This window comes from Legionella nigrisilvae, from assembly GCF_977063395.2.
On sequence record NZ_CDRUGZ020000041.1, the window covers coordinates 461372 to 568562 of the forward strand.

Below are 107191 nucleotides of genomic sequence, written 5' to 3' on the forward strand. Positions count from 1 at the left end.
CAAGCATTTTTGGTGCCTTAGTGATTCATTTACAAAAAGCTGGATTTTTAAATAATTCTGAAAAATCGATTGTTTTCAAACACAATGCAATTTATTTTCGCCATAATTTAAATGAAATTAGTGCTTTTATTTCTGAATTTTTACCGCTTATATTAGATTTTAAAAAGGCAGATGGACCCATTGCATTAGATGAAGAAACTGTTTTTGAAAAAAAATTTATCCATGAAAAAGCGGGTATCGTTTTTGAGCGATGCGAAGAACCCGTAACAGTTAAGCTAAGAAATAAAATTCGCAAAGCAAAGCATGATCTACAAAATTTGGATTTTGACAGTTTGTCTGATAATAAAATTACTGAAATTAGCGGTAACTCGGCTTCCTCTGCAAAAGAACATTTACTAAAAAAAATTTCGGAACATCAAGGTGTCTGCATTGGCGAGACCCATTCTGAGGTTTCACATAAAAAATTTTTAGTTACTTCTATGCCTAGCCTTGTAGCCTCTGGAATCAAACAATTATTTGTTGAGTTAGGATTTTACGATACTCAAACGGCTTTATATGAAAAATTTTTCCAAACAGGCTTATTACCCAAAGCATTATTAGTCGAATTAATTAATCAGGATCTCAGCAATCGCATTATTGCAGGAAAAAATTCCGATGATTTTTTATATAGCTATAGAACTAACCCATACTCCAGTTTAGGTATTATTGTCATGGCGCAAATGCTTGGTATACACGTTATCCCTATCGATAGCACTGAGGCTTATGATGGCATTACTGGCTATGCCAAAAAAAATGAAACTAAATTTTCAAAAAAACGTGCCTTGTCAATGAATCCTACCGCCGCTGAAATTATTTCCCAAAGTCGCGAAAAATATATCGCAGTTGTGGGAGCCAATCATAATGTTAGCATGAAAGAATTGAGAGCTCCTGGCGTTTCGGCGCTGCTTTCAATTCCCAACCTGGATTTAAGGGACATAACGGTGATGGATATTAAAGAGGATCCCTTTATTCGAGCCAGTTTAATTTATAACCTTCATCGAGTTTTAATGGGTAAACCAATCAAACCTTTTGAACCCATCTCAGCAGCGCCACAAAATTATCTAGATTGTTTTAAACTAATCTATTTAACCGAACTAAAACGAGAGATAAAACAATTCTCGACTGAACCTAGGCTAGCCTGGTATCAAAAAAAATTAGAGAAGTTAGATTTTCTAAAAAAAAATGATGATGTTTATCATTTATTTGAGGATATTATGCTCAAATTGGAAGATGAGGTGAATGAATATAAAGAAGCTCCCGCTCAAGCTGCACCGAAAATTTTTCCTTTTTTATTAGAAAAATATTTAGAAGGTGAAGACTTGCGCGGTTCTTCGATAAGAGAAACCAAATTTCCTGAATCCATTCCACCTTTATTAAACGCACCTGACTATAACAAAACGCATGAAGCGTTTTATTCGTCTCAAGGAGCGGATAATCATGAAGCGATCGAACGCATTAAGCATATTTATGATGATTATGTATCAAAATTTACTGCTGTTCAGCTATCAATGAAGGATAAAAAACAAAAATTTTTAGAAATTGGAGAATTAAAGGTTGAATTTATCGAGCTTATTAAATTTTTTACCAACAACTGGAATCAGGATGATAAAACTCAATTATTTAATTCCATGCAAAAATGGGAAAATCAAAAGCCATTTTTAATTTATCCTCTTGAAAATAGGTTTTATAATTTATTTACCTCAACTAACACCTGGAATGAGGTAAAAGAAATTTTGAAAGGCGAATCGGGACTTCGCTCTTATTTTTACAAATAACCAATAGCTAGGTTTGATGGTTCATTATACATTCAAAATCATTGAGTAGCTTTCGTCGTTAATTATAGCGAATTGCAGTTCCCTGTTCCCCTATCACTTTTCGATTTTAACCCGTATCAATATTTCAAAAACTCATTAAAATTTCTTCAAAACCTCCGAGATTTCAAATGAGCATAGTATGAGGAGCAAAATAATCCTCGCATGATTATTCAACTATCCAAAATCTAATAAGCTACTATGTCCGCTTACATGCTTATCAGCATGTAAGTGAACTTGAAATTTCAGCCTCAACTTCCATCATTGATTTTGATTTGTTTACAGAAAAACTTCCTAAGAAAGTTAAAGGTAAAAGACGTGGTTTATTAAGCGCTAAGTAAAGCTCGGACTCGGGATTTTGAACTATTTTTCCTAGGTCCTCTTCTCTATTTTTAAGATTTAATACGGCATCAACTATACCCTGAAGTTTTGTACCACTGTTAATCCAGTAGGGGTTCGAACTCTTTTTTCCTTCTTGCAAGCGAGCCATAACCTCCATGATTTTTAATCCCATATTTCCCTGCTTACTTAAGAAAAGTATTGCTTCATTATAGGAAATATCCTCAGGAGGAAGATTAGTTATTTGTGGGACAAAAATAAGTTTTCCTGTTTCTAACCGACTTGCGAATTGTTGTTTAAGCATTTCGTATAGATTATTTAAATGCCCATCAATGAAGGGGAAATGTGCTATCAATTCGTTGAATAGATAAGGTGATGTACTAAATTTAGGGAATGGAGTTTTAGATGCAGAATTGAAGAGTTCATTCAGTGTATTTATTGTCTCAGGTGTAACTGCTTCTTTCCCACCTTTGTTTATTCGGTCAATAATCTCTTCAAAGGAAGATAAAAGCCCTAAGTGGGTGAATAATGCAGTAACATTATTGGCTGCATCACGAGCAGACACTTGGTGATTACCGACCTTGATCATAATCGATGGAGATATATCCACCGGTTCATCTGGATTAGCACCCAAATAAGGTCCTACGTTATGAACCATTTCAGTAAATAATGGCATCATTTTTGAAAGGTAAGGATCCTCTTGTAACAACGCAGATAGGATATACTTATAAGATTTAATTTGCTCTGATAATGTTTCTAGGGTCACTGTTTTGGAATGATCATTAAACTCTTTTAATAGTTGTTTTTTTTGTCCTTTACTTAAGTCTTCATCTTCAAAAAAGTTTAAAAATGTTGTTATGTTAGCTTCAGTAGCTGTTGCAGGTAAAATGAAATGAAAATGTTCATTCTTCTCTTCCTTTGATTCTTTGCCAAAAAGAAATGATAAGTGTTTGTTATGAGTATAATGAGCAAAATCGTGCATTAATCCTTCGCCAATCGATAAAACTGAGTATTGGCTTAATAGCTTTTTATATTTTTTTTGAAAATTTTCTAATTCAGCTTCAGGTACATAAACGCTAATAAAAGGGCCGCTAATTTTGATTTTCTTAATAAGTGAATTTTCAGGAAATCGTTTTAAAAACATAATTATGTCGTCATGATGAGTTTTGCCCAACTTTACCTCAATTTGACCTTGATTGCAACACATTGGATTTTCTTGAAATCAATGACCCTGTATATTACTTCGATTGTTTATATATACTAGGTATGTGGTCGAAGAGTTGTGTAACATGAAACATTGAAGAACGAGCGAAATCTATCGTTGGACCATTTTTACTTTATAAATGACATTCTCAAAAAACATTCTCTAGGTCGTACCCAAAGATGGTAATCCCCGATCCCAATGATAAAGTGCTTTGTACACTATCATCTCTTCCCTTGTTTGACTATGACGAGCTTGACCAATAACTTCATATAATTTTTGGTTTTTATAATGTCTGTAATTTCCGTATATCCTCGGATCAGTTAACATTGGCTCTACACCAATAAAGGGCATTTCCATCTAGACCACGTTAAGAGTACCTTAATCTCCATGACCACGGAGATGTTTCCAATTTCCTGCATTAATCATCCAACAAAAAGTTGTTAACATTAATTTGAAATCAGTCAACTGAATAAATACTATAACGAGTCATGACTAATTGAGCTTTACCAAGGGAGATGTCAGTTCCTCCTGCATAGCTTTTTTGGCTAACAATACTTTGGTATATTCGAGCGTATCGACTAAGGCTTTATCAAAAGCCTTTTCATTTCCCTTCAATAATAAACTTGTTGCATTAATTTGATCAAACCCATCAATAAATGTGAATTTTTCCCGCACTTGCGATAATTCTAATACACCTAAAAATTCATTAAAAACGTGACCCCCACTATTGAATAAAAGACTTGACATAAAACACTTTAAAAAATTAGTAAATTTTTCTTGGGTATCAAAGACCTGCTTCTTTTCGTCCTGAAATTTTATCATTAGACGTAATTGGCATAATATTGTTCCTGATATAGAGCAGGAAAACGGATGAACCAACTTAGAAAAATTCAATTCAGGCCATGCAGCTTTTGGATTATAGGTATTTTGGTCCGATGGTTTAATAAAAGTAAATCCCGATTCTGCGTAAGCAATATCATTACGTGGTACTGGCATGGTGGTTTTCATCAAGCCAAAATGATTTGAAAAGAACGGTGATTTTCCAGAAAGAGACGTTGAAGTTGAACTGGAGATCGGTTTATCCTTAACCACTCGGCCTCTATTCTCTTCTGAGAAAAACCCAGTTCCATATAGATTCACAGGAACTTCAGGATTTCTAGCATGCAACACCCCTATCCAAGATACCCGGAGAATTAATAAGACTTTTTCTTTCTGTTCTGCGGATAATCCCTGATAATTTTCATGATGCTGAACTTTATGGAATGCGTCCATGTATTCCGTAGCAAAACCGTCTGTTTTGGGAGAAATCTTCCCATCGATAAAATCGTTGAATTTATCTCGACTTTCTTGAGGTAACGCATCATAAAGTACATTATTATATTGTAAAATATCTTTCTTGTTCATTTGGTCTAGAGAATTTACTAACGTTTCAAAAGCCAAATGGGTTTCAAAATAACGGCGAGAAGCATCTTCATCGATGTCTTTATTACTATATGAGATCGTATAATCTTTTGTTAATTGACTCTTTTGAAACAATTTTTGGATGTATGTTAAATCACTTGAAGAAACCACGCCTTGAATATAGTATTGTTTCAAAATATTGCAATGTGATGGGTCTTCTTTATATTTATCCATCAATAACAGTAATGCTTGCCCAAAAGATATTGTGACCATAAAAAAGCTGGAATGAAAATTAATTTACCAATAGTATAAATCTTTTACATTAAGTAAAGATTAAGAGAAAACATGGAATTTTTTAGTTTATTTGAGTAATTATGAAATCACAGTTAGAAACAAGCAGTAACACCTTTTTTGGATTCCGTTCGAAACTGCAAAAAATCGATTTGAAAACTACTGCAATCGATGAAGTAAAAGTGAGGTTAAATCGAACAAATAAACTATTTGGTAGTTTTGGTGAAACACTGGTTATTTTCCATGAGCCAGGTACTGCATTAGGACAATTTATTGTTAACTTCCAAAATGAATTACTTAACTATTTCACCAAAGCAGTTCAAAATCTAGAGTCCAAACAATTCGTAAGTGAGAAGGAAGAATCCTCGCAGCCCACTTTTTTTGCTCCGATTACTAACCCCCATACTACTATCGCTGCATTAAGAGTGATTGATTCATACGATGAAAACAGCTGGAATAATTGCCTTGTGCAATCCTATTTGTATACCAAACTAATGCAATATCCTCCCAAAAATGAAGAAATTGAAATTATTGAACGATGCAAACTTCTGATTTTGGATAACAGGAATTTAGACAACGTCCTTAATGAACTACCTCCAGCTCTTTTAAGGAAAATCTTAAGAATAGAAGACGAAGATATTGATGTTCTTCATTTTATTAAATCCCAAAGCCATAGCTCTTTAATTAATACCACAGCAGAGCAATCAATAGTTAACCAAATTCTTAACAATCCTAGCATTGAGTTGGAAATGGAATCCATTTCATTAAATGCAAACGGAAGCTTAGGAATAAAGTGGAAATTAAATGAGCAGATTCTGGATTTGCGAGAATCTCTTATTCAAATAGGTGCAATTGCTAAGCACGGTTCACAGGTACTCACAACAACCATAGGATATTTTCCAAATTGCTCTGAGGATTATCGCAATGAAATAAAACAAGTACTTCAAAACATAATTTTAAAAGTAGAATCGGGGTATGACTGCACTCCTAAATTTCTTTTAAATTTATATGAGCTGCAATTGGTTCAGTTTTCACGAAATGATTTACATCCTAATTACATTAAAAAAACTTTTTTTCTTGAGCAACAACATATTTCAAATATAATCCAGCAGCAAGAGTTTCCTGGCAACGATTTCCCTAAAAAAGGGTTGCTCTAATAAATGGCCCTTTCCTTTGAGCCAAAAAACTTTATAAGATGCGAACCGCTCCAGGATAAGCAAGACCTACGCTTGCTGAGAAAAATAGAAACACGGGGCTGAAAACTTTTTGAAATCGCATGCCTTCATAGATCATGCAATAAGATTATAAAAATATTATATAACCTAAATACAAATATTCTATTTTTATGTAAATGAGTATTTATGCTAGATTTCACTCTCGCTCTTTAAAAGGAAAACAAATGCCTTTTTTCTATAAAAAAAATGCCCAGATCCATGTGACAAATTCCATGGATGAATTGATATCTCATTCATTTCCCCTGGATGAAAAATCAGCGGGAAAAAGTGCTCATTATCAGGCTGTTGCCCCTATTATTTTTTCTTCGCAATACAAGCATTCTCTTTTAACGACAAGAAAAGACATACTCTTAGGGCAAGATTTTATAGATTTCATAGCACATCATAAGTTAACTTCGTTAGATAAGTATAATGGAGTTGATCTCTTGTATCTTTTAGCCTTAAGCCATGATACAGCTTTGCGTGCTGGAGTTTGGAAATTAGGCTCTCGGTCACATCTAAAAGCCACTGAAATTATCAGTAGACTATCAAAATTAGACGATCGCTTACCTCTTATGAAAGAAGCTCTGATAGCATGGAAAGAATTGTTTCTAGAAGCCAAATTTGCATTGCAACAAGAAGCAGGGATGTACCCAGATAGCACTCAAACTATGTTGAGTCAGATGAATTTATATGTTTCTACAAAAAACGACACAAATAATGAACGTCATAGAGAATCTCAGAGCGATCAAACAAGATTAGAAATAGAACGTGAGCAATTTCGTTTGTTGGAAAGAGCTTATTACAAAGAAAAGGATAGACATAACCAGCCTACAGAAATCCAATCGTATTACAGCGATGAGGAAGAGGAATATACTATTGCACAACAGCAGCAGCAGTGTTACTACAATTAATCTTTGTAATAAGGAAGGATTTAAAATTCTCTAATGACTGCCTCACCCGATATCTAGAGATAGAGAAACTTCGAGTAAAGAGTTTAACTAAGAATTCGGAAAATTTTAATAAGAAGAAATAATCCATGCCATACACTAATAAATGCCCAATCTCTTTCGAACCACTAACCGAAGAAAATGCTCTTTTAATAAAAGTTCCTAAGCAGAATAAGGAGGAAAAAGACATTTACTTCTATATTAGCGATGAGGAAACTCTGAGAAAGCTTTCTTCTTGCCCTTTATCAAGGCGAAAAGGCTATTATTATGCACTTAAATTATCAAGTAAAATCGAACTCTCTCACGAAAATGTTACTAGGGAAGATTTAGTAAGCAAGTTGCTGACAAGTAATGATATTAATACTCTTATTGATGATAATGAGGTTCTTGCCAAGATTGATACAGAAAACAAATTCAATTGGCAATTAAGAAGTTTCAAAGGGGAAATAACTAATAATCCACTAGGAACTCAGATCCAAGCTCTAGAGCAAACTGTTCCAGCTCTTAGACTTTTGCCTAATCGTCAATTTATAAGTGAATACAAGACAAATTTTTTGAGGCACCCTCCTCCACGAGAAAGAACTTTGGATTTCTTCTGGCCTGGTGATATGGCAACCTATTATCAAACACTTAATGAAATAATCAGTAATTCGTTAAAAGAAGAGCATGACTTATTATTTCTATTTAATACCTACAGACTTATATCTGAAATTGAGAGTAGCAGAATTAAAATTGCATTCCAAAATGCGGTGTACGTGCAATTAACTAGATATATAGCCGGGCTCTTAGTAACTACTAACACAATGTCTCTAATTGTTAATTTACTCGATGAAAGTTTTTCCTCTATTGGTTTAGGAGTATTTAATATTCTGTTTATCAATTCCGCTCAAAACAGCCTGGAACGTTTATTAAGAAAAAATAAGAAGCCGGATGCGCAGTCGATTTTTCATGCGATTTTTATTGATAGTATGATACAACTCACCAACCCCTTGGGAATTTATGAGATCGGTAAGAAGGCAGTATCTAATGCTTATGAATTTGTAAAATCCAATTTAAGTTTTTTCAGTAATAAATGGCTAAAATCAGAACCAGTACAATATGAATTACCGCCAGACTTAGCAAATGTTTATAGCTATTTAAATAGATAAGATTATGGTGAAAACATTGCTAATGTACTAAGAATAGGTCGAGCCTTAGCCCGACCTATTCTTGCTACTTCCTGCACAAGATAATGCCGAAGAAGATATTGGAAAGCACAAATTCCTTGAATTGTCTTTATCACTACGATCAATTATCATACAAAATTATAGTTTAACGAAAAACCCATGTCCAAAATACAAAAAATCCTAGTAATTGGCGCCGGTGTCGCCGGCCCTGCTGTATGCTACTGGCTAAAAAAATTTGGCTTCTCACCCACACTAATTGAAAAAAATTCTTCTATGAGAAAAGGTGGTTACGCGATCGACATTCGTGGAATTGCCACGAGTTTAGTTAAAAAGATGGGCATATATGAAGAGATTTATGCGAAACGGACTCAGTTACAAAATGGCTGTTATGTAAATGTCCAGGGCGATATCCTGCATCAAGAAGAAGGGGCAAAGTTTGGTTTTAGAAAAGAAGATGAGGTTGAGCTTGTTCGCGGCGACTTAATTGAGATCTTAATGCAGTTAATTAAAGACATTCCTTGTTATTATGATCGAACTGTAGAGCAAATAGAACAGCAAAAAGACGGGTTAAAAGTTATCTTCAATGGCGGCCTTACTGAACACTACGACTTAGTAATAGGAGCTGATGGCTTACATTCATCCACCCGACGAATGATTTTCTCTAAAGAAGAATATAACTTGGTTTCTCTTGGTTCATATATTAGTGTATGTAGCATACCTAATTATCTTAATTTAAATAAGAGTGAGCTTCTTTTTGAATTGGATCAAAAACTTATCCATCTAAGTAACGATCGGACCCCAACTAGGGCGCATGCTGGTTTTATGTTTCGTTCTAATCACCAATTAAATGATATTCGCGATGAACAGGAACAGAAAGAATTTCTTCGCACTACCTTTAGGGATCTAGGCTGGGAATCAAATAAAATACTTGACCTTATGGAACAAAGTAATGATTTTTATTTTGATGCGATAATGCAAGTAAAAATGAAGTCGTGGACTAAAGGAAGAGTTGCCCTCCTTGGTGATTCTGGTTATTGCGCCTCACCTTTGTCCGGCCAAGGAACAAGTTTAGCCTTAGTGGGCGCTTATATTTTAGCAGGGGAATTACAAGCAGCTAGAGATAACTATGCTCATGCCTTTAATAAATATAACCAGTTACTACGTCCTTATGTGCAGATGAATCAAGATTTTGGCGTCTGGGTTAGTAATACCTTTCTTTTGCCTGATGAGGTCTCTAAAGAAGCAGTGGAAGAAAGAGCAGCTAAAGCAATGACTGAACTACACAATGCGGCTCATGCTATGGTCCTGCCAGAGTATCAAACAACTTGCTAAGATACCAAACGTCATTATCCTTTTAATATTTGTAGCTTTCTGTTAGTGAACATTGTTCTTTTTCGATTTCTGTTATATCAGTTAACTTTGTCGCTAATAGATGTTTCGCATCGGGAGTGATCGTTTGTAAAAGAATCAAATCAACCAATTCTCTGGGGATATTTGCTCGACGAGCTGCCAATCTAAAAAAAAGTTGACTGTCGACAAAGGCATCTCTCTCATGTTTTATTTGCGGCAAAACAAAGGATGAGACATTAAGTTCATCGCCTTTTCTAAAAGCCACCATAGCGTCACCACCTGTCAATATATGAAGTTCAAGGAATTTCTCTACTTCACCGGCGTCCTTAATGATTTGCATTGTTAAATTATGGGTATTAAATAAAAATAAGTTATTATTTATATGGATTAATAAGTGTATTGAATCCGGAAAAACCGCCATCTTTATATTTCGAAGATTAAAATTATTTGGTAGATCAAGGTCACCCCAATTCCATTGTTTGATACACGATCCAGCTACAGGATCCCATATTTGGAGACCATCGTGGTGTGGATAATAGGTAAGCAGGTACCCATTAGGAAAGACAAGATACTTTCCTCCTAAAAGATATATTTCTCCCTGAGTATCAGGTGCTCCCAATTGAATTTGATTTAATTCTTTAACTTTATTAGTTTGGGAATTAATTTCTAGAATTAATAGCGTAAATTCAAATGGATTCGAATTATGAATATGACAGCAATAACGATTTTGTCCCAAAGAGGTTACATTGGTAAATTCTCCCGTATCATAATACCCAAGATTCTTCTTAGGTTGCGTTTTCAGTTCTTCTTGATGTACTGGGATAAACTTATCTTCATGCCAGCCATAAATGAATAAAAAATAGGGGCGCTTATGCTCGACGAAATCAATCACAAAAAAATTATCATTATCTAGCAATCCTACCAAATTTCGGCTAAAAGGGCATTCTTGGGATGAAATAATACTCAAGTCCTCAGCAGAAATTTTTATGAGTTGTTGGTTTAATTTGACTAAGATAGAACCATCTTGAAAGATACCCAATAAGTTAAAGCGATAAAAACAGTCATCAAAATCCTTTTCACAAATTGCTGTCTCCAGATTTGTAGCTAAAAAGATTTTAAGGATTACTTTCTTTTTCTCATAATCCTTAAAGACGTGTAACACTTTTTTGTTGGGGAGATTATAGTATGTTGGAAAGGGAGTCCATTTACCCTGAATTTCAACTTTAGTTGATAATGCGTTAGTCTCTTTTTTAAAAAACATGTTTTTTCTCCAAATCTATTAAATTCATCTATATATTGAATTGAAACTCTCGATGATGTGAGGTTGTTAGGGCATTTCTTGCGCTATAATTCTTGAGCTGTGACAGCTTTTCAATGACTAAGTTTTCGAAGAATAAATATTAGCGGGCAGATTGTATTTAAATAATCTAATCTGAGAAAGAGTAATTTTAGAAATTAATTTAGTCCAAAATGGAAATAACAGCATTTAGCATCAATAAACATATGCCATTAATTCTTCATGGACATTAAGGGATGGTGCTAGTTACTTGCACATAGAGCGTTGTCTATCTATATTTAAATTAATTTTTGTTTAAAAAATGCTCATCGATTTAAAAAATATATTTCGCGAGTGTTATCCTTCTGGTTGGTACGAGTTATGGCGCATGAGGAACTTTATAAAGAAATTGTTGAATTAATAAAAAAACAAGATGCTGACAAGCTTCAAGATATTCTAGCAAAAAATAAACATATAAAAGAATTACCCAAGTTAGTTGATGATGAGGGGAATACACTATTCCATCATCTGATAAAGTCAGGAAATCTATCGCTCATGAGAGCAAGCCAAGCTTATGAAAGAGGTTTCGCCGCCAGTTATGCTATAAGAAATAAAGAGGGTAAAATACCCTATCAATGCGTTGCTGATGTTGAAAGCTCCCAATTCAGAGAAGCTGCCGCTCGAGTTTTTGGGCCGTCCTGGAGGCAAGCGCATATTTTAAATCAATTTATTGTATATTTAAAAATACAAAATCAGCTTAAACCCGATGACTACAAGGAAGAGGATATTACAGCTATTATTGACGCCCTAAACGAAGGCCATTGTAATGGACTGTCTGCAATTTGGTTAGAGTTATGGCTAAAAAATAAAGAGAATAAATATTATGAATTATTCTCAGACATTGTTTATTGGGATTGTTCCGTTGAACAATTAAGTGAAGGGTTAAAATCAAAATTTGAAGTTGCCATTTCACTAACCAGAATGTATCAAATGGATCGAGAAAAATTGAATCATGAAAAACGACAAGTAGCTAATTCAAAACTGGCCGTAAGAGAGCAGATACTTCGAGAAAAACAGCTCTTATCTGAAGAGCCATTATCTATTGACGATATCGAATTACCAAAAGAATTAATAACAGTGCCTGATTTTTTTAGTCGACATCAAAAGATGTGGCATACTTATGTAGACACATTAAGCGAGGAAAAATTTTATCAAGGACAATTTACCATCAATTCTCTTGCTTTTTTATTGGGTCAATTGGAGAGCCTGGAAAAAGGAATGGCCCTTCACTGTCATAATCATGTAGTTTCTGCTGGAATCAAGAATGGGACTTTATATCTATTTGATTCAAATTATGACAAGCAAACAGGGAAAGAAACCATTCCCAGAGAATTCAATTTAAGAAGTCAAAGCGGACAAATTGAAGCAGCAAAAGAAATTTATAAACAACTTTTTTTTAGAGCGCCTCCAGAAATAAATACTTTTTTTGAGTTTGACAGGGTGAGCATTCTCGATTTAAAAACCCGTCCTCAATATACTCATTACCCCAGTGACATTGATATTAAAAATAATGCAAAAGAAGCGCAAGCACATGCGTTTTATAAAACAGTTGAAGAAAAGAATTTCAATGAAATTGATCCTTTTGAATTTGCACGTTTGAGCAATTACTTTGATTCTGTTTTAGATAAAACCGAATTAGCCAATTTATATGGAAAAACTGTTTTTGAAAAAAATTCAGTCAATCAAATTATTGAAGGAGATTGGGGTTATATATCCCCTTTGAATATATTAATAGAAACTACTAATAATACGAATGCATTAAATAGTTTATTAAGAAATGGCGCAGATCCCCATCTCATAGTGGGAGATAAAAGTGCCCTTGAAAAAGCAAGATATGAAAGAAATGAAATTTTAGAACATTGTATGGAAGAACATATTAAACGAATCTCTGCTCCTACTGAGCATAAAAAGCAATTGGAGCTAAAATGCCACATGAATATTATAAAAATACCCGCTAACGAACGGGACCAGAATATTCTCGCTGTCCTCAATGTACTGAATAGCCCTATACTTAACAATAAGGACAACACAACTCCTGATGTAGTGCAAAGTATCAAAGCGATTGTAGAGCAGATTGATTCTCACGACATAGAGCATATTTCTGAAAAAATTAGAGAAATTAAAGGTTTAATTAAAGCCCATGATAGAGATAGAGAAGATAATTTTTATGTTTTAAACATTCTGGATACATTTGAAAACGCTACAAATGATAATTTCAAAAAAATTCGTGAATTGCTCTCTTTAGTTCCCGAATTTAAAAAAATTCTGGATGCTCCTATGGTTGAGTCCAGATCTTCTTTGGGATAGTTTAGCAGACTAGAACTGATTCTTATTAATTTTTCGGAGAGAAACTATTATCTTTTTCACCAAATGCAAATCCCCATCTTTATAAATAGGACGCCCCTTAATGAATCTCTTTCGTTGTCTTGAATTCTTCAGCCATAAAAATTAATGCCTTATGTTAGAGTTATTATCACTTTAGAACTAAGTTTAATTCAAAATAAAGGCAATTGAATGCCCTCATAGATCTTTTCTAATTTGGTTCCTTGCCTAACAATCTTAGTGAATTATCAAAAAATCTTCAGATCAACCTACGCTTGCTAAGCTTTGTTTAATTTTAAGAGAAACTTATGGGAGAACAAGTTTTTGCCCAACTCAAATATAGTGTCGTCCTCAGGTATTCCATTTTTTGAAACTGATTTTATTCACAGCCATCATTTAAATTTTTGAACATCAATATTTGCTCATAGTGCATACGTGTTGCTCGAACTTCGATTAGAAATACTATACTAATTATCATAAATCCAAAATTCGGATGATCCAAAAAATCATCTTATTCCAAAGTATTTCTTTCCACGGAGTTATCATGAGAGAAAAATCTAAACGAAAGGCACAATTCCAGGCTTCGCCAATTGGAGCAATCCCGAGTTTTGATGCGCATGAAACCTCCCTTGATTATGTAAAGCTGGGGGAGATTTTTGCTTATTATAGAAACAAACTTGGGATCCGTTTGATAAGAAATGGAGATTTTAATACGCCTGTCCTACAAGCTAATATCAAGGGTTTTGCTGCTCAACTTGATGCAGTTACCGCTAAAACGTTTCCATACTATAATTTTTTAAAAATATGCGAATTCAGTGATTCTGATAAGTCAAAGTCACATGCACACCTTTTAACTAAAGAGCTAAATGAGCTTTATAGTTTTCTGAAATCTAAAGGATTTCTGGAAAATAACAGATTAAAGGAAGATCTAAAATCAGAACAAATACTTGAGATTGAGAATTTTTGCCAAACAAATTTATCTGCTCAAGCTAAAGCCAAATTAGAAGGAAGAATAAAACGTTTAAGATCAGACTTTGCCTCTAAAATGCACACTTGTTGCTTAACAAAAGAGCAAGCAATCGATGAAATGCTCGATATCCAAAAGTCCCTTGGTGAAGATGAGATGGTTGGATATGTATTTACAAACAATGTGCGTAGCCAAAGGAGCAATGTACATTTTGAAGCCGTTATAATTACCAAACATGAAATTATTAAACCAGTAGAATGGGGGTTCGACAAACTTCCAAAGGAAATATTAGATCATACAGATAAAGGATTAAACGCGGCTACCTTTTTCTCTCCTAGAGCAGACTTGCTCTCTGATAAGGGCCGCCCCCCTCAACAGCAGGTGGATCAAAGCCATTCCGGTGCCCTTTGTGTTTTATATCTCAAAAAATTATTGCAGGGTAATGGTAAAGCACTCTTTGAAGACAGTTTAAGAATTCCGCTTTATGATGAAAACAATAAGCTAAATTATGTTTTTATTCCGCCACCCAATATTATGCAATACTCACAAAATGATAAATTTATAAAATTTTACCAAATGCTTATGGGAAGAAAAATGGAGATTTCCTCAGATCAACCAACCCCTCATGATCTGCAACAATTATTGCTGGAATCAAGAATAAGAGCGCGTTTGTTAGGGGATCGTAAGACCGCTGAACTCAATCAGAATCTAATTGATAAATTTGATGCTTTTAGTGAGAAATGGTTGCGAGGTTGTGACGAGGCTTGTGAAAAACGGGACGCAATGTTGTTTATTGATAACGATGAGACCAGTTATAACATCTATCTTGCTTACGCTGCAAAAAGATTACTAGATAAAGTGCATTCACCTAAAGAAGAAAGAGTTGAGCAGGATTCAACCACTGGAAAGAAACAGAAAAAAGAACAGGAAGATACTAATGTCCACCTAAACGATTCTCAAGAGCTTGCTGTAGAGGCCAGAGTAAACGCATCTCAGACAGAAGGCCCACCTCAGACATCCCTACCCCAAACCGATCGACCCTCTATTTCTAGCCAGGCAAAGGAAAAATTTAAAGCAGATTTGCAAGATTATGTTTTTAAGCGCATGTCCGAAGCAGGGAGTCACGATTTTGCAGCTCATCATCGTACAAAGATAATTACGCTTAAATTTGGCTATAGTGCTGAACAAAAAATAGCAGCAGTAAATAAACTGATTTATGCTTTAGATATGCAAGATAAGCTTGAAGACAGACCAAAAGAAATGAAATTAACTGAGACTGATATTGGCGCATTGACTACTTCCAGGCTTTATAAAAATGTGATTAAGAAACACCTGGAGCTGTTTAATCAAATACTTGAGAAATTACCGGAGAATCAGAAGGTAGATAACTTTAGCCCCGATATCTGATGATTATTTTGTTCCTATACCGGTTTAGCAATTAATGTTTTTTTGTTTTGGTAAGCATAGGCTAGGCAGTAAGCCCAGCGTCCGATCCTGATGTTTACCCGGAAATTAATTATTAATTTAAAAGCATAAATAATAACGTAAATATCAGCAAATTCATCAGAGCATTTGCTGGGAACACACAAAGCGCTATAAAAATTGTTAATTGTACTCCTAAATTAGGCTAAACTTATTTTTATATCCTCAAGGGAAGAGATTAAAAATGAAAAAGATTGCTTTAGAGGAGGCGATTGTTGTCCCAGGCCGAGATTTAATTTTAGAACACAAAAGCCATTTCGAATTTAGTCAAAACTTAGCTCGTTTAAAAGATATTCATGAACTAAGAATTGAGAGTATGGATGAAGCTGGAATTGCCCTCTCAGTGCTTTCTGTAACCACTCCAGGATTACAATCATTAGCGATAGCAGCGCAATTAGAATCTTGCGCCCAAAAGTGGAATGATTATTTAATAGACTGCGTTAATAAATCCCCTGATAGATTTCGCGCCTTTGCATGCCTACCTACTTATGCACCAGAACTTGCAATCAAAGAACTTGAACGCATTCAAGGTGCTAAAGAAATCGTTGGTTGCCTTATAAATGGTTATGATAGTAGTAACTATACACCGGCAAAATATCTTGATGAAAAAGCTTTTGATGAGTTTTGGGGATACATTCATAGCAATAACATTCCAGTTTATATACACCCTAGAGGAATCCCTGAAGAAAGAATAGCTACATATTCACCTTACGCAGCATTACATGGCTCAGCATGGGGATTTCATATTGAAACAGCTGAACATGTTTTGCGCTTAATGCTATCAGGACTTTTCGATAGGTATCCTAACCTTAAAATTATCATTGGTCACATGGGGGAAATGCTTGCATTTTGGGCTTGGCGACTTGATCATCGACTAAAGGAAGAAGGTTGGCGTGAAAAAATTGAATGTAAAAAAACAATTACAGAGTATCTCAATACTAATATCTTCCTAACAACAAGCGGTTTTTTTGATACTCCTTCTTTGATGCATGCAATTTCTACCGTGAGTACAGATAGAATAATGTTTTCAGTTGACTATCCTTATGAAGATAATTTGAAAGCAAGTAAATGGTTGGATTCAGTACAATTGAACGATGAAGATAAAATGAAAATAAGTTACTTAAATGCTGCGAACTTATTGAAAATTTAAATCTACGAACATTTTCCATCTGTAACCTTTAAGTTAAGGTGGCTCCAGCGCAAAGACCATGTAGGTTCATTCTTAATTATATATCGTCAAATTCATAATGACTTAAAAACATTATTTTGGGACATTCCTTTGTCCTCATCCTTCGAATAAAAAAGGGGGGGGTTATTTACTCACTACCCTACTCCGTCACCCACAGGAAAATCAACAACTCTAATAAATCGGGGTAATTTACATACGTTTATTGAATAAGTTAACCTCATCGAATAAAGTTATGTGGGTGCAAAGATTTGAGTTACCTAGTATTTACAGTGTCACAATTATCGATTTTATTTCGTTATATTACCACATAGGGGGTCACACATAGGGGTTAGGTCTAGGCTTTTTGACTTTTTATATACCACATAGTATTACCACATAGGGGTCAGGCCTTGAATTTTGCATTGCACCTATGAGCCAATAAAAACCATAAAATTCAAAACTCAAGGCCTGACCCTATATATGCAGTGACTAGCCTTTGTTTTTTAGATCATATCGATCTAAGGTCATGACTTTAGACCAAGCCTTTACAAAGTCTTTGAGGAATTTTTTCTGACTGTCCTGAGTCGCGTAGACTTCAGCAACGGCTCTGAGTTCTGAGTCTGAGCCAAAAACCAGATCCACAGCGGTAGCTTTCCATTTGACCTTATCCGTTTTGCGGTCGTGACCTTCGAATTGGCCTTTGGAGGATGAGGGCTTCCATACCGTTGACATATCCAATAAATTCACAAAAAAATCATTGCTCAAAGTGCCAGGTTTCTTGGTCAATACTCCATACTCTGACTGATCGTAGTTTGCATTGAGTACGCGCATGCCCCCAACCAACACAGTCATTTCAGGTATGGTCAGATTGAGCATGCTGGCTTTGTCAACCAGCATTTCCTCTGGTGAAGTTTTGGTTTCGCTGGTGTAATAGTTACGGAAGCCATCCGCTTCTGGTTTTAACCAGGTAAAAGACTCTACATCGGTTTGCTCCTGACTAGCATCCGTTCTGCCGGGATAAAAAGGTACAACCAGGGTTTGATCGGAGTCTTTGGCTGCTTGTTCAATTGCCACCGCACCACCAAGGACAATGAGGTCGGCTAAAGATATTTTTTTATTATTGGTTTGTGCTTTGTTGAAGTTTTGCTGCACTTCCTCCAGCTTTGAGAGCACTTTTGCAAGCTCTTGTGGATTGTTAACCGCCCAATTTTTTTGCGGTTCTAAGCGAAGTCTTGCACCATTTGCCCCTCCGCGCATATCTGTCCCTCGGAAGGTGGAAGCCGATGCCCATGCCGTTCTTACTAGCTCAGGGATGGTCAGACCGGTTTTCATGATTTCTACTTTAAGCGCCTTGACGTCGTTACTATCCACTAAAGTATAATCCACTGGTGGCACTGGGTCTTGCCAGATAAAGATTTCTTTAGGCACTTCAGAACCAAGATAGCGGGAGCGAGGCCCCATATCGCGGTGAGTTAACTTAAACCAGGCTTTTGCAAAGGCTTCGTCAAATTCTTTTGGATTATCTTTAAAGCGCTCAGCAATTTTCTTATACTTCGGATCAAATTTTAACGCCAGATCCGTAGTCAACATCATGGGCGCATGTCTTTTGTTCGGATCAAAAGCATCGGGAACTAAGTTTTCAGCTGCTTTATTATCAGGCTTCCATTGGGTTAGCCCGCCTGGGCTTTTAGTTTGAACCCAGTTAAAAGTGAAGAGATTTTGTAAATAATTATGGCTCCATTTATCAGGGGTCACGGTCCAAGCCCCTTCTAAGCCACTGGTGATTGTATCCGGGCCTTTCCCAGTTTTGTATGAGTTTTTCCAGCCAAATTGTTGTGCTTGAATAGGAGCGTTTTCAGGGGCTGGTCCAACGTGTTTAGCACCAGGTGCAGCACCATGAACTTTTCCAAATGCGTGCCCCCCGGCAATGAGTGCAACCGTTTCTTCATCATTCATTGCCATACGCCCAAAAGTAATGCGGATATTTTTTGCAGCAGCGACTGGGTCTGGCTTGCCATTAGGGCCTTCAGGATTAACATAGATAAGTCCCATGACCGTTGCTGCAAATGGTTCTTGCAGTTTACCGTCTTTCGTTTCTCGATTGCTGGCCAGCCATTTACCTTCAACACCCCAATTGACCAATTCAGGTTCCCAATCGTCAATGCGCCCACCGGCAAAGCCTAGTGTTTTGAACCCCATTTGCTCCATAGCGACGTTACCCGCTAATATCATTAAATCCGCCCATGATATTTTAGCTCCATATTTTTGCTTAATAGGCCACAAAAGCCGCCGAGCTTTATCCAAGTTTGCATTATCCGGCCAACTGTTTAACGGAGCAAATCGTTGCTGGCCGCCGCCGGCTCCGCCCCGACCATCATAGATGCGATAGGTTCCAGCACTGTGCCAGGCCATGCGGATAATTAACGGGCCATAATTACCATAGTCGGCTGGCCACCACTCTTGAGAAGTGGTCATCATATTGGCTAAGTCTTTTTTAACCTCCTGCAGGTCTAGTGTATTGAACGCTTCAGCATAATTAAATTGTTCCCCCATCGGGTTAGAAGTGGCATTGTGCTGCCGCAAGGGGCTTAAATCTAATTTTTTAGGGAACCAGTAACGGTTTGTTTTGACTTTTTCCTGAGCAAAGGGTTGGGGACTTGCTATTATTGGCGCACTTGCCACAGCCAAAACGGCAATAAGAGTCGTCCTTAATCTAATCATTATTCTTTTCCTTTTGGGGTTTTGATAAACGTTTAAAATAGCATATAGAAAAAAAAAAATCCTATATTTCAATAGGCTACCTACTCATCGCGTAAACTCCCGATCACATAGGGGTCAGGCCTTGAATTTTGCATTGCACCTATGAGCCAATAACAACCATAAAATTCAAAATTCAAGGCCTGACCCTATATATGTGTGACCCTATATATGTGTGACCCTATATATGTGTGACCCTATATATGTGTGACCCTATATATGTGTGACCCTATATATGTGACCCTATATATGTAGTTATTTCTAAGTTAGGTTATTTTTAGATTTACGAACAATTAATCAAGATCAATGAATAAGCGAAAAAATTTGACTATCAAAAAAGTACCTATTTGGGCAAGGAAATCTTATTTATATCAATCGAAAGTCTAAATTTTATTGGAGCGTCCAGATTTATATCAGCATCCGGTATTCTCTCAATCACAAAAGGAATTTCTTTCTTAATGTTATGGATTACGACATTGATAAACATTATTTCAGCCACTTCCAGTAAAGAATTTACAATTGCCTCCATTTCCTCTGTTATTGGATATGGTTCTTCCCCTGTTATATTCCATTGCGGAACTACAATAGTTTTATTATTTGGAGTCAACCTGAAATTTTCAATTATTGTTTTTTTGTGTTTTTTTGGATGTTCTTGAAAATTTCGTAACTCGATGATTCGCCTAATATAAGGAGCGTTTGGAAGAATAAACTCTTTTAAGAAAACAGAGTCGTTATCAAGCACGGATGATAGTGAAACAATAAGATGGTCGAAATTATTATCTTCTCTTGAAAGTTCAAAAAAATAAAAGGTAACGTACATATATGCTTTACAACTCGTTTCGCTTTTATTAAAAAGCTATCACACTCGCTTGTTAAATTTTGCACGTGAGGAAATGGATTAAGAGCACGACCTTTTTCAGAAGTTACGCCTTGAGTTTGTAGCTTTAATGTTATTTTATTTACTTCGGCCCTTACCCTTTTAGCAATTTGATCACAAACCAAAAGATCTTCCTTGCAAGAATGCAGCAAAGATATAACTCCATCCTTATCAATCTCTTTTTCAAACCAAGCTGCTTTAAGAATTTCACTTCCTTGTAAAAGAATGCGTGAAACTATTGGACTCTGCGAGCCTACATCACTTATAGGCATGATAACCCACATTGCATTGGGATTTGTCTGTTCAGGGTCAATACTCTCGGGAGATTGAACACGATAGGTCTTATCAACCTTGTACATCTCCAAGAAATCATTACAGGAACACATTCCTGTAATACCCCCAGTACCCCCTCTAATTCAAATGAGCCAGCAGCATGTCTTGGTAATAGTTTCTTATCCATAATTCCATTTCACCTGGAGAAGGAGAGTTACTTCAGGAGCATTTAAAGAAACGTGATGAAGCAATAAATCAGTTTGAAATTTAATTATACCAAATTAACAGTTATCTTCTAATTCATAAATTAGAGAGATGGATTTGTTGACATTGCAAGATCTACAATTTCACTTTTTAAGAGTTAATAGACATCCGTGTCTAATTAATCGATTTAATGTGCAAAAACATTGGGTTTTGGGACACCTAATCCTTTAAAAACAATATAAATAAATATACCCACATGGCTGTTGGCTTCAAGTTCCTACTATAATTAATTTTAAATAACCAACTTATCGACAACTTCACTATGAATTTTTACCTTCTTTGGCTTAGATTAGCATGCATCTTTACCATAATGACTGGTATAACAAGCTTACTTGCAAGTTACCCTACGACTGACTTTTTTTGGAGAGAACTTTTTAATCTCTTAAACTCATATGCCTCAAACATCGACTTTGATTCAACATCCCGAGCATTAAATGCCGTCCTTGGAGGTGTCATGATTGGTTGGGGCTGGATGATGTTTTGCCTTTCTCATCCAAAAATATTTAATGAGTCTATACGTAAGATTATGTTGTCAGCTTTAATAATTTGGTTCCTTACTGATTCATTGGGCTCATATGCATCCGGATTGGTGATGAATATTGTTCTAAATATAGTGTTCCTATGTCTTTTTTTAATACCATTGGTAATTTTAAAAGAGAAAGATTTGGTTGATCTTAATAATTGATAACTAACTCAGGGGGATTTACCACAGGTTTATCCTATTCTGCACAAAATAAGTAGGGTCAGGCCTTGAGTTTTGAATTGAAACTAAAAGATTAATAAATATCTTTAAATTCAAAATTCAAGGCCTGACCCCATTGGTGTTCAAGGCCTGACCCCATTGGTGTATCTGCTTATCCTTGATCTGGAACTTTATCGCAACAAAGTTATTCCATTATGGTTTTTTCACTTGCGTCTTAACGCGACGATAGTTGTTATTTTGCTGCTTTTCATTACGGCGTGCTACTCATGATATTTCATATACCCATCATGGGTTCAGTTGATATAGAGTTATCTTGAAGAGCCATGAAACTAACGTCTATATAATTTTTGTGACACGGGCTTTAATGCTCTCAAATTTATTTAGTTAAATTGCAAACTATTCTAAGGGCCAGCTCATGTGCATTAAGCCACGTATCTTCTATGCGTGACCTGCTGCACCAATCACCGACAGATGCCAATTGTAAGACCTTATCAAAATAAGATTCATTTTTTGTTTTGTCACCATTTAGCTTATCCAGCAAAGCATAGCGCCATCGATGCAAGGAAAAATAGTCCGGATCGCTTATATCAAATTTTAAAATTTGCTGCAGTTCATCACGTAAAAAACACTCTGTTTTGTCCAAATCATCATCTACATGCGCTTGTGCCCACCTATTACTGGAATGCACAACCAATGTTGTTAGATTGTGGTTGCGCCCTGGCTTAGTGGAGTTAACGGCGATCCATTCCAAAGGACTATTCAAAATATTTGCAGCCATCCATGAATGCCCCCATTTTTTATGAAATCCAAACATGAGAGAATAACAAGCCAAAAATTTACTCTGGTTTAAGATCGAGTCCTGAGGCAAAAATTTATCAAAAAGATGTATCGTTTGCACAGGTGGTGCTGTTGAAATAACCCAATCATAGTAACCCAATCCACTTCCATTTTTATCGAACAACTCCCAGCCTTGCTTACTTTTTTCACCAAGAGGCGCAATATCACAATTAAGATTAATCTTTATATCTTCAGCCAGTTTTTTACAAAGATTGTTCATTCCAGGCGTGACGACATAGTGCGGCTCGAACCATATCCGGTCAGTCATCTTCTTGCCCTTTTCAAAAGTTACAACTTTCCCTTGCCATTCTTGTACCAAACCAGAAGAAAAATGCGGAGCGAGAAATTGTTTAAAATGTTTGTTGCGTACAGTGAAAAACTGTGCACCATTATCAAAATAAAATTCGTCGGCGTATCGGGTAGACATGCGCCCACCAACGCCCCTGGCTTTCTCAAAAACAGTAACTTCAGCATGGTCGCCAATAACATTTGCAATTGTTAATCCTGATAAACCTGCGCCCACTATGGCAATAGATAATTTCATAAATTAAATCCTTTGATAACAGACAAAAAAAAAATACGCGTTCAAATCATCTCGTTTAAAACTAAAATATTTCTAGCGCATCATTCTCCTCGCTGTGCCTAGGATTGAATGGAGAGTAGCTTGTTTAATGCATTAGGAAGAAAAATTATGGATGCGTGACCTGTGAATTTCAATAGTTGATTATGCCAAAGAAGTTTCCAAAGAACAAAGGCAATGTGGAAAGAGAAATCCATCTGAGATTGCAATGCTTTATCAAAAAATACTGGCAATACGATGCATACCAGAGATTTTGAAAGACAAAAATAAGAGGCCATGATTGGTTGCAGTGTACTTAACAAAATGAATTCTTTGGGGACTCCTTCAAGCTGCCTAGCCAAGTTAAAGCCCGAAGTCTAACTCGTTCGGGCAGTATTTTTCACGCTTAGTGTTCACTAAAATATTTGGTTTTTGAACCATGCCAAAATAGTTACCAAACCCATTTATACAACAACGCCATCAGAAGAGCCTATTTCTCGCTGTATGGCAATCCAAGCTTTTGTTTGGTTATCTATCTTCAAAGGCAGTACACGCCAGTTCATGATGAAAGAAGTGCCATCTTTTCTATAATTAATTGCCTGACCTTCGAAGGGAGAATTATTTTTTAAGGAATCAGTTAAATCAGCAATAACGTTCCTATCGGTATCTGAACCTTGCAATATTTTTGGCGATTTTCCTATTACTTCCGAAGATTCATATCCAGTTAGTCTGCTGAATGCTTTATTCGCATAAATGATCAATGTATCTTCTGTACAATCGGTTATTATGATTGAGTCGTAACTATTTTCTAACAAGATTTTAAGGAAGCTCAGGCTGAACGGCTCATTATTTAAAATTTTTTCTAAGGAAAGTTCCATTGGATTCATGCCTCTGTTTTTTATCGAAGTTAAATTTGACAGCTTATTTTCTGATTGTCAAACAGCTTTGTAGCGTAGCCCACCGCACTTGATTGTTCACTGAAGTTTAAGCGGATCAATAGATCGCTTGCATTCCTAACCAGGTCATTTTATTGAGCGCTTACCAACAAAGCATTGCAAATAACTCTGATTAAAAGAGTAACTTAGGCGTCATGTATAGTTGTTTGGCGAAAAATCAAGTCAATATAAGCTAAGTCTTGTATCAAAATGGCGCTCCTAAATGAGCGCCGTCTTTCAGGAGTTACTCTTTGGGCAGCAATACTTGATTAACAACATGAATAACACCGTTTGAAGCCTTAACATCCGCTTTTACAACTTCAGCATTATTTACATATACTTTCCCATCTTTAACAGTAATATCGACATCCTGCCCACTAAGTGTTTTAACCATACCTGGTTTAATTTTATCAGAGGTAATGTCTCCACTAACCACATGATAGAGCAATACAGCCTTTAATTTTTCGGGATCAGCTAAAAGTGCGTCTAGATCGGCCTTAGGAACGGCTGCAAATGCCTCATTAGTTGGAGCAAAAACTGTAAAAGGACCAGCGCCTTCTAAAGCTTTAACTAAATCAGCTTTCTTCAATAAAGAAACAAGAGTTGAAAAGTCCTTATTGCCCACGGCGATGTCAACTACAGTAGTACCTGCATTTGCCACCAAGCTAAATAAGGAAACCATAGCCACTAAAAATAACTTTCTAAAAGAGTTCATTTTACTATCCTTATAATTAAAAACAATTTTAATAACATGCCGCTGTAATAATAGGCTAGTGGTTAGTTTTATGCAATGTCACAATCCCAGTTAAATTATTTTTTAACCCCCAAGGAGCAGTTTGCTATAATAGGATTTATACAACTAGAATATAAGAAGAAATTTTTTGATAACCGTTTTTTATGATGGTAAATGCAGTCTATGCAGTAAAGAGATTGCTTACTATAAAAAAATTGCACCTTCTGATAAATTTACATGGTGCGATATTACTTTAGATTCAAATCCTTTAACTCAAAGAGGATTTAGCCTTAGAAACGGATTAATGTTTTTTCACGTTGAAGACGAACATGGGACCATGCACACATCCCTCGATGCATTTATTATTGTTTGGAAGGAATTACGAGGCTGGCGTTATCTTGCTAAAATAGCATCTTTACCTGTTTTAAAACCTCTGATGAATCGAGTTTATAAAATTTTTGCAACATATCGGTTTAAAAAAAATGGCTACTGTAAGGTTGAATTTAAATGATAAAAGAGCACGATTCAAACACCGAATTTTGCAGTCAATGTGGACATCAATCAATCGTTTTTTCAACCCCGCACAATGACACAAGGGTTAGAAAAGTTTGTAATTACTGTCAAACTGTTCATTACGAAAACCCCAAAATTGTTGTTGGTGCAGTGACAACGTTTGAAGATAAATTTTTATTATGCAAGCGTGCTATTGAACCGCAGTTGGGTTTATGGACTTATCCTGCTGGCTTTTTAGAAAATGGTGAGTCTTTAGAGGAAGGTGCCCAGCGAGAGGCTTATGAAGAAGCCTTTGTCGAAATAGATATTTCTCATCTTATCGGAACCTACTCTTTGACAGGCATTAATCAAATTCATATTATTTATGCTGCCACTATGTCAAAGCCAGAGTTTAAAAGTAGTGTTGAGAGTAGTGAGGTACTTTTGTTTAAGAAGAACAAAATACCTTGGGAACAGTTGGCATTTCCAGTCATTAGATGGGCTTTAAACGCTTTTTTAACCAATCAGCCTGGAATAATTGATAGAAAAGCCACCAATAAAACACTTGATGAATCGTGGCATTTGTGATTCTAATGAATGCCGTAACATTTTATTCCTTCTTACCCTATCGTTTTATAAATTAGCGACTTAATGCGGATGCCATCTGAAAAGCTGTTGAATCACATTTAAATAATTAATATGAGATCTCATCATGGTTTTTAGAAAAAACAATTTTCATCTTCGCTAAACCTAATGCAACCAGAGGCAGAAGAACAATTGAAAATGCGTTAATCATTAGATAGGATGAATTTTTTGTAATACTTGTTAGTTCACCATAATCTAGCATTATTAGGTCGGGGATTAGCTTTTGTATGATAAAAAATGCATTGCTTACAAAAAGGTAATATAACAATATTTTACTAAACCATCTGGGTGAATAAGTAAAAATTGACAGCGTTAAAAAGCTTATTAAAAATGCCACACCAAATAAGAAGATTAAAGATGTTAAATGATTTTGCCAAACCGAAACATCAAACACATTCATTAAAATTGTTGAGGTAAGGAAAAGACCAAGCACAAGGCTCAATCTGTCGTAATGATTAAGAAAAAATAAAAAACAATAGGCTTGAGTGAAGTTAAACCATAAAATAAACGCTGCAATGACGAATAATGCTACTATTGAGAAATAAGAAGGACTAATTAAAATAGTGCAGAGAACAATATGACAGGCGAGAATCAGAAGTGATGATATAGATAACGAAAATAGCCAAAAATATTTAAATTTGGAGCTTTTGATATAAAACTCAATAGATGCGCCGCGTAAAATCAACAACAGTAACAGAACAAAGAAGAATGAGTAATGTTGGCTCATTAATTGACCAAAAAAAATTGGGAAACCGCCATATAGCCCGGCAATTGTAAAAACAAGCCATGTTTGATTTGCATCCCAGCTAGGCAGGATATCGTTAAATAACTTACGCGGTTTTTTTTGTATTAAATGGCGCAAACACACATAACATTAAAGCTCGACCGTCTTGAATTAAATAAATTAAAAGTGTAAAGATGAGAATATATACTGTAAGTGTTGGGCTATCCATAATGCCTCTCTTGTTGTGCTGAGTTATTGGCTAATTTTCTTGATTTCATAACCGGCCCTTTTTTTATCATCCTAAAGAAAAAGCTCAAATAACCGATACCAAAAATTAGGCCATATGTAATAATAATAACCATAAATCCATTTAGAACCTGTTTCGGAGAGACCTGTGATACAACATCATGAGTTTTCACTAACCCGTAGACTACCCAAGGCTGTCTACCTACTTCAGATGTAAACCAACCAGTCAATAAAGCGATGAATCCTGATGGAGCGCTAACACATAGGGGTCAGGCCTTGAATTTTGTAACACATAGGGGTCAGGCCTTGAATTTTGCATTGCACCTATGAGCCAATAACAACCATAAAATTCAAAATTCAAGGCCTGACCCTATATATGTGCTGACCAAAATTGGTAGATCATTACTGCTAAAAATAAAACACTTGACTCAGCTTCTCAAGCTTTTATAAAAATGACCCAAATTTATTTTGAAAAAAATCTCAATTCTCAGTGCCTACAAGATTAACGCTGCATGATTTTTAACTTTTTATGCAGGTTTGTTGTAAGATACTTCTATTCAGCCATTCTTTGTCATCGCTACATGGGGTTAATTAATTGTCAATACTTAGGCTTATTCTTGCTGACCAGCTTAGTGAATCGCTCGCAAGCTTAAAAGGAGCAGATAAACACAGTGATGTTATTTTTTTGTGTGAGGTGATAACAGAAGCCACTTATGTCCCACATCACCCAAAGAAAATTGCTTTTTTATTTACCGCTATGCGCCACTTTGCTGAGACACTTCAAGAGCAAGGTTTTAAAGTGCGATACATTACATTAGATGATCCGGCTAATACGGGAAGTTTTAATGGTGAAATCGCCCGCGCAGCCAACGAGCTCAAACCGCAAAAAATCATTCTCACCGAACCAGGCGAATGGAGAGTACTTGAGATGATGGCCCAATGGGAAGGCTTGCTGGGTATTCCCGTTGAGATTTTAGAGGATGATCGCTTTTTATGCAACCACACTGCATTTAGTATATGGGCAGCGGATAAAAAGCAGTTTCGCATGGAGTTTTTCTACCGTGAGATGCGTAAAAAATATCACATACTGATGGATCCAGATGGCAAACCAGTTGGTGGTGAGTGGAATTATGACAAAGAAAACCGTAAGCCACCCCAATCTGGCATGACTATTCCAAAACGTTTAACCCATAAAAAATCAGAGATTACCGAGGAAATTCTAAAACTGGTTGAAAAGCGATTTGCACATCATTTTGGTACTCTTACTCCCTTCCACTATGCCGTTACACGTCCTCAAGCACTGATGGAACTGGAACATTTTATCGACAAAGTACTTCCCTATTTTGGCGATTATCAGGATGCAATGATGTTGGGAGAGCCTTATCTGTACCATTCGCTGATTTCATCCTATCTTAACGCTGGCTTATTATTACCGTTGGAAATATGCCAGAAAGCAGAAAAGGCATATCATGCAAACAAAGCACCGCTCAATGCAGTGGAGGGATTTATACGACAGATCCTTGGCTGGAGAGAATATGTGCGGGGTATTTATTGGCACCATATGCCAGCTTATGCAGATCTTAATTATTTTAATGCAACATTATCGTTACCCGATTTTTATTGGGGTGAAGAAACAAATATGGTGTGTATCAGCGAAGCAGTTCGCCATACAAGAGACCATGCATACTCTCATCATATTCAGCGTCTTATGATTACTGGTAACTTCGCATTGCTTGCAGGTCTGGATGTTCGCCAAGTGCAGGAATGGTATCTTGCGGTTTACTCGGACGCATATGAATGGGTGGAAATGCCTAATACTCTTGGCATGGCATTATTTGGTGATGGGGGTATCATGGCAAGCAAACCCTATGCTGCTAGTGGAAAATACATACAACGCATGAGTAATTATTGCGAAACATGTAGATACAGCCCCAATGAAATAACTGGTGACACGGCCTGTCCATTTAATGCGCTTTATTGGGATTTTCTAGCGCGCAATGAAAGCAAACTGCGTGGAAATCAACGTATGGCTTATGTGTTTGCAACGTGGGATAAGTTTGGGGCCGAAAAACAAAAAAACATCAGAACCCAAGCAAAGACTGTTCTGCAGCGCATGCAAGACAAGCAATTATGATAGCTTGATTGATTTGATTCTATTTCTAATTGATTAGCTAAAGCTCTTAACAAATCATCAGTTATATGATCAACCAGTTACCTCCATAAGTAAATGTTACAGAAGGTGTTTACCAATTATTTTCTATAAAAAGGCTTTGAGTTGGCTATAATGTAAGTGGGGCGGCATGATTTTTTGAGTATTAAATCTGCATTAGTTAATTCCAAAACTGACATGTCATAGACATATTATTTATTAAAATAAGATTATCAGTATGTCTATAGTGAGTTTTGCAGGTATATAGCTACGAAGCTCTAATTCTTAAGGAGTAAAAAATAATGAATCCATCTCGCGAGGATTTAATTTATGAGGCTCAAACCAAATCAATATCAATTGCTTTCATTTACTCACCTCATGAATTAAATCAATATATTGCTGAAATCATATCTAAAAACTCAGACCTATATATTCGTAAGAATGATAGTACCTCAGGGTCAGGCCTTGAATTTTGAATTGCAACTATAAACTAATAAAAACCTTAATTCAAAATTCAAGGCCTGACCCTCATTGGTGTGCAAAATTCAAGCCCTGACCCCATTTTTTTCATAGATAACAGGAAGCTCATCGTGCCATTTAAGGTGGATCAAATGTATTTCATTAAGCACTGATTAAATTATAAATGGGACGTATGCCGTATTTAAGAAAGCAAATGTTTCCAAATTAGAAATTTACAATAAACAATATGCAGGAGAAATATGGTATAAACGACCGGAAACAAGCATTGCGTACTGCCACTCACTTTACCCGAAGAGGGTTACCGCAAAAACTTTTGGGGACAGAGTGTTTTGAATGACACAAGAGTCCAAATTTAAAACTCAATTTAAGTATTTCTATGCAAACAAAATTATTTCTGTCCAATACACCTAGATATGACTCAACCTTACACCCGCAACATCTGACTGCTGACGGAGCGTACATAAAAATTAATGATTTATCATTGTACGATACAATTAAAATTCGAGGCTATCAAATTACTGTTGATGCGTTTCTAAAACGTAACTATGTTTTTGAAGGCAGCGATAATAAATCTTTTATTAATAGACATTCTTTGCGCAATGCCTTCTTATTCCCAGATGGGACTATTACAGTTGGAGGTAAACCCATTATTCAACACTCCGATAGAGCCTCCCATAAGAGGCCATTGGATTATGCTGATAATCCAACGGTTTTACAACTTAGGGAATTAAAAGTATTTCAGTACTTTAGAATCGGCACCGAAAATCCGATTAGTAAAGGGGCCTTTTTGAAACGTCAATATCTTTTTGAAAACAATAGAGAAGTAGTGCCTACAAAAGCCTTGCGTAATGCTACAATTTACGCTGATGGAACCGTTATGGTGTCTGGAAAAGAAATTTTTTGGCAAAGAAGATCTACCTTTCAAAAAAAGTACAGTGACACTCAAAATCCCTCAGCAAAGAGAAGAAAAATAGACCAAACCTCTGGGGAAACTGATTTTAAAATGCCGACCAACGAAGGATTTAATAACAGAAGTGAGACTAACTCACAATTTTCTTCTAGCGATTACATACGTCTAAGCGATTTTCTTATGTCCAATTATATTTTTAAAGGTAATCTAGTGAGCATGGAAGATAAGCAAGCTGTTATAAAGAGTGGGGCTATTTCTTGGAGAGATGGAGAGCTCATTATTCCTAGATTTAATCTAGAACAAATACTCGCTCATAACCCTAAAAAGGTAAGTCAAGAAAGTTTGGCACAAACAACATCATCTAAGTTTGGTTTTTTTTCTCAAAATTCACTAACTAAGAAAAGACTTGTGGAAGAAGAGCAAAATCGAGTGGATATAGCTAAATCAGAAAATCCCGCTGCTGTGAGCTCTTATATACCGCTTCCACCCGGTTTCCTCAGCACAGTTGGTTATTTGGCAAAGGACCTGTCACAAGAAGAGGAAATTTTGAAGCAATATAGCATGAAAATATAAGGCGCCAATTAAAAAAACACTTGTTTCATCTTCATGAAGTGTTCTAAATTGGCATTTAGCGCATTCCTTTTTGGGAATAGGTGGTGATTTTTTATCTCTGAAATAATCATCACTGAATTTCTGGAATTGCGTTTTAAAATTAATTTCTGATAAATCAGCCACCAATAACATAAACTATTTCTTGTTTTTTAAACGGTGAGGTTGATATTTCAGTTTTTGAATATATTAGGTCTACACCAGAGAAAAGAAAACCCAGTTACTGTAAAATTACTCGGAGAGTATTTAATTAGGACCGACTTCCTAGATTGAGGCCATTGTTTTGTATATGTTGTGTTATCAAAACGCTTGCAGCACCCAGGGCAAAAAGTCCAAATCCTATTAAGCCTTTTTTTATCATACTGTCTGAACAATCTTTTTTGATTTTCACCAGGTTCTCTATTTGATTGCAGAGTTTGATATGATTTGCTGTCTGAATTTCATCAAACTCACAAGCCCCATTATGAACAAAGGGCTCTAAAAATTTAAAATCGGCTTGTTTACTTGTGTGATACAAGGATTCCATTCCAGAATAACAACCCCTAGAGCGCCGCTGTATTTCCTTATCCCTGATAAATCGTAATGATTGGTTTAAGCCATCAAGATGCGGTTTTGCAATGGAGTTATCTTGATAGCTCAGTTGAAATGTGACACCAGAAAAATCCTTAGGACAAGTGGACACTGTAATATCACCGACCTTGATCCATTGTGCTGACTCAACTTCGTATTCATCTTGTGGCAGAAGATTCGGCAAATCCTCTTCGTGATCAAAAGAACCACAATCGGTAACAAAATAATGTAAAATTAAATGCATGCGTCGACTTCGGCTAAGATATTCCTTTTGACAAACAAACAGCGCACTCTCCTTTATGCTCTCTGTGATATTTATTCCAGTTTCCTCAACTCCTTCAGTTTTGGCACAGTCTTTCAAACTCTGATGATATCGTTCTGGCTGTAAGGGTAAAGAATTTCTAGATGGACTGGTTTGCAGGGTTTGATAAGCTGAAGAATTCCCTTTCATAATTTGTTCTTCTGCTTCATCGCGTATTTTATCCTCTACACGACTTACTCCTTGCTCCGCTCCAAAGGGCCCGATGACATTTAAATTCCCGCCTGGCAAGGCTAACTCTTTAGAAATTCCATCACTACGGCGCTTGCTTTTGATAAATACAATATATTCTTCGTCCTGGACCTTTGCATAGTAGATCATCATTGCTGCAACTTTAGGCGCTGGAAAAGGGTAAATCATAACCGATGAGCGATGAAGACCCAGTAAAGATTGAGGACTTAATGAATCAACTAAGGTTAATCCATGGTAGGTTAAACGCGGTGTATTAGTTTCAGGATAAGTATCGATTAAACGTACCATAAGGCTGCTAATCAGTTCAGGATGAATTAGCTTTTTTTGTAATAAATCGATTAAAACTGTCGGATTTTCCTGCTGGTATTGCTCAATTAATTTTAGAAATCCTGATAAATGGTTATACTCTGTAACTGATTTATTTAAGAAACGGCTGACTAGTTTCAGTGTATTTAAATCTTTATGGTCAAGCATGTCACAAAGCAAAAAAAAGTTCTTTTTTTCGAGTAGTTCCAGCATTTTTACACCTCTAATCAGACATGGTGCATGATAGTCAAACTTTAAATCTGATTCAATGTTCCTGGAAAGATGAAGTAGTTAGAATGTGGCGGTTTAGTAAGTCAAATGGGACAACAGAAGATTTTAGGCAAGCCTAATGGCTCTACACCAATTAAGGGGGCACTTTAATCAAATTAGTCTAAACTAAGTTCTTGATTTAGCGATCAAAAGGAGATTAAAGTGCCTAAGTACAATCTTATTTTAAATTTACCTGGATTTTCCATAGTAAAATTGAGTGGATATCAACCATTGTTATTAGATATATCGTATAACCGCTAAGCCCGTTGTAGCCACTGTCACAGTAAGCGCGTTCGCAAGAAATCTTCTTAGGTGCGTCAGGTGCATCATGATTTAATAGGTCATCGTCGCAGTATATTAAGATCTAAAGCATATAAGCTCTACTGCCATGATTGTGGCCGTTATGGGAATCAACATTTTATTCTAAGTACCCACTAAAGTACCCATTAAAATCTTTCGAGGAGGGAGAAAAACTTTTAAAACCCTTACTGGGCTTGGTCGGGACGGAAGGATTTGAACCTTCGACCACTAGCACCCCATTCTATTCTTTTTCGATTTTAACCCGTATCAAATCATTTCAAAAAACTCATTTAGTCCTTGTAAATACAATGTTATTTCCATATTATAGATTTTAATTGATATCAACTCATTTCACTTAAGAACACAAAAAGTGGTACCAAAACTGGTACCAAAAAAAGTTTGAGGAACTCCATGAAATTTACAGACACCTTCATTAAAAATCTTAAAGCAGAAAAAGAATGGGTCGAAAAAATTGAAGCAACGGGTCTAGGAGTTCGAGTAACACCCACCGGAAACAAATCATGGTTCTATCGATTTACCCTTAACGGCAAACGTTGCAAAATGAGTCTAGGTAAATACCCCGCGATTAGCATCAAACAAGCACGAGAACTCTTCTTAAAAGCTCAATCCATGAAGGAAAATGGCATTAATCCCATTGAGCACAGCAAACAAGAAAAACAAAAATATAAAAAGACAGTAAAATCCTTAATTCTCTCTTGGTACACCAACTACATTGAAAAACACCGCAAGCAACCCAAACAAGCAAAACAACAAATCGATGCGGATATTATTCCTTTGCTTGGTGATATGGAACTGGAAAAAATCCAACCTCGAGATATTACTAATGCATTAGATAAAATTGTGAACCGTGGCTCCCCTATTCATGCAAACAAAGTTTTAAGTACGCTCAAACAAGCATTCAACTATGCAGTGAGCCGTGGTGAAATGACAATCAATCCTGCTGCAACAATTCGATCTCGTGATATTGGTGGTATTGAAAAGCCACGCGAACGGTTTTTAACCCTAGAGGAAATTAAAACCTTATGGCTTTTCTTAGACAGCGATAGTAGCCGTATGTCATTGCAAATTCGCACCGCTTTAAAAATTATCCTACTCACAGGTGTTCGCTCAAGTGAATTAAGATTAGCAAAATGGAGTGAAATTAATTTCGAGCAATCACTCTGGATAATCCCAGCAAGTCATACCAAAAATGCGTTGGTTATGAAAATTCATTTAACACCGCCCACTCAATCTTTATTTGAATTATTAAAAGCTGAGAGCGAGTTCTCCTTTGTCATTCCAGGTCTTAATGACGAAGAGCCATTAACCGATAAAGCCATTGCCAGAGCAGTTAGCAGAATTCAAGCCCGAGTAGGCATTCCTCATTGGACAGCACATGATCTGCGGCGAACCTTTGCAACCCAATTGGGACAGACGTTGAATATAGATCCAGTAGTAATTGAAAAATGTTTGGGGCATAAAATGCCAAAGATTATGGCTACTTATAATAAGAATGAAATGCTTCCACAAAGAAAAGAAGCACTTGAACAATGGACCAACCTAATTAAGGATTTGATCCAACCCCAAACGAATGCCTTTCATTTCCCCATTGAATTAGAGCAAAGGAGTTCTGAGCCTGTATAACGCAAATAAGTATAGAATAGGTATAAAATTGGTATAAATTATACCTATTTATAATGATACCTCAATTTGCTTAACCTCAAAAAATCAGACATAATCTAATCAATTATAAATAAATGGTGAGGATTTGTCTGATTGTGGCAAATAAAAATCCTGAAGAAATTTTCTATCAACATGGTGGGCAACTAAAGATGAGCGATGCCATAAAGCATGGCATTACCCGTTATATGCTTTATTCTCTGAGGGATAAAGGCATTATAGAACAAATTAGTAGAGGGCTTTTTCGACTCACTAATCTGCCCCCACTGAGTAATCAGGATCTGGTTGCAGTAAGCCTTCGCGTACCTAATGCAGTTATTTGTCTCATATCTGCTCTCTCATATCACGAGCTAACAACTCAAATTCCACATATTATTTCAGTGGCAGTACCGAGGGGAGCACATCTCCCTTCTATTGATTATCCTCCTACCCAAGCCTATCGCTTCTCAGAGCAAGCCTACCAATCAGGAATTGAAGTACACATAATTGATGAGATTAATATAAAAATTTACTCTCCTGAAAAAACAATTGTTGACTGTTTTAAATATAGAAACAAAATAGGTATGGACATTGTACTGGAAGCAATAAAGCTTTACCGCGGACGAAAACAATTTGATCTGAAGAAGATCCTTAAATATGCCAAAATTTGTAAAGTCGAACGGGCGATTACACCCTACCTGGAAGCAATAATATGAAATCTCCAAAAAATAGCGCGGCGTCGATCCGGCAACGCTTATTAAATCATTCAAAAGCCAACCACAAACCATTTAATGAAGTCCTACAATATTATGCAATGGAGCGATTTCTTTATCGTCTGTCGTTGTCTCAACATAAAAATAGATTCATCTTAAAAGGTGCTTTGATGCTAAGACTATGGAATGCCCCGGAATCAAGACCAACCATGGATATTGATATGCTGGGGAAAACAAGTAACGATACGGAAAATGTCATTCAACAAATGAGAGAGATACTTTCAGTAGACGCAACAGAGGATGGACTATGCTTTGACGCAACCTCGTTAAAAGCAGAGCGAATTAAAGAAGATGCTGATTATCATGGGATAAGAGTACTCTTTAAAGGTAATCTAGATACGGCAAAAATTCATATGCAAATTGATATCGGTTTTGGTGATATTGTTTATCCAACTCCAGAAAAATCATTGATGCCAACTATCCTTGATCTTCCAGCCCCAGAGCTTCTAGCCTATAGCCGAGAAACAGTCATTGCAGAAAAATTTGAAGCGATGATAAAACTAGGTAGCATTAATAGTCGGATGAAAGACTTTTATGATATTTGGATGTTATCCAGGCAATTCGATTTCAATGGAACTGAACTCGCAGAGGCGATTCGCCTAACGTTTGAGAACCGCAACACCACGCTACCTATTGAAATTGAAGCATTCTCAGAACAATTTATAGAGTCCAAACAAACTCAATGGACTGCCTTTGCAAGACGATTAAACCAAGAACATGTACCGATGCACTTTCAGGATATTATAAATAGAATTCAATCTTTTCTTTATCCTCTGGCAGATGCTTTAACTAATCAAAGTGAGATGCCTAAAAAGTGGAGTAGTGTGAATCAATGGTCCTAGTTACTGTACTAATAGCAGTGATAATTGCTAAGTGAGGAAAAATTCCATGAAAACTAAAATTGAACCATTGTTTTTGTACGAAGGCTTTAGGATTTCCGATTGAATTGGAACATGTCGAGAATACCTCAGGGTCAGGCCTTAAATTTTGAATTGCAACTATAACTAATAAAAACCTTTAAATTCAAAATTCAAGGCCTGACCCCATTGGTGTGGGTACTTGGGACACCTAAAAAAATCTACTATTATCTATAAATCAAGTGGTACATTAATAAATACCTCTCCCCTGTTGATCAAATCAGTATATGTTATTACTTCTATTCCATGTAAAGCATAGTTTAATTTTTTTAATCCTTCTTTTTTCTCTGGTGGCCAATCATCACTTTTTCCTATAAGAATAAAAGCTCTTGGCTTCAAAAAAATAATATCTTTTCCAGAATATTTCTTTATCAATTTCTCAATTTCATATCGTAGACGTTCGATATCATTTAGATAATTAACTACTTGGCCAATAGCCTTATTACTATCTTTGGACCATATCCAAGAACCAGGGTGGCTTTTATCTTGTTCAATAACGTCAAATTTAGGTAGCTTAATTTCCAATATATCTACAAAATTATCAATTGTTGGAAATAAATAATCCGGCATGCTGCCAACAAGATTGATCTTTTGTTTTTCAATTGGTGTTTGGTAGTTAACACCAAATAACCAGTTATGCCTATAAATCCACCTTTGCCAGGATTCCTCTCCTATAGTTTCAGAGTAATCTCTATCTATTCTTTCCTTTAGCTCATCTATTATTTTTTTTCTTTTGCAATATATATGATTAGCTGTTATTTGATCGGCTTTTTCTTGATCAAAATCTTTAAGAAAATCCCAAAGCGCATCGGAATTATTTCGTTCTAAAATTTGTTCTATTACTACTCTTAAATTTTCCTCTGTGATTGGTGATTTATCATTTTTAGATATCACAATATATTCATTTTCTCCGTACTCAAATCCTTTCTGTGCCTGTATTGCTCTTCTTTTTCCAAGTTCGGAATATAGTTTGCCTATTTGCTCACTTCCTAATTCAATATGCACGCCTTCATGAAGCTTAAGTGACTTGAAGTCTTTTTCAGTTATTCGTTCAAGATTTTCATCTTTTGCTTTTTTAAAACGATAAAAATGTCCTCTTATGCCACCATCATGTAGAGCGGCATGAAAATATAAAGCAGTAGTGGATGTTTGGTCTAAAAGGATTGGTGTCGTTTCAGAAGTACCAGGCTTTACTGATTCAGTTTGAATCTTATCCATTCCTATTATTCCTATTTATTAATATATTTATAAAGTGTAGTCTTTCCTACATCAACCATCTTACAAATAGATTGAATAAAATGTTTTTTATTTCACTTGTAGGTCAGGCCTTGAATTTTGAATTGCAACTATAAGATTAATAAAAATCTTTAAATTCAATATTCAAGGCCTGACCCCATTGGTGTAGCCAAAATCGTGGAAACTCTGTTTTATAATATTAATAAACTTATATATCTGAATGATTATTAAAGAAAAAAATTAATAGTGGATTTTAATCTCTAATAACCTCTAATAAAGAGTAAATGCTTGCCTATGCCAAATTGAAAATTTCTTAATCAGACAAAACCTCTCCACTTATAAATAAGTGATTAGCATTTGTCTGATACAATTTTTTTTAAAAGGAACTTATATTTGACTGGAGCAACTGTTTCCATTTTGGAAATAGTTCATGTAAGTAATCAGTAATTTCTAATGTTTAATTCTAGTTGTTTGAGTTTCGTTATTTTAACAAATAAACCCAATAAAGTTTGCTGGGTTTATTTTAAAATAAGTATTCCACCCATTTGTTTCGCTAAATCAGGGGTGATACTCAAAAGTAAGCAAATTTTCATAAAGATTGCTTGCTTTTAAGGACAGCATCTAGTGCTTGCAAAGCAGTAGACATCAAAAATGAGTTAAAATTGAGGGACAGTTGTTGCAAAATTTGCAACAACTCAACTTATTGAATACTGCGATCCTTTCTCTTAATATCTCTAAACTAAATAACAAGACGAACACACTCTAATGAGCAATTTGCGGCTAGAGTCACGGCTAGAGTGCGGCTAGAGTCATCAGCTGAAAGGCGCCATATACCCGTCGCAGAAAGCCATCATAAACCCGCCACACTTCCGGCCTACTAAAATCAAGGGATATTCAATATGCAAGGTAAAATCCCGTCACACTTATAATTGAAAATGCCGCCCTACTGACGATACGTCCGAATAATTTGAATAATTGTACCAACTATTTCAGCTTGCTCACTTTCATTAACAGTAATATTCGGCCAGTTATCATTTAAGGTAAGTAATTCAAACTCAGGTGAAGTATAGGATAGCTTTTTATACTGACAAATAATGACGTCCTGTTTGCCACTTATTTTGGCAACAACAAAATCACCAGGATTGGGCGAAACGGAAGGGTCGACTATTTGTATGTCATCAATTCTCATTTCTGGGATCATGCTGTCATCTCGCATTTTTAAGGCAAAAGCATTTTCATCCATCTGATTGGCAATCTCTGAGCCAACAAGAACAAAAGTTATTTTATCCGAGTAAAACTGTTCTTTTATCCTTTGGATATGAGAGCTCGGATCCCTAGCTTGTTTGGAGTCGAGTAATGGTATTAATGTCCCTATTCTAGAATTTATGCCAAAATCACCATCTCGTTTATCGGATAACCCCATGAGAAAAGATGGGGATACTTCTAAAGCTTGCGCTAACTGCGTAATTTCTTCGGGTCCCGGCATCCTTGTGCCGTGCTCCCAATTATTTATGCGAGAGGGTTTTATATCATCAGTTAAATCAGCTAAAGCCTGCCTGGTTAAGCCTTTGGCTTTACGTGCCTCATGAATACGTTTCCCAATCTTTTCTCTAATGCTCATTACAATAAATTCACCAAAATTGAAAAAACTCTGATTGATACTTGATTGTTACACGAAAGGTGTTATATTCAATATTAATTGCACGATACGTGTAATTTAATGCGTTTTACCTCTTAAACTTAACACAAAACGAGTAAGTTAACGAGCGAGAATTTGGAAATCAACGGCATCCTACAACAAAACGTTTGCAGCCTATTATGGAGTTACTATATGGAACATACAAAAAATAAACCCTTCAAACAAAAATTACTCTTTATTAAAGACGTAGAACAAATTATTGGACGAAATAGACTGACATTAAGAAGATGGTGGTCTGCCGGTAAGTTTCCTAAACCAACGAAGCTTAATGACACTGTATTAGTATGGCAAACAGATGTTATCGAACAATGGATTAATTTGCATACCGAATCAAAATAAGTACATCTATCAAAATATCAAAAAATTTTTTAGGAAGAATGAAAATGCATTTTTTATTTGTAAATGCTCAAGAACTTGAAGCGCTTATGGAATTACCTTATATTCAACGTTTAGCTTATCTCATGGGCATTCGTCCCTATATGGACAGAGAAACTCATATAGTTGGGATAAAGCGTAGAATAAGTTATCAATCACTGCGAGAGGCGTTATACGTTGCCCCTATTGCAGGTGTAAAAACAGGCAGCCCGAGCCAGCAACAGGTAAAGCGAGCGGTTAAATCGTTAGAACGTGCAGGTTTGATTGAAATCAAATCCACAACACGGCATCTTATTTTAAAATGCCTTTTAGCCGAAGGGCATCAATCTTTTCCAAAACAGGCCGACCCTAGGCCGAACCCTCAAGCCGCCACAAACCCGCCACAGTTTTGGCCTTTTAAAATATAGGAGTTTTCAACATGCATTGTAAAACCCGTCATGCCTATAATCGTGTAGGCCGACCCACCTCATAACTCAGAACTTTATTATTTATATATATATTGTTTGTTTTAAAAAATTTTCTTTAAAAGTTATCCACAGAAAAGATATAAATGTTGGAATTTTAGTAAGTATAAGTGACTAAACAGAATCAACTGCATTTAGGAACAATTCGGTGCAGCAATAGCAATGTGTTTTATGATCTAGAAGAATGAATGCCACTATCATTTGGTGGTGTCACCTCACTATTAACTCATTAATAAAAGTTTCTATGCTCTTCATTTCATGGTGAACTCATGATGAATAAGTGATGAAGGCGGTATATTTATCTCAGAAAAACACTGGATCTTTCTTGCATCACCTAATTCACCATACATTCACCGCTATTTTTTGCTGCCAACCCCATGTATTTTTGTAAAAAATCATTATTTATCAGATGGATATGATGCATATTTTTATCAAGCGAAAGGTGTGTGTGTAGATCATTCTATGTTAAAGACTCCTTACTTCTTTTATATTTGATATGTATTATTTTTTAATTTTTCAAGCGCGGCATAATTGCGCGTCTGTGATTTTATTGAACCTTTATATGGTTGTTTGAATTATACTGTTTCTTACATATAAAAGATGGTTAGCATTTATTCAATGCAAATACAAATACTATAATAATATTATGACCGTTAGAAGGAACTACTATGAACGGTAATATTAATAGAATTTATATTTTTGTTAAAGGCAATAAAGGAAAAGCAGGATTTCTTATAGCAGATAATAATTTTAATGAAATATATAAGGATGTAGTAGAATCTTTTTCTAGTGAAGGAAAGCTATTTTCTGCATTACATTCTGATTATAAAGCAGTAGTTGAATCTTTAAATTATGTTAAAATCCATCGTGGAAACAATTCTATTCCTGTAGCCCCCGTAGTTTTTGTTTTTACAAATACAGAAAATAACTATCACGTTTCTATCGATTCAGCTAAGGCTAGAAAACCTGAGGTTGAACAATTTAAATATCAGATTGATGAACTGGTGAAAGACTTAAGGCGAACTGAACGCGATAATAATGTTAAATTTGTGTATTTTCCAAAAAATTTTATAAATCTTATGCCTCAATTAGAGAGTATGCTTGAAGAAAAAAAGCAAATGCAAACTTCCACTCGAAATATTTACTAAAAATGAAATAAAGAATTAATTATTTTTTGAATAAATTCTTCAACAAGACAGCACCTATCCATAGGATAACTACATCAGTTAGTACATTGTTTTTACATAGCAAGCAAGTGTAGATTGTTTGATAATAAACAATCTACACTTATATGATAAAACTCAATTAAAATTACTCACATGAGGACAACATTGATAACTTCTAAAAATCCTAGGAGCTGGAAAGATTTGCAAGCTCAAGTAGCAATAATATTGAATCAATGTGGATTTATAAATGTTGAAACTGAAAAAAAGATTGAAACTGCAAGAAATAAAGTAGAAATCGATGTTTATGGAGAAGAATTAATAAACAATCGAAAAATTACAGTCTTATGTGAGTGTAAATTTTGGAATAAGAAAATTCCTCAGGATACTATACATTCTTTTCGAACTGTTATGAATGATTACGGGGCAAATACAGGTTACATCATTTCCAAAAAAGGTTTTCAATTGGGAGCCTTTCAAGCAGTTAAAAACACGAATGTCCTTCTAAGGTCATGGGAGGATTTCCAAAATGATTTCGAAAAACAATGGTTTGATAGATATATGATTAGGGAAATGGATCGTCAATTAGATCCTTTTTTCACATACTCGGAACCTTTTTTACCAGATTGGTTTGATTCACTTTCAGAGATAGGTAAACAAAACTACTTTAATCTAAAAAGCCAGTATGATGATCTTGGACAACTTCTATTTGTGCTTTTTACACCGTGGGCTCGAATTAATAATAATATTCCTCTACCTGTTCTTCCATTATCTAATATTGCTTTATCTAATATTTTATCCAAAGACAATGTCAAAATTCCTAATGAATTATTAAAAATTACTTCATATAGGGAATTTTTGGAGGTAGCAATAAAATATGGAAAGCAGGCGATTTCTAAATTCAATGAGATTAGAGATAATTCTTTGACAAATACGTCAGAATGAGAATTTATTGGTATTGCAATGACTCTATAACCCACCGAAGCAATAGCAAGCGTAGGCTGGACTGAAAAGCACACCGTCCCACCTCACAATTGAATAAATTGATATTAAAATGAAAATAAAATATTAATTTGAAGCATCTATCCATTATCAGCAAGTCTAGCACGCATTAGCAGAACGTAATGCGGGAAGTAAATTTATGGCAATAAATGGTAATTAACCTTGAATTCAGGGATTACGGCTTCGCCTACCAGGGCTATGCTTGCTTCATAGATTTACGTTTTAACTTTTTCTTTTCAGAAGTTATTTTTCGTTCATCAGTAATAAAACAAAGCTCTGTATCAATGCTCATACGTCGTAAACTTTTTATGGCTCTATAAAAGCTTATGCGAGAAAACAACGGCAAATTTGATGTCTTTCCATTTTTATTTTTTTTAGTAATGATTTGATAAGAAATTTTAAATTTCAGATCTTTAACTGATTTATAAGGAAGTTCTTCTTTCGGAAGTTTTTCTATGATTAATAACTTTAAGTTTTCAAAGACCTTTTCTTCATCAAAAATTAATTGGATAGAGTTTAAACCTTGATTAAAGAGATGACTAAGTTGGGCGGAAATCGTATTTCTTTTAACATGATACATTATAAAGAGATTATCTATTATTTCTAAAATATCACATGGTTCAACTTCGTGCTGCCCCTGTAAAGAAATATTTTTTCTATCTAGGCATAATCTTTTTATCGAAAAATTTTCACATGCAGCATTAAACGCTTCCTCATTGTCATGATCATAAGTAATAAGCGTGGTGTCTGCACAAATTGGATCAATAGTCACCGTGAGCTTTTCGAGAAAATCATTACTCACTAAATACCAATTTCCTTCACATAGATGATAGGTTTTATCAGCATGGGTAAAATTAAATAATATACACTTTAAAATACTTGGATGTTCACCTCGTGGAGTACCATCCTCATTAGTAAGGACCAAACGATGCTTTTTTAAAATATCAATACTCAGATTATTTACATCAAATTGTGATAATCCAAGATATTCATAATATTGATTTATAAATACATCTGAATACACCAAACTCTTTCCAGCACCACTAAAAGCTGCAAATAGTGCATCCGTATAGTTAATAATATCGGGGATTGTAAGTATTATATTCTCATCTTTGTTTTTAATAGCGGCTATAAGCTTTTGATTTAAAAACTCAATTTCTTCTGGATCTTTTAAAGGAGCTATATTTTGTATATTTGGGAATTCTTTTATAAATTCTTCGCTCTTATAAAGCTGTAACAGGCTAGTGCAAAGATCATGTAAACCCTCAGGACTTACGTCTGAACTGATTCTTAAGTTACTAGATCCCGTTGCATGCTTAAATAATGACTTATATTTATCTTTTACCATACCAGTCAATGATTTCAAAATCGAACTATTTTGATCGAAATCAAAGTAAGTTAAATCAGAACCAATTGGTAATTGTGATCTTTGTCTGAGGGTATTGCTAGGTTGGAGAGAGTCTAAACTTTTAAGTTTTAATGGATCTAAACAATTAAGTGTAACTCTTAAACCAAAATCATATTCATAAGCTGTATCTTTAAAATTATGTGCAACATGACCAAAAGTTAGAGCAAAATTTCTATTTTCTACAGGGATAAAAATAATAGCCCCCTTTAGCTCTTGCTCGAGATGTTGATTTATTCCAAAGTATGATTTCCACCAGGGCTCGGAAGGATGACTGTCCAGTAAATAAAGTTTATATTTTTCAGGTAACTTATTTGCAGTAATATTAGAAAGCAATTTATGATCTTCTTTTAAAGCATTGGTGACATCATATCCATCTTTTAGAAGGTAAACAGAAAAAGATCGAGCTTTGCTCATTATACGTTCCTTGTATTTAAATTTTAATACTAAATATTCTTCACTCTACATTGAAAAAATAAAATCTCTGCAATATATATTATTCTTTTCTAATGCCATGATTATTTTCCTTTCATTATTTAAATATAGAAAAGATCGGTCAAAATGGAAATGTAAGAATCTTTAGGCGAATTTATCCTTCCAAAAAAATTCAAATGTTATATGGTAGTTTACGGAAAGAATGGTTTAACTGAGGTTTTCTTTTTGACTTACTTCAATCTCAATTAATAAATAAAATAAATGATTAAAAAGGCTATTCTAATCGTTGAAATCGAAGAATTGTTTTTTCATGAGTAATCACATCCTCAAAAAATGATTTGGTATCATTTTACAATCGGTACCAAAACTGGTACCAAATATTTCTGAAGGGGTTTGGAGATTTTTATAAAACCCTTACTGAGCTTGGTCGGGACGGAAGGATTTGAACCTTCGACCACTAGCACCCCATGCTAGTGACAACCAATTTCATTTAATTTCAAACAAATTCAATTATAACCATAACATCCTTTTAAATAAAGGATTATTTGCATTTCAATATTTCAAATGATATAAATTGATTTCATACAAGCAAACAAAAAAGTGTAGCCAGAAGTGTAGCCAATTTCTGATATCCTAATAAGAGCATAATTATGGAAAAGTTTACTCATAACAAAATTGCAAATTTAAGTGCCGAAAAAAATCGTTACCATATTACTGAGGGTAATGGCTTTTGTTTAAGGGTTTCTCCTAAAGGTACGAAAACCTGGTTCTACCGTTATAAATTTGGCGGTAAAGAGAAATGGCTCACTATTGGTAATTTCCCAGTAATGGGTGTTGCTGAAGCTAGAAAAGCCTTTAATGATTTATGGGAGATAAGGCAGTCTGACCAAGACCCAGAAGACATTATCCAAAAAAAATTGCTCCAAAAAAATAATAATGTGAAAACGTTAATTTCTGATTGGTACAACAATTATATTGTTAAACACCGTAAGCAACCTCAACAGATTAAACAACAAATTGATGCTGACATTATCCCTCTATTAGGAACATTAGAAATTGAAAAAATACAGCCTCGAGACATAGCAAAGGCCTTGGATAATATAGTTCAAAGAGGCTCCCCTGTTCACGCCAATAAAGTGCTTAGTACCTTGAAACAAGTATTTAATTACGCGGTAAGTCGAGGAGAAATTACAATTAATCCAGCCATAAATATTCGAGCAAGAGACATAGGTGGAGTAGAAAAACCTCGTGATCGCAATCTCGATCTTGATGAAATAAAAAAAATATGGCTATTTTTGGATAGTGATAATCACTCGATGTCAATTCAGATTAAAAACGCCATTAAAATCATATTATTAACTGGTGCAAGGACTGGTGAACTAAGACTAGCAAAATGGTCTGAATTTAATTTCGAGAAATCTCTTTGGATTATTCCTCCCGAGAATAATAAAATCGGACTTAGCATGAAGATTCATCTGAGCGAGCTTACTAAAAAACTTCTGTTGGAAATAAAAGAAATCAGCTTATCTAATTTTGTTTTAGCTGGGGTCGATGATGATTCCCCACTAGGCGATAAATCGATATCTAAAGCTATTCAACGCATACAAAAACGAGTAGGTATCCCACAATGGACTGCCCATGATCTCAGACGCACTTTTGCCACTCAGCTTGGAGAAACATTGCGAATCGACCCAGTAGTTATAGAAAAATGTCTTGGACATAAAATGCCTAAGATCATGGCGACTTATAACAAAGACGAAATGCTGTACCAGCGCAAAGAGGCTTTAGATAAATGGAGTAGCCTGATAGAAGAACTAACAATAAACAAATTTGAATTTGTGCAACTATAGTGGTACAATTATAATGAATAGAGATATTGAATATATTGCCTATCAAGGCGAAAAGTTTACGATTGAATGGTACTTTGACGAAAAGAAGCATAGCCAATCTCAAGAATATTATTATTCTTTGAATAAAGACGAACGCATTCAGTTGTTGAAGCTATTAAAGAGAATGGGCGATGCCGGTATCATTCACGATAAAACCAAGTTTAGACATGAAGGAGACAAAATTTATGCCTTCAAACCTAAGCCAGATAGATTTTTATGTTTCTTTTTTGAAGACAGAAAAATAATTTTAACTAATGCCTTTAGGAAGAAGCAGGATAAGTTACCTTTAACCGAAAAGGAAAAAGCCTTAAAGGTTATGGATCAATATACCAGTAGAGTAAAAACAGGTGATTATTATGACTAAGAAACATTTATCTACTTTTGAACGAGAAATGCAGGACCCTCTTTTTCGTGAACAATTTGAAAAAGAATATGATGAGTTTCTATTATCTGAAATCATCAAAGCACTCATGAAGAATGGCAAAATGACCGTGAGAAAACTGGCCGAAAAAGCAGGGCTTTCTCCAACTGTAATTCAAAAAATTCGCTCCGGTGAGCAAGAAGATGTAAAGCTTAGTAACTTCCTCAACATCTCTCACACTTGCGGTTTTAAAGTCATTTTAGAAAAAGGGGATGATAAGTATTACTTATAAACCTTTAGAAATTAATCATTGTCTAAAGCAGTCATTGACCACTTCAGGCAATGAAAATGGATTTATCTGACATATTGATTAATCCAGTTATCAATCACGTCTTTATGCCAGGCTAAAGTTCTGCCATGTAATTTTACTGGCTTGGGAAATTTCCCTTCACTCCACCAACGGCGTAAAGTCAATCGGTCCTTTCCGATAATGACTTCTACGTCATTGATAAACAGAATCTGTTGTGTAAATAGATCATTAACTGGTTGCATCATTGATTCTCCAAATCCCTCTGTTATTTAAGTTGTAAACGAGCCTTCCATTCACCCTTGTGTTCCATATCAATGACTGTGATAAACAGCTTCAGCAAATTCAATTCAACCTTACTTTCTTTAGGTAAACGATTGTGCTGGTAGATTAACTGCAAATGAGCAATTGGGGAGTTTGATAAATTAGCGATTCGTTGTAGAGAATAATTGGTTGAATCCAGTAGATACTGAATAATACCCTTATAGATGGTGATCTTTTGATCGTAAAACATGCGATATACTCCTGTAAAACATGTGTAATAAAGTCCAAATCGCGCAAAATGAACATTAAGTATCATTTATCGAAACTAATATTAAAACGATATTAAAATAATTATCAATATGTATTTTTAAGAAATTTAAATTAAGATACGATATGATATTGAATGATACCGTTTTATATGATAATTTTTTTACGACGTTCGATTAAAAGGATAATTTTATGAGTAAGGGACCCTATCAATCGTTTGCAAATCGCTTGATCCATACCCTCAAAGATAAAGGACATACTGCATCTCGTTCACCTAATGGGATCTGTATTAAAGCCCTAGCAGAATTTACAGGTGCATCAGAACAAATCTGCCGTCGCTATATAAGAGGTGATGCTCTACCTGATTATGAGAAAGTTAAACAATTAGCTCATCATCTTCATGTAAACCCAGGCTGGCTATTATTTGGTGAGGAAGGACATGCAGCTCCTAAGAAAAATGAAGTCGATGAAACACTACTTCATTACATCTTGAAGCAAAGCCATCATTTATACCCTGTTTCTCATGGAAGTAATGACGATTACGCCGATTTTGTGTTAGGATTAATCAAAGAAGTACGTGCAATTGACACATCGGAAAATAATTTACTAAAAATCATTGACTTGGCCATTGGTTCCATTTCTTCCTACGAAGAACAAAGAAAAAAGCACAGTCATGCCGTTTAAGAAGTTTGTAGATATGGATGTAACAGCTGTTGAAGTAAGGCTTCACCCTAAAGCAAAAGATTTTCTCTTTGAACATTATATCACCATGCGAAAAGTGTTCTCTGACGTACTCGGGCAAGTAGAAACAGACTATGCTTCCATTGCCCTCATCAATCAAGCAGGACAGATCTTTTTCATGTCCTCCAACCCAGCTATAGAGCAAAATTTAATTGAGAAAAGTCTCTGGCTATTTGATGGTTGCTATCAACCAGAGTTCATCAGCCAGGATCAACCGAAATTATGGAGCGAACTTCCTCATATAGGCTGTATAGAAGCAATTACAAAATACAAACAGATAGAACCTGGACTCATCACAGGTATTTCCATCCCCACTGAATATGATTCTCATAGAGCAATCTTTTCATTTGGATTAAAACGAATAAATCCCTATATCCAAAACAAAAGCTCCATTCATTGCGAAAAACTGTTAGCCATGGGCAAGTTTGCGTTAAGGCAAATTCAAGAGTATTTAACTTTACCAGACAAACAGTCCTGCATGAAGACTAAGCCCAAACTCACATTAATCATCAACAATCAGGTGAACTATGAACACACTCCTGGATAAAAACGATCCTATTTTAAGACAAACCGCTGAGCCAATTAAAGAATCAGAATTTGGTAGCAGTTGGTTAAAAGAGCTGATTAAGACTATGTTCGGCATTATGGCTGACAAAGGTGCCGTAGGGGTAGCTGCTCCCCAAATTGGCATCAGCAAACGAGTTATTGTATTTGGTACTAATTATACCAAACGGAGAAAACCAGAATACCCGATCCCCGATACTGCATTAATTAATCCTGCATTAAAAATCCTGTCCCAAGAAATTCAAACTGGCTACGAGGGATGCCTTAATTGCGGTGAATTAATGGGAGAGGTTCCAAGAGCCATGGAAATTGAATATTCAGGCTTTGACATAGATGGAAATAGAATTACCAAAAAAGCTTCCGGCTTGGAAGCCCGTATTCTTCAGCATGAAATTGATCACCTGAATGGATTTTTATTTTTAGACCGAGTAGAAGATCAGGACTCACTAACCACTCTATCGGCAATGCAAAGTAAAGGATAATCCTATGAAGCATCAAACCCGAATCATACTGGCAGGCACACTAGGCAATTTAATAGAATCTTTTGATATGGCCATTTGCGGCCTACTCTCAGTCTACATTGCCAAATACCTAATTGGTGATGCTTCAAAGGGTTTATTTCTAGTATTTCTTACTTTCTTTGCTGGATATCTAGCCAGACCTATTGGGGCTATGATAATGGGCTTATTATCCGATATCTATGGCAGAAAAATTATCCTTGCAGCGTCCATCTTAACGATGGGCGTGTCAACAACCCTTATCGGGTTTATCCCCCCACACAGCACCATAGGTACTTTTTCTGTTATAACCTTATTAGTGTTAAGAGTTATTCAGAGCTTCTCCTGTGGTGCAGAATATCTAAATTCTTCAGCTTATCTGGTTGAAAATGCAGAAGCCTCCAAAAAAGGCTACTCGGGCAGCTGGGCTTCGTTTGGTGCCATGTCAGGAATGCTCGTAGCATCATTGGTAGCATTATTAGTTACTTATTTTACCAATCACTATCCTGAACACGATTGGCTAGTCTGGCGTGTACCTTTTGTCCTTGCACTACTAGGTTCTTCCATTGGCTTGTATATCCGGTTGTGTATTCCTGAGAGTATGGAGTACATCATGTACTATGCAGACAGGCCAAAACCTAAATTTAAGAGTCTACTTTCAGAATCAGTCAACTACATCAAGGACAATAAAATTCAATCTCTTTATGTATTTGTTTTAAGTTGCCTAGGAGTAACAACGACTTTCCAGATTTACATTTATGGTCCTATGCAAGCCCATTTATATAGTCATTTTCAGGATCATGAAATTATCCTATCAAATATACTTTCATTAATTGTTTTATTAGCTGTATTTCCTTTAGTTGGAAAACTATCTGATAAAATCAATCGAGAAAAAATTGTGATCTTTGCTAGTGTTGGTTTATTGATTCTTTCCCAGCCATTTTTTTATGTTTTATCGCACCATGATATTTATGAGCTCTTATTAGGACAAGCATTAATTGCAATTCCTGCTGGAGCTTATTATGCAACAGTACCGGTGATGTTAGCTGAAATGTTTCCGATTAAGTTACGATGCACTGTTTTATCAATTTTATATTCAACTGCTGCAAGTTTATCAGCTGGACTTGCTCCGTTAGTTTCTTTAATACTGGTTAAAAAAACAGGTATTGCATCATCGCCTTCTATATTAGTATTTACTTTGGTGGCTAGTGCTTTTATTACTATGTATGTGAAGCATTCTAATAATAGACAAAAATACTCTCAGTTACCTGCATAAAATAGTTTAACGATTACATATGCTAAATTTGCACACTCCCCCCATTATTTTTTATATTGGTACATTCATTGGTTAAAGCTGACAAAACCTATTATATTATTCAATCATCGCTTGGGTGGTGATATGAGCATGTTATAGATAAAATATACCCAAAATTAAGAGCCTACAAAGCCAAGACAGAGAGCACTGAATGAACTATATTCCAAGACGAATAGAAATTATTGATGATTCAGACAAGAAAAAAATTTGCTCTGATGCGGATTTTTTTGCTATGGATGGTCCTTTAATCCTACTAGGTGAGCCTGGCAGTGGGAAGTCTACTCTATTAAGAGAATTCAAAGAAAGAACAAATTCTATCTGTTATGATGCAGTATCCATAATGTTATCTCCAGCAATCGAAGCAGTTTCTAAGCCCTCTAAAATTATCATTGATGGAATTGATGAGGTAACAGTATATAAAAAAGAGCTTATATCCGATAATATTTTATCAAAAATCTCGCATCATCATAGCCCAAACTTTATATTGGCATGTCGCACTGCTGACTGGAAGGATGCGGTAAATAGTAAAATCATTCAAAACAGATGGAATAAAAAACCAATTCTTGGGCATTTATTATCCTTAAATGACCGAGAAATTATAGAGTTCATTAACAACGAAGGTAAAGAAATAGATGGTAACGACTTTTTTATAGAAGCTCAAAAACGAGGTGTTGTAGATTTACTAAGAAATCCTAATAATTTGTCATTATTTTTAAAAGCACATCAACAAAATGGTGGATGGCCGAGCTCTAAATTAGATTTGTATGAAAATGCTTGTTTGACTCTTCTTGAGGAACATAGTGAAATTCATGCATCTATTAAAACACCTCCAAATATCCATAAGCTAATTGAAACAGCTGGTTGTATTTGTGCTCAACTTTTGCTTTCAGGAAAAATAGGCGTATCTATTAATAATAAAGATTTATCTGCACCTAAAATTGAAGAATTTTTCGATGAGAATAGTTCTAATGAATTAATGCAACATATCTTATCAACAATGTTATTCCGTTCAGATTCTAATAATATTTTAGTGCCATGCCATAGAACAGTAGCAGAATTTTTAGCTGCAAAATGGCTCGGCAATAAGTTAAATAATAAATTATCTATACGACGTCTAGAAGCGTTGCTTTATGGTGATAGATATATAGTTCCTTCTGCTCTTAGAGGACTCCATGCTTGGCTTGCAGTTTTTTGTCAGCCAGAAAGGAATAGTTTTATTAACCGAGATCCTTACGGATTCTTAAAATATAGTGATCCCACAATTTTAACTACAGAACAGTTAAAATTTCTTCTGAAGTCTTTACAAAAAATTGCAAAGGACGATCCCTATTTCCGAGCCGAAGATTGGCATATCAGCGTGGGAGACGGTCTGTTAAGACCTGAGTTGCGAGACGATGTTTTAAGTATTTTACATACTAAAGATACGCCGTTTCAATTATCTTATTTAATTATTCAATCCATTGAACATACCGCATCTCCTAATTTTATTGATAGTATAAAAGATGAGCTCATATCTATTTTATTAGAACAAACTGTAACTCTTGTAGAAAGAGAAGCTGTTGTAACAGCTTTAAAAAAATGTACGATAGAACCCAATTGGATAATAATATCTGATAAATTACATCACCATGACGAAATTAATTCTCTATATCTCATTTTAGATATATTTAGAGTTGCTACCAAACTGTATAATTCAGACAAAATTTCAGAAATTTTCTTAGAAATATTAAAAAAATCAGCTGAAGATAAACAAATATCTTTGATAGCTTTAGGTTATAAATTATTCGAACAATTGTCTATTGAACAAATTGAAGGATGTATCCGATCTTTTCTGAAGGAATTAGGCTCAGCATCATCAGAAAAAAATGAAAAAATTCAAAACAAAATAAAGAGATTAGTATTACAGTTTACTCAAGAGAGAATGAAACGAATTTCTAAACCTGTACCTCAAGAATTATGGACTTGGTTAAGCATAATTGAAACAAATGCTTCTCGGCATCATAATGAGTATGATGAAATTACTAAATATTTGTCTGAAAATACTGATTATCGTAGATCTCTTCAATCAGTTGCAATTAAAAGCTCAAAGCCAGATAAACTCTGGCTAATATTCTGTTTAAGTCATACATGGTTATGGGTAATAGAGGAAGACATAATATTTCATCTCGATAATATTATGGGACTGCATACGTCGGATAACGAATTAAAATGGAAAGAACTAGTTCGTTGGATATTTGCCTATCAGCCTTTTACTGGTGCTGCTTTGAAACATGCTCAGGATCAAGCCATTCTAAATATAAATTTAAAAAAACATATACATGATATAGAACTGCAAAGAGCTAATGGAAAAAAAGAAATTGAACAATATGAAAAAAAGCAAGCAGCTCATCGTAGTAGACAAAAGAAAAAAGTAATAGAAAGACACCAACAATATCATGAAATTAGAGATCAGTTAGTTTCAGGAAAACATATAAATGGCTTAAATCAAATAGCGAAAGCTTATTTAGGTTGGTTTAGTGATATTCAGGGAAATGAACCGAAAAAACGTGTAGTTGAACTTTTAGGTATAGAGCTCTTACCACTAGCAATAAATGGAATCTGTTCAGCTATTGAAGAAAATAACATACCAACCGTCCATGAGATAATACAACTACGTATTAATCAAAACTTGATTTCCCCCTTTGAGGCTATTCTTTTAGCATACTGCGATATTATTTTATCTCGCAATGAAAAGTTAGACGAAATTCCATTAAATATTGCTCATTCAGCTCTAGCTGCTTGTCATTGGGGAGCTAGCTTCAAAAGCAATGATATATCCTCTTCTGTACAAAAAGAGCTTGAATTTATTCTTTTCAAAGACTCATTGTCAAAAGAAAATTTTATTTATGAAACGATAGAACCTTATTTATATTCTGAAGAAAGATATGTTCCTGGATTATATCGAATTCAAACTGACAGTTTATTCCAGGATATAGCAGGAAAAGTAGCTTTAAAATGGCTTAATAATTACCAAAAATTAGCTTATGATAGCTTGAAAACAGTCCTTACCATAGCTATTTGTTACTCACCTAATGATGTTATTAAGTTAATTCGAGAACAAATTAGTAAGCAAGAATTTGATAAATGCCCTCAACGGGATATTTGGATAAGCACTTGTTTTCTTCTGGACTTTGAATCTCATTTTGAAATACTCAATCAATATACTTCAGAAGATAAAATAAGTATTTGGGTATTAAGTGAGTTTATCTTCGTTGATAAGAAAATTTCAACTTATTGGCCAAAGATGAATGCACAGCAATTATATTTTTTTATTTTGAAATTTGGTTCAATATGGCCACCGGTGCCATACCCCACTGGCAGTTGGGAAGGAAATCAACATCCGTGGGATGCATCCAGACTTATTAAAGGATGTATAACTGAACTTTCTTTAATTACAACGCAAGAAGCACAAGATTTAATTTCTGATCTCATTAACAAAAACGATTTATGTCAATATTGCGATGAACTTAAACATGCGTTAACTGAGAATAAAAAGCATAAATCAGAAAGCTATAAAAAATATTTTTCATTACAAGATGTACAAAATATCTTACTGAGCAAAGAACCCACCGGACACAAGGATTTACAAGCCTTACTAATTGACCAATTAGAAATATTACAGTTAAGACTCAAAGGTAGTGAAACAAGTGATTTTAAATTTTATTGGGATAACGAAAACCCACATAAAGAAAATTATTGTCGTGATCTAATAGCATCAGCACTAACACCGCATCTTGAAAAATATAATGCACGCGCGCACGTAGAGGGCGCTAGATCTGATGATAAACGATGTGATCTTCTTAGTACTTATAATTTATTAGATGTGCCAATAGAAATAAAAGGTCAATGGCATACTGATCTATGGTCTGCCGCAATAGATCAACTACAAAATTATTCAACAGATTATCATGCCAACGGATTTGGTGTTTATTTAGTATTATGGTTTGGAAATAAAACCACATCTAAACTCCCAAAAGCTTGGAAAAGAAAACGTCCTCAATCTCTACAAGAAATGAAAAATAAACTCAATGAATGTTATAAAGATATTTCTGATAAAACTAAAATATTTGTTCTTGATCTTTCAAAATAAGCTCTTGTGAAAACATTTACTCGTATTTTGTGTTGGCAATTATGCTCTTTTCAACTCGTTCACCTAATGGGTCATCTGTCAAACAAAGCAACCAAGAAGCCGCAACCTGCAATTCCTTAGACAAGCTCTTAGCCTCTTCCGGCCCAGGACTCCTGGTTCCCTGCTCCCAATTCCCAATCCTGGCAGCCCCAAATCCTGTCCTATCAGCCAAAACCTTAATCGTCAATCCATTCGCCCTTCTTGCCTGTGCAATCCTACTGCCAATAATTTTTTTCATGTTCATTTAGGTTCATTTGCTATCAAACGGAAATACCCCATTGACACTAAAAAGTGCTTATTTACAATGGGTTATCAACAACACACTTCGTGTTATTGATTGATACTAATTGAAATCATTTGATAGTGCAAGCGCTGTTTTTTGATGGTGCTTTTGAAGGGATGAAATAGAAAAATGGGATTTTTGTTTGTTAATACCGATGAATTATCAGCTCTGATGGGGTTACCTTATATCCAGCAATCAGCCTATTTGCTGGGGATTCGTCCGTATATGGACCGTAATACCTTTCTGGTAGGTGTTAAGCGTAAAATCAGCTATCAACAGCTTGCTGAAGCCCTCTATGTTGAACCCCACCAAGGTTTTGAACATTCAGGTAGCCCTAGTCGTCCGCAATTACGCCGTATCATCTATGCGCTTGAGCGCGCTGGGTTAGTGGAGATCAAATCTATTGGTAAACAACTCATTTTAAAATGCTTATTAGCCAATTCGGATTTGTCTGTTCAAAATAAACCCGACACAAACCCGACACTTCAACCCAGCACAAACCCGAACGATAAAAATAATATTAAATCATCAAGTTACGACAAAAAATATCAAAAACCCAACACAGCGCAAAACACAAAACCCGACACACCTCATAACTCCAAAGATCGTTTTATTTTTTTACAGCAGCAATTTGAAAAATTTTGGTCTCTTTATCCTTTAAAACAAGACCGAACTAAAGCCTGGCGTGAGTTTGGTTATCTGCAACCAGATGAACAGTTGATTGAACAAATACTAACAGGCTTGCAAGCCCAAATTAATAACCGTGAGGAAATGGAGTTTTTCGGCGAGTGGCTGCCAAACTGGAAATACCCAGCCACCTGGCTTTCACGCAAATGTTGGAACGATGAATTACTTACCTTAAAAACCCAAGAGGAGCAGCAAAATGAAGCCAATCAAGCGCGTTCTCGAAAAAAATCAGCAACAGATATCCTTACTGAATCCTGCAAAGATGCAAACTTCGATTTCGACTTTGATGAACCCCCAGAGTCAGGAAGCAATGTCCTCTCATTCGACAACTCCAGAGTACGATAAGAGAATGGATACACTGTTTATGCGCCTTGCAGCAATTTATGGCTATCTGTGGGTCTCAACTTACAGCAACACTAATTTTCTCGAGGTCTCAAAACGTGAATGGTCAGAAGGCTTGAAAGAATTTGACAATCAAGTGTTGAAACTTGCTTTAGAACAAATAAAGAAAAAGCTGGCTGTTCCTCCTTGTCTGCCGATTTTTTATGAGTACTGCACCAACATCCAAAAAGGCATCCAAGCCCGTCAAGAAGTGTTAAAACAAAAAACTGAACCGCATATCCCTACCGATCCCAAAATCGTCCAACTTCATATCGACCAAATGAAAGACTACCTCTTCAAAGAAGCTAAGGAGAAAACATCATGCTAATTCTAATCCGTCGTATGGGCGAAGCAATTTACATTGATAAAGGCAGAATCAAAGTACTTCTTATCTCTGAAAAGGAAGGACTAATCAAATTAGGTATAGATGCTCCCAAACATATTGATGTTGAACGTAAAGAGGTCTTTATCCAAAAAGCAATGGAACAACATGCCCTGGCTCAAAAATTAAGGGATAAATCCACAGAATCAGGAGGCAATCATGCTTAGAAAATTTCTGCTTTGTAGTTTTGTTTTATGTAGCCTAAATGCTCAGGCAGCTAATATAACCCAAGTCGGTCGCTATGCCACGCTCAACAATCAACCTTTGGCAGCTCAGATAAATCCATTGAAAACTGTTCAACAGATTCATTTTCCTGCATCCATACAAACTATAGGAGAAGCAGTGAATTACTGGCTTCGTTATTCAGGGTATCACCTTGCTCCAAAAGAAAAACAAAGCGAAAGCCTACAACAAGTATTTCAACAACCACTACCACAGGTTAGTAGAAATTTAGGACCTTTAACGATTACCGATGGATTGACGGTATTGGTCGGTCAGCATCTATTCAATCTCAAGCAGGATGACCTGTTAAGAGAAATCAATTTTAGTCTGATAGCAAGGAGAGCAGGATGAAAAAGTATTTTGATGCCAAATGGCTTAGTCTTCTTTTGTTAAACGGATTGTTGGTCGTATTCATTTGTTTAAAAAGCCAACCCTCTATTGAGAACAATAAATTTAATACGCTGGATGAGCGATTAACCACTATACAAAAACAACTCAATCAACCTGTTGAACAACCGGATTTATCGCCTATTACCAAAAACATAAAACAATTGGGAGCGTTCATTCAACAAATACAAAATAAAGATGAACACCAATTAGGTGAAATGTTTACAACTGAACAAATCGCAATTAAGAAACAGCTTGAAGGCATTACTGATTTATTACGCCATCTGGATGAGAAAAAGCAACCTGTCAAAATGCTTCCTGCAAATCAACTACCGTTTAAAGTATTAAGCATAGACAGTATCCAAGAAGTTTCTGTTGCCTCTGTTTCCTACCACTACAAAACCCAAGCGTTGGAAAAAGGCGATTCCTTGGCAGGATGGACTGTCTTTGAGATCGACTTTGCGAAGCAAACCATAGAATTTGAAAATGCTGACAATGCGCATCTGCGGGTTCATCTAAGTCAACAAGAGGTGAGCCATGCTTAAGCTGTCCACACTGGCAATCGGGTTACTCCTGGGTCAACAGGCAATTGCCGGTTTGTATATCCCAGGTATTGCCACACCACCTATGCTCAGTGCTGATAATGCGTTGACGAAAGCAGGTCTGGCCGAATTTCATGATGAAGTTATTGAAGACAAAGATTTTCAACTTAACGACTTACAAAAACAGGAAGCCAAAGCATGGGGATTAAGTGAGGCAGAAGAAAAACGCTATCTGCAATTAATACAAAGCAGAAGTGGTATTTACTACAAAGACCTACGTATGACACCCGTTGATATTCTTGGACTAAATGCCAAGAATGACGCTGAACGAGCTCATTTCGCCGAACTTGCTGCCCTTCAAGAAGCCCAAAAGGTCGCGCAAAACATAGCCTGGAATAATGCCTTTTACAAAGCCTATAACCAACTGTTTAAAGATGTGCCTGTAGTCGGTGATTTTGATCCATCTCCTTACTCTCCCTATGCACATCAACCCATTCAATTAAAAGAAAGTGAAACGCTCTATTTCTTTATAAGAGCCGATGACGCTGTAACCACCATTGTACTGCAACTGGTCGATGCTATTAGCCGTACACCAAACACCAAGCTCAATCTTCTCTTTCTGGATATGGACAATAGCGCTATCCAACTTTGGGCTAACAGACATCAAATCCCTATCCATTTGGTGACCAGTCAACAAATCACCTTGAACCCAGGTAGCCAACAGTATGAGGGCTTAAAACTCGACAAGAAACAAACACCCTTGCTCTTACTGGCAAAAGGCAAAACTTCGCAAGTCGTCGATTTAGGGAGATTTTAATGATTAGGATTTTGCTCTTGCTGTTGGTCGCTTTAAATGTTCATAGCATGAATGTGATTCCTTTAACGCTGTCACAAAGTGATGCGTCATTAAGACTTAATCTGTCTAGCCCTATTGGCGTACCAGCAAAGAGCAAAGCCACTGTTGGCAAAGTAAGCCGCAAAAAATTGGATACCAATCTGTTAAACATGGCTCTATTTGTCATAGGCGCGGATAGAGAATCCATCAAATGGTTAGAACAACATCAAGAGCAATTAAAATCCATGCAAGCCACTGGGTTCATCACCAATGTGAATGACTTTGAAACCATTGTAGCTCTGCAAGAAAAGTTTAAATTGCCACTATTACCCGTCAATGTTGATCCATTGCTGAATTACATCCGTGAACAACATTACCCCTTAATCATTGCTGAGGGGGCTGTATGGCAGTAAAACAATATTCCAGACAAATGACTATGCAGCTGACTTTAGTTCTTTTCTTGGGTTGGTTAGCGTTGCTTATCTGGGCTGTAAGTCAATGGATGCTTCATGGCTATCCATTTGCCTTTGATAAGGTCAATGTCCTTGTAAATACTCAACGAGAAGCCATCACCCCTGTTTATCAAGGTTCACTATTGGCAGCCCTACCCTTAGATGCCAAACCTAGCTGGACGCTGACTATTCCCTATTTAAACAAATTAGCGATTAATGAATTTGCAGCAGACTTACTCGAAAAATCACAACAGTTTTTCCAGCTGGTTTTATTAAGCAGTCAATGTCTATTAATCAAACTTATTATTTTATTCGCTGCCATGCCTTTATTTGCCCTGACTATGGTTGCAGGTCTAGTTGATGGTCTTAACCAAAGAGCAATACGCACCGCTTGCTTAGGCCGTGAATCCTCTTATTTATTCCACAGACTTAACCACTATTTAAAAAAGGGACTTGTGATTTTACTCATGCTCTGGCTTGCCCTGCCTGTCAGCATCACCCCTGCTTATGTCTTTGTTCCTATCAGTTTATTGATGGGATTAATGGTGGCCATGACGGCCAGTCGCTTTAAAAAGTATTTATAGGGAGAAACCATGAAACGATTGCTTTGTTTGACCTTTATGATGATAAGCCTACACAGCTGGGCGAATAACCCTGATTTAAATGAAACGCTGGTGCGCATCATTAACCAGATTAACGCCATCATGCCCCTGCTTGATGAAGCACAAACACAGATAACCCCCAATACCCGTATCCAATTACAAATTGAAGGATTTGAAGATGTCCAAGGCCAATATCATGCAGGTTTAAGAGAAGATTTACTGAATATTCGCAATGGCCTGATTGATTACATCAATCAACCAATCATTGCACCACGCAAGATCAAGGCCTTGGAAATGGACTTTGTGAGGAAACCCTAATGAGTAAAGACGAAATAGCCAGAATGTTTGCCACCACCTTTAAACAAGCAAGCAATAACATATCGGCACAAGTCTTTTCCGGCAGTATCCGCTTTATTGCCATAGCCCTGGTGATATTAGCGGTGATGTGGTCTGTCAACCACATGATGGACGCAGAGGAAAAACAACAACATGGATACTTACTGCGTCTGGGTTCTCGGCTCATCAGATTAGTGATTGGTCTGATGATCTTCATTTTAGTTTTATTTGTTAAGGAGACAACATGAAAACAATGCTTCGCTCAATCTGCCTTGGAGTAGTAAATATCTTATATGCCCCTGTGCTATTGGCAGATAACTGGTTCCCTAAAATTTCCGACGCGGACAACATCGGGGACGGCTCTAAAAGCATGATGACCGTGACAGGGAATTACGTCAAACAAGGTCTGGGTTTATTGCTCTTCATTACCGCTGTTGTGACCTTTATTAAATTCATTACCACGGTACAACACGGTATTGAAGAGTCTAAAAAGAACGAAGGATCCATGGTGGCCTTCGGTACTTTTGCCGTAATGGGCATCACCTATTTAGCCATTAGCATTGCTTCTGGTTATGTGGGTTACACCATGATTACCAAGTTCAAAATATAGGAGGTGAAATATGAGTCAGCCTTCTTCGCGCCATCTGTCACACGACTTCCCAGCCTGGAAAGGTTTAAGTCTTCGTGAATTATTTTGGATTGTTATCACCACAACCCCAGCAACTACCCTGTTCTTCGTTCTCTTAGGAGCAATGGTTGAGTTTCCGCTGGCCTCTGGCTGCATCGGTTTTGTGATTGGATTCATTCTGTCTATTACTGTGTGGCCTAAAGGAGTTTCCCGCATCAAAGCAGGTAAGCCCTATGGTTATGTGATGAAGAAAACGATTCAGTGGATGGTGCGATTAAGGCTCAAACATTCACCTTGGATTCATTACCAGGGAACTTGGCAAAAGAATAAATCTGTTGGAGAGCCGCATGTTTAACTACTGGAAAAAAATCGACAGCCTACAACATCACAATCGTTTATTACTGGCTTTTATCGGTGTGTTATCAATCATCATCTTAGCATTAATTATTAACCTGATGATCATGCCCAAACGCTATGAATTCTGGCTTAGTCCTAATATGGCTGCTAATGGCGGTTTAATGAAGGCAAGCGAAATACCGAATGAATACGTGCAAGGATATGTGACTTCCTTAATGCCGACACTCTACAGCTGGTCTAATAAAGGCAAAGAAGAATTCAACCTAAACATTAAAGCCTTTCATTATTACTTCACATCACGGCATGAGCAGTTACTTCGTGAAACCCTGGCAGCTTATAAAAACGCTCAACTCTTTGACCGCACTCAAGTAGCAAGTCTCTATCGCTTTATGGAACCGCAAGACATTAAAAAAATTGGTCCCGATACCTGGGAAGTCAAGCTGATACTACGCATTACGCAAAGGCTCAAAGACAACTCTGCCATGGTCATTGCTGACAAAGTAGTGGCTTATCACCTTCGTGTGGTCAAGCTCAACCTGTCGCGTCTTCACAACCCTTTTCAATTAGCTCTGGATGGCTATACCCGTCCTGAAGAACGTTTACAAGATTTACTGGTCGACACGGAGGAACACCATGAAACTCATTAAAATTAGCTTATTCGCTCTGTGCTTTGCTGTGATGCACCTAAGCCATGCCCTGCAAAGTGAACACCTGGTTTGGGAAAAAGTTCCTTTAACAATTGAATTACCGATCAATAAAGAGCGGTTAGTCCAGTTTCCCCAAGCCATTAAGGTGATTGATCAACAACTCAGTGCCAGCCTCGATATTCTGAAAGTCAAAGGTAGCTTGTATCTTAAAGCCAAAGAATCATTCAAAGATTCTCGCTTGATTGTCCAGTTATTGCCTGAAGGCGAAGTGGTTATTCTTAATCTTAATGCCAATGAGAAAGCAATCAACACCACGCCGATTGAGATTCTGATAGATGATCCCAAAATCAACCTTAATGCAGGAGCCAGTCAATATGAATACAACGCTATTCAATTAACCCGTTTTGCCATTCAAGCCTTGTATTCGCCTGAACGGGTCAGAGAAATTCCAGAGGGAATTTACCGCTCACCTATGCAAACCAATAAAACCATCCCTTTGTTTTATGGTGCAAGCATTGAAGCTCATCCTCTGGCTTCATGGCGTGGCGGCAATCTTTACGTCACCGCAGTCGATTTAAAAAATTTGCTGAATCAACCTATAAAGCTGCCATTCACCAAACTGATGGGGCATTGGCAAACCGCGAGCTTCTATCCCAAAAATGAATTGCCAGCACGCAACCAGCATCAAAGCACCACTGTCTTTTTAGTCTCTGATCAGCCTTTTGCAGCAGCTTTAACTCAACAAGCGAGGTACAGCCGATGAATAAAAACAATGGCATTAAAATTCTGGCAGGCTCGGTGGTTTTTGCGGTCATTATGATTCTTATTAATAGCCGTCATAGCGCACCGGTTAACAACAACACGCCCAATCCTAATAATTTTGGCGAAGCTATAGCAAGCCAATTCAATGACAATATTCGTGATGTTTCCGCGCGATTATTAGAAACAGAAAAGAAATTAGATCAAATGCACAAAGAGAATAAATCGCTGCAAAAACAATTAAAACAACCCAAACAAGAAGCCAGCCATACACTGCAAGATGAGTTACAAGCGCTTAAAGAACAACTGACTGCACTGACTGAACATCAATCACAATCTTATCCAATGGAAGGAAAACCAGTGCCCTTAACAGGTCAAATCAAAGATTTAGATACCTTGCTAGATAAAGCCCCAACTGAAAGCAAAATCTTCAATGAACATGAATCCCCTATCAAGGAAGAAGGTCCAACAAAAACGCCATTCTATACTATTCCAGCTGGCAGCGATTTCAGCAAAATCACGCTCTTATCAGCTTTAATCGGCGAAGTTCCTGTTGAAGGCAAACTCATGCAGCCTTTATTTCCCTTCACAGCAATTGTCAGTCGAGGGGATTTAATGACAGCCAATGGGATGCAACTACCCGAAGAAATCACTGGTATGAAAATCAGCGGTTATTCGATTGGCGTTGGTTCCTTTCTCGATAACATCAGCTGTGTTCGTGCCTATGTCACCTCAGCCTTATTTGTCTTTGAGGATGGGCATTTTGTGAATGTCGGCCAAGAACAAATGAAAAGCTCCGCAGAGCTGGTGAATAACGACAGCATTGGTTACCTGACCACGCAATTCGGTAATCCTTGTATCAAAGGACAATACATCACCAATGCCCCTAGAGTATTAACAGCCTTCATGGCAGCTGGCGGTATTCAAGGTGCAGGAAATGCCCTATCTAAATGGCAAATGAGTTATCAGGCAGACGGAGGTTCTGCCATTGCCACACCTACAGGCGACTTAGCACACTTTGCTGCTGGTGGCGCAATCAACGAAGGCAGCCAAAAGATTACTGACTGGCTTGAGAAAAGAATCCAGGGCAGCTTCGATATGGTCTTTGTTCCTGCAAGTATCCGCGGCCATACAGGGTTTGTCCCTAATCAACTCAGTTTACATTTCAGCCAAACCATAGCCATTGATAAAGAACACCAAGGGAGGGTATTAGATTATGGTTACCATCAACAAAAAAACTTTGATAATGCTTTGCGCTAGTCTGGCATTAAGCGCTTGTTCCACTGCCAGGATGTCGCAAAACGCCATTCCTGAGCAGGGCTTAACAGTCAGCCAATTGTATCAGCAGAGCCTGCAACAACCAATACAAAAGCCTGTTTACCAACAGATGCGTCTTGATGATTCGGGAGAAGAATTTAAGCAACTGCCTAACCCCGAAGTGCCTATCCATGTTTTTGCGCATGTGGCGCAATTGGGTGATGAACAAATCATCAAGCCTGCCTACACGACTCGCTTTTTCCTTTACAAGCAAAACCAGTATGCCTTGGCATCAGAACTGTATTAAGGAGACATGATGAAACGATTATCTAACTGGTTGCTTGGAGAAATGAATCCCCAAGCTATAAAAGAACAAGCTGTTAAAAAGCGTTACGCCAATCCTTTACCTTCTTTTGCCGATAGATTGACTATTGTTGATTTTAATGAACAAGAGCAGGTCTTTTTATTTGCCGATGGCAAAAGTCTAGGCTCAGGATTTGAATTAGGTGATATTCAGGCAGAAGCAGCCTCCTCTGAGTATTTACAAGCGGTATTTCATAAAATTCGGGATACCTTTGCATCCGTAGTTCCACTACATGCCGTTGATCCTTGGGTCATGCAGATGTTTGTTCAAGACGAATATTGCCTTGATCCCGTTATTACTCATATTAAAACCCAAATCCCCCAACAATTTAGAGACAGTCCATTAACGCAAGATTATTTAAAACGCCTGCACGATCTTTACAATAAAATGACCCGACCCGAAGGCTTATTTATTGATCCCAAAACAGGCGCACCCTACCGTGGACGAAGACGAAGAATCAGAGTTTTGTTTTATAGACAATTACACCAAACCAATCTACCCCGAGAGCAAATTCTTCTCGAACATCAAGAAGTCATTAGTCAGATTGAAACCAAACTGCGCTCACCAGGGCTGGAAATCAAACGCCTCAAAGGGCAAGATTATTACCAGTGGTGGATACGTTGGTTTAATCCCAAATCAGCTGACGAGATATTAGAACAATACCCTTATCCGAATCCCATACCAGCAGGATTTAACCTAGCGCAAAATGTATTCTTTACGCCACCTGTAAGCGATGAAGATGGGTTTGTTTTTGAAGGAAACAAACAAAGAATTCTGTATGTTGACGGGTTAAAAGAAGCGCCTATCATTGGATTAGTCTCACGAGAAAGACAGCAAGCTAATCCCAAACATCGATACGCACTTTTAGATACCTTGCCAGAAGGAAGCATCTACACAATCCAAGTCGTCTTTAGTCATGATGAAAATCTTGATTCCCATTTAACGCGATTGGAAAAAGGAATCGTAGGAACCAGTCTAAAACCTCAGGAAGTCCGAGATGATATTAGGACAGCCCGTAATGAGTTAAGTATGGGCAATCGATTGTTCTGGGTTAATCAGGCCATTTTCTATCAAGCTGAAGATGAGCAACAAGCTCAAATCATAGAAAAAAATCTGCACGCGATTTTCAACGATGCCAAAATGCCCTTGATTCATTCCAACTATGATCTCCATCCTCTAAATTCCTGGCTCAATGCTCTGCCCTTTAATTTTGATCCCCACTATGCCCGTAAATATTTATGTTTTGATCGTCTGATGTATGCCACTGAGCTGGCAGCACTGCTTCCGGTCTATGGACGCAACCAAGGTGCAAGGCATTTACCTTGTTTCCCCTTTTTCAATCGTTTGGGTGAACCTGTTTTTTTTGACTTACTGCATCATGATTTTGTTAGCCAAAATTCTCATTGCGCTATTTTTGCAAACTCTGGTGGTGGCAAGTCGGTTTTAACGGGTTGGATGATTCAATCTTTATTAGCCATGAAAAATGCCCGAATAGTGCTTTTTGAAATGGGGAACTCTTTTGACAGGATACTCATTCACGCCAAAGCGCACGGTAAAAAGACCAAACAGTTATTACTAAGCAATAAGAAAGATGAAGCAGTCCCATTAAATCCATTTTGTGAAGCATATAAAGCTATTCCCGAAATCACAGATAATTTAAGTACAAAGCAGGCTACCTTAATTGCTCAAAAAATCATGGAATTAAAGAGCAACCTTCAAGAACCTGCTAATTCAGAAGACGTGGTCTGTGGTGATGGTCACCGCTCCTATCTGGCCGAGCTTGCTTTAGCTTTACGTACCATGATTACTGAGGCTAATGCTTTGGAAGAAGAACAATTTACTTTGGCTGATGAAACTCTATTAATCGAAGTGTTAAGTGATGCGATTTTAACGTCCTTTAACAATGACATACCGCAAATGCTCACTGAGCATATTGTAAGTGCTTTTAAACGACGACTTGATAGAGAAACAGTTGCTCGCAAAAAAGACCGCATCCTTGATATGCACGATCGACTTAACAGTTATGTGATTAACAGTGCCAAATCTCGTTTTTTTAATGTGTCGACAGAGCCTTTAGGTGACTTTGATATTTTTCATGTTGATATTTCAGCCATTAAGGATGATACCGGAAAGCTGGCCTTGGTAATGGTTTCATTATTGCCAAGAATACTGGCTATGGCAGAAGCTACTCAAAACGATAACAGACCAACCTTTCTCTTTATTGATGAATCCCATTTGCAATTTCAAATCCCTTCTGTTGTGACCGTTTGTTTACTGATTGCCAAAGTAGCAAGAAAGCTCGGTCTTTGGCTGGTTGCTATTACCCAAAACGTCACGGACATGAATTCAGAAAAGGCCACCAAAATTTTATCGTTGATTGAAACCTGGATTTTATTGGGACTAGATGAAAAAGAAATCACTGACGTAAAACGCTTTAAATCCCTAACACCACAGCAGGAAACATTAATCAGAGATATTGATTCGCAAAAAGGCTTGTATGCAGAAGCGGTTTTATTAGGGTCACGTTATCAGGGTTTGTTTCGCGTCATTCCACCTCGCTACCTACTAGCACTGTTAATGACCGAAAAATCAGAAAAAGCTCAACGTCACCTTCTGGAGAAAGAACATGATGTACTTGAAGCAGCCGAAATCATGGCTAAAAAACTCGAACAACCTAAAACTGCTATTCACAATAGGACTTATTTTTATGACTAACTTGTCCTTTGCTTTAGAAAGCACTAGCCCTCCTCACCCAGTGAACACCTTCATCATAGCCACACGGGTCTTGCAAAAGCTATTTCAAAACAGCCATTATAAAGTGATTGGTTCTTGTACCTGGGCTGTAGGCCGTCTACCGCCCAGGCTTGAAGTCACGCCCGCGGTTGAGCAATTCTTGCCTGATCTAATCATTACTGTCAGCAATAAGCCAGAAGAAAATCCCTGGCTTGAGGCACGAACGCTTTACGAAAATAAAGCAGCAAGAACACTGTATCAACAAGCTTATAAAGCTGCGACTGGTTCTGAATTAGGTTTTGGCAATGACAGCGGCCAAACCACCGATCTTCATATTAATGATGAACGCACCCGTATCGTTGATGTTATTGGCAGCCCTGCTGCTTTCTATCGTATCCCTTACCTGTCACATAGACCTGAAACAGGTTTTGGTGTTCCTTATTATCTTGCCGAAGCTGATGCAGTCATGGATAGAACAGAAGCCGCTGAGTTGTTGTATATGGGAACTCATCCATACCTATTAATTAATCATGACATTGGCACATTCACCCAAAATTGGGGTTCTGAAATTCCAAGATTAATGCGAGTGACTCAGCCCTATAACTATAGAGCCTCAGTTGTAGCGGCCATGCACGCAGCGGATATCGTCACCAATAAAAATCCCTTACATGTCACCAAATCAACTCGTAATTCCTGTGGGAGAAACTGTGTAGTAGCTAATGCCATTTATGACCCCAGAAACACCAAGGTCATCTGGCAGGAAATCTACCCCATTAACCGAAATATTCACCCAGGGGATGCACAGGACTTTGGTACAGAAGATGACAAAGCGGGTAATGGTAATTATGTATTTGTCCTCTGGCGTAAATACCGCGGCTGTATCCAGCACGAAGGCAAACTCGTGAACTTTTTAACCTTTCCCAAAGTAGAACAACCTCAAAAACGATAGGACGATGCCATGAAGAAATCACTACTACTTAGTTTACTAATCCCCTCTCTGATCCAAGCTGGCAGCTTTATGCCTAGCCAATCTGATTACTATTACGAATTAGGAGGAACATCTAATTTATTTATTCCACCCGTCAATAAAGATCAAACACTGGTTATTGGTGCAGATATAGATGGCCGTATGGGCTTTTCCTGTAGCGGTTTTAATCCTGTGGTATCCATTACCAATACTTTTCAGGATTTAAAGAAATCAGCATTAAATATCCCTGGCGGTGTAATTGATAATTTGAAAGGCTCTGTCGCAGGATTTCCGCTTTATAAGCTACAACAGTCCATGCCTGCTTTATACAATGTTCTACAAAATGCTGCATCTAGCGCGCAAAATGAATTTACCCTCAAAGTTAAAGATTGTCAGGAAGTCAAACAAGCATTGGAACAAAACCAATCTCCTATGGAAGGCATCTTATCAGTATCAGATAGTCAGGGATGGCTCGATGCTGCCAAACGGGCTAAGAAGGAAAACGTCGATGTGACCGAAACGTCAAAAAGTATTGCCCAAAAACGAGATGAATACGGTCTACCCTGGATAGGCAGCGATAAAGGCAATGCTGGCGGTAAATTCCAACGCCCCATTAAGGTGATTAATGATGTAGTCATTGCTGGGTACAACATTCTTTTGGAGAGAAAACCTTTAAATTCCTTGGAGAAACCAAGTACTAAAATCCCTATGACACTAAGCTGGCCAACGCCTACTGATGCTGCCAATTGGGCAGTTAAGGTTCTAGGTGATATTCAAGTCAGCAGCAGTGAAAACAAACAAAATCACGATGCTAAAGCAGGGATAGGCTTATCAGCCTTATTGCAAAGCTGTGCGAACGCTAATACCTGTAGTCAGAACATTGCCAAAGCCTTATGGAATTTAGTCAATGGTACATGGACACTGACCGAAGAAAATCTGCATAAAGTCAGCGCCTCCAATTTACTGATTACTGATGAAGTCATTATCACAATTCAACATTTACCTCGTGAAGAACAGATGCTCACTGTCTCGAAGTTAGCTGAGGAAATTGCTGTCCAAAACATGTTGGATAAAGCCTTAATGATGCGTCGTATTTTACAAGCAGGACTGCAAGTACAAGAAGTACAAAACTTAAAACCTGCTATGAACATGGTCCTTTTTGCACTGAAAAAACTGGATGATGACATTCACTCATTGTCATTTGAAAACGATGTCCGCAAAAAAATGATGAATGAGACTTTGGGAACCATCATGGACATTCGCCACCAAGCACAAAACCAAAATATCCCAGGCCAGGATCATGAACAGCCAACAGTAAAAAATGGTGCAATCTACGTCAAAGAAAATAAAGGAGCTTAATCATGATCGTCTTTAACCCTTTATCCCTCTACACCACCTATCTAGGCTGGCAACAGTATGAGGTTCTATTTAACGCCCTGTGGCAAACAGGGCTGTTATATCTTGGCTTTTTGGCCATTGGCTATCGCTTTCTTAAAAATGTGCTTAATCCAGCTGGCGCTTTTTATGCTGTGGAACATGCTTTAAATAATTTCCTTTATGAATTGGCAGTCACTTTCCTGATATGCAGTTTATTTGTCTATCCTTGCGTACCATTGGAAACCAAAGCCTTACAATTTAAACCCCTATGTGGACTAAAGAACCCAACGACTGCGGTCATTGGCGACAGCGGCACAACTTATGATGAAGCCTTTGCAGATCTACTGACTAACCAGGTCAAAATTCCTATAGGCTTTGCCATTATCCAGAATTTCATGTCGAGCTTCACTTACAGCCTTATGAAGGTAACGGGTTGCACCGATAGTTTGCAATCTATTCAAGGCGATTTGGTATCAACCTATCTACCCCAAAGCGTTCGCAAACAAGCATTGGATTTTCATAGGCAATGTTTTATTGAAGCAAGAACTCAATTCAATAGTGAAAAGCATGAAGCCAGTGAGTTAGATCCTATGCTCAAACGCTATGGTGGTGAAGATGATTTAAACTGGATGGGTTCTAAAATTCTGCAAAAGATGTATTACAGCAAACTTCACGCTCGCCAACCCGTGTCAGGATTTACCTTTCATCAAGCCCCAAATCGCAATCTTGAAAAAGCAGCTAATCGTGGCGATATTCCACCCGAACGATTGCCAGAAGATGGATATCCAAGCTGTCAGCAATGGTGGAACAAAATCAAAACTGACCTGGTTGAAGTCTCTAATCAGGCCAGTGTTTTTAACAAGCATCTAAATTACTACGCCATGCTCGATAGAGTTCGCCAATATAAAGTGAAACACCCAAAAGCCTGGAAAGCAGACATCAGCGCAGAAGATTTTATTGCGAAAATGCTCTTGCAAGAAAGCAAAGACATGCAGACCAGTTCTGTGCAAAACCTCATGGATAATAACAATGGAAAGGTCGCATCTGCCATTACCCATAGCCTGGTCAATGTCGGACAATGGACAAAATCATGGACATCCACCCCATTAAAAAGAGAAGCAATCATGCAAACCCTGCCCGTCATGCAAGCGTTTTTCATGTTCTTTTTAATCATTTTAACGCCAATGGTATTGTCCTTAAGTTGCTATAGTCCAAGAGCGTTGGGCAGTCTGTGCGCCTTGTTTGTTATGGCTATCTTTCTTCAATACCTCTGGCATCTGGTCGGATTTCTCGAACGCTCTGTGCTTGATCCATTAGGGGAAAACGATGCTATTTCGGCCATGAAGAATATGGCTGTAATGTTTTACTTTGTAGCACCCGTTTTGTTACTCAGATTATCTAGTCATTTTGGCGGTGACGCTGGTGCAGGTCTTATGGATTTAGTCAGCGGTACTGAACGCCATAGCGATAACGTAAGTCAATCAGGTATGCAGGTAGCTAAAACAGGCGTTAAAGTGATATCAGGAGGTCTTCGATGAAGACCTTATTTAGACTCAAGGGATTCATTGTATTCACGAATACTAATCAAGCCCTTATCAAATTTTTCTTGAGCCTCATAAACAGTCAAATAGCGTTTAGCAGGTTTATCCTCGGCTACGCCAACAAGGGCATCAAGAACTACCGCCAACAAGCGAAATACCTTTCTCATTTGGAGCTATCCCTATGATTAAACATTACATCCGTTCATTCATTATAGTACTGATTCAAGCCATTTTACCAATCATTGGTTTATTGATAATTGCTCCTTGGATTATCAATACAAATATTCTTACTCGTTGGCAACATACATTCGCTAATATACAACCGTTGTTTCTAGGCTTACATGGACTACTTTATCTGGCTTTGATTTTGTTATGGCCAAAGCTGGTCACACGCATACAGATTAATAATCAACTCTCATCCGAACAACTCAAAACAGCCCTCAAAGTCCGCTGGTATCTACTGGCTATTTTCTTATTTATTGATGCACTGATGATTTGGAGAATGTTATGAGCGAATATCCTATTAATAACCTATTTCGGGAACCAACCGAAGCCTGGTCAGCGATTACCTGTTTGTCTTTGGCTCTACTCGCTTATAGCCAACCACATCTGTTCTTGCTTACGCAAACAATGAGTCTATATGCAGCGATTACACTATCAATCCCTGGTGTCTTTAGAGCATGGCAAGCAATAAAGGTTAAGCGATATCAGCACAGACTTTTAGCCATGCCAACCTATGCCCTATCCACCACAGAAATTCCTTTATCCAAAAACTGGCTATTTCTAGGTAAAGGTTTCCGCTGGCGACCAAGCCATACCCAAAAGCTGCATCAAATCAAACAGGTCAAAAATGAAAAGTTCATGCAAAGGAGCTATAGCTATCAGCTGGCCAGACAATTCTGCCAAAACCATGAACACACTCGATTAGCAAAATGGCTTAACAACCGCTCCAAGTTAAATCCATTCAGACCCGATCCTCCCGTCGGAGGAAGTCCTTTCCTTCACGGAGTTGGAGAAGAAGATAAACCAGTTTACATTCCTCAAGATGTACGTGTAGGTCATACTTTTGTGGTTGGTACTACCAGAGTCGGCAAAACTCGATTAGCCAGTATTCTGATTAACCAGGACATCCGAAACGGTGATGCCGTTATTGTTGTAGACCCTAAAGGCGACCAGGACTTGGTTAGAGACATGATGGCTGCCTGTAAGGTATCAGGCAGAACAGAAGATTTCAAAATCGTTCACTTAGGCTTTCCAGAGAAATCCGCACGATATAATCCTCTCAAAAATTTCGACCAAATCAGTGAAGTGGCTACACGAATCACCGATGCAATATCCGCAGAAGGTGAAGGGAAGCAATTTGCAGCCTTTGCATGGAAATATGTTAATATCGTTGCCATTTGTCTTGAAGAAATGAAACAACCCATTACCTACCAATCCATAGCCTTTTATATCAGTCGATTAGATCAACTATTGATGACATATGCCGACACCATTCTACCCAATCACTATCCCAAATATCATCAAGAGATTGAAGCTATTATAGAGGAACATGACAGCAAGATTGGTAAAAACAATAAAACCAAATCCCCTATGGAACGCCACCAGGCAGTCATTCAATATGTCAAAGACCACATCAACAAAACCATCAAAAGCAACAATGCCGAAGCGCTTCACGACCAAATCCTGATAGACCTTTATGATGCAGCTATTATGGATAAACACTACTATGAAAAAATCACAGCCAGCGTCGGCCCTGTATTGTCTGAAATCAATAAAAGTAATGCTTCAAAAATTCTATCGTCAAAGGCCAAAGCAGGTGACATTGAGCTGATGGATGTGATTAAAAATAAGAAAGTGCTTTATATTGGTTTAGATAGTTTAACTAATCCTAATATTGCCCAAGCAGTGGGTAAAGCTTTTTTGTCAGATCTGGTTTCTACAGCTGGTAAAATTTACAAGGAACCCAATGCTCGTTATATATTGAATCTGCATTGTGATGAGCTGTCAGAGATTATCCAGGATTCTTTTGTGAAGATTCTCAATAAAGCGGGCGGTGCTGGTTTTCAAGTGACCGCTTACGCTCAAACTATTCAAGATATGGAAGTTGCACTGGGTTCCAGGGCTAAAGCAGAAGTATCCGAGGGAAATTTTAATACCCTAATTATGCTGCGTGTTAAAAATGAAGAAACAGCCAATTTACTGGTTAAAGTGCTGCCTCAAGTTGGAGTTATTGGACATACCCAAGTTTCTATGGTTAATGATACACCTCATGGGGAAGATGGGGTTTATTTTAATACAACCAATGAGGACAGAGTACAAACTTCTTCTGTGCCTATGATTGGAGTAGAGGATATTATTTCTTTGCCAAAGGGGCAGGCTTTTGTTTTAGTAAATGGGGGAGAACTTTATAAAGTAAGAGTTCCTTTACCTTTAAGCCACAAAGATAAGTCATCTGATATCTATTCAATGAAATTGAAAATCAATCAACTACCAGAAAATTAACCCACCATGCCAATGGATGGTTTCTCCAGTTTTATTTGTTCAATATGAGATGAATGGATTCGTGATTCAAGTGATGTATCCAGTATTGCGGATCTAATATTGCATTGTATTTTTTACTGGGATTCCAAACGGGGCAAAAAGTGTTTTCCCATTAATTTGTACTTGGGTGAACAATTTAATAAATCCCGCTTTATTGGGCTCAATATGAAATTGTAATTCGGGTCCTCCACGTTCAGCCTTATTTTGGGGTTCTTTCCACATAGGATGAACGTGGGTAACGGTTTTAAAGTCTTCATTAAAACCAACGATGTGAGCATAGGCACCCATAATTGGTTCTAACGTATGAACTGGGTTTCCCTTGGCATCAACAATATCTATTTTACCCATGGCTGGTTGCCCCACTTGTAATGGTGTTTTATCAAAAGATAATTTGAACTGATAGCCATCAACAGTGCTTTCAAATAAAGGCTGGTGATCAATATGACCTCCTAATCCCTTAATGTTTTTAGGAGATGGAAAATCAGCAATAATATATTCCTGAATTTTTGTATTCGCAGGCAATAGATCGGCCCATGCACGATAAGAAGCATTTTTGAGGATAGGCTGCCACTCAAATTGGTAAACACCGGGTGTCGTTGTTTCAACTGGATGAACATGGCTGTAGTCCATGAGATTGTCATCAATAATCAATAAATGAATCTTTTGTGTATGTGCCTCAACAAGATCGTTTAGGGTAACTGGGTTATTATTTGTTGTTTTAGATAACTTGAGGAAGACTAGTTTCTTATCCTTTTTTTCAATTATCCTCTGAATTGATAATCGCATGGTAGCACTTTGCTGTGACTTCGATGAATTTTTTGAGGGATTTTTCATCGCATGATGATGTGAATTTCCAGCAATAGCAATTCCATAATACGAATTGCTTAATAGCAAACCAATGAGGGCAATGATAAATTTTTTCACAATAATTTTGGCTCCAAGGACACTCAACCGTTCTGTATCATTATATCGTAGATAAACACTAACTACCTAGGTTTCAATTAACCGCTTTATATGATTACTGTTTTTTTTAGAGTTTATACAACATCTCATTCAATTGCTTAAATCAGTTTAGCGAATTAAAGTATAAGAAAAATTAGATATGCTTAAGATAATTCACTTTATTTTAAGTTATTATTAGGTAATCTATTTATCGATGGAACTATCATGAGTGATATGGAGATCTTGGAGTATTTTCCTGAAGCAAGAGCCGAAGAGGAAAAAGAAAAAGCTCTCTGTTTTCACCCAAAAAATAGTAATCATGCACAAAATAATCTAGTCTATCTTTTGGATTGGGAAGAAGAGTTTGATGTTATCCGTTCAATCAATTAGAGCTATTTATTTTGACTGGTGATTGAATGACAGTCTATATTTTAATTATTTCCTTTTAAAATCATGGATAAAAATCATCATAAAACAAAGTCATTGGTTTATTTTAGCCTGCTGTTTATTACTTGCTGTTTGTACAAACAGTGGAGCTGCCAACGATAGTACAAAGAATTAAAATATTCATGTCGCGCAAGGCCATGGAGGTGGCAGTGGTCGTTAACATCAGGGGCTTTAGACTGAATTGTAAGGGTTTGTCATGAGTATTGATTCTCTTATAATACCAACTTAGGCGTTTGAATTTTTAGGGAAATTAAACTCACATGAATAATAGGTGAGCAGATTCAAAGGATGGACAATGACGCAGATTTGGCATGACAAGAAGCCCCAAGAAGTGGCCAAAGTACTTAAAACTGATTTATCAGTTGGTTTAACTGAGGAAGAAGCACAACGACGCTTAGAAGAGTCTGGCGCTAATGTATTGGTCAAACAGAAAAAAACTTCTTTTTTGAAAATTCTTTTCCAACAAGTAAACAGTTTAGTCACCTGGGTTCTTTTAGGCGCTGTAGTCATTTCATTTTTACTTGGTGAAACAGTAGATGCCATTGCCATTTTTGCCATTGTGGTTTTGAATGCCATTATCGGCTTTATTATCGAATTTCGAGCTGATCGTGCTATTTTAGCGTTGCAAAAATTGGCTTCCCCTAAAGCCAGGGTAATTCGGGATGGTCATGCCAGGATAATCACTACTTCCGATATAGTGCCAGGCGATATTCTTCTTTTTGAAGGAGGAGATTTAGTTACAGCTGATGCTCGTCTTTTTGAGCTGTCTTCCTTAAAGACGGAGGAAGCCCCTTTAACCGGTGAATCATTGCCTATTGAAAAAAATCTCAATTTTTATAGTGCTGAAACACCGCTGGCTGAGCGCAAAAACATGGTCTTTATGGGAACATCCGTGGCGAATGGTACAGGTCGAGCCATTGTAGTCGCAACCGGTATGAGTACCGAAATGGGACGTATTGCGACCATGTTGAATGAGGCTTCTCGTGATGAATCCCCATTACAAAAAAGGCTTAATCATGTGGGTTCCCGGCTATTATGGCTTTGTTTTTCCATTGTCCTACTGATTTTTATTCTCGGTTGGTTACGTCGTATTCCATTTTTTGAATTGTTTATGAGCTCCGTTAGTCTGGCTGTAGCGGCTATTCCTGAGGGTTTACCTGCGGTAGTCACTGTTGCTTTAGCCTTAGGTGTTCAACGCATGGTACGACGTGCTGTCTTGGTAAGGCGTATGTCAGCTGTGGAAACTCTGGGTTGTCTCCAAGTCATTTGTACGGATAAAACCGGGACATTAACAGTGGGTGAGATGACAGCCCGTAAACTCATTACCGCAGAGGAAGTGTACAGTATCATAGGTGAAGGATATCACTTGGATGGTCATTTTATTTCCCAAGGTCAAGAGAGTGATGTCGCCAAAGATAATTTGTTACAGACTGTTTTGAGCGCCGCTTCGGCGTGTAACAATGCAGAAATTCGTTTGCAACAAGGACAACTATCCACTGTTGGGGACCCAACAGAAATTGCACTATTAGTAGCGGCTGCCAAAGGAGATATTTGGCGTGATATTCTGGAGTCGACTTTTCCTCGCATACGAGAATTGCCTTTCGATTCAGAACGAAAACGTATGACGATAATCCGTAGGCAAGCAGAGCAACTGACTGCGTTTGTCAAAGGGGCACCTGAAGTGATTTTCGAACGCTGTAGCCATATTTTGACTCGAGAGGGCATCAAAAAATTAACCCCTAAAGAACGTGCCCGTATGCAACAATCCTGTCAATTGATGGCCAGTGAAGCATTGCGAATCTTGGCCTTTGCACAACGGCAATGCGATTCTTCATTATTGGAGGCTGCTGATGAAGACATTGAAAATAATCTTGTTTTACTAGGACTCATAGGACTCCAGGATCCGCCGCATGCTGATGCAAAAGCATCGGTTAAGCGTTGTAAAATGGCAGGCATTAAACCAGTCATGATCACAGGCGATCACCCCGATACCGCCAAAGCAATTGCTCGTGAATTAGAGATACTGAATCCAGGCGATCGCCTGATGACAGGTAATGAACTGGATAAGATGTCTGATGATGACTTTATGGCGTGTGTGAAACAGATTGCTGTTTATGCTCGCGTTACTGCTGAACATAAATTAAAAATCGTTCGTGCCTGGAAAAAACATCACATGGTGGTTGCAATGACTGGTGATGGTGTAAACGATGCACCGGCACTAAAAGAAGCTTCGGTTGGTATCGCAATGGGGCTCACAGGCACTGAAGTGACTAAAGAATCTGCCGATATTATTCTCATGGATAATAACTTTACCTCTATTGTCGATGGGATTGAAGAAGGGCGGACAATTTATGACAATATTGCCAAAACGCTTGCTTATTTATTAGCGGGAAATATGGGTGAACTGCTGGTTGTTTTTAGTGTTCTTTTAATCGGCTGGCCCTTACCACTATTGCCAATCCAATTGTTATGGATAAATTTAGTGACGGATGGTTTGCCGGCATTGGCTTTGGCAACCGATCCGGCTGAGCCTGGAATTCTTAAACGTCCGCCAAGATCATCACAACAATCTCTGATGAATTTTTCATTTTTCAAGCAGGTATCTTTTATAGGTTGTTTAACGGCACTGGTCACCTTTGGTGTATTTGCTTACGAATATTTAGTCAATGCGGATTTGATACAGGCTCAGGACGCTGCTTTTTCTGTTTTAGTGACTGCAGAATTATTAAGAGCCTTTGGGGCTCGTAGTCAAACCAAGACCATATGGCAAGTAGGGCTGTTTTCAAACATGCGCTTGTTTTTTATTGTCAGCATTAGTTTTGCGTTGCAGATCTTCATTCATCATGTCCCTTTTTTGCAACGTCTTTTTGGAATTAGTCCAGTGACTTTATCTGAATGCTTGCTTTGGATAGTCTTAGGAACCATCCCTTTACTGATTTTGGAATTGAAGAAAATGATTAAATTAAGGAATTCACCTCATGAGGCGTTTTAATTTTAAAAAAGGCTTCTGGGTCATCCTGATTACCAGCTTGATCAATTACCCTGTTTTCTCTTTAAGCCATGCTGCGCCATTACCAGTTTTAGAGAAGCTGATTGAAGAGGCTAAGGGAAATAACCCACAAATTAAGGCGGCTCATGCGCGCTGGATCGCTGCCAATCGTGTTGCACCCCAAGCCCGTTCACTCCCTGATCCTAAAGTCAGTGTTGGTTCCCCGATGAATATTGATCCCATGCGGCTACAAATGATTGGTGCAAGTCAGGAAATTCCATTTCCAGGGAAGCTGGCAGTTCGTGGGAAAATAGCAGTCGAGAAGGCAAAACGGGCTGCCGCGGACTTCCAGGCCACGTGCCTGGTTGTTATTGCCCAATTAAAGCGTATCTATTACAACCTTTATTCGGTTAATAAATCAATTGAAATCCTGCAAAAAACCCTACTGCTTCTGCAAGAGCTTGAAAAAAGTGCTCAAGTGAATTACAGCGTGGGAAAAGTTCCGCAACAAGATATTTTTCGGGCACAGACCGAAATCGCTCGCCTGGATATGCGTTTGGTTATCTTAAAACAAGAGCGGGAATCGCTTGAGGCGGATATTAACCGTCTTTTAAATCGACCCTTGGATATTGCAATTCATACCCCATCGCAGTTATCTGTAACCCATCATCGTCATAATTTGGCATTTCTCAATAACCTCATCAAACAGCGCTCTCCACAATTAAAAGCACGCGAACGAAGCGTTGAGCAACGACGCCAAACGGTTAAATTAAGTAAAATGAATTATTTTCCTGATGTTGAAATTGAAGGAGGAAAATTACATAACACAGTAACGAATAATGACGGATATATGGTCAACTTGAAAGCCACTATTCCTTTGTATTTTATGGAGAAGCAAAATAATGGCTTGCGAGAATCCCTTTCTCGTTACAATGCTGAAGTAGAAGATTTGCACACCACCTATCAAGCGCTTCTTTTCCAGGTCAAAAACGCTTTTTTAGTGGAACAGCGTTCTGCAAAGTTAATTGAATTGATCCAAGGCTCCATCATTCCTTTGGCCACACTAACGTTTAATTCATCACAAGCCAATTATGGAGTTGGTAAAGTGGATTTTTTAACCTTGCTTAATAACCTGCTGACGTTACAAGAAAATGAAATTGAATTGCATAATGAGTTGGCAAATCACGAAAAAGCCATCACGCAGATAGAAGAAATTACAGGGAAGCTCACATGAAGTCTAGAAAGCCAATCGTCTTATTTATTGTGTTATTGATCGCCGTTCAAATAGGTATTGCGCAATCAACAACAAGTACTCATGACAAGATGGATATGAAAAAATCCACCTCGGACAATTTAATCATGATAGACCCAGTTCGCTTACAAGCCATAGGCATTACATCGGAGCCGGTAAAAAGCCAATGGATTGAAAAAACGATTCGTACGGTGGGTTATGTTGAAGCAGATGAACGGTTGGTTGCCCATATTCATGTGCGTTTTGATGGTTGGATAGAAAAATTATTCGTCAATTTTACCGGAGAGAAAGTCAAAAAAAATCAAGCTTTATTTACTGTTTATAGTCCTGATCTGGTTTCTACTCAACAAGAATATTTATTGGCTTTACAAGCCAAAAAAATTCTTGGTAAAAACAAAAACACTTCAATTATATCAGGCTCTCAGGCGTCTTTTGAGGCAGCCAAACAAAGACTTTTGCTGTGGGGAATTTCTGAGAAGGAAATCGAGCATTTGACAAAAAGCGGTAAAATTACCAATACGATGACCATTAATTCTCCAATTAATGGAACGGTTACTCATAAAATGGCATTAGTCGGCATGCGAATCAAACCAGAAGATGAACTGTATACCATAGCCGATTTATCTCGTTTGTGGATTTTAGGCGACATTTATGAGTATGAATTACCTTATATTAAACTCGATCAAACAGCGGATGTCACCTTGTCGTATTTGCCTAATCAATTGTTTAAAGCCAAACTTGATTTTATTTATCCAACGGTCGATATGAAAACTCGTACCGCCAAGGTTCGTTTTGTGGTGGATAATGCCAAGGATCAATTAAAACCGGGGATGTACGCCAATATTGACTTAAAAATTCCTTTAGGCAAGCGACTTGTAGTGTCCAAAAATGCTGTTTTGATAACGGGTGAGCGTGCCGTGGTGTTTATTTATCATGGGGATGGAAAAATTGAGTGGCGCAATGTGACATTGGGTGTGCGTGCTGGTGATTTGATCGAGGTGGTACAAGGCATCAAAGAGGGAGATAACATTATTACCTCTGCTAACTTCCTCATTGACTCTGAAAGTCAGTTAAAGGCTGCGATGGGTGGTATGCAGCATTAATACGATAAAAGGATTTACATGGTTGAGAAAATAATTGAATTCTGCGCAAACAATCGATTTATCGTGTTGCTATTTGTCGTGGGGTTCTCCTTGGGCGGTTGGTGGGGTTTAAAAAATACTCGCATGGATGCTTTGCCTGATATTTCAGATACGCAAGTGATTGTGTATACCACATGGATGGGCAGAGCACCGGATCTGGTGGAAGATCAAGTCACTTACCCCATTGTAACGGCATTGTTATCCGCACCGAACGTTGTAGCAGTTCGCGGTTTTTCTGATTTTGGTTTTTCTTACGTTTATATCATTTTTAAGGACGGAACCGATATTTATTGGGCGCGCTCACGTGTCTTAGAATACATGAGCCAATTGAGTGGAAAACTGCCTGAAGGCGTGACCCCTCAATTAGGCCCTGATGCCACACCAGTCGGTTGGATTTATCAATACGCCTTAGTGGATGAAAGCGGGAAGCATAATCTGGCCGATTTACGCACTTTTCAAGATTGGTATTTAAGTTATTGGTTAAGAGCTATACCTGGTGTATCAGAGGTCGCCACCGTGGGTGGTTTTGTTAAGCAGTATCAAATTAATTTAGATCCCGTCAAAGTACTTTCCTATAAACTTTCTGTACCCCAAATTATTGAAAAAATTCGTATGAGCAATAATGATACTGGTGGGCGTGTCATTGAATTTTCAGGGACAGAGTACATGGTTCGTGGACGAGGCTATATCACGTCGACAGATGATATTGAAAAAATAGCCATTGGTACGAATGCCAATGGGACGCCGATTTTATTACGAGATGTGGCAACCGTGCAGCTAGGCTCAGACATGCGTCGTGGTGTGGTCGATTTAAATGGTCAAGGCGAAACCGTTGGTGGCATCGTCATCATGCGTTTTGGGGAAGACGTTTTGGAAGTGATTGGTCGAATCAAGGATAAGCTCAAAGAATTGGCTACTGCCATTCCAGAAGGAATAAAAATGGTCAATGTGTATGACCGCAGTAATCTGATTCGAGAAGCCATTTCAACGGCCAACTGGAATTTGATTGAAGAACTTGTGGTGGTTGGGTTATTAATCATTGTTTTCTTGGGGCATTTTCGTTCCGCTTTGATTCCAATTATTACTTTGCCGCTTGCTATTTTGATTTCGTTTATTCCCATTTATTTTTTCAATATTGGCCTTAATATCATGTCCATTGGCGGCATCATTGTGGCGGTTGGGGATATGGTGGATGCGGCCATTATCATGGTCGATAACGCACACAAACGGTTAGCCGATTGGGAAGCAAAAGGAAGTCCCGGCGATCGCAACAAAGTGTTGATTGATTCAGCGAAAGAAGTAGGCCCTGCCATTTTTGCATCATTAGTGGTTATTGCCATATCGTTTATGCCGGTTTTTACCCTGGAGGCCCAAGAAGGACGGTTATTCTCACCCTTGGCCTATACAAAAAATTTAGCCATTTTTATGAGTGCTTTGCTGGCCATTACTTTAATCCCCATGTTATTACCTATTTTGGTGCGTGGGCGTATCATCCCCGAGCAAAAACATCCCATTACCCGCGTGATGCAAAAAATGTACGCACCAGTTTTGAAATTAGCACTGCATTACCGTGGTGTTGTAGTAGCGATTGCTGTGGTAGCAGCATTAGCCACGGTTCCCCTCTATAAACTCATTGGCTCAGAATTCATGCCGCCTCTGTATGAAGGTACGATTTTATATATGCCTGTTACTTTACCTGGCATATCGGTCACACAAGCCACAGAACTGCTCCAGGAAATGGATAAGAAATTAAAATCATTCCCGGAAGTGGCTTATGTGTTTGGAAAAACGGGACGGGCTAATACGTCAACCGATCCTTCTCCTTTTAGCATGATGGAAGTGATTGTTGAACTTAAGCCTAAGAAATTTTGGCGCAAAAGCGTGACCTATGAAAGCCTGGTCGCTGAGATGGACAAAGCCTTGCAATTTCCCGGTGTGAGCAATGCCTGGACTATGCCCATTAAAGCGCGTAATGACATGCTCACCACAGGAATTCGAACCGCTGTAGGGATTAAAGTTTTTGGTCCTGACATTAAAAAAATTGAAGCCATTGGCAAAGAAATCGAAATGGTAGCCAAAGAAGTACCGGGGACAAGTACGGTGTATGCGGAACGGGTGGCTGGAGGGTATTTTCTTGATTTTGACATCCATCGAGACGAGCTTGCGCGCTATGGTTTAACCATTATGGATGTCAATCGTATCATCGAATCAGCCGTGGGTGGTGAAAACATAGCGACCACAATTGAAGGCCGTGAACGTTATCCTGTTAATGTGCGTTATTTGCGAGAATTACGCGATGATCCGGATAAGATCAATCGTATTTTAGTGAAAACACCCAGTGGTGCTGAAATACCTATTGCTCAATTGGTGACTTTAACCTTTCGTTCAGGTCCTGCCATGGTTCGCGATGAGAATGCGATGTTAGCAGGTTATGTGTTCATTGATATTAGCGGACGAGACATTGGAAGCTACGTGGAAGAGTTAAAGCAAGTGGTCAAGGCAAAAGTCACATTACCCCCGGGCTACACGCTTGCCTGGTCAGGTCAATACGAATTCATGCAACGCGTGTATGAACGACTTAAAATTTTTGTACCACTCACCTTAGCCATTATTTTTATTTTGTTTTACTTTACCTTCCGCACCATCACTGAGACATTGATGGTGATGCTAGGTGTACCCTTTGCTCTACTTGGCGGATTTTTGCTGCTCCTTCTATTAGGGTACAACATGAGTATCGCGGTCTGGGTTGGGATGATTGCACTTGCTGGAGTGGCTGCTGAAACGAGTGCGGTGATGCTCGCTTACCTTGATTCTGATTACAACGAGCAAAAAGAAAAAGGATTACTCAAAACCTTGCCGGACTTGATTCAAACGGTGCAGCAATGCGCCGTATCGCGTATTCGCCCTATGGCGATGGCAGGGCTTGCGAATATACTGGGTTTGTTACCGGTGATGTGGGCGACAGGTATTGGTGCTGATGTGATGAAACGCCTCGCGGCTCCCATGGTGGGTGGGATTTTTTCAGCACTATTGCTGACTTTAATTGTGATTCCCGTGGTTTATGTGATGTGGCGCTGGCAAGTGGATTTGAAAAAACAAGGAAGTCTAATGGAGGCAAGATGAAATTAACGTTCTTAGGGGCAACCCAAACCGTTACTGGTTCAAAATACCTTTTGACCATCGATTCTAAAAAAATTCTCATCGATTGTGGTCTTTTTCAAGGGTATAAAGAATTACGATTACGTAACTGGGCTTCATTGCCTATTGACCCGCGCGATATTGATGCTGTGATTATCACTCATGCGCATATTGACCACACCGGTTATTTGCCCCTATTAGTAAAAAATGGATTTCAAGGAAAAATCTATGCAACACCCGGCACAAAAGCATTGTGTGCTATTTTATTACCGGATAGTGGTCATCTTCAGGAAGAAGAAGCACGATTAGCCAATAAATATGGTTTCTCGAAACATAAGCCAGCGCTTCCTCTTTATACCGAAAAAGACGCGAGAACGGCATTAAAACATTTTGAAACCGTTGATTTTAATGCGCCGCACCAATTATTTAATGGATTTAGCTTCGAATTTCATCGTGCAGGACACATCGTGGGTGCCGCGATGATCAAAATAAAAACAAGCAAGTGTTCCCTTTTGTTTAGCGGGGATGTTGGTCGACCTTATGATCCGGTCATGAAGGCACCAACCCCCATTCAAGAAGCGGATTATCTGATCATGGAATCCACTTATGGCGACCGATTGCATGATGCAACTGATCCGTTGCCGCAAATGGGGCAAGTGATTAATACAACCATCAAACGAGGGGGTTCTGTCGTCATTCCAGCCTTTGCCGTAGGGCGTGCGCAAAGTCTTCTTTATTTTATTTATCAACTGAAACAAAAAGGAGAGATTCACAAAGACGTTCCAGTGTTTTTAGACAGCCCAATGGCCATCAATGCGACCCATTTGCTCTGCACTTATAAAGAGGATCATCGTTTAAATGAGGAACAATGCCATGGCTTATGTAACGCAGCTACTTATATCAATACCCCTGAGGAGTCAAAAGAACTCGATCGTCATAAAATGCCTCAAATCATTATAGCCGCCAGTGGGATGGCCCAAGGTGGTCGTATTGTGCATCATTTGAAAGCCTTTGCCCCTGATCCTAAGAGCACCCTTCTTTTTACCGGCTTTCAAGCAGGAGGCACTCGTGGTGCCAGGATTGTCAATGGGGAACGTGAGGTCAAAATTCATGGTAGTATGATTCCTATACGTGCCAAGGTCGTTGTCATGAGCAGTACTTCTGCGCATGCCGATTATCAGGAGCTGTTAGGTTGGCTAAAGCACTTTATTCGGCCACCCAAAAAAGTCTTTATCACTCATGGTGAACCTCACAGTGCACAATCGCTCAAAGACAAGATTGAACAGCAATTTGGTTTCACCTGCATGATTCCTTCTTACCAGCATGTGGAGGATTTGTCGTGACAAAAGAAGTGGGTCATGCCTTGCGTTTAAAATATTTAGGCATCAAGACGTATCATGAAGCCATTATTTACATGCGAGAGGATTGTCATGTGTGTCATGCAGAAGGCTTTGAAGTGCAGACACGTATTCAAGTGACCCTTGGAAAACGCTCCATTATCGCAACGCTTAATGTCGTTACCTCAGAGCTGCTTAAGCCCGGGGAAGCCAGCTTGTCACACTATGCCTGGGATTCTTTAAATGCTAAAGAAGGGGATGAAATCCAATTATCCCATCCTAAACCTCTGGAATCATTAAGTTATGTGCATACGAAGATTTATGGTAATGAACTCTCTTTTAAACAAATCAAAGCCATCGTGGATGACGTTTTAAGTGGTCGTCTTTCTGATTTGCAAATTTCTGCTTTTTTAGCGGCCAGTGCCGCAGAACGTTTAAGCAATACTGAAATCATGAAACTTACAAAAGCCATGATTGACAGTGGCGATCGCTTATCCTGGTCATCTCCTTTGATTGTAGACAAGCATTGTGTTGGTGGTTTGCCAGGAAATCGCACCACCCTTGTTGTGGTTCCCATTGTAGCTGCTTTTGGGTTAACTATCCCAAAAACCTCTTCACGGGCAATTACTTCTCCAGCAGGTACTGCAGATACAATGGAAACTTTAGCACCGGTGTCACTGAGCCCAAAGGCTATGTGTCACGTGGTTGAAAAGGAAAACGGTTGTATCGTTTGGGGAGGTGCTGTGAGCTTAAGCCCTGCCGATGATGTGCTTATTCGGGTGGAGCGTGCTCTTGAGTTAGATAGTGAAGGTCAATTGGTCGCCTCAATCCTTTCTAAAAAAATTGCTACAGGAGCAACCCATGCCGTTATTGATATTCCAGTGGGACCTACCGCAAAAGTCAGGAATAAGTCCAGGGCTTTACTTCTTAAGCAATCCCTTGAAGAAGTAGGAAAACAGTTAGGCCTTGTGGTCCATACTTTAATTACTGATGGCGCACAACCGATAGGAAATGGTATTGGCCCTTCCCTGGAAGCACGCGATGTGTTGGCGGTATTACAAGGATTGCTTCATGCCCCAAAGGATTTGCGCGAAAAATCATTAACTCTTGCAGGAGCAGTACTGGAATTTTCATCAACAGTACAACCTGGCTCAGGTCAATCGATAGCCAAACAATTATTAGATAGCGGCGAAGCGTTTAAAAAATTTCAGGCGATTTGTGAGGCACAAGGAGGCATGCGGGAATTGACGGCGGCACGTTTTACTAACCCTATTGGTGCTGAGAAAGCAGGTAAAGTATCTCTCATTGACAATCGAATGCTCGCAAAAATTGCCAAGCTTGCAGGGGCCCCTAAGTCTAAATCAGCAGGGGTTGATTTGCATGTTCATATTGGCGACCAAGTTGAAAAAGGACAGCCTTTGTTCACCATCCATTCAGAGTCTTCAGGAGAGATGACTTATGCTCGCGATTTTATTCGCGATAAACAAAATACCATTGTTCTGGGAGAGAAGCCTTGAAGCCCATTTTATTTTCATTATTTGATGCTTCAGAAATCAGTAGACACTTAAAAAAAGCGCTTCAAGTGGAGGTGGGTGATGCCACGTTGCATCGTTTTCCAGACACGGAGTGGTACGTAAAAATTAATTCGGAAGTTAAAAATCACAGCCTCATTGTAGTGGATAGCTTAAACCGACCCGATGAAAAAATACTACCTTTGTTGTTTTTTGCTAAAACAGCCAAAGAATTAGGAGCTAAAAAAATTGGTTTGATTGCCCCTTATCTTCCGTATTTACGTCAAGATAAACGTTTTCATCAGGGTGAAGGGATTACCTCGCGTTATTTTGCTGAGTTACTCTCTACTTCATTTGATTGGCTCATAACCATTGACCCCCATTTGCATCGTTATAACTCTTTAGATGAAGTCTACTCCATTCCTACTTTTGTCTTACATGCTACTTCAAATATAGCGAGATGGATTAAGGCTCATGTTATTAAACCAGTGCTTATAGGCCCTGATATGGAAAGTGAGCAATGGGTTGCCGACATTGCAGAAAAGGGCGATTTTCCCTATGTGATTTTGGAAAAAAAGAGACGGGGTGATAAAGAGGTGGCTATTTCAGTACCCAATATTCCGAAGCTTCACTCCTCTACCCCAGTATTAGTCGATGACATCATCTCCACGGCCAGAACCATGGTGGAAACGGTGAAGCATTTGCAAGATTTAGGGGTTAAGTCAGTGACTTGCATTGGTGTGCATGCGCTTTTTGCAGAAGATGCCTATTCCCTATTATCGGAAATGGAAGGTATGCAAATCATTACTTGTAACACGGTAAATCATATAACCAATGCCATTGATGTGAGTGATTTGGTTGTGGATGAGTTAGTAAAACACAATTTGGTAAAGGCTTTAAAAGGATAAGTGGACCAACATTTATTTTCAAGGAGTATCAGATGTCAATTTTTAAAATAACTATGGCATTTATTGTTTTTATTGGGTTAGTTGGGGCAACACTCTTTTTGAGCTCCTGTGATGGGTTGAGAAAGCATAGTTCACAGGAGGTTGATGGAGGCTATGGGGGACACGGTGCTGGTGGCCACGGTGGCCATGGCGGTGGGCATTGAAACGTGTTCTCTGCTTAAGTGAAACTACTAATACGAATAGGTGATCAATGAAACACGACCATCATCAACAAAAGCATACAAATACTGGAAAAGAGGACGCTTGTTGTCATCAGGAACATAGAGTACAGAAGTCACGCAATGCTTCCTCCAAAACAGAGGGTGTAATCATCTATACTTGCCCCATGCATCCTGAAGTACGTCAGACTAATCCCGGGATTTGCCCTCTTTGTGGTATGGCCTTAGAGCCGGAAACAGTGACAGCCGAAGAAGAAACAAATCCTGAATACCTCGATATGAGGCGTCGATTTTGGATGGCAGTAATTCTTACTTTACCTGTTGTGGTATTGGAGATGGGCGGACATTTGTTGCAAAACTTTATATCTGCCAGTGTTTCAAACTGGATTCAACTGCTATTTGCTACACCTGTTGTGTTTTGGTGTGGTTGGCCATTTTTTCAACGTGGCTGGCAAACTCTTAAAACACGTCAATTGAATATGTTTACTCTAATAGCTATGGGTATTGGGGTAGCATGGGTTTATAGTATGGTGGCAGTACTTCTGCCCGGGGTATTTCCCATGACTTTTCGAAGTCCAGAAGGGGTAGTCGCTGTGTATTTTGAAGCCGCAGCTGTTATTACGACCCTTGTCTTATTAGGACAAGTGCTGGAATTAAAAGCAAGAGAGCAGACAGGCAGTGCTATCCGTGCTTTATTGAAATTAGCACCTGACAGTGCGCATCGTATAAAAGAAGATGAGAGTGAAGAGGAAGTATCTCTGGATAAGATTAATGTTGGCGATTTGCTGCGTGTTCGCCCTGGTGAAAAGATACCGGTAGATGGTGAGGTACAGGAAGGCCGAAGTTTTGTAGATGAATCTATGGTGACTGGAGAACCTATTCCGGTTACTAAAGAAGCAGGTGCTAAAGTTATTGGTGCGACAATTAACCAGACGGGTAGTTTTGTTATGAAAGCACTTCACGTTGGTAGTGACACCATGCTTTCACGTATTGTTCAGATGGTGAGTGATGCTCAACGAAGCCGCGCCCCTATTCAACGTTTAGCAGATACTGTATCTGGATGGTTTGTGCCTGCCGTGATTTTAATTGCCATGCTTTCTTTTATTTTGTGGGCATTGTTGGGGCCGCAACCATCACTTAGCTATGGCTTAATTGCTGCTGTATCTGTATTAATCATCGCTTGTCCCTGTGCCTTGGGCTTGGCAACTCCGATGTCTATCATGGTAGGAGTAGGGAAAGGTGCTCAGACTGGTGTATTGATTAAAAACGCGGAAGCGCTTGAGCGAATGGAAAAGGTGAACACGCTTGTTGTAGATAAAACAGGAACACTCACTGAAGGGCACCCCAAATTGACGCAGATTGTATCTGATCAAGGCTTAAATGAGGAAGAGGCATTAGCGCTAGCGGCATCACTTGAACATCAAAGCGAACATCCGCTTGCCAAAGCCATCGTGAGGGCTGCAAAGGAAAAACAGTTGGCTCTTGAACCAGTCCAAAATTTTGACGCCCCAACTGGGAAAGGAGTAGTGGGTAAAGTAAATGGTCATCGTGTTGCCATTGGTAATATCAAATTAATGCAAGAGCATGGGAACGATAATACTTCTCTTTTTACAAAAGCAGATGCGCTCCGTGCCAAAGGTGCCTCTGTGATGTTTATGGCTATCGATGATAAAACAGTAGCCCTTTTGGTAGTGGAAGATCCAATTAAATCAACAACCCCTGAAACCATCCACTCACTTCAACAAAGTGGCATTGAAATTTACATGCTGACAGGGGATAGTAAAAAAACAGCAGAAGCTGTGGCAGGTACACTTGGCATAAAAAAGGTAGTGGCTGAAATCATGCCTGAGGATAAAAGCCGTATTATAAGTGAATTAAAGGATAAAGGACTCACTGTTGCAATGGCAGGAGATGGGGTGAATGACGCACCGGCACTGGCACGAGCTGATATTGGTATTGCCATGGGAACAGGGACTGATGTGGCTATTGAGAGTGCTGGTATTACATTATTGCATGGGGATTTGCGTGGTATTGTCAAGGCTCGTCGTTTATCAGAAGGGACCATGAGTAATATACGCCAGAATCTCTTCTTTGCTTTTATTTATAACATCTTGGGTGTACCTTTGGCTGCAGGAATCTTGTATCCATTCACAGGCTTACTATTAAGTCCAATCATCGCTGCACTTGCTATGGCGCTTTCTTCTGTATCCGTTATTATCAATGCGCTGAGGCTACGGCGGATAACACTGTGAAGAATGTAATTTGGCAAAGAAGATAAAAAGTTGAATTAAAGATAGATGCTAATACTGGTAAAATCACTCACGAATAAAATATTGATTAAACGTCCATTACACACAAAAAACAATACTGTTATCGTGCACCATTCATAGGGCATGGCTATGGAATGTCATTGAAAAATAAGCGAAACTAGAAAGATAGTGATGAGCATTAAAATCTCTATTAATTAACGTTGACTTAACCTAAATACTTAAATATTTTTGGCAGGAGGTATCTATTTATGTGCCATATACGCTCATTAAAAACAAGTCTTTTTTTCATTCTCTTATTCGTTATCTCTTTATGCTCTTCTTGTGCGTCGGTCGACTCCAAAGAAAGCCAAAATAAAGAGCCAAGAAAAGGACGATTTGGAGGTTACCATCCCCATGTGCACGGTCCTGGGCGCCATTAAAGTGAATTTAACCAAAATTTATTGAATCCAGAGAGACGTGTTTTCTTCATGGATACACTAATGGTTTTTTGAAATCATGTTACTTTGATCATAAGCTCTATATCAAAACCAAAGAAATGGCCTTTATCGGCATTTATAGCAAAGGGGGCGTGTCGTCTACCCCAATAATCAATGGTTTGGCCTCCACTATACTGGCCAACACGAGAAATACATCACCTAAAAAAAGAATCCGCATCGAATCATCACCTGGATAGAGCTGTTAATTATTCACTGCATAAAAGAAATTCAATGATTCCAGTGAATTATTAAGCTAATTTTTGCCATTCTATAGGGTACAGAGGGTATTCTCTTAAAGCAAATCAGGATACACTAAATAAGTGATACTGGGCATGGTATTTTTTAAAAGGTGAGGGATGCGTTACATCGGTTTAGCCATTATTCTATTAATACACTTCCTTTGTAATGAAGTGATGGCTGCTGCTCCACTAACGTTTAAGCAAGCATTAGATATTGCTTACCGAAATAACCCTGAATTGCAAGCAGAAATCGATAGAGCCCAAGCGATGCGCGGGGTTTTTATTCAAAGCGGTCTTTATCCCAATCCGCAATTAACTTTAACTGCCGAAAATTTTGGTGGTTCAGGTAGTTATAGTAGTTATGAAGCAGCAGAAACAACTTTTTCCGCCACTCAACCCATTCCTTTGGGGCATCGCCTTCAGTATCTAAAAAAAGCAACTTATGCGGATTACTTAGCATCTCTTGCCCAGATTAAAGTGCAAAAGGCCACCCTGTATGTGGCGGTTGGGGTAGCTTACGTGGACGCGCTGTATGCGGAGCAATGGCATCGCGTGACGAAAAAACTAATTCGACTGAATCTAGACATTGTGGCAGCCATTGAACGACGGGTTAAGGCAGGTGCTGGGTCTGAATTGGACTTGCGATTAGCCCAAATACGGTTGGGTGAGGCTCGAATTCAGGAAAATAAAGCGGCACGTGACGCGTTGTTCCAACGAGCCAAACTGGCTCGGTCATTAGGTGACGGGCTAAGAATAGATAGACCCTTGGTGGATAAGGGCTTGCCGGGCATTTCACTTAATTGGCCCAAATTATTAAAACACTTACCTCAAAGCCCGCAGCTCCTGCAAATGCAACTGCAATTGCAAGCCAAGCGTGCGACGATTACGGCAGTAAAAAAGTCCGTTTGGCCGGATTTAAACATACAACTCGGTGGCCGTCATTTTTCTGATGACGGCAGTAATGCTGCCGTGATGTCCGCTTTTGCGGAAGTGCCAGTTTACAATAGAAATCAAGGCAAAATCCTGACTGCAGAGGCGCAATACACGCAAACGTCCCATGACTTTCAAGGAACGCGACTTGATGTGCGTCAAAATGTGTACAATGCCTTTTTACAAGCCCAGCAAAGTCACTATGAAGCGAGTTTAGTCACCGATTCACTATTACCTTTAGCACGTAAATCAATAACACTCGCGCAAGAGGGTTATCAAATGGGGCGTTACACGTATATTGAGTTATTCACAGCACTCAATACCTTGTATGAAGAAGAGCGTCATTACCAGCAAGCCCATGCGGATTATCATAAAGCACTAATTCAGCTGGTAGGGCTTTTAGGATTAAATCCTGTTAAGGAGAGTCAATGAAATTTCTAAAGTTATTCATTCTCCCGATTCCATTACTGATTCTTTTATTTGGTTTAAGTTCCTTTTCATTATGGGCAAGTGGAGATACTCATGCGGTTGAGGAAAACAATCACCAAGACACCATGGAAAAAGGGCCCAATGGGGGACGTTTGCTAAAAGAAGGGAACATAGCCCTTGAGCTGTTAATATTTGAACGAGGGATGCCTCCTCATTTTCGTGCTTATCTTTATCAAAATGGAGAGTTGATTTCACCCGATAAGGCCCATTTAACGGTTCAATTGCTCCGCTTCAATGACAAAAAAGAAGAGATTACCTTTATTCCTGTTGAGCATTTTTTACAAAGCAATCAAGTGATTCGAGAACCTCATTCTTTTGATGTGACGGTGCAATTAGAGCTTAATGGAACACGTTACAATTGGCGTTACTCAAGCTATGAAGGTCGCGTAAAAATAGTATCAGGCATTCTAAAAGCGGCTGACATTCAAATTGCTACAGCTCAGAGCCAAACCATTAAGACCCAATTAAAGGTGGTCGGAAAAATTGTTCCTAATCGCGACACCCTAACTCCTATTTATGCACGCTATTCGGGCATCATTAAATCAATGACTAAAAATCTCGGTGATGAAGTCACTAAAGGAGACGTATTAGTCACCATTGAAAGCAATGAGAGTTTGCAAAACTACAGCATTACTGCCCCAATGACTGGGACTATTGTGCAAAAATATGCAACGAATGGCGAGTTGGCTCAAAACACCAAACCCATTTATGAGGTGGCCAATTTAGCCACGGTGTGGGCCGATTTTACCTTGTATCGCAAAGAGTCCCCTCTTGTGAAGCAAGGGATGGAAGTGACTGTCACGGGCGATGAAGGACAACCAAAGTCCACCAGCACGATTTCTTACATTGCACCTTTAGGCATCGAAGACAGTCAAACCACGTTAGCACGTGCGGTTTTATCTAACGAACCACGAGTCTGGTTACCAGGAATGTATGTGAATGCGGCCATTACCATTAAAGAAAAAAAAGTACCAGTGGCGGTCCTTCTTTCGGCCATCCAGCGCATGGATAAACAAGAGGTGGTTTTTGTCCAGCAAGGGGATTATTTTGAAGCGACACCCGTTACTTTAGGTGAAAAAGACGACCAATGGGCAGAAGTGGTGTCAGGGCTTGATGCTGGCCAGCGTTATGTCAGTAAAAACAGCTTTTTTATGAAGGCTGAGTTAGGCAAGGAAGGCGCGAGCCATGAGCACTAAGGATTGAGATGCTTGAAAAAATTATTCGCTTTTCTCTAAAACATCGTTGGTTTGTTCTTTTATTCACCTTGGTGATTGCAGCGCTCGGCGTCTACAACTTTCAACGTTTGCCCATTGATGCCGTTCCTGATATTACCAACGTGCAAGTGCAAATTAATACTCAAGCTTCAGGCTATTCGCCCTTTGAGGTGGAGCAACGCATTACTTTTCCTATTGAGTTAGCGATGAGTGGGCTACCTAATCTCGATTATACGCGTTCTTTGTCGCGTTATGGGTTATCGCAAGTCACGGTGGTCTTTAAAGACGGCACGAATATTTATTTTGCGCGTCAGTTAATTAATGAACGTTTGCAAGAGGTTAGGGATAAACTACCGCCCGAAGCGGAAACCACTCTAGGCCCCATATCGACAGGTCTTGGTGAGATTTTTATGTATACTGTCACCAATAAACCTAATGTGCCTGTGTCCCAGCGTTACAATCCCACTGAACTTCGTACCATTCAGGATTGGATTATTAAGCCTCAACTACGAAATGTGGAAGGCGTTGCGGAGGTCAATACCATTGGTGGTTATGAAAAGCAATTTCATATTACGCCCGATCCCATGAAACTGGTTCGCTATCGTTTAAGTTTGAACGATGTGGTAGAAGCGCTTACGCGCAATAATGCCAATGTGGGCGCAGGTTACATTGAAACCAATGGGGAGCAAAACTTAATTCGCGTGCCCGGTCAAGTAAAAAATATTCCGGACATTGAAAATATTGTGATTGCCAGTTTTGAAGGCACACCGGTTCGTATCCGTGATGTGGCAGATGTTGCTTTAGGTAAAGAGTTGCGTACAGGCGCTGCAACAGAGAACAGTAAAGAAGTGGTTTTAGGCACGGTGTTTATGTTGATGGGAGAAAACAGCCGAACCGTTTCTGAGCGCGTGGCCGCCAAAATGAAAGACATTAACAAATCCTTGCCTCAAGGTGTTGAAGCAGTCACGGTGTATAATCGAACCTTGCTGGTGAATGCCACGATTAATACGGTGAAGAACAATCTTCTTGAAGGCGCCTTATTAGTTTGTGTCATTTTATTTTTATTTTTGGGAAATATTAGGGCCGCCCTTATTACGGCGATGGTCATTCCTTTATCCATGTTACTCACCATCACCGGCATGGTGAGTAATCAAATCAGTGCCAATTTAATGAGTTTAGGAGCACTTGATTTTGGTTTGATTGTGGATGGTGCGGTCATTATCGTTGAAAACTGCATTAAACATTTAGGTGAGCAACAGCATGCACTGCAGCGAGTTTTAAATCTGGAAGAGCGCTTAAAAGTGATTGCCTATGCGACCACCGAAGTCATAAGGCCCAGCATCTTTGGCGTGTTCATTATTACGGTGGTTTATTTGCCGATTTTAACGTTAACGGGTGTGGAAGGAAAAATGTTTTTACCGATGGCTCAAACCGTCATCATCGCCTTGTTGGCCTCCATGCTTTTTGCATTGACGTTTATTCCTGCAGCCGTTGCAATTTTTCTTCGAGGACGTGTCCAGGAAAAAGAAAATTGGCTCGTGCATCACCTGTCAAAAGTCTATGCTAAAGTGTTACGCCGTAGTTTTCATGCAAGGCGATGGGTCATTAGTGCGGCAGTGGTTTTAGTGGTCATCAGTTTGCTCCTTGCTTATCGCTTAGGTGGGGAATTTATTCCAAGCCTGGATGAAGGCGATATTGCGATGCATGCGATGCGCATTCCAGGCACCAGTTTGACTCAAGCCCTGGCCATGCAAGATTTGGTGGAAGAACGGGTGCGGCAATTTCCTGAAGTCAAAAACGTGTTTGCAAAACTTGGAACGGCAGAGGTAGCCACCGATCCCATGCCACCGAACGTGGCAGATACTTTTATTATCTTAAAACCTCGAAAAGAGTGGCCCAATCCCAAAAAAACCAAGCAAGAGTTAGTGCAGGAAATTGAACAGGCGGTACAACAAATTCCTGGTAATAATTATGAGTTTACCCAGCCGATTCAAATGCGTTTTAATGAACTTATTTCTGGGGTGCGAAGCGATGTGGCGGTGAAGGTATTCGGCGATGACATGGATACCTTGCTAGAAATAGCTGAATCGATAAGTGCGCAATTAAAAAAGGTACCCGGGGCTGCAGATGTCAAGGTCGAGCAAGTCAGTGGCTTGCCGCTTTTAACCATTGCGATTAATCGCGATATGCTCGCCCGTTACGGTTTACAAATAGGTAGTGTGCAAGATGCGATTGTGATTGCTACAGGCGGCAAAAAAGGTGGGGAGCTTTTTGAGGGAGATAAACGTTTTGATTTAATTGTACGCCTACCTGAATCATTGCGCTCCGATCCGAATGTATTACGACAAATCTTTATTCCTTTGCCTCCTGCTAAAGACGGTGAGCGCCATTTCATTCCTCTGAATGAAGTGGCGAAAATGGTGAGAAGCGAGAGCCCTAATCAAATCAGTCGCGAAAGCGGTAAACGTCGCGTGGTCGTCAGTGCGAACGTAAGAAATCGTGATTTAAGTTCGTTTGTCAATGAGGCCAAACAACGCATTGAGCAAAATGTCAAAATACCCAGTGGGTATTGGATAACCTGGGGTGGGCAATTTGAACAATTGCAATCGGCCTCTCAACGACTACAAATTGTAGTGCCTATTACCTTATTGGGCATTTTCCTACTGCTGTTTATGAGCTTTGGTAGAGTAAGAGATGCGCTTTTGGTGTTTAGCGGCATTCCTTTAGCATTAACAGGCGGTGTACTCGCCTTATGGTTACGGGGGATCCCCTTATCCATTTCCGCGGGAGTCGGGTTTATTGCCTTATCAGGAGTTGCGGTGCTAAACGGCTTGGTAATGATTACTTTTATCAATAAACTACACGAGCAAAAAAAAATGTATTTAAAAGACGCGGTATTGCAAGGCTCACTGGCGCGTCTTCGTCCGGTATTAATGACAGCCTTAGTGGCTTCTTTGGGCTTTGTACCAATGGCATTAGCGACCGGTACAGGCTCTGAAGTGCAACGGCCTTTAGCCACGGTGGTGATTGGCGGTATTATTTCTTCGACTTTCCTGACTTTGTTGGTATTGCCTGGTTTGTATTATGTGTTTCATGAGCGACGTAAAAAGCCATTGATGAAGAAATCAGGCGAGGAAACCTAATTTATGCTGAGAGATACACAGTTTGTAATATCTGAGTGTTTTAGAGTTAATAATTAGAATTATCTTAGTAATTTATAAAAAATCGAGGATTAAAAAATGGAACATATTAAATATGGATTTGGAAAAAAAGTATTATATTCTTTTGACGATACAGTAAAAAAAGTTACAGAAGGGCTTCAAAAAGAAGGATTTGGAGTCCTGACCACTATAGATGTATCAGCAACGCTGAAAAAAAAGTTAAATCAAGATATGCCTCCTTATCAAATTCTTGGTGCATGCAATCCTCAATTTGCTCATCATGCTTTAGCTAAGGAACCCTCTATAGGTTTGCTTCTACCTTGTAATGTAGTCGTACGTCAAGATAACCTTGGCAACGTATATGTTGAATTTATGGATCCTAAAGCAGTATTGGAATTAGTCAGCAATTCGGAGATAAATCATATTGCTCTTGAAGTGAAGGAACGACTCGAGAGAGTATTGAGTGCAATGTAATCAATAAATTACCTCACTAAGAAAATAAACACTGCTTAGATACGTCATTGCAGTCAATGTGGGAAATCATTATGACAACACCTTTAACCTTAACGACCTTTTTTGTTGCAGGGCTTGATTGTCCTGCTGAAGAGCAATTAATTAGGCGACAATTACAAACAATTCCGGAAATCGAAAAGATGGATTTTAACTTCATTGCCGAAGAAGTGACGATTCATCATCGTTTAAATACGATTGAGCCACTCCAGAGACAAATTGAAGCATTGGGCATGAGTGTTCGCACCAAAAGCAGCACTAAAAGTGATAGCCCAAAAGAGGCCAATGATTTTTCTTGGTGGTGGCTTGCTGTAGCTGGATTGTTGGCTCTTTTCTCGGAAGTGCTCTCCTATTTATTTGGGACCGAGAAGTCAGTTTGGGTAGCGGCATTGGCATTAGTGGCTATGGCCATAAGTGGACCGCCTACCTTCAAAAAGGGTTGGCTTGCTCTGCGCACGAAAGCCTTGAATATCAACAGCTTGATGATGATTGCAATAACAGGTGCCATACTCATCGGCGAATGGCCGGAAGCGGCGATGGTCACCGTGTTATTTGCATTGGCTGAGCGTATTGAACGCTACTCATTGGATAAAGCACGATTAGCCATTCGAAGCCTGATGCAGATTGCACCGGATGAAGCAACCGTCAAAACGACGGAAGGAAAATGGCAAAAATTAGCGGTCGAGAACATCAAGTCAGGTGCAATTATCCTGGTTAAGCCAGGTGAGCGGATTGCCTTGGACGGCGTTATTGTGAGTGGCCAAAGTAGCGTTAATCAAGCGCCCATTACTGGTGAGTCGATGCCTGTGAGCAAACAAACAGGAGACAGTGTGTTTGCCGGTACGCTCAATGAGCGAGGCTCCTTTGAAGTGAAGGTGACCAAAGAATCAGGCGATACCCTGTTGGCTAAAATTGGCAAAGCAATAGAACAAGCACAAGCAGAGCGGGCACCAACCCAGCGATTTGTTGATGAGTTCGCCAAATATTACACGCCAATCATGGTGCTCATTGCAGTAGCCGTTGCTCTGATTCCACCAATTGCATTGGGGTATCCTTTTTATGATTGGCTGTATAAGGCACTCACCTTGCTTGTAATCGCTTGCCCTTGTGCGTTGGTTATTTCAACGCCTGTGACCGTAGTAAGTGGCTTGGCAGCGGCAGCTCATCACGGACTTCTTATCAAGGGCGGAAGTTATTTAGAAATCGGCTATCAGTTAAAACTCATTGCGCTGGATAAAACGGGAACACTGACTGAAGGAAAGCCGGTGGTCACGGATTTTATTGCCTATGAAAGCACGCAAACCAAAGGTGATTTACTGCTCTTGGCAGCCAGTTTAGACAGTCACTCCGAACATCCTGTTGCCCACGCTTTGGTCGAATACTGGCGAGAAGAACAACCAACGGGGTCGTTATTGACGGTGAGTCGGTTTGAAGCAATTCCTGGTCGGGGCGTCATGGGGAGCGTCAATAATGAGCAGTATTTTGTTGGGAATCATCAGCTGGCTGAAGACAATGGGGTGTGTAATTCCGGTATCGAAAAACAACTTGCTCAGTTAGAGCAAGAAGGAAAGACCACAGTTATTTTAAGTAATGACACAACCGTGTTGGCTATTTTTGCAGTAGCGGATACCCTTCGTTCAACCAGCCAATTAGCCATCCAATCCTTGCATCAACGTGGCATCAAAACAGCCATGTTAACTGGAGATAATGCCGTCACCGCTGCCGCTATTGCCAAAGAGGTGGGAATTGATGAAGTCAATGCCAATATCTTGCCTACAGAGAAGCTGAATGCCATGAACGCCCTGTTGGCTCATTACCACACCGTGGGTATGGTTGGTGATGGCATTAATGATGCCCCTGCACTTGCAAAGGCAACGATTAGTTTCGCGATGGGAAAAGGGACTGATACCGCACTTGAAACAGCGGATGTGGCCCTGATGAACGATAATTTAGCGATGCTGTCTTTTTTTATCGATTTAAGTCATAAAACAGCTCGGGTGCTACGTCAAAATATCAGTTTATCGATTGCTATCAAGGTTGTTTTTTTCATCTTGGCTTTGGCTGGGTTGGCGACACTTTGGATGGCGGTTTTTGCCGATATGGGAGCAAGTCTCATTGTTGTTGCGAATGGTTTGCGATTGTTGAATTTTCAAAATAAAAACACCAGTTAAAATGGTAAGAGGTTGTTTCCTATCATGCCTCTGGAGAGATTCATTTAGGGTTTCGTTAAGCAGGACATCATAGGATTCAGTATGTTATGATGACCGATGCAACGATTTTTATTTGTGGAAATGGAGATGTAAATGAACCCTATCGGATTTAAAACAATTTTTGTTTTTATTGGCTTACTCATTTTAGGATGCGGTTTAATGTCTTGTAATAAAACAACCCCTGCCGAGACTCATCCTGAAGGAGCTTATGAGGGTGGTTTTGGTGGTGATGGTGGCCATATACACCAAAATGGATAACAAGGGATTTTATAATCTACTCAGGGATGAATAATGGAACTCAATGCATGGTTTATAGGCGTTTTGGGTGTATTTGTTATTCTGTTAATTGGCCTCATGTTTCTCTTTAGAAAAAAGAGGCATTTGCGATTTGTCATCGCCCTATTCATTTTCCTCATCTTAGGAGCGATTTTTTTGCATGGTGTTTCCTTTACGTTGCATTAGAGTGTGTGGCAGGGATTTTTAATTAAAAAATGGATGCACGGTACCGTAATAAGGATGTGTATGAGGCGGATGCTATTACTGTTTTTATTTTTAACGGGATTATAATCATTTATCTCAATGAAAAATAAAATGAAGCAGTTTTTCTAGAGATAAGGAAAGGATTAAAATGGCCTTGTAACAGATGGCCTTATGTTTAAAATTTATTTTACCGATGAAGGGTAACCTTACATTACTCGTTGCCTCAGTTAAATCAGATACCTGTGCATGGAATTGTTTGGTTACATGGACCGTTATATCTGGTTTATAAATGGCTTGCCGGAATACAAGGCCAAACCGATTCTGATAAAAAGACGTTTGGATTTATCGATCATCAAATACACCAAGCCTTGTGGAGATTGGTTCATCGTAGACGCCCGAGAAAAAGTACAGCATGGAGGGAAAAGAAGTACTTTCGCTCTCAGGGTGCACGAGATTGGATATTTACTGCGAGAAACCCAAATAAAGATAGCAAAAGCACCTATATGGATTTATTTTTAATGAGTTCTGTTGCTATTAGAAGACATACCAAAATAAGGGTAGAGGCAACACCCTATGTTCCAGCCTATACAGAATATTTTAAGAAGCGCCAGCGCTACTTGAAACTATAGCGGCTAGAAACAAGGGATAAAGCATCAACCTCCTTATTATCATCAAATGAAGTAGACTGGATGGTTGGGTCAACCAAAGTTGGCCTTGCGAAGGCTTGAGCGGAGTGCGGCTAAAGTCGCATGCTCCGTTCTTATGGGACGGGGCTACAGTAATGTAGTCCTGTTACCAGATAGGACCCTGGATTTTTTAATAATTTATCTGCAGGTCATCATTTTCAAATAATGGAGTTTGCTTAATTTCTAAATTTCTTTGTTGTAATTGGTCAATTTTCACATAGGGACAATAATATGCATTAGCTATTACGGAATGGATATTAATAGTTGTTAAGTTTTTTGATCCCCTTACATATCTCTTATGAAATTCCCTTGGTGTATGTGTTACAAGAACGATAACATTTGCTCCTAACTTCGCGCCTTCATTTTTTAAAAAATTATTATCATCTTTTTCTAGATCTTTTAAAGAGGAGCGGATATCCATAACTTCATGTACATTTGGATTTTTAATAATCCCTAAGAAACGGCAATTTCCTGTAGGATAGGAAAAATACAAGTTAACATTTTTCGCATCTTCATTTACTTGACGTAATCCTCCACAGCCCGAATTCAAAAGAAGAATCATAAAGCTAATTATTAAATAAACAATTTTCATATCTATAATTCCTTTTATTTAGCGTGCTTTTAACATACCCATATAAGACTATTACTTACTTTGATTACGAATAAAAGTATTAATTGTAAAAATATAAAATTAATGTCGCTTTCAATTGAGTAAAATAAATTCACCATTTTGCATAGTGATGGCTAAGATGCATACCTGATTTGCGAGCTAAAGTCACTTGTCACCTGCTATCATATTTTCGGCTACTTCTTCCTCTTGTTTTTGATAGGTGGTAATAATCTGCTTAAAATAATTAATCCGCTATTGCAATAAATTGCTTTAAGGTATTTAAATGGCTTAATAAACCATTGACTATAGTCCATAGTCAAGAAAGTGATCATTACTACCAAGCAAGGAAAGAAATAGCTAAAGTTCCTCAAAGTGTCATTATTTAGCATCCCCATACAAGAATAGATATCCCCTGAACTGAATGGGTAGGTTAAATATTCTGCTATTATTGTATGTATCTGATTGATTATCTACTTATATAATGCCAAGGATATAGGCCATGAATGGACTAGAAAAGCAATGCTGTCCCAAGAAAATCCTATTAACTCAGCAGGAAGAATCTTCAGAAGGTTTAGATTCTTGTTGTGCACCCAGTGATGCAGACGCTACTGATAATGCCTTTGCTTTTTTCGGTCAGTTATTTCAAGCAAACCTTGCTAAATGGACTGCGGGGATAAGTCCTGCAGCGCTAGGCTCGTCCTATTCCACATGGCTTTGGCAATTGGCACAATCTCCAGAAGTATTATGGGAACTGGCCTTTTATCCTGTCTTTCATGCTAATGATTGCATTAATAATATCATTTGTGTCGATCGTGCTGCTGGTGGCAAAGACGTACGTTTCAAAAAAGACAGTTGGCAGCCTATGCCTTGGCGCTTATATGCGGAAGGATTTTTGCAGGTAGAGGATTGGTGGCGACGTGCCACAACCAAAGTTCCTGGGCTACCCAGCCAAGTGGAACGCACCGTTTCATTCTGGGCACGCCAATATCTTGATGCCCTGTCCCCTTCCAATTGTGTTTGGTCTAACCCTGATTTGTTTCATGAAGCCATTCGCACTGGGGGACTTAATCTCATTCAAGGCAGCCAAATCGCTATGGAAGACTCCTTAGAAAAGCTAACGGGCGCACCACCTACAGGCTCTGAACATTTTATCCCGGGCAAAGACGTGGCGATTACCCCAGGACGAGTGGTGTTTCAAAATCATTTAATCGAATTGATTCAATACGAAGCTCTGACTAAAACCGTGTATAAAGAGCCCATACTGGTTCTCCCTGCCTGGATTATGAAATATTATATTTTGGATTTATCGCCTCATAATTCCTTGGTGAAGTGGCTCGTAAGGCAAGGCCATACCGTATTCATCATTTCTTGGCGTAACCCCGACAAAGAGGATCGTGATTTAGGAATGGATGATTATTATCGCCAAGGCGCCATGGCTGCGATTGATGCGGTATCAGCCACTCTGCCTCAAACAAAAATTAATCTGATGGGCTATTGTTTAGGTGGCACACTAGCCATGATTACGGCGGCCGCGATGAGTAGAGATAAGGATGAACGCTTAAATAGCCTCACCCTTCTTGCAGCCCAAGGGGATTTTACTGAAGCCGGGGAATTAATGCTTTTTGTTACTGAAAGCCAAGTGGCTTTCCTTAAAAACATGATGGGAGAACAAGGGTATCTTGATACCAAACAAATGGCCGGTTCCTTTCAAATGTTGCGTGCCTACGATTTAATTTGGTCCAAAATGGTTCAAGACTACATGCACGGGATGCGGCGTGGGATGATTGACTTAACCGCTTGGAATGCGGATGCCACGCGGATGCCTTATAAAATGCACAGCGAATACCTTGAAAAACTGTTTTTAAACAATGATTTTGCAGAAGGCCGTTATACCGTGGAAGGAAAGCCGGTGGCTGCTGAAAACATTCAGTTGCCCGTCTTTGCAGTCAGTACTGAAAAAGACCATGTGGCGCCTTGGCAGTCTGTTTATAAAATCCACCTGATGACGGAGGGTGACATTACCTTCGTCCTCACCGGTGGCGGACATAATGCAGGGATTGTGAGTGAACCGGGTCATCCGGGGCGTTCTTATCGGGTTCATGAGAGCAAGAAAGGTGATGCTTATCTCAATCCTGAGAGTTGGCTCGCGATTGCAGAAAAACAAGAAGACTCCTGGTGGCAAGAATGGCATGATTGGTTAGTGCAACAGTCCACCAAAAAACGCGTTCCTGCGTTGGTCATAAATGCCTCACTACCCGCTGCACCAGGTACTTATGTACTGCAGAAATAAAAGGGAAGAAAAATGGACAAGGAGTTTCTTGAGAATGTGACTTTTGATGAGCTTACGGTAGGCCGGCAGGCGAGTCTAAGTAAAACACTCACTCAAGACGACATCAATTTATTTGCTGCCATGTCGGGTGATGTGAATCCTGCTCATATGGATCCGGTGTTTGCCCAAAGCGATATTTTTCATGGTATTGTGGGTCATGGCATGTGGTCTGGCTCGCTGATTTCAACACTTCTTGGTACTATTATACCTGGTCCAGGCACCATTTATCTTAAACAGGACATTCAATTTAAAAAGCCAGTGCGTTTAGGGGATACGCTCACCATCACCATCATCGTCAAGGATAAGGGTGCCAATAAGCCCCGTGTGATTTTTAATTGCAAGGGTGTGAATCAGCACGGAGAAACGGTCATCGAGGGCTTAGCAACCGTGCTTGCGCCAACGAAAAAAGTACGGGTTGCACGAACTCATTTACCGTCTATAGAAATACATAACCACGATCGCTTCGAGGCGATAATCAAAGCGTGTCGCTGTATGGGCGCTGTTCGCACGGCCATTGTGCATCCGGTTAGTATGAGTGTCATGGAAGCGGTGAACGATGCGGTAAACGCAGGACTCATTATTCCCATTTTAATTGGCCCTTTGGTCAAGATGAAAACTGCAGCTTTGGAAGCAAGTATTGATTTATCACAGTGGGAAACGATTGATACAGAACACAGCGATGCCGCAGCAAGCAAGGCTGCCGAATTGGCAGCTTCCGGCGAGATTGATGCCATCATGAAAGGCTCATTAAGCACTCATGAATTAATGGGGGCTATTGTACCCACCGCCTCGGGCTTACGCACGCAACATCGTGTGAGTCACGCCTACGTCATGGATATCCCTTCGTACCACAAACCACTCATCATTACAGATGCTGCGATTAATATTGCCCCTACTGCCACCGACAAAGCGGACATTTGCCAAAATGCCATTAATCTTTGGCGAGTATTGTTTGGCGAGGACAAGAAGCCCAAAGTAGCCATCCTTGCCGCCATCGAAACCGTCAACCCTAAGATGCAAGCCACTGTCGATGCCTCTATTTTATGCAAAATGGCTGACCGAGGACAGATAAATGATGGCATTCTTGACGGTCCCTTGGCTTTTGATAATGCGATTAACAAGGAGGCAGCCAAAGAAAAAGGGATTATTTCTTCTGTGGCAGGCGATCCGGATATTCTTTTGGTTCCTGAAATCGAGTCCGGGAATATTTTGGCCAAGCAATTGACTTTTTTAGGCCATGCGGATGCTGCCGGAATTGTTTTGGGTGCTCGTGTTCCATTCATTCTGGTGAGCCGAGCCGACTCACTTAGAACGAGGCTCTTCTCTTGCTCCCTGGCTGTTAAACTGGCGGCAGCTCGAAAGGAAGGACGAATCAAATGACCCAAGTACAAGAAGCCAGTATCCTTGTGATTAATGCAGGCTCTTCCAGTGTCAAATTTCAGCTTTTTTCAAGACAATTAAACCCACAACTGTTGGTTCAAGGGAAAGTATCTGATATTGGTAACAAGCCTTCATTTACAGCGATCGGTGCAATACCAAATCTCGGCAATACAGAGGTTGATAAAAAAAGCCTTTCTGATGAGTGTACGCATGAAGAAGCCTTACGTCTTATTTTGAACTGGATTGAGGTTTTGAGTGAACAATGGCAGGTGACTGCAGTTGCTCATCGCATTGTCCATGGCGGGACTCTCTTTAAAAACAGTGTGATAGTCAATCCACACGTCATGCAGAAATTATGGGCATTAGCTCCATTGGCTCCTTTACACCAACCCCATAATCTCAAAGCCATTGAATTCATCAGTACCCTGAAACCAGAGGCACTTCAAATTGCTTGTTTTGATACAGCGTTTCATGCCCATCATAAGGCTTTGTTCACCGAGTATGCATTGCCACAAAAGATAAGGGAACAAGGTGTTCGTCGTTATGGGTTTCATGGATTATCGTATGAATGGATTGTTCACACCTTGCGGCGGTATGAGCCTTCATTAGTTGAGGGACGGCTTATTGCGGCCCATCTTGGCAATGGAGCAAGTTTGTGTGCGATGCGTAATGGAGTAAGTATTGATACGACGATGGGCATGACTGCCTTGGATGGATTACCCATGGGAACTCGTTGTGGGAACCTTGATGCCGGCGCTGTAACGTTTATGATGCGTCATTTAGGCTTATCTACCGATGAGGTTGAGCGTCTTCTTTATAATGAATCTGGACTTCTTGGCTTATCAGGCTTAAGCAATGATGTGAAAATCTTGCAAGACAGTGAGGATACAAGGGCACAATTTGCATTAGATTATTTCTGCCTTAAAGCTGCCCAATTCATGGGGATGATGGCAGTAACCCTGGGTGGGATGGATGCCATCGTGTTTACGGGCGGTATTGGTGAGAACTCAGCCTTTGTGCGAAACACTATCTTGCGTCATTTGAAATTTCTTAAACCTTTTGAAACACGGGTTGTTACAGCTAACGAAGAGCGCATGATGGCAATTCATGCCATGTCACTTCTTGAGCGTCAAACGGGAGTAAAAGCTGATGGAGAATAAAAAAGGATTGATTGTTGGAATTGCCAATGAGTACTCCATCGCATGGGGTTGTACTAAAGCATTGCATGAAGCGGGCAGCGAATTGGCAATCACCTATCAAAATGAGAAAACCAGGGGCTATGTACAGCCTTTGGCTGAAAAAGTGTCATCTCCTATTGTTATGCCTTTGGACGTGACGGATAAGGAACAATTTGATGCCCTATTTCAGAAAATAAAAGACCGCTGGGGTCGTCTTGATTTTGTTATCCATGCGATTGCCTTTGCACCAAAAACTGATTTACAAGGTCGTGTTGTCGATTGCTCGAAAGACGGCTTCATGATGGCGATGGATATTTCTTGTCATTCGCTCATCCGATTGGCAAAAGCCGCTGAACCACTGATGGTCGATGGAGGGAGTATCATAACCATGAGTTATTATGGTGCCGAAAAAGTGGTCAAAAATTACAATCTCATGGGGCCTGTTAAAGCGGCTTTGGAAACCTCAGTACGCTATCTCGCCATGGAACTTGGCAGTAAAAAGATTCGAGTCAATGCCATTTCTCCAGGGCCAATAAGCACTCGTGCAGCCTCAGGTTTAGCTGATTTTGATACGCTGATGGAACAGGCAGCAAAGGAAGCGCCCTTGCATCAACTGGTTACAATAGAGGACATTGGTGAAACAGCCTCATTTTTGGTATCCGATAAAGCCGCCTCCATCACTGGTCAGACTCTTTATGTGGATAGCGGCTACAATATTAAGGGCTAATAAACCAAAAGTCATTTTTTCTTTAAAAGTATTCTTGGTCATTTAGTAATTACATGTATTGTCCACCATTGATATCAAAGTTAGCACCCGTGATAAAGCCACTTTGTTCATCAGCAAGAAAAGCAACGACCCGAGCAATTTCCTGAGGTTTGCCTAATCGCCCCACAGGAATTTGAGCGACAATGGCTTCTAAAACATCATCCCTCATCGCGGCAAGCATCTCCGTATTAATGTAGCCAGGGGAGACCGTGTTCACGGTAATTCCTTTCTTTGCGACTTCTTGCGCCAGGCTTTTGGTAAAACCATATAACGCCGATTTACTGGCGGCATAATTACATTGTCCGAACTGCCCTTTGCGCCCATTAATGGAGGAGATTGTGATAATACGCCCATAACCATTATCCAGCATGTTGGATAATACGGTTTTCGTCATATTAAAAACGCTATTTAAATTAGCATTAATGACTTCTTGCCATTGTTCCGGTGTCATTTTTTTCAAGCTGGCATCATGAGTAATGCCTGCATTATTAACTAGAACGTCAATTTTGCCGTACTTCTCTATCACCAAATCCGTTAATTTTTCACAATCATTGAAGGAAGAAATATCCGCATAGGCAATGTCGATATCAAATCCTTGCATGGATTGTTTTTTCTGCCATTCTCTTGCTAATTCGTGATGGCCATGTTTGAAGTAGCAAGCAATCACTTGATAATTGAGGTTTTGCATTTCTTGACATATGGCTGTTCCAATGCCACCAGTTCCTCCCGTTACTAAAGCAATTCGTTTGTTCACCTTCCTTCCTCCTTGATTTGGTTATTTAATTATTTAACGAGTTCAACGTCCTCTGCTTGCGGCCCTTTTTGTCCTTTGCCTACTTTAAATAGAACGGTTGCCCCTTCGGGAAGGGTTTTAAAACCGCTACTTTGTATAGCACTGAAATGGACAAAATAATCCTTGCCACTACTTTCAATAAAGCCAAAGCCCTTGCCTTCATTAAACCATTTTACTTTACCGCGAATTTTATTGGTCATTTTGGTTTCTTTTCTGATAATTTGAGTGCTTTATAGTGTCATGCTACATGATTCTCTGTGTCAATAGTCAGTATTTTAGCTCAGCAATCCTGGATTTTTTTATTCTTTCTAAGTCATGGGGTTTTAAAACCAAAAGACATAATCAAAAGAACTGAGGAGAATTATTGATTGTCGCATCCCTTTCTCAATTAATTGAATCAGAGGGCTTAGTTTCTTCTTCCATCTTCTTCAATGAAACAACTTTATCACACTGAATCTCAATCGTATTTGTTTTACGTGTTGATAGGTAATCCGCCCACAAAATAGTTGATGCCAAAAGTAGAATTTTCTCGTAATGTATGTGCAAGGAGATTCTGCATGAAGAAATCAAAATTTAGTGACAGCCAAATCCTGTCGATATTGAAGCAAGCTC

At 38.5% G+C, this 107191-nt stretch carries 92 protein-coding genes and 4 pseudogenes (1 of these 96 only partly in view); 71 read left to right on the top strand and 25 right to left on the bottom strand.

The window, feature by feature from the left end; translation table 11 throughout:
• Positions 1–1814: the 3' portion of a membrane-targeted effector domain-containing toxin gene (locus ACWTE2_RS27985; RefSeq protein WP_454785360.1), read on the top strand. It extends 67 nt beyond the left edge of the window; the window shows 1814 of its 1881 coding nt (coding positions 68–1881); its start codon lies off the left edge, out of view; the stop codon is at positions 1812–1814.
• A 256-nt stretch (positions 1815–2070) separates the two neighbouring features.
• On the opposite strand, the gene ACWTE2_RS27990 is transcribed toward ACWTE2_RS27985, so the two are convergent.
• The 3 genes from ACWTE2_RS27990 to ACWTE2_RS28000 form a co-directional block, all read right to left on the bottom strand.
• Positions 2071–3333 carry a hypothetical protein gene (locus ACWTE2_RS27990; protein ID WP_454785361.1) on the bottom strand — a complete coding sequence of 421 codons (1263 nt, stop codon included), beginning with the start codon at positions 3331–3333 and terminating at the stop codon, positions 2071–2073.
• Positions 3334–3555: 222 nt separating this feature from the next.
• Positions 3556–3750, bottom strand: a complete 195-nt coding sequence (locus ACWTE2_RS27995; RefSeq protein ID WP_454785362.1) for a DUF1653 domain-containing protein — start codon at positions 3748–3750, stop codon at positions 3556–3558.
• A gap of 135 nt (positions 3751–3885) precedes the next feature.
• Positions 3886–5067: a hypothetical protein gene (locus ACWTE2_RS28000; RefSeq protein WP_454785363.1), complete on the bottom strand. Its 1182-nt coding sequence runs from the start codon at positions 5065–5067 to the stop codon at positions 3886–3888.
• A 101-nt stretch (positions 5068–5168) separates the two neighbouring features.
• On the opposite strand from ACWTE2_RS28000, the gene ACWTE2_RS28005 reads away from it, so the two are divergent.
• The 4 genes from ACWTE2_RS28005 to ACWTE2_RS28020 all read left to right on the top strand — a co-directional run bounded on the left by ACWTE2_RS28005 (position 5169) and on the right by ACWTE2_RS28020 (position 9747).
• On the top strand, positions 5169–6242 hold the full coding sequence (locus ACWTE2_RS28005; RefSeq protein ID WP_454785364.1) for a hypothetical protein: 1074 nt from the start codon (positions 5169–5171) through the stop codon (positions 6240–6242).
• Positions 6243–6484: 242 nt separating this feature from the next.
• Positions 6485–7213, top strand: coding sequence for a hypothetical protein (locus ACWTE2_RS28010; protein WP_454785365.1), 729 nt, complete (start codon positions 6485–6487; stop codon positions 7211–7213).
• 125 nt (positions 7214–7338) lie between these two features.
• Positions 7339–8397 carry a hypothetical protein gene (locus ACWTE2_RS28015; protein WP_454785366.1) on the top strand — a complete coding sequence of 353 codons (1059 nt, stop codon included), beginning with the start codon at positions 7339–7341 and terminating at the stop codon, positions 8395–8397.
• A 177-nt stretch (positions 8398–8574) separates the two neighbouring features.
• Positions 8575–9747, top strand: a complete 1173-nt coding sequence (locus tag ACWTE2_RS28020) for a tetracycline destructase (protein WP_454785367.1) — start codon at positions 8575–8577, stop codon at positions 9745–9747.
• Between the two features lie 22 nt (positions 9748–9769).
• Here the strand turns inward: ACWTE2_RS28020 and ACWTE2_RS28025 are convergent, their stop codons facing one another.
• Positions 9770–11026 carry a hypothetical protein gene (locus tag ACWTE2_RS28025; protein ID WP_454785368.1) on the bottom strand — a complete coding sequence of 419 codons (1257 nt, stop codon included), beginning with the start codon at positions 11024–11026 and terminating at the stop codon, positions 9770–9772.
• 396 nt (positions 11027–11422) lie between these two features.
• Between ACWTE2_RS28025 and ACWTE2_RS28030 the strand changes: the two genes are divergently transcribed.
• The 3 genes from ACWTE2_RS28030 (at position 11423) to ACWTE2_RS28040 (ending at position 17022) form a co-directional block, all read left to right on the top strand.
• Positions 11423–13408: a hypothetical protein gene (locus tag ACWTE2_RS28030; RefSeq protein WP_454785369.1), complete on the top strand. Its 1986-nt coding sequence runs from the start codon at positions 11423–11425 to the stop codon at positions 13406–13408.
• Positions 13409–13967: 559 nt separating this feature from the next.
• Complete coding sequence (locus ACWTE2_RS28035) at positions 13968–15797, top strand: hypothetical protein (RefSeq protein WP_454785370.1); 1830 nt, start codon at positions 13968–13970, stop codon at positions 15795–15797.
• Positions 15798–16056: 259 nt separating this feature from the next.
• Positions 16057–17022: an amidohydrolase family protein gene (locus tag ACWTE2_RS28040; RefSeq protein ID WP_454785371.1), complete on the top strand. Its 966-nt coding sequence runs from the start codon at positions 16057–16059 to the stop codon at positions 17020–17022.
• A gap of 507 nt (positions 17023–17529) precedes the next feature.
• On the opposite strand, the gene katG is transcribed toward ACWTE2_RS28040, so the two are convergent.
• The 6 genes from katG to ACWTE2_RS28070 all read right to left on the bottom strand — a co-directional run bounded on the left by katG (position 17530) and on the right by ACWTE2_RS28070 (position 24960).
• Positions 17530–19761 (bottom strand): catalase/peroxidase HPI, encoded by a 2232-nt coding sequence (katG, locus tag ACWTE2_RS28045; protein WP_454785372.1) that lies wholly within the window; start codon positions 19759–19761, stop codon positions 17530–17532.
• Positions 19762–20140: 379 nt separating this feature from the next.
• Positions 20141–20539 (bottom strand): hypothetical protein, encoded by a 399-nt coding sequence (locus ACWTE2_RS28050; RefSeq protein WP_454785373.1) that lies wholly within the window; start codon positions 20537–20539, stop codon positions 20141–20143.
• Positions 20512–20946: a hypothetical protein gene (locus ACWTE2_RS28055; protein ID WP_454785374.1), complete on the bottom strand. Its 435-nt coding sequence runs from the start codon at positions 20944–20946 to the stop codon at positions 20512–20514. Before ACWTE2_RS28055 ends, ACWTE2_RS28050 begins: the two co-directional genes overlap by 28 nt.
• A gap of 1344 nt (positions 20947–22290) precedes the next feature.
• Positions 22291–23295 (bottom strand): NAD(P)/FAD-dependent oxidoreductase, encoded by a 1005-nt coding sequence (locus ACWTE2_RS28060; protein ID WP_454785375.1) that lies wholly within the window; start codon positions 23293–23295, stop codon positions 22291–22293.
• A 479-nt stretch (positions 23296–23774) separates the two neighbouring features.
• Complete coding sequence (locus ACWTE2_RS28065; protein ID WP_454785376.1) at positions 23775–24197, bottom strand: PAS domain-containing protein; 423 nt, start codon at positions 24195–24197, stop codon at positions 23775–23777.
• A 292-nt stretch (positions 24198–24489) separates the two neighbouring features.
• Positions 24490–24960, bottom strand: a complete 471-nt coding sequence (locus ACWTE2_RS28070) for a fasciclin domain-containing protein (protein WP_454785377.1) — start codon at positions 24958–24960, stop codon at positions 24490–24492.
• 166 nt (positions 24961–25126) lie between these two features.
• Between ACWTE2_RS28070 and ACWTE2_RS28075 the strand changes: the two genes are divergently transcribed.
• The gene (locus ACWTE2_RS28075; protein ID WP_454785378.1) at positions 25127–25489 is read left to right on the top strand and encodes a thiol-disulfide oxidoreductase DCC family protein; all 363 of its coding nucleotides are present in this window, start codon (positions 25127–25129) and stop codon (positions 25487–25489) included.
• Positions 25486–25845 (top strand): annotated as a pseudogene (locus ACWTE2_RS28080) (NUDIX domain-containing protein); the annotation flags it as partial. The gene ACWTE2_RS28075 and the pseudogene ACWTE2_RS28080, both read left to right, overlap by 4 nt.
• 319 nt (positions 25846–26164) lie before the next feature.
• On the opposite strand, the gene ACWTE2_RS28085 reads toward ACWTE2_RS28080, so the two are convergent.
• Together ACWTE2_RS28085 and ACWTE2_RS28090 are read right to left on the bottom strand one after the other, a co-directional pair.
• Entirely contained in the window at positions 26165–26983 is an 819-nt protein-coding gene (locus ACWTE2_RS28085; protein WP_454785379.1) for a cytochrome d ubiquinol oxidase subunit II, read from the bottom strand.
• 77 nt (positions 26984–27060) lie between these two features.
• Positions 27061–27336 (bottom strand): annotated as a pseudogene (locus tag ACWTE2_RS28090) (cytochrome ubiquinol oxidase subunit I); the annotation flags it as partial.
• Positions 27337–27680: 344 nt separating this feature from the next.
• Between ACWTE2_RS28090 and ACWTE2_RS28095 the strand changes: the two are divergent.
• Positions 27681–29219 (top strand): cryptochrome/photolyase family protein, encoded by a 1539-nt coding sequence (locus tag ACWTE2_RS28095; protein WP_454785380.1) that lies wholly within the window; start codon positions 27681–27683, stop codon positions 29217–29219.
• An 871-nt stretch (positions 29220–30090) separates the two neighbouring features.
• Positions 30091–31197: a hypothetical protein gene (locus tag ACWTE2_RS28100; RefSeq protein WP_454785381.1), complete on the top strand. Its 1107-nt coding sequence runs from the start codon at positions 30091–30093 to the stop codon at positions 31195–31197.
• A 286-nt stretch (positions 31198–31483) separates the two neighbouring features.
• Here ACWTE2_RS28100 and ACWTE2_RS28105 read toward each other — a convergent pair whose 3' ends face one another.
• Positions 31484–32833 (bottom strand): NUDIX hydrolase, encoded by a 1350-nt coding sequence (locus ACWTE2_RS28105; protein ID WP_454785382.1) that lies wholly within the window; start codon positions 32831–32833, stop codon positions 31484–31486.
• Between the two features lie 219 nt (positions 32834–33052).
• On the opposite strand from ACWTE2_RS28105, the pseudogene ACWTE2_RS28110 reads away from it, so the two are divergent.
• The 4 genes and pseudogenes from ACWTE2_RS28110 to ACWTE2_RS28125 form a co-directional block, all read left to right on the top strand.
• Positions 33053–33310: pseudogene (locus ACWTE2_RS28110) on the top strand (transposase family protein); the annotation flags it as partial.
• 291 nt (positions 33311–33601) lie between these two features.
• Positions 33602–34834 carry a tyrosine-type recombinase/integrase gene (locus ACWTE2_RS28115; protein WP_454785383.1) on the top strand — a complete coding sequence of 411 codons (1233 nt, stop codon included), beginning with the start codon at positions 33602–33604 and terminating at the stop codon, positions 34832–34834.
• 134 nt (positions 34835–34968) lie between these two features.
• Positions 34969–35565: a type IV toxin-antitoxin system AbiEi family antitoxin domain-containing protein gene (locus ACWTE2_RS28120; protein WP_454785384.1), complete on the top strand. Its 597-nt coding sequence runs from the start codon at positions 34969–34971 to the stop codon at positions 35563–35565.
• The gene (locus ACWTE2_RS28125; protein ID WP_454785385.1) at positions 35562–36464 is read left to right on the top strand and encodes a nucleotidyl transferase AbiEii/AbiGii toxin family protein; all 903 of its coding nucleotides are present in this window, start codon (positions 35562–35564) and stop codon (positions 36462–36464) included. The genes ACWTE2_RS28120 and ACWTE2_RS28125 overlap by 4 nt, the downstream gene beginning before the upstream one ends.
• 246 nt (positions 36465–36710) lie before the next feature.
• Here ACWTE2_RS28125 and ACWTE2_RS28130 read toward each other — a convergent pair whose 3' ends face one another.
• From ACWTE2_RS28130 to ACWTE2_RS28140, 3 genes and pseudogenes are all read right to left on the bottom strand, one after another.
• On the bottom strand, positions 36711–37757 hold the full coding sequence (locus tag ACWTE2_RS28130) for a Shedu anti-phage system protein SduA domain-containing protein (protein ID WP_454785386.1): 1047 nt from the start codon (positions 37755–37757) through the stop codon (positions 36711–36713).
• 11 nt (positions 37758–37768) lie between these two features.
• Positions 37769–37837, bottom strand: a pseudogene (locus ACWTE2_RS28135) (hypothetical protein); the annotation flags it as partial.
• An 881-nt stretch (positions 37838–38718) separates the two neighbouring features.
• Positions 38719–39396 carry a LexA family protein gene (locus ACWTE2_RS28140; RefSeq protein ID WP_454785387.1) on the bottom strand — a complete coding sequence of 226 codons (678 nt, stop codon included), beginning with the start codon at positions 39394–39396 and terminating at the stop codon, positions 38719–38721.
• A gap of 210 nt (positions 39397–39606) precedes the next feature.
• Here ACWTE2_RS28140 and ACWTE2_RS28145 point away from each other — a divergent pair, with 210 nt between their 5' ends.
• The 4 genes from ACWTE2_RS28145 to ACWTE2_RS28160 all read left to right on the top strand — a co-directional run bounded on the left by ACWTE2_RS28145 (position 39607) and on the right by ACWTE2_RS28160 (position 42421).
• Positions 39607–39813: a helix-turn-helix transcriptional regulator gene (locus tag ACWTE2_RS28145; RefSeq protein WP_454785388.1), complete on the top strand. Its 207-nt coding sequence runs from the start codon at positions 39607–39609 to the stop codon at positions 39811–39813.
• Positions 39814–39857: 44 nt separating this feature from the next.
• Positions 39858–40256 carry a protein LvrA gene (locus ACWTE2_RS28150; RefSeq protein WP_454785389.1) on the top strand — a complete coding sequence of 133 codons (399 nt, stop codon included), beginning with the start codon at positions 39858–39860 and terminating at the stop codon, positions 40254–40256.
• A gap of 725 nt (positions 40257–40981) precedes the next feature.
• Positions 40982–41461: a hypothetical protein gene (locus tag ACWTE2_RS28155; RefSeq protein ID WP_454785390.1), complete on the top strand. Its 480-nt coding sequence runs from the start codon at positions 40982–40984 to the stop codon at positions 41459–41461.
• A gap of 219 nt (positions 41462–41680) precedes the next feature.
• Positions 41681–42421 carry a restriction endonuclease gene (locus ACWTE2_RS28160; RefSeq protein WP_454785391.1) on the top strand — a complete coding sequence of 247 codons (741 nt, stop codon included), beginning with the start codon at positions 41681–41683 and terminating at the stop codon, positions 42419–42421.
• Positions 42422–42674: 253 nt separating this feature from the next.
• Here ACWTE2_RS28160 and ACWTE2_RS28165 read toward each other — a convergent pair whose 3' ends face one another.
• Positions 42675–44300: a DUF6119 family protein gene (locus ACWTE2_RS28165; protein ID WP_454785392.1), complete on the bottom strand. Its 1626-nt coding sequence runs from the start codon at positions 44298–44300 to the stop codon at positions 42675–42677.
• Between the two features lie 668 nt (positions 44301–44968).
• On the opposite strand from ACWTE2_RS28165, the gene ACWTE2_RS28170 reads away from it, so the two are divergent.
• The 3 genes from ACWTE2_RS28170 to ACWTE2_RS28180 are packed head-to-tail and all read left to right on the top strand — an operon-like array spanning position 44969 to position 46860.
• Complete coding sequence (locus ACWTE2_RS28170) at positions 44969–46168, top strand: tyrosine-type recombinase/integrase (RefSeq protein WP_010652890.1); 1200 nt, start codon at positions 44969–44971, stop codon at positions 46166–46168.
• Positions 46169–46181: 13 nt separating this feature from the next.
• Entirely contained in the window at positions 46182–46571 is a 390-nt protein-coding gene (locus ACWTE2_RS28175; protein WP_010652889.1) for a type II toxin-antitoxin system RelE/ParE family toxin, read from the top strand.
• Complete coding sequence (locus ACWTE2_RS28180) at positions 46564–46860, top strand: AsnC family protein (protein ID WP_010652888.1); 297 nt, start codon at positions 46564–46566, stop codon at positions 46858–46860. The genes ACWTE2_RS28175 and ACWTE2_RS28180 overlap by 8 nt, the downstream gene beginning before the upstream one ends.
• A gap of 62 nt (positions 46861–46922) precedes the next feature.
• On the opposite strand, the gene ACWTE2_RS28185 is transcribed toward ACWTE2_RS28180, so the two are convergent.
• Positions 46923–47120, bottom strand: a complete 198-nt coding sequence (locus tag ACWTE2_RS28185; RefSeq protein WP_010652887.1) for a helix-turn-helix transcriptional regulator — start codon at positions 47118–47120, stop codon at positions 46923–46925.
• A gap of 23 nt (positions 47121–47143) precedes the next feature.
• The gene (locus ACWTE2_RS28190) at positions 47144–47389 is read right to left on the bottom strand and encodes a hypothetical protein (protein WP_010652886.1); all 246 of its coding nucleotides are present in this window, start codon (positions 47387–47389) and stop codon (positions 47144–47146) included.
• A gap of 209 nt (positions 47390–47598) precedes the next feature.
• Between ACWTE2_RS28190 and ACWTE2_RS28195 the strand changes: the two genes are divergently transcribed.
• From ACWTE2_RS28195 to ACWTE2_RS28215, 5 genes are all read left to right on the top strand, one after another.
• Complete coding sequence (locus tag ACWTE2_RS28195) at positions 47599–48090, top strand: helix-turn-helix domain-containing protein (RefSeq protein WP_010652885.1); 492 nt, start codon at positions 47599–47601, stop codon at positions 48088–48090.
• Positions 48080–48694 (top strand): hypothetical protein, encoded by a 615-nt coding sequence (locus ACWTE2_RS28200; protein WP_028389628.1) that lies wholly within the window; start codon positions 48080–48082, stop codon positions 48692–48694. The genes ACWTE2_RS28195 and ACWTE2_RS28200 overlap by 11 nt, the downstream gene beginning before the upstream one ends.
• A complete protein-coding gene (def, locus tag ACWTE2_RS28205) occupies positions 48675–49193 on the top strand; it encodes a peptide deformylase (RefSeq protein WP_010652883.1) in 519 nt (172 codons plus the stop codon). The genes ACWTE2_RS28200 and def overlap by 20 nt, the downstream gene beginning before the upstream one ends.
• A gap of 4 nt (positions 49194–49197) precedes the next feature.
• Positions 49198–50484: an MFS transporter gene (locus ACWTE2_RS28210; RefSeq protein WP_010652882.1), complete on the top strand. Its 1287-nt coding sequence runs from the start codon at positions 49198–49200 to the stop codon at positions 50482–50484.
• A gap of 190 nt (positions 50485–50674) precedes the next feature.
• Entirely contained in the window at positions 50675–54652 is a 3978-nt protein-coding gene (locus ACWTE2_RS28215) for an NACHT domain-containing protein (RefSeq protein WP_010652881.1), read from the top strand.
• A 16-nt stretch (positions 54653–54668) separates the two neighbouring features.
• On the opposite strand, the gene ACWTE2_RS28220 is transcribed toward ACWTE2_RS28215, so the two are convergent.
• Complete coding sequence (locus ACWTE2_RS28220) at positions 54669–54935, bottom strand: helix-turn-helix domain-containing protein (protein WP_010652880.1); 267 nt, start codon at positions 54933–54935, stop codon at positions 54669–54671.
• Between the two features lie 168 nt (positions 54936–55103).
• On the opposite strand from ACWTE2_RS28220, the gene ACWTE2_RS28225 reads away from it, so the two are divergent.
• From ACWTE2_RS28225 to ACWTE2_RS28320, 20 genes are read left to right on the top strand one after another with little or no spacing between them, the layout of a single operon-like run.
• Complete coding sequence (locus tag ACWTE2_RS28225; protein ID WP_010652879.1) at positions 55104–56006, top strand: hypothetical protein; 903 nt, start codon at positions 55104–55106, stop codon at positions 56004–56006.
• Between the two features lie 4 nt (positions 56007–56010).
• On the top strand, positions 56011–56370 hold the full coding sequence (locus ACWTE2_RS28230) for a hypothetical protein (protein WP_014842587.1): 360 nt from the start codon (positions 56011–56013) through the stop codon (positions 56368–56370).
• Positions 56364–56591, top strand: a complete 228-nt coding sequence (locus tag ACWTE2_RS28235) for a carbon storage regulator (RefSeq protein WP_010652877.1) — start codon at positions 56364–56366, stop codon at positions 56589–56591. Before ACWTE2_RS28230 ends, ACWTE2_RS28235 begins: the two co-directional genes overlap by 7 nt.
• Entirely contained in the window at positions 56584–56997 is a 414-nt protein-coding gene (gene pilL2, locus ACWTE2_RS28240) for a PFGI-1 class ICE element type IV pilus protein PilL2 (protein WP_010652876.1), read from the top strand. Before ACWTE2_RS28235 ends, pilL2 begins: the two co-directional genes overlap by 8 nt.
• Positions 56994–57578, top strand: a complete 585-nt coding sequence (locus tag ACWTE2_RS28245) for a hypothetical protein (protein ID WP_014842588.1) — start codon at positions 56994–56996, stop codon at positions 57576–57578. Before pilL2 ends, ACWTE2_RS28245 begins: the two co-directional genes overlap by 4 nt.
• Positions 57571–58392, top strand: coding sequence for a TIGR03759 family integrating conjugative element protein (locus tag ACWTE2_RS28250; RefSeq protein ID WP_010652874.1), 822 nt, complete (start codon positions 57571–57573; stop codon positions 58390–58392). The genes ACWTE2_RS28245 and ACWTE2_RS28250 overlap by 8 nt, the downstream gene beginning before the upstream one ends.
• A complete protein-coding gene (locus tag ACWTE2_RS28255) occupies positions 58392–58823 on the top strand; it encodes an integrating conjugative element protein (RefSeq protein ID WP_010652873.1) in 432 nt (143 codons plus the stop codon). The genes ACWTE2_RS28250 and ACWTE2_RS28255 overlap by 1 nt, the downstream gene beginning before the upstream one ends.
• Positions 58814–59446, top strand: a complete 633-nt coding sequence (locus tag ACWTE2_RS28260) for a TIGR03747 family integrating conjugative element membrane protein (RefSeq protein ID WP_028389630.1) — start codon at positions 58814–58816, stop codon at positions 59444–59446. Before ACWTE2_RS28255 ends, ACWTE2_RS28260 begins: the two co-directional genes overlap by 10 nt.
• A gap of 9 nt (positions 59447–59455) precedes the next feature.
• Positions 59456–59782 carry an RAQPRD family integrative conjugative element protein gene (locus ACWTE2_RS28265; protein ID WP_014842590.1) on the top strand — a complete coding sequence of 109 codons (327 nt, stop codon included), beginning with the start codon at positions 59456–59458 and terminating at the stop codon, positions 59780–59782.
• Positions 59782–60048, top strand: a complete 267-nt coding sequence (locus ACWTE2_RS28270; RefSeq protein ID WP_010652870.1) for a hypothetical protein — start codon at positions 59782–59784, stop codon at positions 60046–60048. Before ACWTE2_RS28265 ends, ACWTE2_RS28270 begins: the two co-directional genes overlap by 1 nt.
• A complete protein-coding gene (locus ACWTE2_RS28275; RefSeq protein WP_010652869.1) occupies positions 60045–60410 on the top strand; it encodes a hypothetical protein in 366 nt (121 codons plus the stop codon). Before ACWTE2_RS28270 ends, ACWTE2_RS28275 begins: the two co-directional genes overlap by 4 nt.
• Positions 60411–60420: 10 nt before the next feature.
• On the top strand, positions 60421–60783 hold the full coding sequence (locus tag ACWTE2_RS28280) for a TIGR03750 family conjugal transfer protein (RefSeq protein ID WP_010652868.1): 363 nt from the start codon (positions 60421–60423) through the stop codon (positions 60781–60783).
• Positions 60776–61432, top strand: coding sequence for a DUF2895 family protein (locus ACWTE2_RS28285; protein ID WP_014842591.1), 657 nt, complete (start codon positions 60776–60778; stop codon positions 61430–61432). The genes ACWTE2_RS28280 and ACWTE2_RS28285 overlap by 8 nt, the downstream gene beginning before the upstream one ends.
• Entirely contained in the window at positions 61419–62195 is a 777-nt protein-coding gene (locus ACWTE2_RS28290; RefSeq protein ID WP_014842592.1) for a TIGR03749 family integrating conjugative element protein, read from the top strand. The genes ACWTE2_RS28285 and ACWTE2_RS28290 overlap by 14 nt, the downstream gene beginning before the upstream one ends.
• A complete protein-coding gene (locus ACWTE2_RS28295; RefSeq protein WP_014842593.1) occupies positions 62192–63451 on the top strand; it encodes a TIGR03752 family integrating conjugative element protein in 1260 nt (419 codons plus the stop codon). Before ACWTE2_RS28290 ends, ACWTE2_RS28295 begins: the two co-directional genes overlap by 4 nt.
• Complete coding sequence (locus ACWTE2_RS28300) at positions 63408–63755, top strand: hypothetical protein (protein WP_010652864.1); 348 nt, start codon at positions 63408–63410, stop codon at positions 63753–63755. The genes ACWTE2_RS28295 and ACWTE2_RS28300 overlap by 44 nt, the downstream gene beginning before the upstream one ends.
• Before the next feature lie 9 nt (positions 63756–63764).
• Entirely contained in the window at positions 63765–66527 is a 2763-nt protein-coding gene (locus tag ACWTE2_RS28305; protein ID WP_028389631.1) for a conjugative transfer ATPase, read from the top strand.
• Positions 66520–67494: a TIGR03756 family integrating conjugative element protein gene (locus tag ACWTE2_RS28310; RefSeq protein ID WP_014842596.1), complete on the top strand. Its 975-nt coding sequence runs from the start codon at positions 66520–66522 to the stop codon at positions 67492–67494. Before ACWTE2_RS28305 ends, ACWTE2_RS28310 begins: the two co-directional genes overlap by 8 nt.
• Positions 67495–67503: 9 nt before the next feature.
• Positions 67504–68871, top strand: coding sequence for an integrating conjugative element protein (locus ACWTE2_RS28315; RefSeq protein ID WP_014842597.1), 1368 nt, complete (start codon positions 67504–67506; stop codon positions 68869–68871).
• Between the two features lie 2 nt (positions 68872–68873).
• A complete protein-coding gene (locus ACWTE2_RS28320) occupies positions 68874–70427 on the top strand; it encodes a conjugal transfer protein TraG N-terminal domain-containing protein (protein ID WP_014842598.1) in 1554 nt (517 codons plus the stop codon).
• A 5-nt stretch (positions 70428–70432) separates the two neighbouring features.
• On the opposite strand, the gene ACWTE2_RS28325 is transcribed toward ACWTE2_RS28320, so the two are convergent.
• Positions 70433–70597, bottom strand: a complete 165-nt coding sequence (locus ACWTE2_RS28325; RefSeq protein WP_010652859.1) for a hypothetical protein — start codon at positions 70595–70597, stop codon at positions 70433–70435.
• Positions 70598–70611: 14 nt separating this feature from the next.
• Here ACWTE2_RS28325 and ACWTE2_RS28330 point away from each other — a divergent pair, with 14 nt between their 5' ends.
• Positions 70612–70941, top strand: a complete 330-nt coding sequence (locus tag ACWTE2_RS28330; RefSeq protein ID WP_014842600.1) for a hypothetical protein — start codon at positions 70612–70614, stop codon at positions 70939–70941.
• Positions 70938–72935 carry a type IV conjugative transfer system coupling protein TraD gene (gene traD / locus ACWTE2_RS28335; RefSeq protein ID WP_014842601.1) on the top strand — a complete coding sequence of 666 codons (1998 nt, stop codon included), beginning with the start codon at positions 70938–70940 and terminating at the stop codon, positions 72933–72935. Before ACWTE2_RS28330 ends, traD begins: the two co-directional genes overlap by 4 nt.
• Positions 72936–73028: 93 nt before the next feature.
• Here traD and ACWTE2_RS28340 read toward each other — a convergent pair whose 3' ends face one another.
• Positions 73029–73898: a hypothetical protein gene (locus tag ACWTE2_RS28340; RefSeq protein WP_028389632.1), complete on the bottom strand. Its 870-nt coding sequence runs from the start codon at positions 73896–73898 to the stop codon at positions 73029–73031.
• A gap of 243 nt (positions 73899–74141) precedes the next feature.
• On the opposite strand from ACWTE2_RS28340, the gene ACWTE2_RS28345 reads away from it, so the two are divergent.
• From ACWTE2_RS28345 to ACWTE2_RS28425, 17 genes are all read left to right on the top strand, one after another.
• The gene (locus tag ACWTE2_RS28345; RefSeq protein ID WP_154080663.1) at positions 74142–74306 is read left to right on the top strand and encodes a hypothetical protein; all 165 of its coding nucleotides are present in this window, start codon (positions 74142–74144) and stop codon (positions 74304–74306) included.
• A 352-nt stretch (positions 74307–74658) separates the two neighbouring features.
• Complete coding sequence (locus ACWTE2_RS28350) at positions 74659–77355, top strand: cation-translocating P-type ATPase (protein WP_014842603.1); 2697 nt, start codon at positions 74659–74661, stop codon at positions 77353–77355.
• Positions 77342–78586 (top strand): TolC family protein, encoded by a 1245-nt coding sequence (locus ACWTE2_RS28355; protein WP_014842604.1) that lies wholly within the window; start codon positions 77342–77344, stop codon positions 78584–78586. The genes ACWTE2_RS28350 and ACWTE2_RS28355 overlap by 14 nt, the downstream gene beginning before the upstream one ends.
• Positions 78583–79707, top strand: a complete 1125-nt coding sequence (locus ACWTE2_RS28360; protein ID WP_014842605.1) for an efflux RND transporter periplasmic adaptor subunit — start codon at positions 78583–78585, stop codon at positions 79705–79707. The genes ACWTE2_RS28355 and ACWTE2_RS28360 overlap by 4 nt, the downstream gene beginning before the upstream one ends.
• Positions 79708–79725: 18 nt before the next feature.
• Positions 79726–82869, top strand: coding sequence for an efflux RND transporter permease subunit (locus tag ACWTE2_RS28365; protein ID WP_010652852.1), 3144 nt, complete (start codon positions 79726–79728; stop codon positions 82867–82869).
• Positions 82866–84227, top strand: a complete 1362-nt coding sequence (locus tag ACWTE2_RS28370; protein WP_014842606.1) for an MBL fold metallo-hydrolase RNA specificity domain-containing protein — start codon at positions 82866–82868, stop codon at positions 84225–84227. Before ACWTE2_RS28365 ends, ACWTE2_RS28370 begins: the two co-directional genes overlap by 4 nt.
• Positions 84224–85738: a thymidine phosphorylase family protein gene (locus ACWTE2_RS28375; protein WP_014842607.1), complete on the top strand. Its 1515-nt coding sequence runs from the start codon at positions 84224–84226 to the stop codon at positions 85736–85738. The genes ACWTE2_RS28370 and ACWTE2_RS28375 overlap by 4 nt, the downstream gene beginning before the upstream one ends.
• The gene (locus ACWTE2_RS28380) at positions 85735–86640 is read left to right on the top strand and encodes a ribose-phosphate pyrophosphokinase (protein ID WP_014842608.1); all 906 of its coding nucleotides are present in this window, start codon (positions 85735–85737) and stop codon (positions 86638–86640) included. The genes ACWTE2_RS28375 and ACWTE2_RS28380 overlap by 4 nt, the downstream gene beginning before the upstream one ends.
• Positions 86641–86672: 32 nt before the next feature.
• Positions 86673–86843 (top strand): hypothetical protein, encoded by a 171-nt coding sequence (locus tag ACWTE2_RS28385; protein WP_014842609.1) that lies wholly within the window; start codon positions 86673–86675, stop codon positions 86841–86843.
• 47 nt (positions 86844–86890) lie between these two features.
• Positions 86891–89110, top strand: a complete 2220-nt coding sequence (gene copA / locus ACWTE2_RS28390) for a copper-transporting P-type ATPase (RefSeq protein ID WP_014842610.1) — start codon at positions 86891–86893, stop codon at positions 89108–89110.
• Positions 89111–89960: 850 nt separating this feature from the next.
• Positions 89961–91205, top strand: a complete 1245-nt coding sequence (locus ACWTE2_RS28395; protein WP_014842611.1) for a TolC family protein — start codon at positions 89961–89963, stop codon at positions 91203–91205.
• Entirely contained in the window at positions 91202–92458 is a 1257-nt protein-coding gene (locus ACWTE2_RS28400; RefSeq protein WP_014842612.1) for an efflux RND transporter periplasmic adaptor subunit, read from the top strand. Before ACWTE2_RS28395 ends, ACWTE2_RS28400 begins: the two co-directional genes overlap by 4 nt.
• Positions 92459–92466: 8 nt before the next feature.
• Positions 92467–95619, top strand: coding sequence for an efflux RND transporter permease subunit (locus ACWTE2_RS28405; RefSeq protein WP_014842613.1), 3153 nt, complete (start codon positions 92467–92469; stop codon positions 95617–95619).
• Positions 95620–95715: 96 nt separating this feature from the next.
• Positions 95716–96111: a DUF302 domain-containing protein gene (locus tag ACWTE2_RS28410; protein ID WP_014842614.1), complete on the top strand. Its 396-nt coding sequence runs from the start codon at positions 95716–95718 to the stop codon at positions 96109–96111.
• Between the two features lie 71 nt (positions 96112–96182).
• On the top strand, positions 96183–98318 hold the full coding sequence (locus ACWTE2_RS28415) for a heavy metal translocating P-type ATPase (protein ID WP_014842615.1): 2136 nt from the start codon (positions 96183–96185) through the stop codon (positions 98316–98318).
• 132 nt (positions 98319–98450) lie between these two features.
• Positions 98451–98615 carry a hypothetical protein gene (locus ACWTE2_RS28420; RefSeq protein ID WP_014842616.1) on the top strand — a complete coding sequence of 55 codons (165 nt, stop codon included), beginning with the start codon at positions 98451–98453 and terminating at the stop codon, positions 98613–98615.
• 464 nt (positions 98616–99079) lie between these two features.
• A complete protein-coding gene (locus ACWTE2_RS28425; RefSeq protein WP_061393961.1) occupies positions 99080–99466 on the top strand; it encodes a group II intron maturase-specific domain-containing protein in 387 nt (128 codons plus the stop codon).
• Between the two features lie 187 nt (positions 99467–99653).
• Here ACWTE2_RS28425 and ACWTE2_RS28430 read toward each other — a convergent pair whose 3' ends face one another.
• Positions 99654–100115 carry a DUF4156 domain-containing protein gene (locus ACWTE2_RS28430; protein WP_014842618.1) on the bottom strand — a complete coding sequence of 154 codons (462 nt, stop codon included), beginning with the start codon at positions 100113–100115 and terminating at the stop codon, positions 99654–99656.
• A gap of 517 nt (positions 100116–100632) precedes the next feature.
• Here ACWTE2_RS28430 and ACWTE2_RS28435 point away from each other — a divergent pair.
• The 4 genes from ACWTE2_RS28435 to fabI are packed head-to-tail and all read left to right on the top strand — an operon-like array spanning position 100633 to position 105747.
• Positions 100633–102423 carry a PHA/PHB synthase family protein gene (locus ACWTE2_RS28435; RefSeq protein WP_014842619.1) on the top strand — a complete coding sequence of 597 codons (1791 nt, stop codon included), beginning with the start codon at positions 100633–100635 and terminating at the stop codon, positions 102421–102423.
• 12 nt (positions 102424–102435) lie between these two features.
• Positions 102436–103842, top strand: coding sequence for a bifunctional enoyl-CoA hydratase/phosphate acetyltransferase (locus ACWTE2_RS28440; protein ID WP_014842620.1), 1407 nt, complete (start codon positions 102436–102438; stop codon positions 103840–103842).
• Positions 103839–105002, top strand: a complete 1164-nt coding sequence (locus tag ACWTE2_RS28445; protein ID WP_014842621.1) for an acetate/propionate family kinase — start codon at positions 103839–103841, stop codon at positions 105000–105002. Before ACWTE2_RS28440 ends, ACWTE2_RS28445 begins: the two co-directional genes overlap by 4 nt.
• Positions 104992–105747: an enoyl-ACP reductase FabI gene (gene fabI, locus ACWTE2_RS28450; RefSeq protein WP_014842622.1), complete on the top strand. Its 756-nt coding sequence runs from the start codon at positions 104992–104994 to the stop codon at positions 105745–105747. Before ACWTE2_RS28445 ends, fabI begins: the two co-directional genes overlap by 11 nt.
• A 49-nt stretch (positions 105748–105796) precedes the next feature.
• Here the strand turns inward: fabI and phbB are convergent, their stop codons facing one another.
• Entirely contained in the window at positions 105797–106540 is a 744-nt protein-coding gene (phbB, locus tag ACWTE2_RS28455; protein ID WP_014842623.1) for an acetoacetyl-CoA reductase, read from the bottom strand.
• A 29-nt stretch (positions 106541–106569) separates the two neighbouring features.
• Positions 106570–106779, bottom strand: a complete 210-nt coding sequence (locus ACWTE2_RS28460) for a cold-shock protein (RefSeq protein ID WP_010652810.1) — start codon at positions 106777–106779, stop codon at positions 106570–106572.
• Positions 106780–107191 lie beyond the last annotated feature (412 nt).

Coding starts and splice junctions, on each gene's coding strand:
- ACWTE2_RS27990 (WP_454785361.1), bottom strand. CDS start 3,333: ATGTTTTTAAAACGATTTCCTGAAAATTCACTTATTAAGAAAATCAAA.
- ACWTE2_RS27995 (WP_454785362.1), bottom strand. CDS start 3,750: ATGGAAATGCCCTTTATTGGTGTAGAGCCAATGTTAACTGATCCGAGG.
- ACWTE2_RS28000 (WP_454785363.1), bottom strand. CDS start 5,067: ATGGTCACAATATCTTTTGGGCAAGCATTACTGTTATTGATGGATAAA.
- ACWTE2_RS28005 (WP_454785364.1), top strand. CDS start 5,169: ATGAAATCACAGTTAGAAACAAGCAGTAACACCTTTTTTGGATTCCGT.
- ACWTE2_RS28010 (WP_454785365.1), top strand. CDS start 6,485: ATGCCTTTTTTCTATAAAAAAAATGCCCAGATCCATGTGACAAATTCC.
- ACWTE2_RS28015 (WP_454785366.1), top strand. CDS start 7,339: ATGCCATACACTAATAAATGCCCAATCTCTTTCGAACCACTAACCGAA.
- ACWTE2_RS28020 (WP_454785367.1), top strand. CDS start 8,575: ATGTCCAAAATACAAAAAATCCTAGTAATTGGCGCCGGTGTCGCCGGC.
- ACWTE2_RS28025 (WP_454785368.1), bottom strand. CDS start 11,026: ATGTTTTTTAAAAAAGAGACTAACGCATTATCAACTAAAGTTGAAATT.
- ACWTE2_RS28030 (WP_454785369.1), top strand. CDS start 11,423: ATGGCGCATGAGGAACTTTATAAAGAAATTGTTGAATTAATAAAAAAA.
- ACWTE2_RS28035 (WP_454785370.1), top strand. CDS start 13,968: ATGAGAGAAAAATCTAAACGAAAGGCACAATTCCAGGCTTCGCCAATT.
- ACWTE2_RS28040 (WP_454785371.1), top strand. CDS start 16,057: ATGAAAAAGATTGCTTTAGAGGAGGCGATTGTTGTCCCAGGCCGAGAT.
- katG (WP_454785372.1), bottom strand. CDS start 19,761: ATGATTAGATTAAGGACGACTCTTATTGCCGTTTTGGCTGTGGCAAGT.
- ACWTE2_RS28055 (WP_454785374.1), bottom strand. CDS start 20,946: ATGCCTATAAGTGATGTAGGCTCGCAGAGTCCAATAGTTTCACGCATT.
- ACWTE2_RS28060 (WP_454785375.1), bottom strand. CDS start 23,295: ATGAAATTATCTATTGCCATAGTGGGCGCAGGTTTATCAGGATTAACA.
- ACWTE2_RS28065 (WP_454785376.1), bottom strand. CDS start 24,197: ATGAATCCAATGGAACTTTCCTTAGAAAAAATTTTAAATAATGAGCCG.
- ACWTE2_RS28070 (WP_454785377.1), bottom strand. CDS start 24,960: ATGAACTCTTTTAGAAAGTTATTTTTAGTGGCTATGGTTTCCTTATTT.
- ACWTE2_RS28100 (WP_454785381.1), top strand. CDS start 30,091: ATGCAAACAAAATTATTTCTGTCCAATACACCTAGATATGACTCAACC.
- ACWTE2_RS28105 (WP_454785382.1), bottom strand. CDS start 32,833: ATGCTGGAACTACTCGAAAAAAAGAACTTTTTTTTGCTTTGTGACATG.
- ACWTE2_RS28115 (WP_454785383.1), top strand. CDS start 33,602: ATGAAATTTACAGACACCTTCATTAAAAATCTTAAAGCAGAAAAAGAA.
- ACWTE2_RS28125 (WP_454785385.1), top strand. CDS start 35,562: ATGAAATCTCCAAAAAATAGCGCGGCGTCGATCCGGCAACGCTTATTA.
- ACWTE2_RS28130 (WP_454785386.1), bottom strand. CDS start 37,757: ATGGATAAGATTCAAACTGAATCAGTAAAGCCTGGTACTTCTGAAACG.
- ACWTE2_RS28140 (WP_454785387.1), bottom strand. CDS start 39,396: ATGAGCATTAGAGAAAAGATTGGGAAACGTATTCATGAGGCACGTAAA.
- ACWTE2_RS28145 (WP_454785388.1), top strand. CDS start 39,607: ATGGAACATACAAAAAATAAACCCTTCAAACAAAAATTACTCTTTATT.
- ACWTE2_RS28150 (WP_454785389.1), top strand. CDS start 39,858: ATGCATTTTTTATTTGTAAATGCTCAAGAACTTGAAGCGCTTATGGAA.
- ACWTE2_RS28155 (WP_454785390.1), top strand. CDS start 40,982: ATGAACGGTAATATTAATAGAATTTATATTTTTGTTAAAGGCAATAAA.
- ACWTE2_RS28165 (WP_454785392.1), bottom strand. CDS start 44,300: ATGAGCAAAGCTCGATCTTTTTCTGTTTACCTTCTAAAAGATGGATAT.
- ACWTE2_RS28170 (WP_010652890.1), top strand. CDS start 44,969: ATGGAAAAGTTTACTCATAACAAAATTGCAAATTTAAGTGCCGAAAAA.
- ACWTE2_RS28175 (WP_010652889.1), top strand. CDS start 46,182: ATGAATAGAGATATTGAATATATTGCCTATCAAGGCGAAAAGTTTACG.
- ACWTE2_RS28180 (WP_010652888.1), top strand. CDS start 46,564: ATGACTAAGAAACATTTATCTACTTTTGAACGAGAAATGCAGGACCCT.
- ACWTE2_RS28185 (WP_010652887.1), bottom strand. CDS start 47,120: ATGCAACCAGTTAATGATCTATTTACACAACAGATTCTGTTTATCAAT.
- ACWTE2_RS28190 (WP_010652886.1), bottom strand. CDS start 47,389: ATGTTTTACGATCAAAAGATCACCATCTATAAGGGTATTATTCAGTAT.
- ACWTE2_RS28195 (WP_010652885.1), top strand. CDS start 47,599: ATGAGTAAGGGACCCTATCAATCGTTTGCAAATCGCTTGATCCATACC.
- ACWTE2_RS28200 (WP_028389628.1), top strand. CDS start 48,080: ATGCCGTTTAAGAAGTTTGTAGATATGGATGTAACAGCTGTTGAAGTA.
- def (WP_010652883.1), top strand. CDS start 48,675: ATGAACACACTCCTGGATAAAAACGATCCTATTTTAAGACAAACCGCT.
- ACWTE2_RS28210 (WP_010652882.1), top strand. CDS start 49,198: ATGAAGCATCAAACCCGAATCATACTGGCAGGCACACTAGGCAATTTA.
- ACWTE2_RS28215 (WP_010652881.1), top strand. CDS start 50,675: ATGAACTATATTCCAAGACGAATAGAAATTATTGATGATTCAGACAAG.
- ACWTE2_RS28220 (WP_010652880.1), bottom strand. CDS start 54,935: ATGAACATGAAAAAAATTATTGGCAGTAGGATTGCACAGGCAAGAAGG.
- ACWTE2_RS28225 (WP_010652879.1), top strand. CDS start 55,104: ATGGGATTTTTGTTTGTTAATACCGATGAATTATCAGCTCTGATGGGG.
- ACWTE2_RS28230 (WP_014842587.1), top strand. CDS start 56,011: ATGGATACACTGTTTATGCGCCTTGCAGCAATTTATGGCTATCTGTGG.
- ACWTE2_RS28235 (WP_010652877.1), top strand. CDS start 56,364: ATGCTAATTCTAATCCGTCGTATGGGCGAAGCAATTTACATTGATAAA.
- pilL2 (WP_010652876.1), top strand. CDS start 56,584: ATGCTTAGAAAATTTCTGCTTTGTAGTTTTGTTTTATGTAGCCTAAAT.
- ACWTE2_RS28245 (WP_014842588.1), top strand. CDS start 56,994: ATGAAAAAGTATTTTGATGCCAAATGGCTTAGTCTTCTTTTGTTAAAC.
- ACWTE2_RS28250 (WP_010652874.1), top strand. CDS start 57,571: ATGCTTAAGCTGTCCACACTGGCAATCGGGTTACTCCTGGGTCAACAG.
- ACWTE2_RS28255 (WP_010652873.1), top strand. CDS start 58,392: ATGATTAGGATTTTGCTCTTGCTGTTGGTCGCTTTAAATGTTCATAGC.
- ACWTE2_RS28260 (WP_028389630.1), top strand. CDS start 58,814: ATGGCAGTAAAACAATATTCCAGACAAATGACTATGCAGCTGACTTTA.
- ACWTE2_RS28265 (WP_014842590.1), top strand. CDS start 59,456: ATGAAACGATTGCTTTGTTTGACCTTTATGATGATAAGCCTACACAGC.
- ACWTE2_RS28270 (WP_010652870.1), top strand. CDS start 59,782: ATGAGTAAAGACGAAATAGCCAGAATGTTTGCCACCACCTTTAAACAA.
- ACWTE2_RS28275 (WP_010652869.1), top strand. CDS start 60,045: ATGAAAACAATGCTTCGCTCAATCTGCCTTGGAGTAGTAAATATCTTA.
- ACWTE2_RS28280 (WP_010652868.1), top strand. CDS start 60,421: ATGAGTCAGCCTTCTTCGCGCCATCTGTCACACGACTTCCCAGCCTGG.
- ACWTE2_RS28285 (WP_014842591.1), top strand. CDS start 60,776: ATGTTTAACTACTGGAAAAAAATCGACAGCCTACAACATCACAATCGT.
- ACWTE2_RS28290 (WP_014842592.1), top strand. CDS start 61,419: ATGAAACTCATTAAAATTAGCTTATTCGCTCTGTGCTTTGCTGTGATG.
- ACWTE2_RS28295 (WP_014842593.1), top strand. CDS start 62,192: ATGAATAAAAACAATGGCATTAAAATTCTGGCAGGCTCGGTGGTTTTT.
- ACWTE2_RS28300 (WP_010652864.1), top strand. CDS start 63,408: ATGGTTACCATCAACAAAAAAACTTTGATAATGCTTTGCGCTAGTCTG.
- ACWTE2_RS28305 (WP_028389631.1), top strand. CDS start 63,765: ATGAAACGATTATCTAACTGGTTGCTTGGAGAAATGAATCCCCAAGCT.
- ACWTE2_RS28310 (WP_014842596.1), top strand. CDS start 66,520: ATGACTAACTTGTCCTTTGCTTTAGAAAGCACTAGCCCTCCTCACCCA.
- ACWTE2_RS28315 (WP_014842597.1), top strand. CDS start 67,504: ATGAAGAAATCACTACTACTTAGTTTACTAATCCCCTCTCTGATCCAA.
- ACWTE2_RS28320 (WP_014842598.1), top strand. CDS start 68,874: ATGATCGTCTTTAACCCTTTATCCCTCTACACCACCTATCTAGGCTGG.
- ACWTE2_RS28325 (WP_010652859.1), bottom strand. CDS start 70,597: ATGAGAAAGGTATTTCGCTTGTTGGCGGTAGTTCTTGATGCCCTTGTT.
- ACWTE2_RS28330 (WP_014842600.1), top strand. CDS start 70,612: ATGATTAAACATTACATCCGTTCATTCATTATAGTACTGATTCAAGCC.
- traD (WP_014842601.1), top strand. CDS start 70,938: ATGAGCGAATATCCTATTAATAACCTATTTCGGGAACCAACCGAAGCC.
- ACWTE2_RS28345 (WP_154080663.1), top strand. CDS start 74,142: ATGAGTGATATGGAGATCTTGGAGTATTTTCCTGAAGCAAGAGCCGAA.
- ACWTE2_RS28350 (WP_014842603.1), top strand. CDS start 74,659: ATGACGCAGATTTGGCATGACAAGAAGCCCCAAGAAGTGGCCAAAGTA.
- ACWTE2_RS28355 (WP_014842604.1), top strand. CDS start 77,342: ATGAGGCGTTTTAATTTTAAAAAAGGCTTCTGGGTCATCCTGATTACC.
- ACWTE2_RS28360 (WP_014842605.1), top strand. CDS start 78,583: ATGAAGTCTAGAAAGCCAATCGTCTTATTTATTGTGTTATTGATCGCC.
- ACWTE2_RS28365 (WP_010652852.1), top strand. CDS start 79,726: ATGGTTGAGAAAATAATTGAATTCTGCGCAAACAATCGATTTATCGTG.
- ACWTE2_RS28370 (WP_014842606.1), top strand. CDS start 82,866: ATGAAATTAACGTTCTTAGGGGCAACCCAAACCGTTACTGGTTCAAAA.
- ACWTE2_RS28385 (WP_014842609.1), top strand. CDS start 86,673: ATGTCAATTTTTAAAATAACTATGGCATTTATTGTTTTTATTGGGTTA.
- copA (WP_014842610.1), top strand. CDS start 86,891: ATGAAACACGACCATCATCAACAAAAGCATACAAATACTGGAAAAGAG.
- ACWTE2_RS28395 (WP_014842611.1), top strand. CDS start 89,961: ATGCGTTACATCGGTTTAGCCATTATTCTATTAATACACTTCCTTTGT.
- ACWTE2_RS28400 (WP_014842612.1), top strand. CDS start 91,202: ATGAAATTTCTAAAGTTATTCATTCTCCCGATTCCATTACTGATTCTT.
- ACWTE2_RS28405 (WP_014842613.1), top strand. CDS start 92,467: ATGCTTGAAAAAATTATTCGCTTTTCTCTAAAACATCGTTGGTTTGTT.
- ACWTE2_RS28410 (WP_014842614.1), top strand. CDS start 95,716: ATGGAACATATTAAATATGGATTTGGAAAAAAAGTATTATATTCTTTT.
- ACWTE2_RS28415 (WP_014842615.1), top strand. CDS start 96,183: ATGACAACACCTTTAACCTTAACGACCTTTTTTGTTGCAGGGCTTGAT.
- ACWTE2_RS28420 (WP_014842616.1), top strand. CDS start 98,451: ATGAACCCTATCGGATTTAAAACAATTTTTGTTTTTATTGGCTTACTC.
- ACWTE2_RS28430 (WP_014842618.1), bottom strand. CDS start 100,115: ATGAAAATTGTTTATTTAATAATTAGCTTTATGATTCTTCTTTTGAAT.
- ACWTE2_RS28435 (WP_014842619.1), top strand. CDS start 100,633: ATGAATGGACTAGAAAAGCAATGCTGTCCCAAGAAAATCCTATTAACT.
- ACWTE2_RS28440 (WP_014842620.1), top strand. CDS start 102,436: ATGGACAAGGAGTTTCTTGAGAATGTGACTTTTGATGAGCTTACGGTA.
- ACWTE2_RS28445 (WP_014842621.1), top strand. CDS start 103,839: ATGACCCAAGTACAAGAAGCCAGTATCCTTGTGATTAATGCAGGCTCT.
- fabI (WP_014842622.1), top strand. CDS start 104,992: ATGGAGAATAAAAAAGGATTGATTGTTGGAATTGCCAATGAGTACTCC.
- ACWTE2_RS28460 (WP_010652810.1), bottom strand. CDS start 106,779: ATGACCAATAAAATTCGCGGTAAAGTAAAATGGTTTAATGAAGGCAAG.